This window comes from Mesorhizobium sp. M1182, assembly GCF_040318335.1.
GTDB lineage: Bacteria > Pseudomonadota > Alphaproteobacteria > Rhizobiales > Rhizobiaceae > Mesorhizobium.
In genome coordinates this window covers 1-106,626 of the sequence record NZ_JAMYMD010000020.1, presented here as the reverse complement: position 1 = coordinate 106,626, position 106,626 = coordinate 1, and the positions used below count along the sequence as shown (strand labels likewise).

Below are 106,626 nucleotides of genomic sequence, written 5' to 3'. Positions count from 1 at the left end.
ACACAACGCCCGGCCCAGGGATGCCATGGATAAAGAAACTTGCGTTCCTCGGTCCCGTGGGCGTTCTCTCGTCGTGTTGTACAACCGATCGCGCGGCCGCATTCCCAAATCGCCTGGCAGACACCGGCCGAGTTCGCCACCACCTTCAATCTGCGACGGCCGCTCGCTTTGCGCTGTGCCAAAAGCTCCGCGCCAGCGCCCGTCGCTTCACCCGCCCAGCAGGGCACAACCCACGCCGGAAACGAACTCAAAACTGGGATAGAAACTGGGCGCAACGTCACCTATTCTGCCGAGAAGCAATGCGCCGCTAACCGACATTCGCAGCAAATGCGGCATGCGCTAGCAGTCAAAAGTCCTGGTACCAATCGGGGAGCTTTGTCATCTCGACTTCTTATAGCCAACCGCCCGAAAAACCGGCTCGGTGCAGTCCCGCGATGATGGCCGGCACGCGGCGCATCAGGCGCCACAGGAAGCCCGAGCGGTAGTTCTCTATCATCAGAGTGATCGGCCCCTGATTGATGCCGACGTGGTCCGGCGATACCCAACCGCATGGCCGGCCGTCGGCGGCTGCTATTGTCGGATTGAAGCTTGCGGTGAAGCCGTAAGGGTTGCCCTCTTGCAGGTCGATCTCATGGAAATAGCGCAGTGCCGGCAGAACGATCTCTGGCGCAAAGGGCAATGAGGTAATCGCTGCCCACGGCGACAACGTTCCATCATCAGGGCCGAATGGCGCACCGCGCGCCAGATAGCCGAAGAAGCGGCGGCCACCGACCGTGATTTGACCTTTTGTCGGGCTTGGGCCGTCGCTGGCGGTAATGCCCCAGCAATTCTCGCCATAACCGCTGAAGCCCTTCGGATTGCGAATGGCGTAGTCGCGTTGCAGGTAGGTTGCCTCGCGGCTGTTCTCGAAATAGTCGCAGTCGTGGTTGCGCATGGAAGCATCGCGGATGCCGCGAAAATCGATCCAGATATGCGAGAGCTGGTGGATGAAGAGTGGACCGGCGTAAACCAATTCCCGGCCATAGATCTTTTTCCACTTGTAGGTGGATAGCCAGGCCGCATAGCTCTCGGGCGGCAGCGGATGGGTTGGCGAGCCGAGGCCCAACACATAAAGGATCACCGCTTCGTCGTAGCCTTGCCAGCGATAGCGCAGGAAGCCTTTTCCAGGCCGCCAGCCATGGGTGACGGTAGCGCCGCCGTTCTGCGCCCATCGCCAGTCCGTGCGCCGGTAGAGCGCATCTGCAAGCCGCCGGATTTCAAGTTCGGATTCATCGTCCTCGCCAAAATAGGCGCCGGCGGCCAGCGCACCGGCAAGCAGAAGCGCCGTATCGACCGTGGACAGCTCACACTTCCAGACGCGGCGGCCGGTCTCCATGTCGAGGAAATGGTAGTAGAAGCCCTTGTGGCCCGTTGCGTCGGCTTCGGGCCCTTGCGGCGCGTTCCAGAAGAAGCGAAGCGTGGCGAGCGTTCGTTCAGCGGCGGCGGCGCGCGTCATGAAACCGCGCTCCACACCGACGGGATAGGCCGACAGGGCGAGCCCGACGGCGGCGATGCTGGCCGGTGACCCCGGGGTGTTGCGGTCGGCGATCAGGCCATTCGCCGGGTTGGCCTCTTTGAGAAAATAGTCGAAGGACAGGCGCTGGATGTCCGAGAGAAGCTCGTCGTTCGGCGGGTGGTCGCTCGATGCATCCATCGCTGTCGATATAGAGGGGTTTCGCCGAGCTTCCCACCTTTTTGGTCGACTTGTCGCCTTTGGGTCATGTCACGACGATGCTCGCGCTGGCCCAGGTGTCTCTATAACTAGGTTCGAACACCAGAAGCTGACATTCCGCTAACGGCCCGAAACGGTCATTCCGGATGACAGGTTGCGTGAAGCAGTCCGCGCCGTGCACGGTGGCGCAAGAAGGATGGTTCAGTCGAAGAAGCCTGCATCCTCTTCCCGGAGATACTTCCTGGCTGCTTCGGCGTCGATGTCGAGGCCCAGCCCCGACGCTTCCAGCAGGTCCACCATGCTGTCCTTCACGATCTGCGACGGCAGGCCGATTACGAGGTCCTCCCACCAGGGGTCGGAGGCGCTCGGGTATTCGAACGCGATGTAGTTGGCGGGCAGGGTGGCGCACACATTGATCAGCGCGCCGAGGCCGAGAAGGCCGTTCGCGGTGCCGTGCGGTGCCATCAGGATCGAGTGCATGCAGGCGTGCTCGGCGACCCATTTGAGCTCGGCAATGCCGCCAATATCGGCTGGATCGGGGCCGATGACGCGCACCGCCTGCGTTTCGATCAGCTCCTTGAAATTGTGCCGCAGGTAGATCTGCTCGCCGGTATGGATTGGCGTCGAGGTGGAGGTGGTCAACTCCCGATAGGCCTGCGGATTGACCCACGGCACATAGTCGCCGGTCAGCATGTCCTCGAGCCACATCAAATTGTACTTCTCGACCGCGCGAGCGAACTTGATTGCATCGGGCAGCATCCAGCCCGGGCCGCAGTCGAGCGCCAGGCTGACCTTGTCGCCCAGCACTTCCTTCATCGCGTTCACGCAGTCGAGCATATGGTTGAAACCGCGCTCGCTGATCACGCCCTGGTCCATGGCACCGTGATAGCCGGCCTTCTTCTGCGTCACGCCGTAGTGAAAGCCCTCGATGGTGTCCTTCATGTTGGAATGGAACGAGATTCCCTGCTTGATCATGAAGAAATTCTGCGGCTGCTCCATCATCCATTTCACGTCAGCGGCGTAATCCTCCGGCCGGTCCCCCGTTCGCTTCTGGCGGATCGAGCCGTTATAGACGCGCACCTTGTCGCGCACCTTGCCGCCGAGCAGTTTGTAGGCCGGCACGCCTGCGGCCTTGCCGGCTATGTCCCACAGCGCATGCTCGATAGCGCTTACCGCCGCGCCATAGGGCTTGAAAGAGCCGCGTTGGCGGATCTTCAGCATCACCCGCTCGACGTCGGTAGGGTCCTCGCCGATCAGCGCCTCACGGAAATGCAGCACCCAAGGCTTGAGATAGGTCTTGGTGAACTCGACTTCGCCAAGGCCATAGAGGCCCTCGTCGGTAACGATGCGGACTATTGGGTGTTTGCCGATGACGGCGCAGCGGAGATCGGTGATCTTCATCTTCGGTTCTTTTCGCCTCAGCTCCAGATACGGTCCCAGGAATACTCGTCGTCCCAGTGATCCGTGGGCTGCCAGATGCCGGTGACACCCGGCTGCAGATGCTGCGAGATCACCTCGTCGACGACGTCGTCAATCCCCAGGCCAGGTTTGTCCGGAACAGTGATAAAGCCGTCCTTCACGAGCGGCTTGGGAAGGCCGGTGACGATATCGTCCCACCAGTCGACATCGGCAGAGTGGTATTCGAGCGCCATGAAGTTTTCGGTCGCGGTCGCGACATTTGCCGCGGCCATTGCGGCGATTGGACTTTCGGCCATATGGATGGCCATTGCGATGCCGTGGTCCTGGGCCATGTCGCCGATCTTCTTGGTCTCGAAGATGCCCCCGCTGGTGAGCAGGTCCGGGTGGATAATGGAAAGGCCGCCGCTCTTGAGCAGAGGCTCGAAGCCTTCCTTAAGGTAGATGTCCTCGCCGGTGCAGATCGGCACCGTGGTGGCGGCCTGCAGTTGCCGGAACTGCTCGGTGTACTGCCATGGGATCACATCCTCGAGCCAGGCCGGCACGTATTTTTCAATCCGCCTGGCGAGCCGAATACCGTCCTGCAGCGAGATGTGGCCGACATGGTCAATGGCGAGCGGAATATCCATGCCGATAACATCGCGAACCTCGGCAATATACTGTTCAAGCAGGTCGAGGCCCTTGTCGGAAAAGTGGAGGCCGGTAAACGGATGGGGGACGTTGTGCAAATCGTAAGCGGCATTGCGGGTGCGCCGCTCCTCCATGGTCTTGACCGGGCCGCGGCCCGGATGGATGCGGTACCCTTCAAGTGAACCGGCAGGGGAGACGACCGCACCGGGTACATCCGCGATCTGCATCAGCCCCAGATCCATCTTGAGGAAGGTGAAGCCGAGCGCCATGCGCTGCCTGAGGCGCTTGCCGGTCTCGGTGCCGCTCGGCACGGTAGCGTCGGTGTCGCAATAGACGCGCACCTTCTCCCGAAACCGGCCGCCGAGCATCTGGTAGATGGGAACGCCATAGGCCTTGCCGGCGAGATCCCACAACGCGATCTCGACCGCCGAGACGCCGCCGCCTTGCCGGCCGTGGCCACCGAACTGCTTGATCCGGCGAAACAGGCGGTCGATGTCGCAAGGGTTCTCGCCAAGCAGCCGGCTCTTCAGCATCAGCGCGTAGGTGGCACTGGCGCCGTCGCGGACCTCGCCAAGCCCGACGATGCCCTGGTTGGTGTAAATCTTGAGCAGGGTTGAGGTGAACGGCGCGCCGACGATTTCGGCTACCCGCATGTCGGTGATGCGAAGCTGGGATGGCTTGGAGTTCGCGTTTACCCGATTGAGCGCTTCGTCGGCGCCACCTGTCTTTGCCATGACTTATCCTCGTTTCGGCTTGTCGTCCCGCACCCTGGGCCGGCATAGAGTGTTGCTAGCCCAGCTCAATCTCGTGGGCCTGCAGGTAGTCGCGGTCCATCTCAATACCGAGACCAGGCTTCGACGTCAGCTTGAGGCTGCCGTTCGAAATGTCGAGTGGTCTGTCGATCAGGTGATCGTATTTGCCCAGGTTCCACTCCGATGTTTCGAGTTTGTAGAAATTGGGGACGGTCATCATCACCTGCGCTCCCGCAACCACGTTGATCGGTCCCGCGGCGTCATGTGGCGAGACCGGCACGTAGTAGGCTTCGCACAGCGCAGAAATCTTCTTGAGTTCGGTAATGCCGCCGGTCCAGGTAACGTCGGGCATGATGTAGTCGGCGAGCCTGTTCTCGAGTACCGGCACGAAATCCCACTTCGTGTGGCCGCGCTCGCCCCACGAGATGGCGGTATTGACCTTCTCACGCACCTGCTTGAGGGCGTTAAGGCTCTCGGGCGGGCAGGGTTCCTCAAACCAGTCGATCTGGCCGGCCTCCTCGAGGCTCCGACAGAGGCGAATGGCGGTGGGGACGTCGAAGCGGCCGTGCGCATCGATGAGAATGTCGACATCGGGTCCTGCCGTTTCGCGGATCAGAGCCGTGAGGTCGGCGGCTTCGCGCTCGTCCTTGCGGGTCATGCTGCCATCGAGGTAGCCGTCTCGCTGTTCGCGGGGCAGGCCATCGGCGCTGCGGCCCTGGTGGGGGTAGGGATCGAACTTGAGCGCAGTGTGTCCGGACTCGACAATGTCTAGAATTTCGCGGACCACAGCCTCCTTGCTGGTGAATTTGGCCTGGTTGGGATGGGTGTAGAGCGCGATTTCATCGCGTACCGGCCCGCCAAGCAACTCGTAAATCGGCTTGCCAAGGACTTTGCCCCGGATGTCCCAGAGGGCAATATCGATGGCGCTCACGCATTCGACAGCGGCGCCGCGGCTTCCCATGTAGGTGAAGCTGCGGAAGATCTTGTGCCAGAGATGCTCGATACGCGCCGGATCCTCGCCTGTCACGGCGACGCCGATCTGCCGCAGGATCGTGCACAGAGCGCGGTTGGCGAGCCTTGTCGTGGTGGTGATCTCTCCCCAGCCGCTCACTCCCTCGTCGGTCGTCACTTCGACGAACAGGAACTCTCCCCAGTAAGAAGCACCGGACTTGATCAGCCACGGCCGAATGCTCGTGATTTTCATCTCAACTACCTTTGCCTGGAAATGGTCAGCTAACGATGTTCTGGACTGGACATTCTATCCGGCCCGAGCGGCGTTGCGCGCTCGCATCTGTTCGAGAATATGCCGGCCCGAACCCTCGACATGGCGGGAAACGAGTTCGGCCGCCTTGTCGGCCTCTCCCGCCTTCACAAGCGCGATGAGTTCGCGGTGCTCGCGCATGATCGCGGCACGTCGCGCCAGCGTGAAATTGAAACGACGGCTCACGGCTCGCAGCACTTCGCGGTGCTTCCACCAAAGCTCGGCGGCGTGGCGGTTGTAGTGCCGCTGGTACATCACGGTGTGGAAAGCGGTATCCAGCTCACTGTGCCTGAATGTGTCGGCGAAGTTGTTCTCTTCGATCAGGCCTTGGAGACGTTCGAGTTCGGCGATGTCCTCGCCGGTAGCCATATTCACAAACCATCGTGTCAGGGCTGGCTCGATCAGAACACCGATCTCGTAGATATCCCGGACAAAATCCTGATCAATGGGTCGCACGCGCGCCCCGCGGTTGGCGACAAAGGTGACAAACCCTTCGCCGCGCAACAACTGCAGGGCCTCGCGCACAGGATTGGTCGAAGTGCCGTGACGCCGGGCGAGATCGGTGACGACAAGCCGTTCGTTGGCAGCGAGCCGTCCCTCGATGATATCTTCCCTGATCAATTCATAAAGCGAGGCGCCCTCGCTGGAGGCCCCGATGGGATCGGTCCCCACCGGTGGCATCGCTTTGAAATCGCTTATTTCGGCCAAGGCCGGCTCCCCAATTAATACATACCTTGCCCGATATCACACACGGCTTTCGCAAACAATGTACGATCCAGCGCGTTGACAGGCAATTCACGATCTGAAAACGTACCAAGCGATCGAGAGGATACACTGAGCTGACAGAAGCATCCTCGCGATCGGAACGAGCAAGGACCGCTTTAGGGCGGCATGGGAGAACCAGGGAGGATACCTATGACGAGAATTGCGCTCGGCAGCGCCGTCCTGCGCGGCACTGTCGCCACTGCTTTGATGGCATCCCTGACGTCAACATCGGCGCTGGGTGCACCGCCGGTCGACCTGAGCAAGTGGTCGCCGGAGTATGTGCGCTCGATTGCGGGCACACAGGATTTTGACACGGCGGCCGATTGCGCCAAGGTCACCCCGCTCGATTACAAGGGGCGACTGACTTTCTGGTATCAGGGCGTGTTCGAGGGCGACCCCGACCTCCTGCGCCAGTACTACAAGGATTTCTTCGAGACCTTCCGCAAAACCTATCCGAACATCCAGCTCGAGGAACAAGCCCTCACCTATAACGACCTTCTCGACAAGTTCCGCACCGCGCTCCTGGGCAATGCCGCGCCTATGGCGGTCCGCCTGCAAATCCTGGGCGGTACCGAGTTCGCCTCAAAGGGCTATCTGCAGCCGCTCAAGCCAGAGGATGTGGGGTATTCGACCGAGGATTTCTGGCCAGGCGCCATGAAGGCAGTGACCTGGGAGGGCGTGACCTACGGCATTCCGACCAACAACGAGACGATGGCGTTCATCTGGAACGCCGACATCTTCAAGCGTGCCGGCCTCGATCCGGACAAGCCGCCGGCAACGTGGGACGACGTGGTCAAGTATTCCAAGCAGATCCACGACAAGCTCGGCATTGCCGGATATGGCCTTGTGGCTCGCAAGAATGCCGGCAATACGCCGTACCGCTTCATGCCACAGCTGTGGGCCTATGGCGGAGGCGTCTTCGACGAAGCGACGCCGAACCCGACCTATGAGCAGGTCCAGCTCGATAGCCCGCAGAGCAAGGCAGCGCTGCAAGCCTCCTACGACATGTATGTTCGCGACAAGTCGGTTCCGGTTTCGGCACTCACCAATCAGCAGGCCGATAATCAGCCCCTGTTCGTCGCTGGCCAGCTCGGCATGATGATCTCGCACCCGTCCGATTACAACGTCATGCTCGACCTGCAGAAAAAGGCGACGGGCACCGACAAGGACAAGGCGCAGACGGTCATCGACAACATGCGCTACGGCCTGATCCCGACTGGTCCCGACGGCAAGCGCGCCGTCGTGTTCGGCGGCTCGAACATTCACATCCTGAAACCCGAATATGTCGAGGGCGGCAAGGTAGACGAGCCGGCCGCGAAAGCTATCATCTGCATGTGGACGAGCCCTGAATGGTCGCTGAAGATGGCCTACGCCGGATCAAACCCTGGCAACCTCAACGGCTTCAAGACCAAGTGGATGAAGGAACGTCTGGACAATATCAAATTCCTCGACGTCACCACCTCAATGCTGCCATACGGCATTCCGTTCCCAGCTCTGCCGCAGGCCCCCGAGATCATGAACATCATCATCCCGGACATGCTGCAGAATGCCCTGACCGGAGCGATGACCGTCGACGAGGCAGCGGACGACGCGGCCAAGAAGGTAAAAGACCTGATGGGCGGACTCTAGTCCAAGCCACACCTACGACCTGGACCGGCTGCGCCGCTGGCGCAGCCGCAGCGTTCCGAAGAAAAAGGGCACGCCACAAGTGACGATCGTGACCGGCAAGGCCGAGGCTCGCCGAAGATTGCAACCCGGTTGGTCCGGCGCGCTGCGGAAGGTCTGGGAGCATCGCGCGGACTACGCGTACGTGCTCCCAGCGATCGCCGTGATGCTCATCGTCATCGCCTATCCGATCTACTACACGGTCGAGCTGTCGTTCTTTAAGACACCGCCTGGCCTGCAACTCCGCGACAAGACCTTCATCGGCTTCGACAACTACACGACCATCCTCACCAGTCAGGTGTTCTGGAAAGTCACCTGGAACACACTGATCTGGACTCTGGGGTCAACTTTCATCTCCTTTGTCCTGGGGTTTGCCACAGCGCTGGCGCTCCACCGCGACTTCATCGGCCGTGGTGTCCTGCGCGCCGTCCTGATCATCCCTTGGGTCATCAGCGCCGTCGCCGCCTCCTACATCTGGAAGTGGATCTACCATTCGGACTTCGGGATCATCGGCGCGGTGCTGGTCGGCCTCGGATTGGCCGACCAGCCGCCGAATTTCATCGACAATGTCAGCACGGTGCTGCCCTCCCTGATCGTCGTCAACATCTGGCGCGAGTTTCCGTTTGCCATGATCATGATGATGGCCGGCCTGCAGACAGTCCCCGACCAGTTGCTGCGTGCCGCAAAAGTCGATGGTGCCAATGCATGGCAGCGCTTTTGGCACGTCACCTTCCCGCACTTGCGCAACGTCTCGGTGGTGACGATGCTGCTGCTCGCGGTGGCCAACTTCAATTCCTTCATCATCCCCTGGATCATGACCGGCGGCGGGCCGTCGAACGCATCGCATATCTGGATAACCCACATTTATGAGCTCGCCTTCGGACGGCAGCGCTGGGGCGTGGCATCGGCCTATTCGGTGCTCCTGTTCCTCACGCTGATGACGCTGGGCTACTTCTACGTCCGTGCGTTAAGCGGCAACGAGCGGAAAGAGGGGAGCTGATGAGCACGATTGCCGAGACAGCCCCTCGAGCCCAGACCCGTCGCCGCATGCGCGTCGACGGATGGCGGTGGGCCGGGCGCATATTCCTCGTGTTCATGCTGCTTTATACCGCGTTGCCGATGATCTGGATGCTGATCACCTCGATCAAGTCCGGATTCGCGGCGACGCAATTCCCGCCGCAATGGTGGCCGGACGAACCTACCCTCGCCAGCTATCAGAAACTGCTCGATCCGCAGAACAGCGTCGGCCAGGACTTCCTCCGGTTCTTCTGGAACAGCCTTTTCGTGTCGACCGTCACGACAATCCTTTCGGTGATCGTGGCTGTCCCAGCGGCCTACGCGTTTTCGCGCTTCAGTTTCCCCGGCCGGAATTTCCTGTTCTTTGCCGTGCTGCTGCGCAACATGTTCCCGGCGGTGATCTTTCTCGTGCCACTCTTCATCCTGATGCGTGCCATCGGTCTGATAAACACGCATGGCTCACTGATACTCACCTATCTCACCTTTGGCCTGCCGCTGGCGATCTGGCTGCTCAAGGGCTTTTACGACAATATCCCGGTGCAGCTTGAGCAGGCGGCGCGCATCGATGGCGCAACACGGTTCCAGGCCTTCATCATGATCGTGATGCCGCTCTCGACGCCGGGGATCATCGCCACCGCAATCTATTCCTTCATCGGCGCGTGGAACGAGTACATCTACGCCTACACCTTCCTCTCCAAGAACGAGCAGTTGACCCTGCCGGTCGGCATCCAACGCTTCTTCTCGGAAAATACGACGGACTTTCCGGGCCTGATGGCGGCCAGCTTCATGATGAGTGTGCCCGTCGTGGTGCTGTTCCTGGTCCTGCAACGATACTTCGTACGCGCCCTTACAGAAGGCGCGGTCAAGCACTAGGGAGTTGCCGATGGCCCACGTGGTCCTCCAAGATCTCGTCAAGAGCTATGGCAGCTTCAAAGCTGTCAACCACGTTTCGCTGACGGTCAATGACGGCGAGTTCGTTGCGCTCGTCGGCCCTTCAGGCTGCGGCAAGACAACCACGCTCAATCTCGTCGCTGGGCTGACCCCGATCACATCGGGCGACATCATCATCGGCGAGCGGGTGGTCAACGACCTCGACCCCAAGGACCGGGACATCGCAATGGTGTTCCAGAACTACGCGCTCTACCCGCAGAAATCGGTCTACAAGAACCTGGCGTTCCCGCTTCAGATGCGCAAACTCCCCAGGGACGAGATCGACAAGAAGGTCAAGGAAGCGGCGCGAGTGCTCGACATGACGCACCTGCTCGAGCGCAAGCCGCGCGAACTTTCGGGCGGGCAGCAGCAGCGTGTGGCCCTTGGCCGTGCCCTCGTTCGCGACCCCGCCGTGTTCCTCATGGACGAGCCACTGTCTAACCTCGATGCCAAACTGCGCGTGCAGATGCGGTCGGAGATCAAGCGTTTCCACCAGGACCTCAAGGCGACGATCATCTATGTGACGCACGACCAGCTCGAAGCCGTGACCATGGCTGACAAGATGGCGGTGATGAATGGCGGCTACCTGCAGCAATACGATTCACCGGCGCAGGTCTTTGCCCATCCGGTGAACATGTTCGTGGCCAGCTTCATCGGCAGCCCGGCGATGAGCCTTATTCCGCTGCAGGCCTCGACGGCAAACGGCAACACGATGTTGACCGGCGCCGAGGGCTGGCGCCTTGAGCTCTCACCGCGCAATGCCCAGAAGGTGGCGAAAGCGACGACCCGGAAAGTCGTGCTCGGCGCACGTCACTCGACGATCAAGCTCCACAAGAGTGCGGTGCCAGGCAGCGTCCCGGCCAAGGCCTATACGGTGGAGCCGACCGGCGACGTCACCTTCGTTCAGGCGTTCCTGTCCGGCGCCATCGTCAACGTCAGCGTGCCGCCGAACATTGCCGTCGCGCCCGACGAGCAGATCTGGCTCGAGTTCGACCAGGAGCGGATGCATCTGTTCGATGGCGAAACTGAAATGGCCCTCAAGGCCAACTGAGATAGGGCGAATGCGCGTGAAACGTGGGCGTGGATGACTGAGAAGCTTAAGATCACCGCGATCAAGCCCTATCCGGTGTGGGTAGGAACGCGCAACCAGATGCTCGTCAAGGTCGAGACCGACCAGGGCATCTTCGGCTGGGGCGAGAGCGGCTTGAGCGGTCGCGAGAGGGCCGTGGCCGGCGCGGTCGAGCACTATCGCGAGTTTCTCATCGGCCGCGACCCGATGCAGATCGGGCGGATCTGGCAGGAGGTTTACCGCAGCCAGTACTTCGAAGGCGGGCGAGTCCTTCAGGCGGCGATTTCCGCCATCGACATCGCCCTTCATGACATCAAGGGCAAGGCGCTGGGCGTGCCGGTCTACGAGCTGCTGGGCGGCAAGCAGCGCGACCGCATTCCCACCTTTGCCTCCACCGGCGACGAGGCCGAGGGCGACGTTGCCATCGAACGGGCCCGCGAACTTCGCGCGCAGGGGTGGCAGGCGATCCGCTTCTTTCCCTTCGGGCAAAACAGCAAGGACATCTTCGAGCCGCGCGAGTCCATCGGCGCTACCGCGGGTATGCTGAACAAGGCGCGCGAGGCGCTGGGCAGCGACGTGGTCCTCGGCCTCGACTATCATCATCGGCTGTCGGTGGCAGAGGCCGCGAGCTTCTGCAACAAGCTCGGTCGCGGCGTGCTTGATTTCCTCGAGGAGCCGATACGGGCCGAAACGCCGGAGGCCTATGAATCGCTGCGCACGATGACCGAAATCCCCTTTGCCATAGGCGAGGAATTTGCCAGCAAGTGGCAGTTCCTGCCCTACATCGAGCGCGGCATCCATCAGTTCAACCGGCTCGATGTTTGCAATGTCGGCGGGCTCACCGAGGCGATGAAAATCGCTGGCTGGAGCGAGGCGCATTATGTGGACCTGATGCCGCACAATCCGCTTGGTCCAGTGTGCACGGCCGCGACCGTGCATCTCGCTGCCGCGGTACCCAACTTCGCGTGGCTCGAGACCAGGGCGCCCGAAACAAAGCTGGGCTTCGACAATTCCGACTTCTTCCCCGTGCAACCACGGCTCGACGGGACCGATTACCCGGTCGGCGATCTGCCGGGGCTCGGCGTCGAGGTCAACGAAGTTGCGGTCCAGGCGCAGAGTTTGCGTTTCTGGGAAGCGCCTCACCTTAAGCGCCGCGACGCTTCTGTGACGAACTGGTAGTTCCATTCAATCGGAGTCCACAATGACGCATACTTCCGACATCATGCGGCCGCCTAAAGACCTGATCGACGCACTCAGGGAGATCGGCGCCGCGACGGTTGCCGGCACGCTTGGCCACATGGGTTTCCGCAATCCGCACATGGTCGGTCCGGTGGCGCAAAACCACGGGAAGTCGATCGTCGGGCCGGCGCTGACGCTGCAGTTCCTGCCGCAGCGGCCGGACCTCTTCACCGAAGGAGAATATGCCGATCCGGAGACACAGCTGCACCGGCACGTGCTCTATCACGCGCAGGAGGGCGATGTGGTCGTGGTCGACGCGCGCGGCGACATGAGCTCGGGCGTCTTCGGCGATATGATGTCGACGTATTTCAAGGGCAGGGGCGGGGCCGGTATCGTCATCGATGGGTGCATGCGCGACCGGCCCAATGTCGAAAAGCTCGACCTGCCCCTATGGCTGCGCGGCTGGACGCCAAACTATCATGTGCAGACCAGCATCTATCCCAATGCCGTCAACGTTCCGATTGCCTGCGGCGGTGTCACGGTGATCCCCGGCGACATCATCGTCGCCGACGACGACGGGGTGGTGGTGCTTCCCGTCGTGATGGCCCCGAAGGTGATCGAAGAATCACAGAAGCATCATGATTGGGAGGAGTTTTCGCGAGTGAAGCTCATGGAGGGCGGACCGTTGCAACGCTACTATCCGCTGCATGACGATGCCCGCGGAGAGTACGAGGAGTGGCGCAAAACAAATCGCCTGGAGAACCCGAGTTAGTCAGCAGGCCTTGGCGATCAGTTTTGCCAGGCAATCGCCAGCCTCGGTCCCCGGCACGCCAAGATCTCTGACACTGTCCATGTGGTTGCGGTTCGGGAGCACATCCGATGTTACCAACGATCCCTGCCGCAGCAAGCTTGCTTTGAATCGATCGGCTTGCTGATGGAAGGGTGGCGTCTCGTTGGCTCCGACCAGAACCGCCGCCTTGGTTTGAGCATCATGCCGACGGGCGAGAGGTGTGAACATGGCGACTTCCTCGTCGGTTATTCCAATCTCGTTGGCGAGAAAGGAATCCTGGAGCGGCTTCAAATCATAGAGTCCGCTCAGGAGAAGGGCTGCCCTCACATTCGAGGGGGTATGCTCGCCCTCGAACAGAAACGTTGCAAGATGGGCTCCTGCCGAATGACCACTGACAGTCAGGGCCGCCGGGCTTCCGCCATGATCGGCGATGTTGGCCAGGACCCACTGCTTGGCGCGGCGCACCTGGTCGACGATCCTCGCCATTCGGACCTTGGGCATCAGAGCATAATCGAGGATGACGGCGATGGCCCCGGCCTGGGTAATCGTCGTCGCCATGTATGAGTAGTCGCGCTTGGAGAACATTCTCCAGTAGCCGCCATGGACAAAGATGTGCACCGGTAGCGCCGTTCTTTTGCCCGCAGGAAAGAACAGGTCCATGGTCTCGGTCGGATCCGGTCCGTAGGCCACGTCTGCTGCCATCGGAATGGCGGCGCGGGCGACCTCGCTGCGGTCAACAATGTCCTGCACGATTTGGTCAAAATCAGCAACGTGGTCGCGGATGCGAAAGGGATCGCCTTGCATTCTTCTTCAGCTCACATGCAGACGGCGAGGTATTTCGCCTCCAGGAACTCGGCAATGCCGTGATGCTGCCCTCCCTCGCGGCCGAGCCCACTTTGCTTGACGCCGCCGAAGGGAGCTGCCGGATCAGACATCAGCCCGCGGTTGAGAGCGATCATCCCGGCCTCGATGCGGGAAGCCACCCGCATGCCGCGCGCCAGATCGCGCGTGTAGATGTAGGCAGCAAGTCCATATTCGGTGTCATTGGCGCGCGCGATGACCTCGGCCTCCGTTTCGAAGCTGGAGATTGGCGCCACCGGCCCGAATATCTCCTCATGCGCCATCTTTGCGTCGCCCGGCACGTCGCGAAGCACTGTCGGAGGGTAGAAGAAACCGCGCCCGGACAGGACTGAGCCGCCGCACATGACCCGCGCGCCGCGTGTGACCGCGTCGACGACAAGGCGGTCTATCTTCTCGACCGCCTTTTTCGTGATCATTGGCCCGCATTCCGTGTCCGGATCAGTGCCAGGGCCGACCTTGAGCGACGACATCCGCTTCTCGAGGCCATCGCAGAAGGCTTCGTAGATGCCAGATTGCACATAGAGGCGGTTTGCGGCCGTGCAGGCCTCGCCGGCGTTGCGCATCTTGGCCACCATTGCACCATCGAGCGCCGCTTCGAGATCGGCGTCGTCGAACACAATGAACGGTGCGTTGCCGCCGAGTTCCATCGAACACGAAACCACATGCCTGGCAGCCTCTGCCAGCAGAGCGCGACCCACACCCGTCGAACCGGTGAAGGAGAGTTTGCGCACCCGCGGATCGGCCAGCATGGCGGCTGTCAAAGGCCCGGGACTGGAGGTTGTCAGGACGTTGACCACCCCTGGTGGAACGCCCGCGTCCTGGTAGAGCGCGGCGAGCGCATAGGCGGTGAGGGGTGTCTCACTGGCTGGCTTCAGGATCACCGTGCATCCCGCGGCAAGTGCCGGCGCGATCTTGCGCGTCGCCATCGCGGCAGGAAAATTCCAGGGCGTGATCAGGATGCAGATGCCGACGGGTTCGTAGTCGACCACAATGCGATTGGTGCCGGAAGGCGCAGTACCGAATTCACCGGTAATGCGAACGGCCTCCTCGGCATTCCAACGGAAAAATTCCGCGGCATAAGCGATCTCGCCGCGGGCATCCCGCAGGGCCTTGCCGTTTTCCAATGCGATGAGAGTAGCCAGTGCCTCCGATCGGTCCGTCATCAGTTCGAAGCAGCGTCGGAGGATCTCGGAACGCTTTCGCGGCGGCGTTGTTCGCCAGTCATCGGCTGCCTTGGCAGCGGCGTCAATGGCGGCGGCCGCGTCCTCCAAGGTCGCATCGGGTACGGCCGCGATGATGGCTTCCGTCGACGGATCAATGACCGGAATTACCCTGCCATCCACGGACTGCCGCCATTGGCCGCCAATATACAGCCCGTGCGAGATTGTGTGGAAGTCGCTGATGCCCTGATCGTCAGCCAGAACCTGTGAAAACGTGTTCATCTCGATATTCCCGATTGTTACATGATGCTGGCGAGGTCGCCATCAAAGGCCGCCTGGACCAGGTGTCGCATGGTCCGCAAATCGAATGGACGCGGGTTGTTCTTGATGAGGCGCTCGATACCGATCGCCTGTTCCGCCGTCCAATCGAGCTTATCTGCGGGCAGCCCCAGCTCGGCTAACGAGGAGGTGATCCCGATCGCCCCAAACAGCCGGCTGACTTCGGCAATGGTCGCGTCGGCCAACTCGTCGGGCGTCCGGCCTTTACCATCGAGGCAGAGCGCGTTGGCGATCTCGACCATCTCGGTCGCTGCGGCTGTTTTGTTGTACTTCATGACGTACGGCAACATGGTGGCGACGCCCAATCCGTGAGCGGTGTGGGTTATCGCGCCAACCGGATATTGCACGGCATGCGCTGCCGCCGTGCCGGCCGTTCCGAACGCGCAGCCGGCTGCCAGTGCACCCATCATGACGTCGGCCCGGGCGTCCTCGTCAGAGGGCCGGCCGCATGCCGTTTCAAGGCTTCGGCCAAGCAGCTTGATCGCCAGCAGGGCGAAATGATCGGTCAAGGCGGTTTTGCCGATAAAGACATGGTTCTGCGGAAGGCCGGGATCGGTCCCCCGCCTGGCGGCCGTGAACGCCTCGATTGCGTGCGTCAGCGCGTCGGCGCCTGCGATCGCCGTCAATCCCGGCGGGCATGTCATCGTCAGCTCAGGGTCGCAGATGGCCGCGGCCGCGATCAGATACGGGCTGGAGATGCCGACCTTCAGCGTGCGATCCGGATCCGAGATCACGGCAACCGGGGTCACTTCAGAGCCGGTGCCGGCTGTCGTCGGCACCGCAATCAGCGGCAGCGTCGGGCCGGGCACCTTGAACTCGCCGTAGTAATCCTGGAGCTGACCGCCGTGACTGATGAGCAGCGCGGCGCATTTCGCCATGTCGAGACAACTGCCGCCGCCAATGCCGATCACCACGTCGGGCGCGAACTTCCGTGCTTCCTCGACGCAGACGGCAACGGTGTCCCGAGGAACGTCGGGCAGCACACGATCATGCACCAGTACGTCTATCGAGGCGGCTCGCAGCCCAGTGACAATCTCTGCGAACGGGCCCGTTGCGGCAAAACGTTCATCGGTGCAGACGAGCACGCGACGCCCGAGCCTGGCCGCGACAACCGGAATGACGTGGCGTTGGCCCTTCCCGAAGAGGATTTCGCGCGGCAGCCTTAGGGCAGCGAAAAGGCTCATGACCTGCATTCTGTGATGATGTCCGGATTGGAATGCGAGATGGCGTTCAACTCGGCCCCAAGGCCGGGTTCGATGTAAAACCCGTCTCGCAACGCGGTTGCGTATCGACGTGCCGAACCATCGTCCGCAACGCTGGCGGTCCGTTCAGCAGGTGAGGAAGCACGGGCTGCCAGGGCGGCACGCTGTTCCACCAGGGCCACTGCAAATTCGATTGCTTTGTCTCCTAGCTGCCGCAAATGATATCCTCGATAAAATCGTATAGGATATAGGATTGCATTCGCCGGAGCATCGTGTTAGCAACTCAATGTGTCAAGAGGCAAAACATGCAGGCCATTAACTTACTCAATGCGGACGATACGAACCTCGGCGGCGGGCGTATCCAGCGCTCCAGCAGCCTGGTTGAGGACGTCTACGAAGCGATCTTTGCGCAACTCATGTCGCTGAAGATTGCGCCGGGCTCGCGCATCACCGTCGACAGCCTGGTCAAGGAATTCAACGTATCCCACACGCCGATCCGCGAGGCGCTCGGCCGGCTCGAAGGCGAAGGCCTGGTGCTGAAGACGCATCTGATCGGTTACCGCGCTGCGCCGCAGATCACGAAACGGCGGTTTGACGAACTTTATGAGCTTCGCCTGCTGCTCGAACCTCATGGCGCAGCCAAGGCAGCCGCGCTCATGGACGAGGTAAAGCTCGCGCAGCTTCAGACGTCGGCCGGCGTCATGGCGCGCCGTGAGGGCAAGGACGAGCGCCTGCGGTATTCCAACTTCGCCCGCCAGGATGCCATTTTCCATGACAAGGTCATGGAATTCGCCAACAACGAACTCGTGCGCGAGACATTGGCGCACCAGCACACCCACTTCCACATATTCCGCCTGATGTTCCATTCGCGCGTCACCGAGGAGGCACTTGACGAGCATGAGGCCATCCTGGCAGCTTTCGCTGCGGCCGATCCTGCCGCTGCCGAGCAGGCGATGCGTCGCCATATCGAGCATTCCCGCGACCGTTTGTTGCTGGCGTTCGACTGAAACTGTCCCGATGTCCCCGTACCCGCCGTTGACGGTCATCACGCAGGCCAACGAAGACTACTTCCCCGATTCACCCTTCTAGAAACTCCAACCTACCAGGCGAGTACAGGTCTCGCCCGGCCGTTGTCACAGGAAAGGAAGTACCATGCCAGGCAAAAAGATCCTGATGCTGACCGGTGAATTCACCGAGGAATACGAAATCTTCGTCTACCAGCAGGCGATGGAAGCGGTGGGCCATACCGTTCACGTCGTGTGCCCAGACAAAAGCGCCGGAGACCTGATCAAAACATCGCTGCACGATTTCGAGGGCGATCAGACCTACACCGAAAAGCTCGGCCACTATGCGCTGATCAACAAGACCTTTTCCGACGCTGAGAAGCAGTTGGAGCAATACCACGCTGTGTACTGCGCCGGCGGCCGTGGCCCCGAATACATCCGCACCGACAAGCGCGTACAGGCGATGGTGCGCCACTTCCACGAAACCAAGAAGCCGATCTTCACGATCTGCCACGGCGTGCAGATCCTGATTGCGGTGGACGGCGTCGTGCGTGGCAAGAAGGTCGGCGCACTGGCGGCTTGCGAGCCCGAAGTGACGCTTGCGGGCGGCACCTATATCGACCTGTCTCCAACGGAGGCATATGTGGATGGCACGATGGTTTCGGCAAAGGGCTGGACGGCCCTTGCAGCGTTCATCCGCGAATGTTTGAAGGTGCTGGGAACGGAAATCCGTCACGCGTAAGCGTTTGCTTCCGACGCGTTCCAGAGGATGCGTCGGTTCCCTTGAAGGGCGGGTCGACTACATCATTCAACAAGTCCGATAAGCGAACGCGTCAACGTTGCTCTTGCCGACGCCAGGTGCGCTCGGCAGGCCCGCTCAATCCGGTCAGATTCGCGGCTTTCGAGCGCATCGATATAGGCGAGATGCTCGAGGATTGCCGCCTGGTTGCGCTGCTTTTCGTCCTGCTTGTTCCACTGATAGTGGTAGTGAAAAATGAACGTGATGATGTCGTAGAAATCATCGATGAAGCGGTTCGGTGATGCCTCGTTTATGAGCCGGTGAAACCGGTTGTCCAGGCCGGAGAAGTCATGAAAACGGCCTTCAATTCGCTCCAGCAGGTCGGCATGCGCCATCTTGAGCGCAGCGAGTTTCGACCATAGGGGAGAACTGTGCGGCTGTAGTGAAAATAGTTGCGCCGAACGCAGTTCGAACATTACTCGGATCTCGAAGAGCTCAAGTGCAAAGCCTTCGGTGAAGCCCTTGAAAAGCCAGCCTGTATTCGGCCGTTTCTCGATCAGTCCAAACCGGCTGAAGCGGATCAGGAATTCGCGAATTCCGTTGGTCGCAACGCCGAATTGGCGCGCAAGCTCGAGCTCATTGATGCTGGTTCCAGGCCTGGTGTCACCCCGCAGCATCCACTCCATGAATTGCTGTTCGACATGCTTGGCGCGAGGTGTGGTTTCGGCGTCCGGATAGTAATCGTTGTCGCTGACCGGGCGGCCCGTCGACCTGAGGCCGTGGCGTTCGGTGATAAGTTCGCGGTGAACCAGTTCCCGCAAAACCTTTCTGACGGTTGTGCGGCTGACGCACATTCGCCGTCTAAGCTCATTTTCGGAAGGAAGTTCACCGGCCAGTTGCCCGTCGCGCAGCATATTCGCAGCCCGATTGAAGGCCTTCTTGTAGACGGTGTCGGTTCTCATCGGATTTTCCTTGGGAACTATAGCTTGTCCTTTTAGCATGAACTTTATCCATAAAAAACAACTTGACCCGGCCTGGCCGGTTGTTTTTTATCGATAAGAAGAGGACCTGAACACGAATTGAGTTTTTGACGACGCGGCTCGTACAAGCCGCGGCGGGGAGGGGAAATTTGCCTGAAACGGGAAACACCGGCACGACTGTCGGCGAGGCAGCGTTGCCGGCATCGAGGAAGTCAGAAGCCGTTCCCGGCCTTGCGCTCGGCCTGATGCTGCTGAGCGCTGGTCCGGTGGTCATCCTGGTGCTGCTGATCGCCGTCCTCAGCTTTCTGTCGCCCTATTTCCTGACGGGACGCAATCTCAGCAACATCCTCGCCCAGACGGCCGTCATCTCGGTTGTCGCGATGGGCCAGCATCTGGTCATCCTGACACGCGGCATCGATCTCTCCGTCGGCTCGAACCTTGCGCTGGCTTCCGTCGTCGGCGCGCTGAGCTTTCATGCCGGCGCTCCCGCCATCATCGTGATCGCCGTGATGGTTGGCTGCGGTGCCGCGGTCGGCGCCATCAACGGGCTCTTCTACGTCTTCGGCCGGCTGCCGCATCCTTTCATCATCACGCTGGCGACATTGAGCATCGCCAAGGGGCTGGCCCTGCAACTGGCCGATGGCCGCGCCATTCCTGGCATGCCGGATTCGATCGATGCGCTTGGCCGCGAGGCGGTCTGGGGCCTGCCTGGATCGATTTTCGTCGTTGCGGGCGTTGCCGCGGTTCTTTCCGTCATGGCTAAAACCATGGTCTGGGGGCGCTGGATTTATGCCGTCGGCGGCCGGCCCGACGCCGCGCTGCGCATGGGCATTCCCGTGTCCTGGGTGCTGGTTTCGGTCTATGTCATCTCAGGGCTGTGCGCCGGCATCGGTGCCGTCATCCTTGCCGGCCGCACCGACGCCGGTTCGCCGCTGTTCGGCAATCTGCTGGAACTGGACACGATCGCGGCGGTGATCATTGGCGGCGCCAGCTTTCTTGGCGGCCGCGGCCACCTCGGCCATGCCTTGATCGGCGCCATCATGATCGGCGTTATCCGCAACGCGCTCAACCTGCTCAACGTCAATGTCTTTTTCCAGCTCATCGTCATCGGCGTGGTCATCGTGATCGCGGTCGAGTCCGACGTGCTGCGCAATTACCTCGAAGGGCGTGTGCGTGTGCTGCAAACCGGAAGGCAGTCATGAGCGCCGCTGCGGATAACGCCGATCACGCGGTCACGGCGGACAATCCCGTGCTGGCGGTACGCGGTGCTACCAAGCGTTTCGGTTCGGTTCTGGCCCTCGACGATGTCAGCATCGAGGTGCGGCGCGGCGAGATCGTCGGCCTGCTCGGCGACAATGGCGCGGGCAAATCGACGCTGACCAAATGCATCAGCGGGGTGCACCAACTCGATGCCGGCGCGATCCTTTTGGACGGTGCGCCAACGCAGATACGCTCCCCTGCGGATGCGCGCTTCGCCGGCATCGAGACCGTCTATCAGGATCTGGCGCTGTTCGACAATCTGACGCCGGGACAGAACTTCTTTGCCGGTCGCGAGCTGGCTGGCCCGCAATGGCTTCCGCGCGGCCTGCGATTTCTGCAGCAGCGCCGGATGGACGCCGAGACCCGCGCTCTGCTGGCAAACCTGAAAGTTACGCTGCCGCGGCTGGATGCCGTCGTCGCCATGATGTCTGGCGGTCAAAGGCAAGCGATCGCCGTGGCTCGCTCGACCGTGTTCGCCCGCAAGGTTGTCATTCTGGATGAGCCGACCGCCGCACTCGGCCTGCGTGAATCATGCCAGGTGCTCAATCTGATCGCTGCGCTGCGCGACCAGGGCAATGCCGTCATCCTGATCACTCACAACATGGAACACGTCGTCGAGCTCGCCGATCGCGCGGTGGTGCTTCGCCAGGGCCGCAGGGTCGGCGAACTGGTGCCGACCAAGGGCAACAAACAGGAACTGGTTTCCATGATCGTTGGAGCCTGACCCGTTCGAAATTTGGGGACCTTTCAGGTCCGCAAATGCCTGAAGCGTCTCCCGCCGGGAGGCGTCTCAATCCAAGGGAGGAATACAATGCCAATGAACCGAAAACTGTTCGCAGGGCTGGTGATCGCTGTTGCGTTTTCCGTGCCGGCTTCGGCCGCAGACAAGATCAAGGTTGGCCTGATTACGAAATTCCCGGTGCCGTTCTACTCGACCATGGAGGACGCCGCCAAGAAATACGCGGCCGCTCATCCGGAGATCGAACTGGTCACCGGCCAGGGCCAGGCGGCTACCGACATCGAAGGTCAGATCGCACTGATCGAGTCCATGATCACGCAGGGCGTCAAGGGGCTGGCAATCACGCCGGTCGACCCGACGGTCGCGCCGGCGCTCGACAAGGCGGTGGCCGCCGGCATCAAGGTGGTCCTCGTCGACAACAGCATTCCCAACTGGAAAGGCCAGACGGCATTGGTCTCGACCAACAACCTCAACGGCGGCAAGATCGCCGGAGAGTATCTTAAAACGGTGCTCAAGAGCGGTGACAAGATCGGTATCCTGCAAGGCGTTCCCGGGGTGCCGACTCTGGATGACCGGGTCACGGGCATGATGGAGGGATTGGGCGACGTCAAGGTCGATGTCGTCGGCAAGGGCGCAACCAACTGCACGCTGGAACTTGGCACGTCAGTGACCGAAGACATCCTCACCGCCAATCCCGATCTCAAGGCGATCTACTCGGCCTGCGGTCCGCCGATCCCTGGCGCCGTCAAGTCGATCAGCAATGCCGGCATTGCCAACGACAACCTCATAGTGGTCGGCTTCGACGCGTGCTGCGGTGAGATCGAAGCGATCAAGTCGGGGGCGGAGGACGCCAGCGTAGCTCAATTTCCGGCGAAAATGGGTGAGCTTGGCATCGACACTGTCGTCAAGGCCATCCGCGGGGAACCCGTCGAGGCCAATGTGGATACCGGCGCCGGACTGGTGACGCTGCGGAACGTCAAGGACTTCGAGTGATCCACCAGCGGTGGGGGGGGGGGGGGCCCCCGCGCCCCGCCGCGGTCACCGCGTCGAGACAATTGTCCACCCCGGCCCCGGCGGGGTCCGGCTGCTCACCTCCTACTATGCCTTTTCACCCCCCCGGGGGGGGGGGTTTCCCCCCGCCCCACCACTTCCTGTTGCCGGACTCCAGCTTAGCAAGGGGGGTGAATTCTAGTCATGGGCCCCACCATCAAAGTCGTGCGATGCGCTGAGCCGGGCAGGCTGGTGTTTGAGGAGCAGCAGGCATCAGGCACTCCGCCCGAAGGCTGGGCACTGATCAATGTCGCCTATGTCGGGATATGTGGAACCGACTACCACATCTTCGAGGGCAGGCATCCTTATCTCGCCTATCCGCGCGTCATGGGCCATGAGGTTTCGGGAACAATCGCGGCAATCAACGCGCCCGTGGACCTGTCGGTCGGAGAGCAAATCCTCGTCAACCCCTATCTTGCCTGCGGAAATTGTGCCGCCTGCCGCCAGGGAAAGCCGAACTGCTGCATGTCGATCGAGGTGCTTGGCGTGCACCGTGACGGTGCCATGAGCGAGCAGATTCTCGTGCCGGCGCAGAACTTGATACCAGCGGCCGGCCTGTCACCGGTCGAGGCTGCCACGGTCGAGTTTCTGGCCATCGGTGCTCACGCGGTGCGCAGATCCATGGCGGGGCCGGGCATTCGCGCCTTGGTTATCGGCGCCGGGCCGATCGGCCTCGGCACCGCGCTTTTTGCGTGCATAGCGCACCTCACCGTGACCGTCATGGACGTCGATGCCGAGCGGCTGGCCTTTGCCGCAAGGCAATTGGGCTTCCTGGTGATCGACGCGTCGAAGAGACCGATCGTCGAAACGATAGCGGAGCGAACTGCGGGAGCAGGTTTCGACGTCGTCTTCGACGCCACGGGAAACAGCCGTTCGATGCAGGCTGCCTTTGCCTATGTTGCCCATGGTGGCGTCATGGTGATGGTCAGCGTCGTGCCGGACGACATAACCTTCTCAGATCCAGAGTTCCACAAGCGGGAAATGATGCTGATCGGCAGTCGCAACGCGACGCGTAGCGATTTCCAGCACGTCATTGCCTCGATCCGCGCTGGAAAAATACCAATCGACCGACTCGTCACCCATCGCACTACCCTGCGAGACAGCCCACGCGATATTGCGATCTGGGCGCAGCAGAAGTCCGGTCTGATCAAGGCCGTTGTCGACGTGGCTGGATCTGGCTGACGTCAGCAAACACAATCAAGATATGTGACCGCAGCCCTGATGCCGCATTATGGGAGGGGGAGTTGCTCGGTGAGGCCAGGCTAAGCGGCGCGCTTGACACGGTATTCGGAGTGGGTTTCCTCAGTGAACAATTGTCCCTGCCGAACTGGCTTGGCGTTTCACTGATCGCAGCGGCCGCAGTTCTCGTCGCATACAAAGGATGAACGATCCTTCCGGCACAAACGTGTTCCACGCCAAGTCCGCCGGCTATTCGCACCGGTTGAGTATCCGACGTCGCTATTCTATATGATGCGTGATGTTTGATGCGCACCAAGCAGGGCAACATGAGAACCACACTGGCGATCGATGACGATGTCCTGGTTGCAGCCAAGGCCATCGCCCGGCAGCAGGATCGCAGCCTCGGCGAGGTCATCACCGATCTCGCCCGGCGCTCGCTGCGTCGGCCTCCAGCCGGCGGCGAGCGCAACGGGATTCCTCTACTGTCGCCTCGGCCGGATGCACCTCCTGTCACGCTTGAGACGGTCGCCTTGCGAGACGAACTGCCGTGACGCTCCTGCTCGATGTCAATGTGCTGATCGACTGATAGATCCTGGCCACGTCGCCCATGACGACGCGCATGGCTGGTTCGAAAAAGAGGTAACGCGGCGTGGGCTACGTGTCCCATCACCGAGAATGGCGTTCTGCGCATCGTCGGCAACCAAAGATATCCCAATTCTCCCGGCTCGCCCGCAATCGTTGCGCAAATCGTTACCAAGTTGCGGACCCTTCCCGGGCACAGCTTCTGGCCCGACGATGTGAGCCTGGTTGGCTCCGGCGACATTGATGCAGCCAAAATCTGACCTCGGCGCAGGTGACGGCTACCTACCTTCTCGCGCTCGGCAAGGCGCGCGGCGGCCAACTGGCCAGCTTTGACCGCAAGCTGTCAGCGGCGGCCGTGAAGGGCGGGAAGTCTGCACTGCATCTGATTCCAACAAGGTAGGGACTCTTCGGTGCGGTCTACCTTCGATCTTCTCGGGTTTCTTCGGCGAGAAAGTCGCGGTGGTCCAGAGGCAGCACGGAATCGAGAGCGTCAAAGACTTCTGCACGTCGAATAACATAGGCAGGTGGTCGAGCGAAGAGGTCAATTGCCATTCGCGAGCGGCCCGAGAATTTGGACTCCCTGGCGGCGTGCGGCAAGTGCGAGCTTCCGATCGAGGGTGGCCAGCGGCAACTCGGTTTCGATTGCCAGCGCCAGATAGGCGGCGTCATAGGCGCTGAGCCCGTGCGAAGCCGCTAATGTCAGCACTGCGCCGTCCGACCCGCCGCCGGCGTCCTCCAGCGGCAATCGGCGCAGCCGTGCCATGGTGGTGGCAGCTTCGCCCGCCGCGATGCGGCCACGCCGCTCGGCCATCAATACGACGTTACGCGCCTCGTGCCAGAACAGGGAAGGGACAGGCGCCGTTGCTCCCGGCAATCGTCGCATCAGGGCGGCCGCCGCCTCACTGTCTTCATCAGGAAGAATCCAGGCAGCGGCCATGGAAAAGTCGACAACGAAAGGCATCAGACGATGATCGCCATCAAGCGCGACGCCCTTCATCGCGCCAGGCCCGAATTTCGTCCTGCGTCACGGGCTTGGCGCGAGCGCGGGCAGCGCTGATCTCTTCGATCACGGCTTCGACATCGTTGCGCCGTTGAATCCGCGACAGTTTAGCGATGGGATCGTTGCCGCGCGAAATAATCACCTCCTCGCCGGCTTCTACCCTTGAAAGCAGTTCCGAGAGATGCGTTTTGGCCTCGCCAACTTTCACCGTGATGGTCATTTTCCTGTCCTTGCGCGCGTCGGGTCAACGTGGCGAGCCATGTTCATTACCGAGCTGAGTGTAGATTGCTCGACAATCGCGCTTGCACGCGACGATAGGCGCAATCCTGCCCCTTGGTCAAGGCTTGGTCAAGTCACTGCCGACCCCTCGCACGCCGCAAGGCGGGCCGTCTCTTGACAAGGTGAAATCGTTCTGGAGCAACGGCTTCTGATCATGCGCAGTGTCTGATTTTGCGGGCGGAATCTTGCGCAACTTGTCGCGGTTATCGCACTCCAGTGGATCGCGAGTGGCTATCTGACCATAGTTTGCGGGGCATTCTTCTTCGGGCGTTCGCGCTTGGACGCGCAGCGCCGACCTCTCGCCGTCTCTGTTGCCGTAGCACGACAACCCGATCACGCGGCTCTTCCCCAGGCCCGCGACCCATCTGGACAGTTCGGCCTTGCCCCAAATTGCCCTTTCAGCTGAAACGATTAGGGCGGAACGTTGCAAGCATGGGATGCGGATTGCCAGAGGCGATTTCTTTGGCAAGCAATTCGCCGACGATCAATCCAAGCGTGGCGCCGCTGTGGCTGAAGGCGACGTGAAGTTCGGCAACGGTCTCGACGCAGCCAAGCACTGGCTCGCCGTCGCCGGGGATGGGCTTCGGGCCAACTGCATAGGCAGCGAGTTGGAGCCGCGGATTGCCCTCGAGCACCGCACTAGCCTCCTCGAGCAGTCCTTTGACGGTCTTGTCGTGCACGGTGTAGGTTCCGTCAGAGTTGACCACGACTTCTTCCTCCGACCACGCCGAATCCAAAACAAGTGCGCCGTCCGGCGTCGGGCGAACCGCCACGCGGGGCGTATTCAGCACGGCACGGAGCTCGGTCTTGATCGGCTTGGTCTTCAAGAGAAGTGAAATTGGCGTGGCGTCGGGGACACGAACTCCGATCTCTGCGAGCATGATAGGCGTCGCTGGCCCGACCGCAAGGACCACTGCATCCGCCTTTACCGGCACACCGTCGGCAGTGACGACGCCACGCGCGCGACCACCTGTGGCATCTATCCGGACGCGTCCAGCGTCCCGAACAAACTTGCCGCCGCTGGAGCGGAACTCATTGAGCAGCAGACTGATCAAAGACGGCAGGTCAACCCATCCTTCGCCGGGATTGAAGATGGCACCCTGGGGGGTAATTGCGCTCGCGTTGACGCCGGGCACCACTGCACCGACTTCGGCAGGGCCGAGCAGAAGCGCGTCATAACCAATATCCTGCTCCAGCTGGCAGACGGACGCGATCTGGTTCGTCTCGTCATCCGCATCCCAGGTGAGGCCGCCGTCAAAGCGAAGCCACGATCCCGTTTCCGGCCTTGTGGCGGCCAGGGTCCGATAACGGTCGATGCCTGCAAGCCTCAAGCGGTGGTAGGCAGTGTCCGCACGTCGCGCTGAGTTCAGCCAGGAAAGTGAACGGCCGGATGCACCGTTGGCTGGCGCGCCGTCGTTGACAACCGTTACATCAAGGCCAAGACGAGCAAGGTGCAATGCGGAAGAGATGCCGAAGATGCCCGCGCCGATAACAACGACATGGCGCGGCTTTGGTGATGCAGTCATGGAGAAATCCTTCTTCGCAGAAGCCGGGCTGGGAGTTGTTGGATGGCTGCAGAGCGCGGCGGAACTAATAGTCGGTGAGCTTCTTCATGTAGCGCCGGCCCTCAAGCATTGGCCGGCCGCGCAGGGCGGCCAGCTCGTAGGCAAAACGCCAAAGCGTGTCGAAGAAGACCAAGGGCACGAGATAGGGTTTGATGTGTTCGGACATACCACTGAGGTCGAGTTCAGCTCCATCGAGCACCAGGACGTTTTCCCGGCTGCCGTACTTGAAAAGGAAGTCTCGGGCACGTTCGGGAAGGCTCCGCGTTTCGTCCAAACCCACTAAGACCACGAAGCAAGCGTCCCGGTCGACCACCTCAAATGGGCCGTGAAAGAACTCGTTGGCGTGTATGGCCTGCGAATCGTACCACTGCATCTCCATCAACACGCAGGTGGCGTACGAATAGGCCGCACCATAGCTGGCACCGCTGGCCAGTGTGTGGATCGCATTGCGCGGCGCGAAACGGGGGGCGAAGGCCTGAAACCGGTCGGCATAGGTCCGGTGCGCACGCTCGATCGCCGGCTGAAGATGGCTCAGGCTCCTCAGCAGATCGGCAGTTAGCCCGGCATCCTCCCGAGCATCGATCAGGCCGGCGAGCAACATATAGAGCACGCCGTAGTTGCTGCAGGCTGAATCGATTGCTTTGCCCGTCGTGTAGGAGGCCTGGTAGGCGACTGCGTGGTCGACCGCCAGCGCGAGGGGCGATATCTGGTCGAGCGTCATGCCGATTGTCGTTGCGCCTCGATCCTTTGCATGATTGGCCGCTCGCACAGTTTCGCGGGTGGTGCCGGTCTGCGAGCAAAGGACAACGAGCGCGTCAGGTCCCAACCGTCGCGGGTCTCGGCAGACGAACTCATCCGCGTTGTAGATGTCGCAGGCGAATGCGCCGCTGTGACGGTCGACGAAGTATTTGCCTGCCATCATGATCGAGAGCGAACCGCCGCACGCCACGAGGAATAGGTGCGAAAACTGCCTGCCCGCCGTAGCGGTCAGGGCGCGTTCCACGTCGGCGGGCAGGGCGGAAATCATGAGCTTCCTCGTCTCGTTGGCAGAGCTAGGGGCCGGCCCACAATTGACAGGTGGGCGGCCATTGTGCGAACGTTATCACACTCTTTAAACTGAAAGTCCTGCAATGGTCAAGATTGCCGCGATAGGCGATAACGTGGTCGATTGTTATCTTGCTCGCGGCGAGATGTATCCTGGTGGAAATTGCCTCAATGTCTCGGTTTATGTCAGCCGCTTCGGCGGGCGATCGGCCTATGTCGGAGCGATCGGCAAAGACCGGGCAGGGGACCTTATCTGCACTGCACTGGCGTCGGAGCGCGTGGACATCACCCGATTACGGCGTCTCGAGGGACCGACCGCTTACTGCCTCATAGGTCACCGCAACGCCGATCGGATTTTCCTGGACTTCGATCTCGGAGTTTCGGTGTTTACGCCGACGCAAGAAGATCTGGATTTTCTCTCGGGCTTTCAGGCCGTCCACATCGGCCAGTCCAGCGGTTTGGACCCGTGGGTTGCCGCTGTATCAAGTAAGTCACTGTTGTCTTATGACTTTTCCACGCGACGGGATCCGAGACATCGACGCGAGATTGGGCCCCATTGCTATCTGGCTTGTGTCTCGGGTGACGGTCTCGACGACAAGGAATTGGCTGCAATCGCAGCCGAACTGCTTGCATGTGGTTCAAAGTGGGTTCTTGTGACTCGCGGTCGAGCCGGCGCGGTGCTTCACGGCGACACCGTCTCTTACCGAACCCCGGCGCGGTTGGTCAAACCCGTCGACACCCTGGGCGCGGGCGACACCTTCATCGCCAGAACGCTATTCGGCCTGCTTAAGAAGGAGGCGCCTCAAGACATCCTGAGCCATGCCGCGGACGCGGCGGCTGCTACCTGCCAGTACTACGGGGCGATCGGCCATGCGACAGCAATCGACTTAGGAAAGATGACGCCGGAGATCCCCCGCGCTTAACACTGGAAACCATCTAGCTGAGAAATTCTCCGAAACAATTGACGCGTGAAATGGACAATGCTAGAGAAAATGATAACGTTCTCACCTTCCTGGCCGAACGCCGTCCAAGAGCGTTTTGATAGATGAGACGTCGAGTGGGATCGCAAGGCCGAGTTCGGCCAATCGTAAGAGGAGAAGACATGCACACGAATTCGAGCAGGCGCCTACTTTCGAAATCCGGTCTGGCGCTGACGATCGCGCTGTTGACAGGACTTGGCACGTTGGCCTCGTCAACTCAGGCAAACGCGGCGGACAACCCTTATAACCTCATCGACCCGACGGTGATCAGCGTCGGAACCATGGGCGATGCGAAACCCTATGTCTTCACCGATGCCAACGGCAACTTCACCGGCTTCGACGCCGAACTCTTCCGTGATGTGGCGCGCCGGCTCGGGTTCAAGGAGGAGCAGGTCGTTTTCACCGGCCAGGAATTCTCGGCGCTGCTGCCCTCCGTTGCCAACGGCCGCTTCGATGTCGCTGTCGCCGCCATCGGCACAACGGCGCAGCGCAAGAAGACCGTGGATTTTGGCGACGGCTATCTCGCCGGCTACCTGTCGATCATTTCGGCGGATCCGGCACTGACGAGCAATGAGAGCACCGCCGGAAAGCGCATCGGCGTGATCCAGGGAACGCTGCAGGAAATCTATGCCGAGAAGAACCTCAAGGGCGACATTGTCAAATTTCCCGACAACAACACTGCGGTGGCGGCGCTGAATAACGGGACGATTGATGGCCATTTCACTGACTATGAGTCGGCCAAGCAGTATGTGGAGCGCTATAAGAACCTGAAGATTACAATGAACGTGCCGTCCTTCGACGCGCCGGCCGGGTTCGTGGTCAAGAAAGGCAACGATGCCTTCCGCGAGGCGCTCAACAAGGCGCTGCGCGAGGCCATGGACGATGGCACCTGGAAACGGCTGCATGAGAAGTGGTTCCCGGGCACTCCGATGCCGGATCAATATCTGCCCAAGAAGTAAATTCGCGCGTATTCATTTTCGTTTCCGGCCGGGCCCGTCAGCAACGGTGCCCGGCCGAGTTATAGATGGACTTGATATGAGCTGGTTCGATACCTTCGCCCGCAGCTTCCTTGATTTCCAGGCGATGGCAGAAGTTCTGCCAAACATGGTGATGGTCGGCCTCAAGAACACTTTGATCCTGGCCCTTGCCTCGACGTTTTTCGGGACGCTGATCGGTATCGTCCTCGCAGTCATGGGAATTTCAGAGAACCGGCCGCTGAAACTCCTTGCCCGAGTCTACACCGATATCTTCCGTGGGCTTCCTGCCATTGTCACAATCCTGATCATTGGCCAAGGCTTCGCGCGGTTGGGCCGAGATCTGTTCGGTCCATCGCCTTATCCGCTGGGCATTCTGGCGCTCAGCCTGATCGCCGGAGCCTACATCGGGGAGATTTTCCGCGCCGGCATTCAGAGCGTCGAGCGGGGTCAGATCGACGCCACGCGCACTCTCGGTATGACGTATGGCCAAGGCATGCGCCTGGTGGTGATCCCGCAAGGCATCCGTCGCGTCCTGCCTGCACTGGTCAACCAGTTCATCGGCAATGTCAAAGACTCCAGCCTGGTCTATTTCCTTGGTCTGCTCGCCTCCGAACGCGAACTGTTCCGCGTCGGCCAGGACCAGGCTGTGCTGACCGGCAACTTGTCGCCCCTATTGCTGGCCGGAGTGTTCTATCTCGTGATCACGGTGCCGCTGACCCATCTCGTCAACTACATCGACGCGCGCATGCGCGTCGGCAAACGAATAACCGCCGTGCAGAGTGGCCTCCAAGAGGTCGCCGAGCTTGCCGAAGCCGTCGTGCCGGGAGCAGCGACGTTGCCTGCAGCAGCGCCCACACGCTTCAAGGGTGGCGGCATCGAGGTCAAAAATATCGACATGGCCTACGGCGCCGTCCAGGTGCTGCATGACGTCGGTCTGAAAGTGGAGCCCGGGACCGTCACCTGCCTCATCGGTCCGTCCGGATCGGGCAAGTCGACCTTGCTGCGCTGCCTCAACCGTCTCGTAGAATGCCGAGCCGGTGACATTCTGCTCGACGGCGAAAGCATCTACAAGCAGACCCCTGACCAACTCCGGCGGCGCGTGGGCATGGTTTTCCAGCAGTTCAATCTGTTCCCCGACCGTAGCGCGCTCGCCAACATCACCTTGGCGCTGCGCAAAGTTAAACGCATGTCGCGCGAGGAGGCTAATGACGCGGCCTTGGCCAGGCTAAATGAAGTCGGACTGCTGGAGCGCAAGGACCATCGGCCGGCCAATCTCTCGGGCGGGCAACAGCAGCGGGTGGCCATCGCGCGTGCGCTCGCGCTCGAACCCGAAATTATGCTGTTCGACGAAGTCACCAGCGCCCTCGATCCAGAATTGGTCAAAGGTGTCCTGAACTTGATGGCCGACCTCGGGCGGGGCGGGATGACGATGGTGGTCGTTACACACGAGATGAATTTCGCTCGCAAGGTCGCGAACCAGGTCGTGTTCATGGACGAGGGGCGGATCGTCGAGGCAGGCCGGCCAGAAGACCTATTCGACAATCCGCAGAGCCCGCGTCTTCGACGCTTTCTGTCGGAGGTGCTGTGATTCAAATGGTGTGCGCAGCGGCGGGTTCTGCGGTGTTCGGCCTTGCGGGGCGTGCCTAACTGCCGCTAGTTCGTCGCCACGACGTTGCATGGTCGGCGGGACTTGCTGGGTGACTCAAAGATCCAAAAACGCAACTATCATCGAAGTCGCTCGCCGGGCTGGAGTGAGCTCTGCCACGGCTGGGCGCGTGCTTGGTGACTACGGGTACAGCAGCCCTGAGGTCCAGGAGAAGGTGCGCGCCGCGGCATCTGCGCTGGGTTATCGGCCCAATCGCCTGGCCAAAGGCCTGATCACCGGTAAGACCCAGACTATCGGCGTTGTCGTAGGCGACATCGAAAGCCCATTCTATGCAAGCGTGCTGCGCGGAATAGGGGACGTCGCGCGCCGTGGCGGCTTTGGGGTTATTGTTACGAATAGTGACGAAAATGCCGAACTCGAGCGAGAGGCGGTGCAGCTGCTGTTGGAAAAGCAGGTCGATGGTTTAGTCGTCTCATCGACCTTCTTGGACAAGCCGGATCATCTTCGTGACGCAGTCGCGGCCGGCTGTCCCGTCGTGCAGTTCGACCGCATCGTGGCGGGCATGGAAACCGATTCGGTCGTGGTCGATAACGTTTCTGTAACGCGTAGCAGCATAGCGGCGGTCATCGCCGCCGGACACAGCCGCATCGGAATATTGGCGGAACTCGGGCCGGACCAACGCGATGATGTTGGTTCCTTTGTGACAAACGCTGATCTCTCCAGCTCCGACGTTCGCTACCATCATCCAAGCTGGCAACGGTTGTTGGGTTATCTCGAAGCCCATCGCGCTGCGGGCATTTCGCCGGATCCACAGTTGATCCGCCGCGTGGCGGTCTATTCCAGCGAGGCAGCCCGAAAGGAGGCACTCGATCTGCTGACAATGCGCAATGCGCCGTCCGCCCTGTTTACCGCCGACGGTGTGATGTCGACAGGCGTTCTGGAGGCGACATCCGCACTGAAGCTTGCGATTCCGGGAGAGGTTTCGCTGCTTTGCTTCGACGATCTCGACTGGATGCAGTTCGTGGCCCAAGGTATCACAGCCATCGCGCAGCCGGCGCATCTGATCGGGGCGACGGCAGCCGAGCTTCTCTTGAAGAGGCTGGCTGGCGACACCGCACCGTTTGAACACCGTGTCCTCGCGGCTCGCCTGGTGAACCGTAATTCGATTGCGGTTCATCTCAACCGCAACGCCCCTGATCCGGCTGCGACGGTGTAGCTGGAGCCGAATTGCCGCGCCTCTTTGTGTCGAGGTCGGTCCCATGCAACGGCTGAATGATAGCTCAAGCGTATTGCTGGGTAGGACTTTTGTCGCTTGCGATGCCCAGCGTGAGCTGCGCCAGAAATCGGGCGAGCCCATCCGGGTTCCGAAACCTAATCACTTGCGGTCGCAGTAGTATGGCTTGGTCGTTGAACGCAAAGGCTGCCCGATTTCGTTCCGCGATGGGTACAATTATAGATCAAGCAAAATGTCGCCTTGTGGGCGGCTGCAGCACGCCAGGATGTAGCCTGCCGATTTATCCTCCAAGGTCAGTCCGCCTAGGTCATCCATGACGACTTCGCCAGACAGCTTGGCGATCCGGCACGTACCGCAAACTCCCTGCTGGCAAGCGGTTGGGACATGGACGCCACATTGGCGCGCCGCTTCCAGCAGGGTCTCTCCGGGCGCGCAGTGATATGCAAGGCCGGAGCGGGCGAAGCGGACCGAAGACGAAACCTTTGAATCCGATAGCGAACGCGAAATGTTGCCGCCCCCGAAGCTCTCCTCATGATACTGTGAAGGGGCGAGCCCGATTGCATCGAGGCAGCTGCGTGCAGCCTTCACGTAGGATTCCGGCCCACAGGCAAAAATCGTGCGGCTATGGAGATCGGGAACCAAGGTCAGGAGCATCTCACTGTTAATTCGCCCGGTTGGACCCGTCCAGGCCGGGTCTCCATGACTGCAAATGCAAGTCACATGAACATTGGGAAAGCGAGCGGCAAGTGCGTCCAGTTCGAGCCGAAAAATGATGTCGTCCGGCGTTCTCGCACTATGAATGAAGTGGATATCCTGGTTTGCTGCGCGGTCGGTAAATGCCCGCAGCATCGACATGACGGGAGTTATCCCGCTGCCACCTGAAAGGAAGAGGGACTTTGCATGCGGCAGATCGTCGAGATTGAACGAGCCGAGCGGCCCTTCGATCTCGATCCCATCGCCCGGCTTCAAATTGTCATGGAGCCAATTCGAAACGAGCCCGCCCGGCGTCCGTTTCACGGTGATCTGCAGGTCGAGCGGTCGCGTCGGCGGTGATGAAACAGAGTAGGAGCGTGTCACCGCGGCCCCCTCGATCCTCAGGTGCACCACAACATATTGGCCAGCGCTGAAGCAGAACATCCGATCTGAAGCGGGTGTGAGAACGAATGTTTTCACATCGTGCGTCTCGTCGATCACGCGTCGGCAGAGCACAAGCTGCGGCGTGGTCTGTGCCCACTCCCGGTGAAGCTTTGTTGGGGCGAAGCCGGAGGCTGCAAAGGCCGCGTAAGCATTCATCATTCAACTCGGGTTTGAAGTGGAGCCAAGATGCCACTTCAAACCCCGCTGAACAGCCGCGCAATCCTGCCGTTATGATCGGCAATTTCGATTACACTTCCAGGGACATTACAGCCACCTGGAGAGCTCGGATGCCCTTGCGAATAATGGGTTCGTGTTTGCGGCGCGCAAGGATCGCGGTGTGGACTGGCTGGTGCAGCGTCGGCGCTCCCTCGACGAGGAACGATGGGAGCTCGGCCGTGAACCGGCGCGCATCGTCGCTGCGCATGTAGCAGGTGCCGCCCGTTCGTCGCAGCATGATCTCCGCCAGAGTTTCCGATCCCGTCGAAAGCCGACAGATCGCAAGCTCGGCCAGCAGCTCTGCGTGCGTCTTTTCCAGCACCGCGGTGTAGCCTGGGCGAATGTAGGTTTCAGGGTCGACATCAGACAGCGTTCTGGCAGCCGTCGAAACCATCACATATTCCTCGACCATCAGATGCTCGTAGGCGATCTCAGGCAGGTAGCGAGGCGCATAAAGCACGGCAATATCGAGATTTCCCATGCTTAGGTCGCTGACCATCTGGTTCGAATAGTCCGACTCGACATGGATCGAGGATTTTGGAAGCGCCTGGCACAGTGTCTCGACCCATCCCGGCAGGACCGAACGGGTCATCCCCACCTGTGCGGCGATGCGCAACGTGCCCTCGAAACGGTTGAACGCTCGCACATCGTGTCGAGCTTGCGACCACGTCGACAGCAAGGATCTGGCATAGGCTTCGAACCGCCGCCCGGCGGCTGTCGGCTCAGCGCCGGCGCGCCCGCGCAGAAAGAGCTCGGACCCGATCGCGCTCTCCAGATTCTTGATGCGGGTGCTGATCGTCGACTGGGTCAACCCCAGCCGGTCGGCGGTACGATTGAAATTTCGCGACTCGATGATGTCGAGAAAGGTTTCGATGTGATCTAGCTGCACATGACCTCCGATCGAAAAAGTCGATCATATTGCGCAGGATCATAAGCTTGATCAAACAATACTCAAGGCGGAAGCTGCACGCGGTGAAATCGGCCGCAGATCGTCCAGGCTGAAGCTACGGAGCTGAGCAACGTGTTCATAGTCGACTGCGATTGTCACAATTACTGGTCGAGCGCGACTGTATTGGAGCCTTACCTTTCCGGCCTATGGAAGGACATGTTCGTTGAAGGCGAGAAGACAGGTCCCGTTGGCGCCTTCCCGCATGGCCATCGTCCCTGGTTTCATCCGCAGGACTTCTCACGCAAGGACGTCCGTCCGAAAACAGAAGCCGACAACTATCTCATCATGAAGGAAAAACACCTCGACAAGTACAAGGTCGATGTGGCGATCCTGACCGGCGATGAGCCGATCGAGGCTTCCACCCTCGCCAATCCCTATTATGCCAGCGCCCTCGTCAGCGCCTACAATGACTATCAGATCGACCAATGGCTGCCGAAGGACGATCGCTTCATGGGCTCGATCATCGTCGCGCCACAGGATCCGAAGCTCGCGGCCGCCGAGATACGCCGTCTGGGCAATCACCCGCGCATGGTTCAGGTTCTCGCTTCGCAAGGCTCCGTCAAGCCCTATGGCGATCCGTTTTACCATCCAATTTATGAGGCTTGCGCCGAGGTGGGGCTGCCCTTTGCCATTCATCTGGGCGGCCATGGCGGCGTGAATTCGACCGCGATTGCTCCGGCCCCGACGACATTCTTCTGGGAGACCCATGCCATCCTGCACATGTCGGCCATTTCGCATGTCGCAAGCATGATTGCGCATGGCGTCTTCGAAAAATGGCCGGACCTCTACTTCGTGGTCATCGAATGCGGCGTCGCCTGGGTGCCATCGGTATTGTGGCGCCTGGACGCCGACTACAAAGCCCTACGCAAAGAGACGCCATGGCTAAAGATGCTGCCGTCCGAATATTGCCGGCGAAATATCCGCTTTTCCACGCAGCCGCTGGAGCAGCCCGCAAATATTCAGCATCTCTGGTCCACTCTCGAGGCGATGGACGGCGAAAATACGCTGATGTTTGCCTCCGACTATCCGCATTGGGACTATGACGATGCCAACACGCTGCAAATCCCTCCTGCCTGGAAGAGCAAGATCATGGGGCTGAATGCGCTGGAGGTTTACAAGCGCATCCCGCGCGCGCAAGCGGCGAATGCTGCCTGAGGAAGCAGACGATGCCCGAGAAGACATACATCTGTAGAGTCGACGAGATCGAAACCGGATCTCCCTTCATCGCCAAGATCCGCAGCCTTTCGGTCGGCGTTTTTCGCATCGGAGATTCATTCCACGCGCTGCTGAATGTTTGTCCGCACCGCGGCGCTCCCCTTTGCGAGGGGCCGCAATGTGGAACAACTGCACCGGTCGAAGAGGCGCAGTTCATCTATCACCGCCAAAACGAGATCGTGCGCTGCGCCTGGCATGGCTGGGAATTTGACATCAAATCAGGCGCGGCCCTGGTCGATCCGTCCGTTCGCGCGCGCACATTTCCAGTAACGGTCGAGGCGGGCAGCATCTATGTGACGGCCTGATTGAGGTACGGATTCGAAGAGTAGCAGAAATGATGATCGCGGCTAACGGGCAGATTTCTTAACAGGGTGCGTGACGAACAATAACGCGGAAAATCCGCAATGGGAGAGTCAAATGTCAGAATCTGGATACAAGCTTGCTATCGCTCAAAGCCTGATCGGTCGCGGCAAGATTTCCCGTCGCGATTTCATTCATCTTGGGCTGGCCGCTGGGCTGACGGTCACCGCTGCGGATAAGCTCTTCGTCAGCACGGCCCGCGCCGAACCGCTGCAGGGCGGCTTCGCCAAGCTCGGAATGGCACATGGCGCGACGACGGATTCGATCGATCCGGCCGGCTACCCGGACACCTTCACACAGACAGCGTTCTCGGGCTCGATGTCCAACAGCCTCACCGAGGTCGACGCCAAAGGCAACGTCCAACCGGACCTTGCCGAGAGCTTTGAATCGTCCGATGGCGCCAAAACCTGGGTCTTCAAGCTTCGCAAGGGCGCAACCTTCCACAACGGCAAGAATGTGACGGCGGACGATGTCGTGACTTCGCTTCGCTATCATATGGGCGACGAAACTAAGTCGGCGGCGAAGCCGCTGCTTGAGCCCGTCGCAAGCATTAAGGCGGATGGCCCTGAAACGGTTGTCTTCACGCTGAAAAGCGGCAACGCCGACTTCCCCTACATCATGAGTGACTACCATCTGGTCATCATGCCGGCCAAGGACGGCAAGGCGGATTGGGGATCAGGCGTTCGCACCGGTGCTTTCGTGCTCGAGAATTTCCAGCCCGGCGTTTCGGCCAAGCTCAAGCGCAATCCGAACTACTTCAAGAACGGCAAGCCCTATCTCGACGAGGTGGAGTTCATCGCCATTACCGATCTCGCCGCTCGCATGGCCGCGTTATCGACAGGGGAGGTAGACTATATCGGCCGCGCCGACCTCAAGACCCTCGGCATGTTGAAACGCAACCCCAAGGTGGAGATCGTCGAGGTCACCGGCTATGGCCATTATACGTTGCCGATGAATGTCACGATGGCGCCGTTCGACAATGCGGACGTCCGAATGGCCTTGAAATGGGCGATCAACCGTCAGGAGATCGTCGACAAGATCTTTCTCGGTCACGCCACCGTGGCCAATGACAACCCGATCGCGCCGGCGATTAAATTCGCCACCAATCCGCAGCCGCAGCACAGTTTCGATCCGGAGAAAGCCAAGCATTATCTGAAAAAGGCCGGGATGGAAAAACTGAAAGTGGACCTCTCGGTTGCGGATGCCGCTTTTGCAGGCGCTGTGGACGCGGCTGCGCTCATCCGCGAGACGGCCGCCCAGTGCAGCATCGACGTAAACGTCGTGCGCGAGGCCGAGGACGCCTATTGGGACAATGTCTGGCTCAAGAAACCTTGGTGCGCTTCCTATTGGAGTGGTCGGGCCACGGCCGACTGGATGTTCACGCAAGCCTTCGCCGCCGATTCCAGCTGGAACGAGTCGTTCTGGAAAAATCCCCGCTTCAACGAGTTGCTTGTCCAGGCGCGCGCCGAGACGGATGAGGCCAAGCGGGCGGCAATGTATGCCGAGATGCAGCAACTGACGCATGATGATGGCGGCAGCATCGTGCTGGTCTTCAACAACTTCGTCAGCGCCAAATCCAATAAGCTCGCACATGGCGAAGTGGCGCCGAACTGGGAGAACGACGGACTGAAGATGGCCGAACGCTGGTGGATCGCCACTGCGTGAGAGAGCGGGCCGGACCCGCGATGGCTACCGGGCTTCGGCTTGCAGCCGCGTGCCCTGCCGGCAGGGCAGCGAGGGCAACGGGAAACGCGAGCAAATGAACCCGGTCGCAAGAACGGTTCTGCAGCGCCTTGGCCTCGGCCTGGTCACGCTGTTCATCGTCTCCATCATTATCTTCTCTGCGATTGCAATGCTGCCGGGCGACTTCGCCAAGGCGATGCTCGGACAATCCGCGACACCCGAAACGGTCGCCGCCTTCCAGCGAGAAATTGGCATCGACCGTCCGCCTGTCGAGCGTTATTTCGTCTGGGTCGGGCAGATGCTCCACGGGGATTTCGGCTCTTCGTTCGCAAGCCGCACCGGATATCGGCGCACCGTCGCCGAGATCATCGCGCCGCGCCTTTACAATACGATGTTCCTCGCATCGATGACCGCGCTGATCGCAGTTCCGCTCGCCTTGGGACTGGGCATCCTCGCTGCGCTCCACCGCAATGGCTGGTTCGACCGGGTGGTCAACGCAGTGACGCTGACAACCATTTCGTTCCCGGAGTTCTTCGTCGCCTATATGCTTGCCTACCTGGTCATCTCGCGCGACACATTCATCGGCTCCGAGTTCGCACAATCCCTGCCGCACTGGCTTGCAGTGTCACTGAACTGGATACTTAACGCAGTTCCCAAGTTCCCGACATTATCGAACGTGAACGACCAGACGCCGTTCTGGGATCAGGTCTGGAGAGTAGCCTTGCCGGCGACCACGCTTACGCTCGTCATCGTCGCACACATGATGCGCATGACACGAGCGGCGATCATCAACATGCTTGCAAGCCCCTATATCGACATGGCGCGTCTCAAGGGAGTCTCGCCGATGGCCATCGTACTCAGGCATGCCTTGCCCAACGCATGGGCTCCGATCGTCACGGTGGTGGCCTTCAATCTTGCTTATCTCGTCGTCGGAGTGGTCGTCGTCGAAGTGGTGTTCGTCTATCCGGGCATCGGTCAGCTGATGGTCGACGCGGTCAAATCAAGGGATGTTCCGGTTGTCCAGGCTTGCGCCTTGATTTTCGCGGCGACCTATATCCTCCTTAATCTGACCGCCGACATCATTTCCATCGCCACCAATCCCAGGCTCTTGCATCCACGATGACCAGCTACGAACCCATCGCGCAGGTTCACAGGCTGAGGCGCTCGCGCGCCACCCGGGCCAAAACGGCGCTGAGGAAGGCACCCTTCAGTGCCTGGTTCGGCATCCTCGTGATCATTGGCTATGTCGTCGTTGCGGTCTTCGCGCACTGGATCGCCCCATACGGCGAAACACAGGTCTTCAGCGAGGCCTTCGCACCGTGGAGCAAGCAGTTCAAATTGGGAACCGACCAGCTCGGCCGCGATATGCTCACACGCTTGATTTACGGTGCGCGCAACACCATCGGTATAGCCGTCGCGACTACATTGCTGTCCTTCGCAGTCGGCGTCTCGCTAGGCCTTCTTGCCGCGTTGTATAGAGGATGGCTCGACCAGATACTGTCGCGTGCGGTGGACGTCTTGATGTCGATCCCAAGCCTTATCTTCGCCCTGGTGCTGCTTTCGATCTTCGGCTCGTCGATCACAAGCCTGATAATCATCATTGCGCTGCTCGATTCTACCCGTGTCTTTCGGCTCGCACGCGCCGTCGGGCTTAACGTGGCGGTAATGGACTATGTCGAAGTGGCGCGATTGCGCGGCGAAGGCCCGAAATGGATCATCGCCAAGGAAATCCTTCCCAACGTGATGCCGCCGCTGGTCGCGGAGTTCGGCTTGCGATTTTGCTTCGTATTCCTCACGATCGCGGCACTGTCCTTCCTGGGGGTCGGTATTCAGCCACCGACCGCCGATTGGGGATCGATGGTGCGCGAGAATGCGACCCTGATCACCTACGGCGACGTCACGCCGCTGCTGCCGGCCGGCGCGATTGCCCTCCTCACGGTCTCTGTGAATTTCGTCGTGGACTGGTTCCTGAATGCAACAAGCGGGTTGCGGGATGAAAAATAGCGCTCCCGGATTGCGCGAAAAAGGCAAGGATCTGCTTCAGATCCGCAATCTGCATGTGGAGGGTTTCTCGGACGAGCGGTGGTATCCCATTGTCCGCGGGGTCGATCTGGCGCTGAAGCGGGGGGATGTTCTTGGCCTGATCGGCGAGTCAGGCGCCGGCAAATCCACCATTGGCCTCGCGGCGATGGGTTACGCCAAGCCGGGCTGCCGTATTACACAGGGCTCGATCCTGTTCGACGGGATCAATCTTCTGGCACTAAGCGAAACAGGGCGGCGTCGCCTCAGAGGCTCCCGTATCGCCTATGTCGCGCAAAGCGCGGCGGCCTCTTTCAATCCGGCCCATCGACTCCTCGATCAGACTGTCGAAACCGTGGTGGCGCATGGGATTGCCAGCCGAGAGAAAGCGAACCGGAGTGCGGTCGATCTTTATCGGCGTCTTCAGCTTCCAGATCCGGAGACCATTGGCTTTCGCTATCCTCACCAGGTTTCCGGCGGACAATTGCAACGGGCGATGACCGCGATGGCGATGGCTTGCCGTCCGGACCTCATCGTCTTCGACGAGCCAACGACGGCGCTCGATGTGACAACGCAGGTCGAAGTTCTCGCCTCCATTCGCAACATCGTGGAGGAGTTCAACACCGCTGCAATCTATGTGACGCATGATCTGGCGGTGGTGGCGCAAATGGCGGACCGCATCATGGTTTTGCGCCATGGACTAACCGTGGAGGAGGCAGAAACGCGCCAGATGCTCGCCTCGCCCACCCAGGAATATACCAAGACGCTCTGGGCCGTGCGCAAGCTCGCCAAGCCCGAAGTTCCGGCCGATGAATATTTGCTTACGATAGACAACGTCACCGCGGCCTACGGCCGGGCGGTTAAGGTGCTCCAGGATGTCTCGATCAAAGTTCCACGCGGAAGAACAGTGGCTGTGGTCGGCGAGTCCGGTTCCGGCAAATCGACGCTCGCTCGCGTCGTTACCGGCCTGCTGCCCCCGCTTTCGGGGTCGATTTCCTTTGCCGGCCAGGCCCTTTCCAAGACCGTGAAGTTGCGCCCAAAAGAGATCCTGCGACGCATACAGATGATTTATCAAATGCCCGACAACGCCCTAAATCCGCGCCAGACGGTCGAAGAAGTTATAGCTCGTCCGCTTGAATTCTACCTTGGCCTCAAGGGTGCACAACGGGATCGGCGGATCGGCGAACTCATGCACATGGTCGAGATGAGCGAAACTTACCTGGATCGTCTGCCGGCCGAACTGTCGGGAGGCCAGAAGCAGCGCGTTTGCATCGCCCGGGCGTTGGCCGCCGATCCGGAGCTGATAATCTGCGACGAAATCACGTCCGCGCTCGACCAGATTGTGCAAGAGGAAATCCTGAAGCTCTTGATCCGGCTTCAGCGCGAGCTCGGCATGACCTACATTTTCATCACCCATGACATTGCCACCGTGCGGGCGATCGCCGACGAAATTGTGGTCATGCACCAGGGTAAAGTCGTTGAGCAGGGATTAAAGAGCGAAATTCTCACGCCGCCGCATGCCCCCTATACCGAACGGCTTCTGTCCTCCGTGCCGGAAATGGATCCGGATTGGCTCACAAGGCTGCTCGCCAGCCGGACGATGTGATCGTCGGGCAGAGTGTTCTTCCATATCGCCACGGTTTACAGTCTCGCGGAAGGCGCTCGGCGAGACCGCGCTCGGTCGCAAACGGACAGCGCGCGTCGCCCCGTCCATACGAGGATAGGCGCCCTTTGCCGCCACTCGGTTTTCTGAGAGCATGATGGAGTACGCGCAATCCGGGAGCCGATACTCTATGCCAACAGAAATCGATGCTAGTGTAGCGCGCCGGTGGTTTGCCGAAGACCTGCGTGTCGCATCACCTGTCTTGCACAATCCTGCGGTCATCGAGGCCTTTGCAAGGGTTCCGCGCGAACACTACCTTGGCGACGGGCCATGGCGTATCCATTCGAGACTGCAAATCGGGGCGGTCCATACCAGCCCTTCAGCCGCACTTCATGAGATCTACCACGACGTTCTGGTCTTGCTTGACGAAAAACGCGGACTGAACAGCGGCTTGCCGTCGCTTTGGGCATTGGTTTTCGACCATCTGAACATCACTCCCGGCCAGACCGTCCTTCAGGTGGGCGCCGGTGTCGGCTATTTCACCGCCATCCTCGCTGAACTGACGGGTTCTGAAGGACGCGTGATTGCATATGAGATCGACGAACAACTAGCTCGTCGCGCGCAAGGCAATCTTGCTCAATATGCGCATGTCGAAGCGACGTGCGGTGATGCAACGCAGGCAATTGATCTGCCAGACCTCGATGTCGTGATCGCCTTTGCCGGAGTGACGCACGTGCCGGAACGGTGGCTTTCAAATTTGTCCGACGCTGGCCGGATGGCATTGCCGTTCACGGGTGAAGACCGACGAGGTTTCATGATGCTTCTGGAAAGGGCTGGCGATACGTTTCCCGTACGATCACTTGTGCCATGCGGATTTTACCCCTGCAGCGGAGCCAGGCGCACTGACGAAGAAAAGGCCTTGATGGTCGCCCTCAAGGCTGCGCGAGGCAAGGTCACCCGTCTCGCGCAATATCACCGAGGGCGACCGAAAAATGGCATCGAGAACGCTTGGTTGGTGACCGACACATACTGGATTTCGAAAGCCTAGATGTCGATCTTGCGTGTCACCGTCATAGCGTGCGGCACGGCTTTCCACGAGCGATTTATGCCGGCGGGAGCAGTCCGAAACATCATTATTGCGTCCGAAATTTCCCCGATCCGCGCGTGGGGATTGCAGCCGCGGTCCTGGCAGGCTGCAGCACAGCCTTCTTCTTATGCGAACTATCCTGCGCAGCACGATCCGCCGTCGAGACGTCTCCGACCAGCGCCGCAAGGTCAGTCTCATCGAGCGTCTCGGTCTCGAGCAGCCTGCGTGCCGCCCTTTCCAGCACGTCGCGCCGCTCGGTGAGCAGGCTGACGGTTCGTTCGAACGCGGCCTCCACAATGTCGCGCACTTCCGCGTCGATGGCATCGGCGGCGGCTTCGCCGTAATCGTGCTCGCGCGGTCCGCCGGCGAGCGGGTTGGGGCTCAGGAAGGAGCGTGGGTCCTTTTCCAGCGCCACGTGCCCGAGTTTTGCCGACATGCCGTAACGCGTCACCATGGCGCGCGCTATGTCGGTTACCTTGGCGAGATCATCGGCGGCTCCGGTGGACAGATGGCCGAATACGATCCATTCGGCCGCCCTGCCGCCGAGCAGCACTGCCATTTTGTTGTCCAGCTCCTCGCGTGTCATCAGGAAGCGATCCTCGGTCGGACGCTGGATAGTGTAGCCGAGCGCGCCGACGCCGCGTGGTATGATCGACACCTTGTGCACCGGGTCGACGCCAGGCAGGGCCATGGCTACCAGCGCATGACCCATTTCATGGTAGGCGACGATCTCGCGCTCCTTCGGGTTCAGGAGCCGGTTGCGTTTCTCCAGTCCCGCGACGATGCGCTCCACCGCATTGTTGAAATCTCCCATCATTACCGCATCCGCCTTGCGGCGCGTGGCGAGCAACGTCGCCTCGTTCACGAGATTGGCCAGGTCAGCACCGGTGAAACCGGGCGTCAGCGCCGCCACTTTTTCCGCGTCGACATCCGTCGCCAGCTTGGCCTTGCTCATGTGAACCTGCAGGATCTTGATGCGACCCTGCTTGTCGGGCCGGTCGACCAATACCTGGCGGTCGAAACGGCCGGCGCGCAGAAGTGCCGGATCAAGGATCTCAGGACGGTTCGTCGCGGCCAGCAGCACGACGCCGATCTGTGGATCGAAACCGTCGAGTTCGACCAGAAGCTGGTTGAGCGTCTGCTCCTTTTCGTCGTGGCCGCCGACCATGGTCCCGCGGGCGCGGCCAAGAGCGTCGAGCTCGTCGATGAATATGATTGCGGGAGCCTTGGACCGCGCCTGCTCGAAAAGATCGCGCACGCGCGCGGCCCCGACCCCCACGAACATCTCGACGAACTCCGAACCGGAGATCGAGAAGAACGGGACCTTGGCTTCGCCGGCGACGGCCTTGGCGAGCAGAGTCTTGCCCGTGCCCGGCGGTCCGACCAGCAGCACGCCTTTGGGCATGCGGCCTCCGAGGCGGCCGTATTCGCCCGGGTTCTTGAGAAAATCCACAATCTCCTGCAGCTCGGCCTTGGCTTCATCGACCCCCGCCACATCGTCGAACGTCACGCCGGTATTGGCTTCGACATAGACCCTGGCCTTGCTCCTGCCAATTTGCATCAAACCTCCGACGCCGCCGTCCATGCGTCTTAGAAGCAGCATCCACAGGCCAAAGAAGACGAGCACCGGCACAACCCAGGAAAGCAGGTCGCTCAGGAAGGTGCTTTCGACCTGGCCGGTCACAGTGACACCGTGCTCCTGCAGGTCACGGGCGAGGTTCGGCTCGACGCGTGTGGTGATGAATAGCGGCCTGCCATCTTGCGGCTCCTTGAAGCGGCCCTGGATGAAGCGGTCCGAAACCTGCACCTCGGCGATTTTGCCGGCGTTCAGCAAGGTCTCGAACTGGCTGTATGGTATCTCGGCGACGTGCTGCGTCGTGGCATAGATATACTGGACGACCATCACGCCCACGAACGCCGCGACCCAGTACCAGATATTGAACCGCGTCTTTCTGTTGCTCATGTCCATGGCGGCCTCCACAGGGAACCGGATATAGGTCGCCAAGCCCGCGCGGCATCGGTGCAGGCCAGGTACGGCGCAAAAAAGTGGGAAGCCCAGACCAGCCGGCGACGATACTGGGTCTGCATTGTCCTTTCCTGCGCGGCATGCCCGGCATGCCGTTTTCCTCCGCCGGATAGACCCCCTTCAAAACGTCGTTGAAATCATGGCTGACGGCCGCATTGCACTCGCAGGCAAGCACCTGCGACACGGCGGCGGTCGCTGCTCTGCAGCAATGCCAACATCCAGACAACATCTGCGCCGGCATGCGGCCGCTTTTCCGCATCGCAAGGGTTCAACACTCAGGCGAGAGCCGGACCTATGGAACCCTACATGAATGGACGCGGAGAGAACGCGCCAGTCCTCGCCCGCCGGGGAGTTCCTCGCCGGCGGGCGGATGCCTCGGATACAGAGAGTGGCCGCGTTCAACTCAAAGTCGATCGACGGATGCTGTAAAACCGGTGATTTCACGACCGCGACCGGCGCCGGGAAGCTTCTCCAATTGATCCAATTGGCGCAACGCGTCCATGATGGCATCGAAGCTGACCGGTTCGGTTGCGCCCGGCGGCATGCGCAGCGCCGGCACCGATTCCACTGCACAGGCATCCGATGCCCATGACGAAAGGATTGCACGCTTCTCCTGGAAGTCCAGCGTCACGTCGGTCAGCACGTTCTCAGGTCGCTCGAAATGCCGTGCCGGATGGAGCAACCGGTCAAGAAAAACATCAGGGCCCTCGGGCCCGATTGGGGGAAAACTCGTCGAAATGGCTCCTTCCATCGATAGTCCTCCGCTTTGAATAGTCTCCTCTGTTGACGTCGTCTGTGGTGGCTGTCGCGATTTCCACCAGCTGAAAATTTTGGAGAGTTTCGACCAAATTTCAATGGCTCCGCAACGCCACATCCTCGCAGTTCCGCCCGCCATCAACATTTTTTCGAACCGGTGAAACAATCGGCGTGAATGTCAGTTCTTGCGCCTGGGACAAGTCGCGCGGCAGCGCCAGGGCGGTCGGGCGGGAGAACCAATCATTTCTTACATTTCCAGGAAGCGACTGTGCATTGGCTTGGTCGCAGGAATTTTGATGCTCTCGGCTGGCGGCTTTGCTCCGGTTTCAGCACAGGAAATCCTGAACGACTTCGGCGCAATCCTGCGTCAGAAGCTGCCGGCCGTGGTCGCGAGCCCGGGCAAGATTACCGGTTTCGCGCTCTATTATCGAGGCCGACCAGCAAATGGCCGCGAGAATGCCTGGCTGATGAGGGACACATGCTGGAACTCGAAAGCCTGGCGATCGATATCAATCTCGCGTGTCGCCGCCGTAGGGCGTGGCACGCATTGAAGGGCGTTCCACGAAGGAGCTATACCATTGTGCCAGTCGTGGCCTTCCCTGCAGGAAGTCGGGCAGTCCGCGGAATTCCAGCCAGCTTAGACAAGTGGCGAGCGCGATGTGGCCGACATGGAGCGGCGCGTCGAATTCGACCTCGCTTTCCACGAAGTCATAGGATTCGATAAGCTTCATCGTCATGCCTGCACCCAAGGCGGGATAACGCAGATGTTCAGGGCGGCGCTCGTTTTCCCAGCGGATGGAAATGCCTGCGTCGCACATGCCGCCGGCAAGCGCCTCGAGGCGCAGGGCGGACCATTTGGCCCGCCCTGTTTCGGGGATGAGCCGACGACTGCTTTCGAGGTTGTCGAGATAGTCGCAGATTACGCCCGAATCGAAGATCGCATAGCCGTCGTCGACAACGAGAACGGGCACCTTGCCAAGCGGATTGATCGCAAACACATCATCGTTGCGATTGATGGGGCTCGTCTCCTGATGAATGACGCGCAGACGTCCGGCAAGGCCCGACTCGTGGGCAAAGACCAGAACCTTGCGCGCGTAGGGGGAGTGGGTCTGGTAGATGAGTTTCATGGACCCGTTCTGCGCTGGGTCTGGCGGGCATATCGAGCAGTCCGCGGCCCAGCCGCTCTTCCGTTCAATGATCCCGGGTCCGGTGCCATCGTCATGCGTCCTTCTCCAGTTCGGCCTCGGTCACGATGATCAGCACCCGGCTCGATTCGTCGAGCGCAAGCTCCTGCGACAGGCCGTAAGCCGCGACGGCGGTGGCGAGGCCGGCGAGGCCGGCGGCACCCGACGGGGTTGTGTCTGGACCGTTTGCCTCACGAAGCCGGCTCTTCGCGTCGGCAAGCGCCGCTTCGGACACGGTTATGACCCGAGCGTTGCCTTGGCGCAGTACGTCGAGCGCCGATGCTGCTGCTTCGCCACAGGCGAGCATGTCTGCCGACGTCTTGAGATCGCCGGATATCCGAACTGAGCGTGCTTGCGACAGCGCGGCCGCGACGCAGGCTGCGGCCTCTGGTTCTACCACGACGATCATGGCCGGAGGCATCAGCCAGTCCTTCAGCCCAGTCGTCAGGGCGGCGGCAAGTCCACCGACACCGGCCTGCACGAAAAGGTGGGTTGGCCTCAGATGGCCAATCTCGTCGACTTGGCGACGGATTTCCGCGGCAATCACGCCATAGCCAGCGACGACATCAGCGACCGCTGGATCATCCGGGTCGCTCGAGGTATCGGCCACCAAAATGCCTTCCCCGGCGCGGGCTGCCGCAGAGGCCCGATCGACGGCATCGTCATAGGTGCCGTCGACCCACACGATTTCGGCGCCTTGGGACTCGATACGCCGCACCCGGCCCGCAGGGACGCCCGTATGGAGGTATATCCTTGCCCTCCCGCCGGCAAACTTCGCCGCCGCGGCGACGGCAAGTCCGTGATTGCCGGCGCTGGCTGTGATTAGCGCCGGCAGCGGCGTCTGGGCCCGCTCTGGATCGAGCAGTTCATCGATATCCATCCCGGTAGCGCGAGCGAGAGCGCACAGACCGGCATAGGTGCCGCCGAGGGACTTGAAGCTGCCCAGGGCACGGTGGCCCTCGTTCTTGGCAAGCACCTGGGTCACATCCAGGCTCGCAGCCAGGTTTGGCAGGTCGAGCAGCGGTGTCGGTGCATAAAACGGCGACAGGCGCTGTAACAGCGCCGCAATGAGATCAGGGCCAAGGCCCGGCTGTGTGTCTGTGGTCATGAGGCGAAATTCTATTCCGGAAACGATGGCGCTTGGCGCCTATTATCGTTGCCCGCCTGCCTGATTTCGTCATAGATGCCTATCCAAATGACGAAAACCGCCGCCCTCGATCGCTTCGACCATGTGCTGCTGTCGCTGGTTCAGCGCGACAACCAGATCCCGGCGCGGCGTCTCGCCGAGCAGGTCGGGCTTTCCCAGAGTGCGGTCCTGCGCCGCCTGCGCCGGCTGCGGAAGGATGGCGTGATCGCGGCGGATATTGCCGTCGTTCGTCCGGCGGCCATGGGCCTGCCGCTAACCATCCATGTGCTCGTTTCGCTGGAACGGGAGAGCGCTGTCGAGTTGGACGCCTTCATCGGCAAGCTCCGCGGGCGCTCGGAGGTTCGTCAGGCCTGGTATGTCACCGGTGAAGCCGATTTCGTGCTCCTCCTGCAATTGCCGGGGATGGAGGCGTACGATGTCTTCGCGCGGGAAGTCTTCCACGCCAATTCGAACGTGAGGGCGTTCCGCACCATCGTGACAATGCGGGAAGTGGTTGGCGCAGCGGATGCGCGGCCGCTATCCACTGCCTGAGTTGCGGCGTGCCCCCGGCAAGCTGACTGCCCTGCTTGACCCGGAATTCTAGTCAAGGGCGCGAACCCGATTGAAGTTCGCTACACGCATCCCGTATCTACTCACCCGCCGCACCGAGCTAATCGCTGCCGCCAAGATGCTTCGCGAATGTCGCCCCTGGCGCAAATTACTTCCACTCGTGCCTAGAAGAATATCCATGTATGAAACGGGGGGTGCAGCTCGCTCCCGTATACTGATCGTCCAACGGCGGCATGAATTTCGGAAGGGATATGAGAGCCAACACTTCAGGATCTCCCGGTGATGAGGCGCACTCTACCCGCAGCAGAATCAAAGAGGTCGCGGCCGAGTTCTATGTCCTGCGCGGCCACGATGGTTTCAGCTTCGGCGATATAGCGACGGCAATCGGCACGACGCGCGCCAACATCCATCATCACTTCGGCAACAAGCGTCAGCTGATGGAGGAATTGATCGCGGACTTCGCCGCCAACGCCGAGGCCCGCATCAAGCGCTTCTGGACGACCCCCGATATCCGGTTCTTCGACCGTCTCGATATGCAGCTCGAGGATCTGCGCCGCTTCTACGAACGTTTCAACGCTGTGAAGGGAGCCCGCAATATGTGGAGCCCGCTTTCGCGCCTTCGCCACGACCTCCCGGTTCTCGGAGAACCAGCGGAACGTGCCCTGGAGCGCGTCAACCGGGTCTATGATCAGAGCCTGCGTCATGCGGTGGACCAGGCGGTGAAGGACGGAGAGCTTTCCTCCCACACACTCAGGAACGAACTCGTGCACATGCTGCGCATTACCCTTCTGTCCTGTCCACCGATGACGCAGGACACCGGAAGCTTCGACGAGGTCGCCAGGACCTTCGCAGCGCTCGCTGCGATCATCCGCGCCGCTTGGCAGGATGCGGGAAAGGGCTCGGATCGAGGCTAGACATCGGGTGGATCAAAGCGAAGGTGAGTTGACAGCCTTTGGCTTTCACATTACTTACTTGCAGGTAAGTCAGCCCATGATGGCGACGAGGCGCGTATTAGGGAGGATCACGTGCTGCGCGATGATGCATTCACCCGTTTCGAGGTCAGCCCCTTCACTGGTGCACTCGGTGCAGAAATTCGCGGGATCGATCTGGTGAGCGCGAGCGAGGATGCCTTCCAGGACGTTCGCCGCGCGCTCTACAAATATCATGCGCTCGCCGTGCGCGATCAGGAGCTTGACGCCGCTGGCGTCCACAAGGTCGCCCGCCGGTTCGGACCATTTAGCGGCAATCCGGTGCACACGCCGATCGACGGCTTTGACGATATCGTGCGCTTCGTGCGCGAGCCGGACGACACGGGCAAAGTGATCGGCGAGGACTGGCACATGGACCTCGCCTGGCTACCGAAGCCACCGGGCATTACGATTCTCTACGGTGAGGAGGTGCCGCCGGTTGGCGGCGACACCTGCTTCTCCAGCCTCGAGAAGGCATATGACTCGCTTTCGCCGCGGCTGGTCGAGATCCTGCAAGGCCTGACGGGCGTCCATAGCGGCCGCGGGGTCTTCGCCATCAACGCGGCCCACAGCCGGCTCGGCGTCAAGGCCGATGTCGAGGCGATCGAGAATGCCGTCGTCGAGCATCCTGTGATCTGTCGCCACCCCGAGACTGGCCGGCGCTATGTCTTCGTCAGCAGCGTGATGACCAATTTCAAGGGGATGACGGAGGAAGAAAGCAAGCCGATGATCGACTTCCTGATGGCGCGGGCTGTCCGGCCCGAGTTCAACTGCAGGCTGCGTTGGGAACCGAAGACGCTCGGTATGTGGAACAATCCCCATGTCCTGCACACCGCCATCAACGATTATCCCGGATATCGCCGGGTGATGTACAGAACAACGGTGGAGGGCACCGTTCCACTTGCCGCCAGGGACGGCTGACGCGCAACCGCTCAGGGAGGAGCAATGGCATTTGGTTCCGAGGCGTCCGTCGGCCATAGGGGGGAAGGGGCGGCGGAAGCGGCTGGCGAGACCATGAGGCGGCGCTTCGCGTTTTCGCCTGCCTACCTCTATGCGACGCCCGTGCACCTCCTGGTGCTTGGGATCATCGTGCTCCCCGCGATCTTCGTCCTGTGGCTGAGTTTCGAAGCCTCGTCATTCGGCCAATCGGCAACCTTCGTTGGCTTCGATAACTATATCCGCGTCCTCACCGATCCCTATTTTTGGGGTTCGGTCTGGAACACGGTCCTCGTCGTCGCCGTGGCGGTTCATATCGAACTGCTGCTCGGCCTTGGCCTGGCCCTGCTTTTCGCCTCCGGGCTTCCCCTCCAGCGCGTCATGCTCGTCGTGGTGCTCGCTCCCTACGCCATCAGCGAGGTGACGGCGGTCGCAATGTGGCGCTTCCTGTTCGATCCAGACGTCGGCCCGATCACGCTGATGCTGCGATACACCGGTCTGCCGACGCTCGACTGGACGTTCATCCCTTCTCACGGCCTCATCCTCGTCGGCCTGCTCACGATCTGGCTGCACCTGCCATTCACATTCATCATCCTCTATGCGGCACGGCTCGCGGTTCCGAAGGAGCTCTATGAGGCTGGGCGCACCGACGGAGCCAATGCGTTCCAGCTCTTCCGCAACATCACGCTGCCGCTTCTGGCGCCAGCGATGCTGATCGCGCTGCTCTTCCGCTACATCTTCGCCTTCCGTCTCTTTTCCGAGGTCTGGCTCCTGACCCAGGGCGGCCCGGCACGCACGACCGAGGTCGTTTCCGTTTATCTTTATCAGGAAGGCTTCCGCTACAACTCGTTCGGCACGGCGGCCGCGACGGCATGGATGATGGTCGTCATCTCGCTGCTGCTTGCGACTGGCTATGTCTGGCGGCTGCGCAAGGAATCCATGGCCAATGCGTTCTAGGCGTCTCGCCATCGGTGCCGGAAAGACGCTCGCCGTTGCGGCAATCGTCGTCTGGTCACTGTTTCCGATCGGCTTCATCGTGCTCTCGTCGTTCAAACCCGGTCGCGAGATTTTCGCGGTTCCACCGGAGCTCTTCTTCGAACCGACCTTCGAGCACTACGCCTCGCTGTGGCAGCGCTGGCCGGCCTTTTTCGACGGGCTCGTCAACAGCCTGATCATCACCACCGGGGCGACGGCGCTTGCCGTCATGGCAAGTCTGCTCGCCGGTTTTGCCTACTCACGCTATCGAGGCGTCCGTTTCCTGGAGGGGTCGGTGATGTTTCTGATCGGATCGCGGCTGATTCCGCCGATCGTCGTGACGCTGCCACTGTTCCCGGTCGTCAATCGGCTCGGGCTCAACGACACCCATCTGGTGCTGATCCTGCTCTACGCGACTTTCTTCGTCTCGCTCGGCACGCTCCTGATGCGCACGTTCATTGACCAGGTACCGCGCGAACTCGACGAGGCGGCCGTCCTCGACGGCGCGCGGCCGCTGACGATCCTTGTGAAGATCATCTTGCCGCTCGTAGCGCCCGGCATGCTCGCCGTCGCCGTCTTCGTAGTCGTCTTCGCGTGGAATGAGTTTCTGTTCGCCTATATCTTCACCGCCAACCACGCCAAGACCGCGCCTCTGGTCCTTTCGGAGATGATCAGTTCGATCGATGGCGTCGACTGGGGCGTCCTCTTTGCTGCCTCTACCGTCCAATTGCTGCCGGTTCTCGTCTTCGTGGTCCTGATGAACCGGTTTCTCGTCGCCGGATTGACCGCCGGCGCGACCAAGGGGTGACGACGTCACCGAGAAAGGGAGGAAGACAATGCCTTTGCACATGACACGCAGAGCCCTGCTGACGACGGCGATGGCCGCCGGCGCGACGGGTGCCTTGGGTCGGTTGGCCCATGCTCAGGTAAAGACGCTGAATGTGCTTTGCCATCGCGTCCACCAAGCCAACCTGACGACCGGCGCCGCCGGCAATGTCATCAAGCCCTGGGAGGACAAGAACAATGCCCAGATATCCTGGACCACGCTCGACAGCAATCCGCTCCAGGACCGGCTATTCCGGGAGGCGAGCCTGAGCGAGACCGATTTCAACATCGGCTATGTCATCGACAACCGCATGACGTCGCAGATCGCCTCGCTATTCGAGCCGCTAGACGATCTCCGGGAAGCCGAGCCGATCGAGGATTTCGACGATGTCGCCGAGGGCCTGCGCCAGTCGATGACCGTCGGCGGCAAGCTCGTCGGCGTTCCGGTGCGCCATGCCACGCAGGGGCTTTTCTACAACGAGGAGCTGCTTCAGGAGGCCGGCATTTCGGCGGCGCCGGATACGCTGGAGGAGCTGGTCGAGCAGGCGAAGAAGCTGACCTTCACCTCCAGGTCCGGCACGCCCGTCGTCGGCATGATCCTTGCGAGTGACCTCGCCGTCTTCCCGGTCATGTTCGCCCGCGCCTTCGGCGGCGATTTCATCGACAAGCAGTTCAAGGTGGTCCCCGATCCGGAGGCGATGGAAAAAGGCCTGTCCGTGCTTGCCGACCTCTTCAAGGCCGGCGCGCTGCCCCGCAGCTATGCCACAACGCGCAACGACGACGTGGTGACGTGGATGCAGCAGGGGCGCGCTGCCTTCGCGGTGCTGCCCTTCGCCCGCTACGCGCAGCTCAACAACAAGGAACAGTCGACCGCACCGGGAAAGATCAAGGCGATCGAGTTCCCCGGCTCCAAAACCCTCGGCAGCGGTCACGAAATGCATCCGGTCGTTGAATCCTGGGCGATGGCCATTCCCGCTAATTCGACGGACAAGAAGCTCTCCTGGAGCTACATCCGCTTCGTAGCGAGCAAGGCCGCCACACTCGACATGGCGCGCAACGGCAATGGCCCCGTCCGCACCTCGACCTATGCCGAGCCGTCGTTCGCCGGGTCGCTGCCGCAGGCGAAGGTCGAGGCTGCCGCGCTCGCCAAAGCGCGACCGGCATTTCCGGCTTTTCCCGAAGCCGCTCGCGCTCAGTCGACGTTTCTCGAGGAGGTTCAACTCGCTGTCCTCGGTCGCAAGAGCCCGAAGGAAGCGGTCGCCGCCATTATCGACCGCGTCAAACCGCTGATGCCAGCGTAATCATATGAACCGACGTTCATATCGCCTCGCACATACCGAATGGGAACGCCGGCCGAAATCGCTGCGGCGGTGGCGTTCCTCGTGAGTGATGAAGCTTTCGTTCGTCACAGGCCAAACCCTGATCGCCGACGGAGGGCTCTCGATACTGGACTTCACTTCGCTTTCTCTTCTCGACCAGCGCGGTTCGGTGCTGTTCTCAGGCATGGTCGGCGACACTCCGTAGGCAGGTCTGAACCAGGCCGAAGCCGACCGATCTTTCCGATCGAATATCCGATGATCTGGTAGCAGGAGCGCGCTGCCGCCTGTGCCATACTCACCGGAGTACCAGTTTCGGGTTTCGCTGCTGCGGCTGAACGAACGGAGCCTACCCCGGACCTTCGCGCGCCGATTTTCTACTAGCTTCCCGCGAGCGACAACCCACTGGCGCGCTCGCATAACAGGGCAAGCAATTCGCTGCGCCGCGCTTCTGGCGTGTCGACGGGCAACACGAAACAAAGCGTCTTGTTGATGGCTCCGTTGCCGTCGCGGATGGGCGCGGCCATGCACCAAGTGAAGCGGTCGGCCAGAGCGGCGGTCTCGCTGAAACCTTGCTGGCGCGCCAGAGCGACATCGCCGAAGAACTCGGCTGGCGCAATGACACGGCCGTCTGGAAGCGTGTAGTCGCCAGGCGGAATGAAGTCCCGTATTTCCTGCTCGCTCATATGGCCGAGCAGCAGCCTACCGGACGCCGTCCACGGTATCGGCACCTCGACGCCGACATCGCTTGAAATCCGGAACGGGCCAGGCGAGTCCCGGCAATCAAGGACGACATATTTGGTCCCGCGCAGGCCGCACAGTTGGACGGTCTCGCCCGTCTCCGCGCCTAGTCTGTCTAGGGTTTCGATGATGCGCCGGTAATGGGCATTATGATGTGAGTAGGCCCAGCCGAACAGATGCATCGCCTTTCCGAAATAGACATAGCCTTCCGTCCCGACATTTTCGAGCATTTCGGCTTCCAGCAGGCTGTTGACGATTTCATAAGTGGTTGAACGCGGCGCGCCGATCATCTTGGCGATGTCGCCGACGCGCATCGGCGCGCGGTGCCGCAGAAGGGCCTCCAGTAGCATGATGACGCGGTCGATCCCGCGACGCCGTTCGCCATTGCGCGGCTCGGCGCCGGCTTCCGTTTCAATTAGACCAGTGACGCCATCGCTCATGTAGGCCGCACCCGCGCAAAAATCATTCGGCCCTCGTCTCAAGACGCTTGAAAGATGTCAAGGCTCAGTCTAGCATCCCGTTTGTCCGATATACAGGCCTACTGTCTGAAATATCGGACAATAACGAGCCAGGCGCAGAAAGTCCTGACGAGAAAAACGGGCGGTTTCCGATGCGGCAACCGGCGGGTTCTCTCGTCCCGATCCCGCACGTCCAGGCATAACTTCAGAAGGGAACAATCATGACGAAATCATCGTTTTTCGCGTCCGCCAGTGCCCTTTGCCTCGGCCTCCTCCTCAGCCTCGGCGCCGGTTCGCAGGCCAACGCCGCCGCTAAATGCATCAAGGGCGATCGCAAAGCGCCATATACGATCGGCTGGGCCAATATCTATTCAGTGCCGACCTGGATGAAGCAGACACAGGGCACGATCGAAGCCGAAGTCGAGACTTTGAAGAAGCAAGGCTTGGTCGACAAACTCGTCGTGACCGATGCCCAGGGCGACGCCAACGTCCAGATTCAGCAGATCCAGTCGATGATCGATTCCGATGTCGATGCCATCATCTTGATCGCTGGTTCGTCGACCGCGCCGGCGCGCGTGCTGGCGGACGCCTGCGCCAAAGGCATCGCCATCATCAACTTCGACAGCCTCGTCGATACCGACCAGGTGACCGCCAAGGTCAACACCGATTCCTCACAGTGGGGCGATCAGGCGGCCAAGTTCCTGATCGACGCCATCGGCGGCAAGGGCAAGATCCTCATCCTCAATGGCCCAGCCGGCGTTTCGGTCAGCGACGACCGGCGCAAAGGCGCCGATGCCGAGCTTAAGGCCCATCCCGATGTGAAGGTGCTTGCCGAGACGAACACGCCCTACAATGTCGCGCCCGCCCAGGAGGCCGTCACCAGCCTGCTTTTCGCCAACCCCGAAATCGACGGCATCCTGTCGCTGGGCGGCGCGTTGTCGGCGGGCGCCGTGCTCGCGCTCGACAAGCAGGGCCGCGACCAGGTGCCGATCACCGGCGAGAATGCGCGCCAGTTTCTCGAACTGTGGAAGGAAAAGGGCCTGAAGAGCTGGGCGACGATGCAGCCGAACTGGCTCGGCGCCTTCGCCACCTACACCGCCGTCCAGGCACTGGAGGGCGAGGATGTGCCGGCTTTCGTCAAGATCCCGTTGCCGGTGATCGACAATTCCAACATCGACGAATACCTCGCCCGGGCGAAGGATTTCCCGGCTGACGGTTACATCTATTCGCCGTACGATGAGGATCTATTCAAGAAGCTGCTGGCCCAAAAATAAGCCTGAAGGGTTGTAGCATTGACAACCACGGCTCCGCTTCTCGCCGCGCAGGGGGTGTCGAAGTCCTTTTTCGGCAACCCCGTTCTGCGCAACGTTTCAATCGCTCTCCAGCCCGGCCGCGTGCATGCACTGCTGGGCGAGAACGGCGCAGGTAAGTCGACACTGATCAACCTTTTGTCCGGCGCCTTGCGCCCGGACGGCGGGGCGATCGAGGTCGATGGGCGCCCGGTCTCGCGCATGACCCCCGCTAATGCGCGACAGGCCGGAATCGCCGTTGTCCAGCAGGAACTCAGCCTGACGACCAGCTTGTCCATTGCCGAAAACATCGGGCTCGGTGCCTATCCCAAGCGGTTCGGCTTGATCGACTACAACGAGCTTGCCGTCCGGGCCAGGGCCGCATGCGATCTTGTCGGGCTTTACGAACCGCTGTCTGCGCCGGTGGGGCACCTGTCCCTCGGCCGCCGGCAGATGGTGGAGATCGCCAAGGCGCTTTACCGCCGGCCGCGCGTGCTCATTCTCGACGAACCCACCTCATCGCTATCGGCAACTGAGACAAAAATCCTCACCGACCTGCTGGAGAGGCTTCGGGGCGAGGGCATCGCTATTCTCTACATCTCACACCGACTGAACGAGGTGATGGCGCTGTGCAAGCATGTCACCGTGCTCAAGGACGGGACCTGCACGGCGGACTGCTCGCTGGAAGGAACCGATGCCGCCGGGCTGGTACGGCTGATGGTCGGCCGCGACCCCGGCGATCTCTTTCCACGATGGCGGCCTTCGCCATCGCCGGCCGACGCCATCTCGGTTCGTAAATTTTCGGCCGGCCTGATGCGCGACGTCGATCTCGACATCAGGACGGGCGAGGTGCTTGGCATTGGCGGCCTGGTCGGGCAGGGGCAGGAAGATCTGCTGCTTGGCCTCTACGGCGCGATCCCCGCCAGGACGGTATCCGCGACCGTAAACGGTGTTTCGGGTTTGCCCGGCGGCGTGCCGAACGCCAATGCGCTCGGCCTCGCTTATGTCCCGGCTGACCGCAAGCGCGAAGGCCTGCACCTGATCCATCCCATCATCACCAATATGATGCTGCCCGCCTTCGCAAGGCTGCCGGCGCTGAAGCTGCGCAGTCGGCGTGCCGAGCGCGATATGGCAAGGGGTCTCGCCGCCCAGCTTGCCATCAAGGGCGACCTCGACCGCCCGGCACAGGCACTCTCAGGTGGCAACCAGCAGAAGGTCGCGCTGGCGAAATGGATGCCACACGAGCCGCTTGTGCTTCTCCTCAACGACCCGACGCGCGGCGTCGATGTCGAGACCAAGCGTGAGATCTACATGATGCTTCGCAAACTCGCCGCCGCCGGCAAGGCGATCGTGCTGCTCAGTTCCGACACACCCGAACTGGTGCACCTTTGCGACCGTGTCGGCGTGGTCCGCGAAGGCCGCATCGTGGCCATGCTCGAGCGCGAGGCACTGAGCGAGGAAGCCATCGTTTCCGCCGCAATGGGCGCCGAACAGCAGAAAGTTGCGGCATGAGCGCGGTCGCATCCTCAAGCCAAGCCGGCGCGCTCTACTGGCCGGTTCAGCTGCGCCGCAATGTCGGCGTGCGCAGCCTGTTCGCTGTGGTCCTGGCGTTCGTCATTGCTTACGGTTTCCTGTTTCCCGGCCTCTTGACAGCGTCCGGTTTCGCCAAATTCACCCAGAGCTGGTTTCCGCTGGCGCTGGTCGCCATGGCCCAGGCGATCCTCATGCTCACCGGCGGCATAAGCCTGGCCATCGGCGCCATGGTCAGCCTGGGCGCAGTGATCGCTGCGACGACGATGACTGGACCGCTGGGCGTAGCCGGCGGTGCCGCTGCGGTGGCGCTGACCGGTCTCGGCATCGGTGCCGCGATCGGGTTCATCGTCGTGAAACTTCGGTTGCCGGCGATCGTGGTGACGCTGGCTGGCTCCTTCATTATCGGCGGCGCTGCCCTGCTCATCCTGCCGAGGCCGGGGGGCGCCATACCCGAGTGGCTGTCGGACCTGCTTGCCGGCAACACGCCGGCGGCATTCGTGCTGCTGGTACTCATCGTGGTTTTGTGGAAACTCTATCTCGCCACGCCGCTTGGTTTGAGCATCTATGCTGCAGGCGAAAATCCCGTCGGCGCCTACCGCTCCAGCGTGCCGGTCGACGGTGCCCGGATCGCCGCCTACGCGATTAGCGGCCTGCTTTGCACAGGCGCCGGCCTGTTCATCGCCGCGCAAACCGGTTCGGGCGATCCAGTCATCGGCACGGCGTTCACGCTGAATTCCATAGCCGCCGCAGTGCTCGGCGGCATCGGTTTCCTTGGCGGCCAAGGTACCATGCGCGGCGCTCTTGCGGGCAGCCTGCTGCTCAGCCTGATGATCAGTGTCATGTTCTTCCTCGGCTTCACGCCGGTCGCCCAATATGTCGCCCAGGGCCTCATCATCATCGGGGCGGTCGCCATCCCGCAATTCCGCAAGGTGCAGCAATGACAGCACGGAAAGTCAGTGTGAGCGGCAGGCGCGCCGTGACGATTTTGCGCAGCCGGCCCTTCCTTACGATCGCTATAGTTGCGGCGGTATGGATCGCGGCGAGCTTCGCTTCACCTGGCTTCGGCGCTTATGGGCATTTGCGCTATTTGGTTGAATTGGGCGCGGTGGTCGGCCTGGTCGCGGCGGGCCAAACTTTCGTGGTGATTGCCGGCGGAATCGACCTTTCCGTCGCGGCGATCGTCACGGTTAGCGCTGTCAGCCTGCCGCTGCTTTCATGGCAGGCGGATCCGACAGGGCTCACCGCCGTTCTTGCAGTTCTCACGTTGACGAGCGCAATCGGTCTGGTGAACGGGCTGGGCGTGGCGCTGTTGCGCGTTCATCCAATGATCATGACGCTGGCGATGGCGACATTCCTGCAAGGTCTGCTGATCATCATCGCCGGCGGCAGTGCCGTGACCGCCGAGAACCCGCTGGTCCGCTGGCTCGGCAATGCGCGGCCGGTCGGTATTCCGGCAGGCGTGCTTTTGTGGGTGGTCATTTCAGTGATCGTTCTGACCACGATGCATGCGACATCCCTTGGCGCCCGGATATTCGCGATGGGCGCCAATCCGCTCGCCGCGGCGCTGTCCGGGGTTCCCGTCGCCTCGACCACGCTGGCGGTCTACGGCATCAGCGGCTTCTGTGCGGGACTTGCCGGTGTGTTGGTCCTCGGCATGAACGGACAAGGCTATGTCGGTATCGGCGATCCTTATCTGCTCGCCTCGATTGCCGCCGTGGTGCTTGGCGGCACCTCGATCCTCGGCGGGCTCGGCACCTATGCCGGCACCATCCCCGGCGCCATCCTGCTGGTTACGATCACGGCGCTGATCACCGTGGTCAACGCATCGCCTGGCTGGCGCAGTATCCTGTTCGGGTCGCTGATCCTGGGGCTGCTGCTTCTCTCAGGCAGAGAGCAGGCCCGCCGATGACATATCGTCCAGCCGATAAATGCGCCGTGCATTGCCGTAGAACAGTGCCGTCTGCTCGTCCGCGGAAAGCTCTCCTGCAATGGCCTTGAAGCTGTCATACACCGCATCGAACGATGCATGCAGGCCGGCGACCGGAAAGTCGCTGCCGAACATCGCGCGCCGCGTACCGAAACAGTCGATGCAATGCATGACAACCGACCTTAGGCTGTCGAGCGTCCAATCATGATCGTAGGCGACCAGATCCGATATCTTGATGGCGACGTTCTCGCGCTCCGACAAAAGCCGCAGCCCCTCGCGCCACACCCGCATTCCGTCCGCATCGCGATCGATCGGGCTGCCGCAATGGTTGAGAACAAAGAGCTGGTCTGGAAAGGCCGCTGCGAGGCGCGCCGCGCCGGTGAGCTGGCGCGGAAACACCATCAGGTCGAAAACCAGCCGGCGGCGCCCAAGCAGGGACAGGCCGGCACGCCAGGCCGGATCGTCCATGATGCCGTCGCGGGCGGCAAAACGACGGGCGGGATCAGGATCCCAGCTCAGTATGTCGCGTACGCCGACGACACGGTCGAATGCCGCCTGCGCCTGGACCAGCGCCGGCGCTTGGCGGTTCGCCAGAGGTACGTGAACGACGTAACGGGCGGCCACGCCGCGCGACTTGTCGAGGGTTTCAAGCCACCGCGTTTCACCCACGCAGTCATCCCCGGCCCAACCGGCTTCAATATGGACGGTGGCGACGACACTGTGCTGGCCGGCGTCGCGCAAATAATCTTCAGGAAGGTAGTTTCGCCGCAAGGGGCCAAGCTCGCCCAGACCGCCGCGTTCGCCAGCCGTGGGCGCGAGCCAGGGATGGCGGCCGAGGCCGAGATCCCACAGGTGATGGTGGGCATCGATGATCGGTCCGCAGTAACGCTTTGGCACGCATCTCTCTCATGGTGTGGCCGGCATCGGAAATCGATCCGGACTTCATCCTGCGAAAGCGAAAGGACTAGCATCGGATGACCGAAAACTCACCCGTACTGTCGCTCGCGACCCGTGAAAATTTCCTGCTCGACGATCGTATCCGCGGCGTTCCGCCTGGCACCCTCGGCCTGGACAGCAGCTTTGTCGCATCTGAGCGCTGGCATCCAGCGCATGGACGTATGTCGTTGCCGGTGTTGACCCTCGACGAGGAGGCCTTCATCGCCAATCGTGACCTGTTCTTGGGGTATGCGCGAGAACAGGGCGCCGTGATCGCCCCGCATGCCAAGACCCCGATGGCGCCGGACCTTGCCCGGTCCCTGGTCGAGGCCGGAGCATGGGGCACGACCGTCGCCGACATAAGGCAGGCCACAGTGATGCTCAGATCCGGGCTCTCTCGGCTGATCATCGCCAACGAGGTCGGCGGACCAGGTGGTGCGAACCGACTTGCTGTCCTTGTCGGCGCCTGGCCAAGCGCCGAGTTCTACGTTTTTGCCGACTCTTTCGACGCCGTGAATGCGCTTGCTGAAGCTTGGCGCGCCAATGCGACGCTGCCGCCATTGCGCGTGCTCGTGGAACTTGGTGCGGGGAGGGCAGGCGCCCGGACCACCGGCGAAGCCGAGGCGATCGCCGACGCGGTTGTAGCTGCCGGAGGGCGGCTGCTGATCGCCGGCGTCGCAGCCTACGAAGGTGCCGCGGCGCAAGCCGATCCTGGCCGTACCGATGAGGCGATATCCGCGCTGTTGGCAATGACAGCCGATATGTTCCTGCGGCTCCGCGCCCGCGTCGGCGGCGACACCCCGCTGATCGCCACCGCCGGCGGCTCGGTGTACTTCGACAAGGTGGTCGCAGCGCTTTCGCCCCTCGTCTCCAGGGACGGCAATGCCACGTTGGTGCTGCGCAGCGGCGCCATCTTCTTTCACGACCATGGCGTCTACGACAGGTCGCTCGGCGCACTCGATGCCCGCGACGGTTTTGCGATCGGCGGCGTCGGTGCTTCCGCACGAAATTCCTTCCATCCGGCTTTACGTCTTTGGGCCGAGGTACTGTCGCGGCCGGAGCCCGGCCTTGCTATCTGCGGTATGGGCATGCGCGACGTGTCGTTCGACCAGGGCTTTCCGAAGGTCGTGACCATCTTTCGTGCCGGCAAGCAGCTGCCGAAAGCGCGTGCCGAGGTCTTCAAGCTCAACGACCAGCACGCCTTCCTGACAATTGCGTCGGGCGACAATATTGCCGTTGGTGACGTCGTTGAATTCGGCATCTCGCACCCCTGCACCTGCCTCGATCGCTATCGCGTGATCTTCGGCGCCGACGCGGCCGGGTATGTCCGCCACGCCTTTCCTACCTATTTCGGCTGAGCAGATATCGCGGCCACTTCCAAAAAAGAGAACCTCGAAAGGATCTGATATGATCAAGTACTTCCAGTCCGGCTCCCGCATGTCTCAGGCGGTCGTCTATGGCGGCCTCGTGCACATCGCAGGCCAGGTGGCAGACGACCGCAAGGCCGGCATCGAGGGTCAGACGAGCGACGTGCTCTCCAAGGTCGAGGCGCTCCTTGTTGAGGCCGGCAGCAGCAAGTCGAGGCTAGTGGCGATCAACATCTTCCTGCCGCAGATCGCCGACTTCGATGCCATGAACAGCATCTACGATGCCTGGGTGGATCCTGCGCGCCTGCCGGCGCGCGCCTGTGTCGAGGCGCGTCTCGCCGATCCCGATCTCCGCATAGAGGTCACTGCGATCGCAGCTATCTGAGCCGCCGCCATGCACACCGGCCTCAGCCATACGCTCGACTTCGACCGGGACGGCAAGACACTCGGCCATCTCAGCATTCCGTTTTCGATCGACCGTTCGCCCTATTTCCAGGTCAAGGTCCCGATCTGCCTTGTCCGCAACGGCGAAGGCCCGTCGGTGCTTCTGATGGCCGGCAATCACGGCGACGAATATGAAGGCGAGCTGTCGTTGGCAAAGCTGGTGCGCCGGCTCGATCCCAAGCAGATCAAGGGTCGCGTCACCATCCTGCCGATGGCGAACGTGCCGGCGGTGATCGCCGCAAAGCGCTGCTCGCCACTCGACGGCGGCAATCTCAACCGCGCCTTTCCGGGCGACCCGTCAGGCACGCCAACAAGCCGGCTTGCCAATTTCCTGGAGATGGAACTGTTTCCCCGCCACGACGTCATCTTCGACATTCATTCTGGCGGCACCTCGATGGAGCATCTGCCGACCGCGCTTGTCGAGCACAATACCGATCCCGACCGGCACCGGCGCGGTGTGGAGCTAATGCGGACGCTCAGCATGCCCTATGGGTTCGTGGCCGACAACGGCCAGGCCTCACCGACCTCCATGGGTGCGGCGCGCCGGGCCGGCGCCATCGGCGTCAGCGGAGAGTTCGGCGGCGGTGGCACTGTCACGGTCGATACGATGGAGATTACCGCCCGCGCACTCGACGCCCTGATGGCCGCCTTGGGAGTGGTTGAGGCGCCGGTTCTTGCACCGGCAACCGGACCTTCGGCGCCGACGCGGCTTCTTTCGTTGTCTCGGCACAGTCAGGGCCTTTATGCCACAAGCCGTGGTTGGTTCGAGCCGGCAGTCAGGCTGGGCGACAGCGTGACTTCAGGCCAACTGGCGGGCTGGTACCACGACCTCGAACGACTCGACCTCGCCGAGCAAGCCCTGCACTTCCTCGAAAGCGGCATTGTGCTTTCGCGCCGGCTGCACACGATGTGCGAGGCGGGAGACTGCCTCATGCAGGTCGCCGAGCCGGTCGACTGATAAGAAGCCCTCCCGACCATACGCCCATATCAGGATCAAGACTGAGGATAACCGGATGCAACTGTCGATGTGGACCTATCCTTGGGATGTCCAGGATCTGGGCTTGGAGATGGTCGAGCGCGATCTTGTCGAGCGTGCCGGGCTCAACATGATCAGTCTGGCGACTTCGTATCACGCTGGCCGGTTTCTGCAGCCGCGCAGCCCGCGCCGGAAAGCCTATTTTCCGGAAGACGGAACCATCTATTTCAAGCCAGATGCGGCACACTGGGCCGACCTAGCCATCCAGCCCAAGGTGGCGAAGGTGATCATGGAAGGCGGCGATGTGCTTGGCGACCTTGTCCGCCGGCGCGAGGTGGGCGGGCTGGGCGTTTCGTGTTGGACGGTCTGCTTGCACAACACCCGGCTCGGCATGCTTCATCCGCAGGCCGTAACCCGCAACGCCTTCGGCGATGCCAACTACTACAATCTCTGCCCATCACATCCGGAAGCGCGCGCTTATGTCCGCGCGCTGATCGCCGATATCTCGCACAGCTACAGGCCGGACCGGATCGAGCTTGAAAGCCCGTCATTCATGGGCTTCGCCCACGAATACCATCATGAGAAAGACGGTGTCGGGCTGATGCCGGAAGACGATTTTCTGTTGTCGATATGTTTCTGCCCGTCCTGCCTTGCGCGCGCGGCCGAGGCCGGCGTCGACGGCGAAGTAGCGCGCAAGCTCGTCGGGCAATGGATCGTCGAGACCTGCGAGCGCGCCGTGCCCGAACGGCGCTTTCCAGACTTTCCGGGGAGCGGCCTCGACACTTTTTTGCCATGGCCGGAACTCCATGGCTACCTGCTGTGGCGGTTCGAACCGGTGACCAGCCTGGTCGCCGAACTGCGCGAGGTGGCCAATCCGGCGACCCGCGTTGTCATCATCGATTTGAAAGACGGTTGGCTTGGCGGCTGCGATCTCGCGGCGCTCGGCAAGGTCTGTGACGGGGCAATCCTGTGTGCCTACGACATGCAGCCCCGCGATGTCGCCAGCCTGATGGCGGCCGGACGCGCAGCCCTTGGCGTGAAAAAGTTCCTCGGCGCCGGCTACCGGCTGTTCTATCCGGAAATGGCCGGCCCCGACATCCTCACCGCCAAGGTCAAAGCTGCGATGGCGCCGGATGTCGACGGCATCAATTTTTACAATTATGGCCTTGTCCCTGCCGCACGCCTCGATTGGGTGAGTGCCGCAAGATCCGTTTGAAAAACCGATCCGTTGCCGCAGTCTGCTAGGACTGACCTCACTTTGCCTTGGAGCTTTATGAGCATGCCGGCTATTCGCTTCGGTCACATTGGCCGGCGGCGGCCGGACAAGCTGAAAGCATGGCGGTGACGGTCCATGCGGATCGAAGATCATACGCCGACCATATTGCTGCTTATACGCTTCAAAGTATACAAAATTCGATACGGAAAAGCGTATATTGAAATTTATCTGCGCGAGCGTATAATACCATGGCTAGAGAGGTATGCTGTGGACCAAATCGCCCGAACACCCAAGCAAATTGGAGATGCCGTCCGCCGGCAGCGTCGCAAGCTCCGCCTCAACCAGACCAATGTCGGGGACCAAACGATGCTGCGTCAGGCGACCATCTCGGCCGTCGAGAGTGGCGCGCCTGGGACCCAGCTCGGAACGCTTTGCGATATTCTCGCAGCGCTCGACCTCGAATTCGTCGTCCGCCCTCGTACCAAGGCAAAGCCGGCTGAGATCGAGGACATCTTCTGATGGCTCGTCCGCGGCAGCACATCCCGCTAAATGTCTTCTTGAACAGCCGTCTCGTCGGGCGGCTGAATAGACAATCCAGCGGCGCGATCGATTTTCAGTACGATCCGTCCTGGCTTGCTTGGGAGCACGCGCTGCCCGTCTCGCTATCACTGCCTCTGCGTGAAGATCGTTATATCGGTGCGCCCGTCATCGCCGTCTTCGACAATCTCCTGCCCGACAACGTCCCCATTCGCCGCCGTATGGCGGAGCGTGTTCATGCTCAAGGAATAGACGCTTACGACCTGCTTGCCGCTGTCGGGCGCGATTGTGTCGGCGCATTGCAATTCCTGCCGGATGGTGTCGAGCCAGGCCCCGCCGGTATTGTCAACGGCAAACCCGTTGACGATACCGAGATTGCTCGTCTTCTCCTCGATCTGGCATCGGCTCCCCTTGGGCTTGGCGAGGACGAGGACTTCCGGATCTCGATCGCTGGCGCTCAGGAAAAGACTGCGCTCTTGTTCTGGAAAGGACGTTGGTACAAGCCGCTGGCGACGACTGCCACGACGCACATCCTCAAACCACAGATTGGACGGTTGCCAAATGGCATCGATCTTTCCTTCAGCGTCGAGAACGAATTTTTCTGCCTCAAGCTGACAACCGCCCTAGGGCTCCCGAGCGCCGTCGTCGCAATCGAGGAGTTCGAAGGCAATCGCGTGCTCGCGGTCGAGCGGTTCGATCGCCGATGGACCAGTGACAATCGTCTCCTGCGTTTGCCCCAGGAAGACTGCTGCCAGGCCCTTTCTGTGCCGCCGTCACTGAAATACGAATCCGACGGCGGGCCTGGCGTTCCGGCTATCCTCAATTTGATGAAGGGAAGCGACCAACCGGAGGTAGACCAGGCTGCGGTTTTAAAGGCCGTGGTTGCCTTTTGGCTTCTCGGCGCCACAGATGGGCACGCCAAGAATTTTAGCGTCTTTCTTTCCCCCGGCGGCCGGTTCCGCATAACGCCGCTCTATGATGTGATTTCAGCGCAGCCCAGCCTTGATGCGGGACAGATCAAGCGCAACAAAATGAAACTGGCGATGGCTATTGGTGACACACGCCACTACCTCGTCGACAGCGTCATGCCACGCCATTTTATCCAGACCGCCGCCAAAGCAGGGATCGGTCCGAAACCCGTCAAGGCGATCTTTGATGAGCTGCGCCAACAGGCGCTAGCGGCGGTCGAACTGGTTTCTGCATCGCTCCCAAAGGATTTTCCTGCGGAAGTCGCTGATGCCATCGGCAATGGGGTCAGGGCTCGTGTACGCAGACTGGAAGAGGCGTGATGCTGAAAGTAGAGACGCAACGAGACTGATGTCGCCATTGCGACAACGCTCAAATGGTCTTCTTCAGCAGCAGCAGCAGCATCCAGGCGGCCACGGCCGCCGCTGCGTCGTCCAGATGATGCCGAACCCACCCCTTACCTTCTCATGCGCGATAGGATGGGCCAAGGTTTGACCACATCAAAAAAACCGGAAAGCAAGGAACCTGCCGACCACCAGAGCGGCTCGAGCGGCAGCATGGAAAGTGTGACGCGGGGCTACCCGATCCTAGCCAGTGCCTTTCCGGGATAGGATCAACTCACGGATTTGCCAGCCTGTAACTTTCTTACGAGGCCGATCAACTGATCCAGATCAGCGCGTGGAAGCGCAAGTATCTCGGGCGGGGGTTTGTGATATTCCTTCATCAATTCCTTGATGGTTGCGGCACCTTTGGGTGTGAGCTTGACAAGCTTCACACGGCGATCGCCTGGCGACGGAATCCGTTCGGCGAGCCCCGCCTGCTCAAGCCGGTCGACCAGCCAGGTCGCCGTCGATGGATCGCACTGCCATTGAGCAGCCAATGCGCCGATCGGCTTGCCCGCATCTTTGTCGAGCGTGAAGAGGGCGCGGGAGTCGTTGGGCGTCAGGCCCAATTTCTGCTGGATCGCCAACCGGTCCGGCGCGGACCGCATCAGGAAATCAAACATCAGGCGCCATGCCTCGGTGGCGTGCTGCAAGCGATCTTGGCTCGGTCTCATTCCACGCTCCTTCATGTCTTGACACATACTTGGACCAATCATATGATTTGATCAATCAAAATGTTTTTGTGGTCAAAGCAATGAGAGGAGATCCGAGATGACCAATACCACGGTTCTCGTCGTCGGAGGCGGCCTGAACGGTCTGACGGCGGCCGCCCTTTTGGCTCACAACGACATTGCGTGTGTCCTCGTCGAGCGTCATCCCGACACGTCAATCCAGTACAAGTTTGCCGGCATCTCCCCGCGCAGCATGGAGATATTCCGAAGCCTCGGCCTCGAGGAGGAGATTCGTACAAATCGGACGGGGAACCAGCAGGCAGGCGCTATTGCGCGCGCCAGGAATCTCGCCGATCCGCAGATTCAATGGGGCGGACCGGCGTGGCCGGATGCAAGTGCCCTCAGCCCCACGCAACCAGCGACGTGTGATCAGCACGTCCTGGAACCGATTCTGCGCCGCTACGCCGAGCGGAACGGTGCAGACGTGCGTTTCAGCACGGAGCTGGTGACTTTCGATCAGGACGAGACCGTCGTCCGCGCGGAAATTCGCGATATCGCGACCTGCGCAAAGGAGGTCATCTCGGCCGACTATCTGATCGTCGCGGACGGTGCGAACGGTTCCCTGCGAGAGAGGCTGGAGATCAGCCGCAGCGGGGCAGGCGGCCTTCAGCACTGGATGAATGTCGTCTTTGACACGGACATGCCTCCGACGATAGGCGGCAAGCGCTTCACGTCGTGCTTCGTGACGGACCTCAACGGGACCTTCACGCCCAGACAGGGTGGACGATGGCTTCTGGCGCTCCAGTACTTTCCCGAAAAGGGCGAGAAACCACAGGATTTTGATGAAGCCAAGTGCAGGGAACTGATCATACGAGGTGCGGGCCGGCCGGACATCACGACGAGGCTTGTCGATGCGCGCTCCTGGGAAGTGGCCGCCCTCACAGCGCGCCAATTCCGCCGAGGCCGCGCGTTTCTTGTGGGGGATGCCGCACATGTGATGCCCCCAACAGGCGCTTTCGGTGGCAATTCAGGTATCCACGACGCCCATAACCTTGCCTGGAAGCTTGCGATGGTAGCACGCGGGCATGCCGATCCCTCGTTGCTGGATAGCTATGACATGGAGCGCCGGCCGGTCATCGAGGCTACGTTGGCGCAAGCGCTCGCCCGCCTACAGAAATGGTTCGACGATCCGTCGAAGCGGTTGCCTCCTCCTGTTGCGATCGTCGAGGATTACGACGTGGTATTTGGCCAACGCTACGCTGCAGGCATCGTGGCTCTGGAATCCACACCGGACGATCACCCATTCCAAAAATCCACGGAGCTGTCGGGCCGCCCCGGCACGCGTTTGCCGCATTTCGCGGTCGGGCGTGCCGGCCAGCGGATTTCGAGTCTCGATTTGTGCGACCGCGATCTTCTTCTCCTCTGCGCCGACGAAGCATGGTGTCAGGCCGCTGACTCCGTAAGCCAGCGCCTCGGGATGCCGCTGACGTGCCACTCGTTGGGTGCGAATGGGGATCTGCTTGACTTGGACCATCGGTGGCCTTCCGTGCTCGGGGTTAAAAGCGGCGGTTCCGCCTTGGTCAGACCGGACGGATTTGTCGCGTGGCGGTCAACGCACGGTGTGCCTGATCCTGTACAGGTGCTGATCGAAACACTTGATGGGCTCGGTTTCCGCACGGAGGCGCACGAACATCATCGGTGAGCGGCGGCGAGTGCGGATGCCTCCCGCCTTCGGGCATGACTTCCTTGCCGATGCCATCACTGGGAATGACAACGATGCCAGGCGCTTGCTCCTTTCCTACTCGTTGTCGCCGAGTAGGGCCGCGCACACCGCTTCGGTGACCTTATCGGTGGTGGCACTTCCGCCGAGATCGGGCGTGTGCAGTGAGGCGTCCGCCGTCACGCGCTCGATGGCGCGCATCAGGCGCGCCGCGGCAGCCGGCTCGCCAAGATGCTCCAGCATCATCACCGCCGACCAGAACGTGCCGACCGGATTGGCGATGCCCTTGCCGGTGATGTCGAAGGCCGAGCCGTGGATCGGCTCGAACATCGACGGAAACCGCCGCGCGGGGTTGAGGTTCGCAGTCGGCGCAATGCCGATTGATCCGGCAAGTGCGGCCGCAAGATCCGACAGGATATCGGCGTGAAGATTGGTCGCGACGATTGTGTCGAGCGAGCGCGGATTGAGCGTCATGCGCACTGTCATCGCGTCGACCAGCATTTTGTCCCATGCGACATCAGGAAAATCGGCCGCGACCTCACGGGCGATGTCGTCCCAGAGCACCATGCCGTGACGCTGGGCGTTCGACTTGGTGACCACGGTCAACAGCTTTCGCGGCCGCGACCGCGCCATCTCGAAGGCGAAGCGCATGATGCGCGTCACGCCGGCGCGGGTGAAGATCGAGACCTCGGTCGCGATTTCCTCAGGCAGGCCGAGATGCGAGCGCCCGCCCTGGCCGGCGTATTCGCCTTCCGAATTCTCCCGAACGATGACCCAGTCGAGATCCCCTGCCGTGACGCCGCGAAGCGGGCTCTCGATACCGGGCAGGATGCGGGTCGGGCGGACATTGGCGTACTGGTCGAAGGGCTGGCAGATCGCGAGCCGCAACCCCCAAAGCGTCAGATGGTCGGGCACGTCTGGCGCGCCGACAGCGCCGAAATAGATCGCATCGAAGGCCTTCAGCCGCTCGGTGGCGTCCTTGGGCATCATCACGCCGTTGAACTTGTAGTAGTCCGAGCCCCAGTCGAAATGCTGCACCTCGAGACTGAAACCGCCGTCGCGCGTGGCGCAGGCGGCCAGCGCACGAAGGCCGGCCGCTACGACTTCCTTGCCGATCCCATCGCCTGGAATGGCCGCGATCCTATAGCTTCGCATTAGTCCAGTCCTCCCCTTGTGGCGCTAAACTAGCATGGACCATCGTGCTGGCCTTTGGCCGTGAGGCCGAATGCCGCCATTACGGCAAATGGTCAATCAATCCGTTCAGCAGGAGCAGCAGCACCCCGGCGGCCACAGCCGCAGCCGCATCGTCCACCATGATACCGGCCCCACCCCTTACCTTGTCATGTGCGATACGGATGGGCCAAGGCTTGACGACGTCGAAAAACCGGAAAGCAAGGAAGCCTGCTGCCCACCAGAGCGGATCGAGGGGCAGCATGGAAAGGGTTAGGGCCGCGCCGAAGGTCTCATCAATGACGACGATCTGCGGATCCTCCGTCCCGGTACGGGAGATAACATACGATGACGCCCATACGCCGACGGCGAACAGGGCCACGTAGGCAAGCACCGTCAGCCAAGGTGATGCGGGTATCAGAGCCGCGGCAACAGCCACTCCAACCATTGCGCCGGCCGTGCCCGGCCATATTGGAGATAATCCCGCGCCGACAGAGGTCGCGAGCAGGTAGGCGAACTTGGGTGGAAACTTATGCATCGATTTTCGGCCGGCTTCCCACGGATCGCAAGCGATCATAGTCACATCGTTCGGGTGCTGCCGCCAGACTGCTGTTCGATTTGCACCACCTCACAAGGGCATCGCCCAAACCGTGAAAATGCTGTCGGGCAGCTGTCGCAGCGACTGGAAGTTCTGTTTCGCCGCCAGCTCGGCGAGTACCTTAATCCGCCGGCCCCATTCGCCAAACGAGATCATTTTTGCGGCAAGTTGAGAACGTTGCTGAGCCCGGTCTCGGCCCGCATTGGCCAACCGAAACGGTGGCGACGGTGGAACAAACCCGCAAATTGCTGGTAAAGCTCCGTCAACCGACATCATCAGAGGAGCCGCCATGATCGCCGGTCTCATGAAAAGTCGCATCGACCCGCTATGGGAGCAGGCCGCCTCTCCGCTGATCGGGATCGGCATGACGCCGAACCAGGTTACGGCCAGCGGGCTGGTGCTCGTGGCTTTGTCTTCGGCCGCCTACGCGTTTCATCATTCAAGTCTTGCCTTTGGCCTTTGCCTGGCGTTTGCCTTCAGCTTCGATGCGCTGGACGGTGCGGTCGCCCGCCGGACAAATATGAGCACCAAGGCCGGTGGCTATTTCGACGCCGTCGTCGACCGCTATCAGGAATTGGCCGTCTTTGCGGCTATCGGCTGGGTTGCCGATCTGTGGGCGATCGCAATGTTCGCATTCGCGGGCGGGATCCTCACCAGTTACGCCAAGGCGCGGACGGCGCTGGAAATCCCTGTGAAAAACCACGGTTGGCCGGATTTCTTCGAGCGGATGGAACGTCTGGTGTTCATTTGCGTGCTGCTCGCCGCCGACGGAGTCGCGACCGCGATGGGCGCGGCTTCGCCCTGGATTCTGGCGGGTGGGTTCGCGCTGTACGCAGTGCTGGCCAACGCCACAGCCCTGCAACGGATCAGTCGCGCATTTGCGATGCTGAAACGAGCCGACGGGAAGCAGCCGTGAGACTACGGGGATGCTTGCACTTGGCCTCACCTGAGGCTATGCAATGCTTCACATGAATGGAGAGCGGCGATGTTGGCATTTGGAAATATAGCCGATGTGCTGGGGCTGCCGCCCAAGGAGACGGCTGCACGGTCGCCATTCGGGCTGATGGCTCGAATCGAAGACGGATTGCCGTTGGGTGCGCTTGAACGCGTCTCACAATTGCTGGCACCGGCCGATACGCAATTCAAATATCGCCTCGTCCCAAAGGCAACTTATGAGCGCCGCAAGAGAGGTGCTCTCCGACTCTCTTCGGAAGAGGGCATGCGGGTGGCGCGGGTGGCGCGCCTATGGAACCTGGCCCTCGACGTTTGGCAGATCGAAGGTGAGGCTCGTGACTTTCTGTTTCGGTCTCATCCCATGCTGGAAGACCGACGCCCGATCGACGTGGTCATTCAAAGCGAGATCGGCGCCGAACTGGTGCTCGATATCCTTGCAGGCCTGAAGTACGGCACCGCTGCTTGACGGCACAGATACTCGATCGCATGCTGCAGTGCTTCAGGATCGGCGATCCAGCCGGCACATATCCGATCTTCGACGCGACGGGCTCGACGATAGCGCCTGGCCGCTGGAACACGCCCGGCAGCCCGTTGATCTACACCAGCGAGCATTATTCAACGGCCTTGCTGGAAAAGCTGGTGCACGGCAGCGGCAGACTGCCGCCCAACCAGCCTTACGTCCAGATCATGCTTCCGCGCGGGCTGAGCTACGAACTCTTTTCTCAGCCGTCGTTGCCCGGATGGGATATGATGCCGGCAACGGTGAGCAAGGAATTCGGTGAGACATGGTGTGTCGAGCGCCGCAGCGCGATCCTGATCGTGCCAAGCGTCGTGGCTCGCCCCGACAACAACGTGTTGATCAATCCGGCACATCCGGAGTTTTCCCTGATCACGGCCAGCCTGCATCAACCCGTATACTGGGATAGCCGCCTGTTTGGCTCCTGAGCCGGGCAGAGAGGCAGGTTCCTACTTAACACAACCCGTCAGCGCCAACTCAAGCCTGGAGCGACATGGGTCAGGATCGCCTCGATGGCATGGACATTGTACTCGACGCCGAGCTGGTTGGGGACGGTAAGCAGCAGCGTATCGGCCTCGGCGATGGCTTCGTCGCCCTTTAGCTGCTCGATCAGGACGTCCGGTTCGGCGGCATAGGAGCGGCCGAACACCGCGCGTCTGTCTGCCTCGATGTAACCGAAATGATCTCCGCTCTGGTTGCCGCCGAAATAGGCTCGGTCGCGATCGTCGACCAGCGCAAAAATGCTCCGGCTCACCGACACCCGCGGCTCGCGCGTGTGTCCGGCCGCCTTCCAGGCCTCACGAAAAGCCCGGATCTGTTCGGCCTGCTGGACGTGAAACGGCTTTCCGCCTTCATCGAATTTGAGCGTGGAGCTCTGCAGGTTCATCCCCAGTTTCGCCGCCCATTCGGCGGTGGCGTTTGTGGCGGCGCCCCACCAGATGCGCTCGCGCAGGCCCTCCGAGTGCGGCTCGACGCGAAGCAGGCCAGGCGGGTTGGGAAACATCGGCCGCGGGTTGGGCTGCGCAAAGCCTTTGCCCAGCAACACTTTGAGCAGCACTCCGGTGTGTCTACGGGCCATGTCGGCATCGCTCTCGCCCTCTTGCGGGGCGTAGCCGAAGTAGCGCCATCCCTCGATCACCTGCTCCGGCGAGCCTCGGCTGATGCCCAGCTGCAGACGCCCTCCGGCGATTAGGTCGGCGGCGCCGGCGTCCTCGGCCATGTAGAGCGGGTTCTCATAGCGCATGTCGATCACCGCCGTGCCGATCTCGATTCGGCTGGTCTTTGCGCCGACCGCCGCCAGCAGCGGGAAGGGCGAGGCGAGCTGGCGGGCGAAGTGATGCACGCGGAAATACGCGCCGTCCGCACCCAGCTCCTCGGCCGCGACCGCCAACTCGACGGACTGCAAAAGCGCGTCGGATGCCGTCCGCGTCTGCGATTGCGGCGAGGGCGTCCAGTGCCCGAACGAGAGGAAACCAATCTTCTTCATGAGAACCAGCCTAAAGGGGAGCCAGGTGCAGACTATGCTGCGGCGCGCAGCAAAGCATCGCAAAATCGGTGCCGATGACCGCCTGCCTTGACGCGCAAAGCTGAATCGGCGGTTGTTGATCAACGATGGCCGACCGTGCCGAGCTGCCGTCGGACGCCAGCCTAGGAAGGTGCCGCGAATGCGAGCGCTATCGCGATGAGGATCAACAGCGGTCCCATCCATTTGAAGCGAGTCCCAAAGTTGGTCCACCATGCTTGCTGCTGGCCGGGGCGAGCTTGGAACGGGTCCGCGAGAAATCCGAAGCCGATGCCAGCCATCCACAACCCGGCGCAGAACATGATGAACTCGTCGATGTATTCCGCGACCATGCTTCGAAGCTTTCGAATTTATGCCGCCGCTACATGCGCCGAATTCGAGCCGATATAGTTTCGGATCGTTTCGATGATCCGGTCCTGGTCAGCCTCGCTCAGATAGGGATGCATTGGCAGGCACAGGATGCGCTTCGGCAGCTCTTCCGAAACGGCAAGGCCGGTCGGCGTGCGCGGATAATCGCGATAGGCAATCTGGCTGTGCAGCGGTTTCACATAGTAGATGACCGACGGAATGCCCTTTTCACCGAGATGTGCCTTGAGCCCGTCCCGTTTCGGCGTTTCGATGGCGTATTGCGCCCAGGCCGAGCGGCCGCCGCCCAGATTGCGCGCCGCCTTGACGATATCGCCGAGACCTTCGGCATAGCGATTGGCGACCGCTTGCCGCGCCACCATCTCGTCCTCGAGGATGGCCAGCTTCTCTATCAGGATCGCCGCCTGAAGCGTGTCGAGCCGTGAATTGATGCCGACGCGGACATTGTCATATTGCGTTTCGCCCTTTCCGTGAAAGGCGAACGAGCGCAGCTGTTCGGCCAGCGCATCGTCATTGGTGAACATCGCACCGCCGTCGCCATAGCAGCCGAGCGGCTTTGCCGGATAGAAGCTGGTCGAGCCGACGGTGCCGAACGAGCCGCACATCTTGCCGTCAGCCGAGCCGCCGGTCGCCTGCGCCGCATCCTCGATGACCATCAGGCCTTCGCGATCGGCGATGGCCATGATCGCCTCGTAATCGGCGGCGAGGCCGAACAGGTCGACGGGAATGATTGCCTTCGGCCTCAGCCGGCCCTCCGCCTTGATCATGGCAATTGCCGCCTCGAGGCTGGCGATGTCGATATTGTAGCTGTCGGCATCGACATCGACGAACACCGGTTCGGCCTTGGTCAGCGCCACCACTTCGGCCGTGGCGGCGAAGGTGAAGCTCGGCACGAACACCGCGTCGCCCGGGCCGATGCCGGCGGCAAACAGCGGCAGCAGCAGCGCATCGGTGCCGTTGGCGCAAGCGACCACGTGCTTGATGCCGATATAGGCGGCGAGCTTGTTTTCGAATTCGGTGACCTGCGGTCCGAGAATATAGCGGCCTTCGTCGACGACCCGGTCGATTGCCGCTTTCAGCCTGTCGCGGATGCGTTCGCGCTGCGCGCCAAGATCGATGAACTGCATGTCGGCCTCAAACGGTTTTAGTCAGATAACCGGCCGCTGGTAGCAGACTTGGTACGGCCGAGAAAGCCGCAGGGCAAAAACCCTGAATTGCTCAAGTGTCGCAGCCTGTTACCTCTGATTTCCGATCTGGCCTCTTAAAGGCGTGGAAATCCGGGCTTCGGCCGGCCTGTTACAGGCTTCGCACCCCGCCCGCCAGGCTGGACGAAACATAAAGTGATCGCCGGTGAGCAGTCCATGGGCTGCGCACCAGCCGGTCAGGCGATTTCATGCCGCCATGGCGGGTTGGCGCCGGCCCGCGATACCGTCACCGCCGCGGCCTTGGCGCCAAGCGTCAGCGCCTTGTGGATGGCGTCTTCCGGCAAACTGGCGATTGCCGTCTTCGACAGCAGACCCTGTTCATGCAAGGAGGCAAGAATGCCGGCATTGAATGTGTCGCCGGCTCCGACCGTATCGACCACCTCGACCTTGTCCGGCACGACGGTGACCCGGTGCTGGCTGCTGTAACCGACCGCGCCTTCGCTGCCGTGGGTGACCACGATCAGCTTTGGGCCGCGATCCAGCCAGTTACGGACGACGTCTTCATGCGAGCCGGCTTCGCCGAACCAGTTCAAATCCTCGTCCGACAGTTTCACGATGTCGGCCATCGCCATCATGCCGCGGATGCGCCTGAGGTGCTTGGCCTTGTCGGGAATGAAGTTTGGCCGGATGTTGGGGTCGAGCATCATCACGCGGCGCTCATGTTCGCGCCGCATGAACTCCTCATAGGCCGATCCGGCCGGCTCCGAGATCAGGCTGATGGCGCCGAACAGCATGGCCTCGATCTCGCTGCCGAGTTCCGGCAGGTCCTCGATGGTCAGCATGCGCCCGGCGGTGTTCTCGTCATAGAAGGTGTAGGTCGCTTGGCCGTTGGTGAGCCGCACGAAGGCGAGCGTGGTCGGCCGCGGCGAAGTGTGCGCATAGGTCGAGCTGACCTTGCTGTTCCCCAGCGCCTCCCTGAACTGCCCGCCGAACAGATCCGACGACAGGCCGGAGAAAAAGGCAGCGGGCGCGCCGAGCCGGCCTAGCGCAATGGCCGAGTTGAAGACGGCACCGCCGACATAGGGGGCAAAGGCCGGCTCGCCCTCCGTCGTGGTCCGCGGCAGCATGTCGATCAGGGCTTCGCCGCAGCAGAGGATCATGAAGTCTTGCTTTCCGGCGGATAGATCACGCCCTTGCGAATGATGATGTTGGCATAAAGCCGCGGCTCGCTAGTCGCGACGATCGCGTGCGCGGCCTTGACCCGTGCATAGAAGTCGGCACCGGCAAGCGCAACCACCTTGCGGCCCGGCGCACGCCTGGCGCAGATCGCTTCCATCTCATAGTGAACCGGATCGGCGAGCAGGGGATCGCCTTTGGCCGAGGCGCGAAACAGCGCCTGCGGCACGGCGTCGTCGACCGGCAATACGCTCAATACCGCATCGAGCACGGGGACGAGATGATGACCGTCGGCGCGGACCAGCCGCTGTGCCTGCTGCTCGGCCGGGTAGTTGCCGTCGACCAAGGCGATCTCGTCGCCATGGCCCATGGCGCGCAATATCGCCAGAAGCTCGGGGCCGAGCAGCGCCGGGATGCCGATCAGCATGCTCAGAAGCTCCGGGAAATCGTGGTCGAGCCGATGAGGAAGCGCTCCGACAGCGGCAGGCTGGCGCCACCCAGCGCCCGCGCATGGATGCCGACGGTTCCCTCGCGAACGGCCGGCAGCCTCAGGCCTTCGCCGTCGATCCGGCCGATGGCCTGGATAACGGCATCGACAAGCCGCCTGCGCACGGCAAGCGGCATCCATCCGTCGATCACCGCGGCATCGAAGTCAATGACGGAGGAGGCCGAAACGATGGCATAGGCAAGCGCCTGCGAGGCGCTGGCGATCCAGTCGTCAAGCTCGGCGCCGATCTCGCCCCAGTCCCCCGGTGATGTCCACAGATGCGAGGCCTCGATGCCGCGCGCGTTGAGCGCCTTTTCCAGCATGGCGATCGACGCCACGTCGATCAACTGCGTCGGCTTGCCGTCCGGCCCTGGCACCGGCATCGAGCCCAGCGCGCCGGCATTGCCGGTTGGGCCACCAAACAACCGGCCGTTCAGCACGATGCCGCCGCCGGCAAAGGCACCGATATAGAAATAGACGAAATCGCGTGCCGCACCCGCCGCGTGGCCGAACACGAGCTCGGCGCCGCAGGCCGAGGTGGCGTCGTTCTGCAGATAGACTGGAAATTCGCATTGCGCCTGGATATCGGCGCGGATGTCGCGATGGCGCCATTCGTCCATGATTTCACGCGGCGCGCCGGCGGTGTCGGCCCAGTTCCACAATTCGAACGGCATGGCGATGCCAAGCCCGGCAATGCGTTTATCCTGCGCCGGGGTGAGTTCGCCGCGCATCTTCTTCATGCCGCTTGTGACGAATTCCACCGTTTCGCGCGGCGCCGGATAGCGGTAGGAATGCTGCAGCATCGAGCGCACACTGCCGAGGAAATCGATCAGCACCAATTCGGCGCTGCGGCGGCCGATCTTCAGGCCGATGAAATAGGCGCCGTCGGGATTGAGCGCCATGGGTATCGAGGGCTGGCCGATCTTGCCGCGCAACGGCGCCTGGCGGACGAGCAGGTCGTCCTCCTCCAGCTCGCGCATGATGACCGACACTGTCTGCGCCGAAAGGCCGGTCATACGTGCGATGTCGGATTTGGCCAGGCTGCCGTGCTGGCGCACCAGCGACAGCACCAGCCGCTCATTGTGGTCCCGCATGCCGCTTTGATTGGTGCCGCGGTGCAGGCGGCTTTCGGCCGCATCGGGCGAGCCGTGCCTCGTAATGCCGGTCTCCACCCTGTTCCTCCCGTCGTTTCCCCTCAATGCTTTTGGTCTAGAGTGAGTGAACAATCCTGCGTTGTCAATAATAAATAAGAGTGATTTAATTATTGACAGTGCTGCCGGACTGGTGTCTCTTGAAGTCGGCGCCGACACTGGGAGATTTCGTCGGACGCGCTGCAGATGCCGGTTGGCCGGCATCCTAAATGGTTCCATGGGAGGAAAATCGTGACCATGTCAAAACTGTTGAAATCCACCGTGTTTGCCGCGGCCGGACTGAGCCTGATGGCCTTTGCGTCGACGGCATCGGCCGCCGGGGTCGGCGCCTGCTTGATCACCAAGACCGACACCAATCCCTTCTTCGTCAAGATGAAGGAAGGTGCGGCGGCCAAGGCCAAGGAGCTTGGCGTCGATCTCAAGACTTACGCCGGCAAGATCGACGGCGACAGCGAGAGCCAGGTGGCTGCAATCGAGAGCTGTATCGCCGACGGGGCCAAGGGTATCCTCATCACCGCGTCCGACACCAAGGGTATCGTGCCGACCGTGAAGAAAGCGCGGGACGCCGGGCTGTTGGTGATCGCGCTCGACACCCCGCTTGATCCGATCGATGCGGCTGACGCGACCTTCGCGACCGACAATCTGGAAGCCGGCAAGCTGATCGGCGCATGGGCCGCCGCTACGCTTGGCGATAAGGCCAAGGATGCCAAGATCGGCTTCCTCGACCTGACGCCGTCGCAGCCCACGGTGGATGTGCTGCGCGACCAGGGTTTCATGATGGGCTACGGCATAGACGTGAAGGACCCCAACAAGATCGGCGACGAGGACGATCCGCGCATCGTTGGCCACGACGTGACGAACGGCAATGAAGAGGGTGGTCGCAAGGCGATGGAGAACCTTCTGCAGAAGGATAACACCATCAACGTCATCCACACCATCAACGAGCCCGCAGCTGTCGGCGCCTACCAGGCGCTGAAGGCCGTCGGTCTCGAAAGCCAGGTGCTGATCGTCTCGGTCGACGGTGGCTGCCCCGGCGTGAAATCGGTGACCGAAGGCGTGATCGGCGCTACCTCGCAGCAATATCCGCTGCAAATGGCGGCGCTCGGCATCGAGGCGATCGCCACTTTCGCCAAGGACGGGACGAAGCCGAAGCCGACCGAAGGCAAGAACTTCTTCGATACCGGCGTCAATCTTGTCACCGACAAGCCCGCCAACGGTGTGAAGTCCATCGACACCAAGGAAGGCCTCGCCAAGTGCTGGGGTTGAGCCTGGCCTGACCGGCAACAGATCGCGATCGGCCGGGGCTTGATCCCCGGCCGCTCCGGGTGGACGATGTGCCGATCTAAACGCAAATAGTGCCGGCGGCAGACCGGAAGGCGTGGATGGCGTCGGCGGTTGGCCGAAGCCCAGGGGAGGAAACATGGCTCAAGCACAAGAATTCGAAAAAGTTCTATCGAGCAGCGACACAAGCGTCGCCGCGTTCGACGACCATAAATCGGCCGTCAAGCGTGCCCAGCATTTCCTGCATTCCACGCCGGCAGCAGTGCCGCTTATCGTGTTGGTTCTGGCTATCATTATTTTTGGTATCACCATCGGCGGGCGTTTTTTTTCATCCTATACGCTGACGCTGATCCTTCAGCAGATCGCCATTGTCGGCATTCTGGGCGCCGCACAGACGCTGGTGATCCTGACTGCCGGCATCGACCTGTCGATTGGCGTGATCATGGTGATTTCGGCTGTGATCATGGGCAATTGCGCGGTCAGCTACGGTATGCCGGCCGTGCTCGCGGTGGCGATCGGGCTTCTCGCCGGTGGCGCGTGCGGCCTGCTCAACGGTGTGCTGGTCGCCTACATGAAGCTGCCGCCCTTCATCGTGACGCTCGGCACCTGGAACATTGTCATGGCCACCAACTTCATCTATTCGGCCAATGAGACGATCCGCGACACCGACGTCGACGTCCAGGCGCCTCTGCTGCACCTGTTTGCCCTGAGCTTTAAGGTCGGCACGGCCGTGCTGACGCTTGGCGTCATTGCCATGGTCGTTCTCGTGTTGGTCCTCTGGTACGTGCTCAACCACACCGCATGGGGCCGCCATGTCTACGCGGTCGGCGACGATCAGGAGGCTGCGAAACTGTCGGGCATCCAGACGAAGAAGGTGCTGATGACCGTCTATGCCCTTGCCGGGCTGATCGCCGCCTTCGCAGCTTGGGTCTCCATCGGCCGCAATGGCTCGATCTCTCCTTCCGCCGCTGTCACCGACTACAATCTTCAGGCCATCACCGCGACGGTGATCGGCGGTATTTCTCTGTTCGGCGGGCGCGGCTCGATCCTCGGCACGCTGTTCGGCGCCATGATCGTCGGCGTCGTCTCGATGGGCCTCAACATGCTGGGCGCCGATCCGCAGTGGAAGGTGCTGCTCACCGGCGTGCTGATCATCGGCGCCGTGGCGATCGATCAATGGATCAGAAAGGTTTCGGCATAGCCATGACCCAGGAACCCATCCTCATCGCGCGCGGTCTGGTCAAGCGCTATGGCCGCGTCACCGCCCTCGACAACGCCGATTTCGACCTCTATCCGGGCGAAATCCTTGCCGTCATTGGCGACAACGGCGCCGGCAAGTCGTCGCTTATCAAGGCGATTTCCGGCGCGGTCGTGCCCGACGAAGGTGAGATACGACTTGAAGGCAAGCCCGTTGCGTTCAAGTCGCCGATGGAGGCACGGGAGGCCGGCATCGAAACAGTCTATCAGAACCTGGCTCTGTCGCCGGCGCTGTCCATCGCCGACAACATGTTCCTCGGCCGGGAGATCCGCAAGCCGGGGTTCCTCGGCGAATGGCTGCGCATGCTCGACCGCCCGGCGATGGAAAAGCGCGCCCGCGACAAGCTCACGGAGCTTGGCCTGATGACCATCCAGAACATCAGCCAGGCCGTGGAAACGCTTTCCGGCGGCCAGCGTCAGGGCGTGGCGGTGGCGCGCGCCGCCGCCTTTGGCAGCCGGGTGGTGATCATGGATGAGCCGACGGCGGCGCTTGGCGTCAAAGAGAGCCGCCGCGTCCTCGAACTGATCCTCGACGTGAAGAAGCGAGGCCTGCCGATCGTGCTGATTTCACACAACATGCCGCATGTCTTCGAGGTGGCGGACCGCATCCACATTCACCGGCTCGGCCGTCGCCTGTGCGTCATCGATCCGAAGCAGTATACGATGTCCGACGCGGTCGCCTTCATGACGGGCGCCAAGGTGCCGCCGGAAGCGGCGCTGGCGGCTTGAGCAAGAACTTGAGGCCCATCGCCAAGGGTCCCAAACGCGCTGTTTCCAAATGCCAAATTGCCGCAGGGCAACCCGGCTTGCGATCACCTGAATCGATTGAACATCCGGTGGGATGCACTAGCATTGGCAGAGATGGTGAAAGCCGCATGATCCTGGCAACGTCACGAGAGGCAGCATGACGCGCGCGATGACAACCGAAGCTCCTCTGCCCACGCTCAAAAACCCGGATCCCAAGACGCTCGCCGAGGAAGTCTTGCAAGCCCTCAAATACAGGCTCGGCAAGGGCACCAACGTTGCAACCCAGTACGATTGGCTCACCGCCTCGATCAAGGTTGTACGCGACCGCATAGTCGATCACTGGATGCAGGCGACCCAAGAGGCTTACGCCCAGCAGGAAAAGCGCGTCTATTACCTGTCGCTGGAATTCCTCATCGGCCGCCTGATGCGCGATGCCTTCTCCAATCTCGGCCTGATGGACAATATGCGCGAGGCGCTTTCGTCGCTTGGCGTCGACCTCGACATCATTGCAGCGCTCGAACCGGACGCTGCCCTTGGTAATGGCGGGCTTGGCCGGCTCGCCGCCTGCTTCATGGAAAGCATGGCGACCGTCAATATACCCGCGCATGGCTACGGCATCCGCTACGCCAACGGCATGTTCCGGCAGGAGATCCATGACGGCTGGCAGGTGGAGCTGCCCGAGACGTGGCTCGATCACGGCAATCCCTGGGAGTTCGAGCGCCGCGAACGCTCCTTCGAGGTCGGTTTCGGCGGCTCGGTGGAATCGATCACCTCGAAGGACGGCCGGCTCGAGCGGCACGTCTGGAAGCCGACCGAACATGTTCTGGCCGTTGCCTACGATACGCCAGTGGTTGGCTGGCGGGCCAACCGCGTCAACACGCTGCGTCTGTGGTCCGGCATGCCGGTCGACCCGATCCTGCTCGACAAGTTCAATGCCGGCGATCACATCGGTGCGCTCGCCGAAAGCAACAAGGCCGATGCGTTGTCGCGCGTCCTTTACCCGGCCGATTCCCACAAGGCCGGCCAGGAGTTGCGGCTCAGGCAGGAGTATTTCTTCTCCACCGCCTCGCTGCAGGACATCGTCCAGCGTCATCTCAGCCAGTATGGCGACCTGCAATCGCTGCCCGACAAGGCGGCGATCCATCTTAACGACACCCATCCGGCCATCGCCGTCCCCGAGTTGATGCGCCTGTTGATGGATGTCCACGGCATGGATTTCGACCAGGCCTGGAGCATCACCAAGCGCACCTTCGGCTACACCAACCACACGCTCCTTCCCGAAGCGTTGGAAAGCTGGCCCGTGCCGCTGTTCGAGCGGCTGTTGCCGCGCCACATGCAGATCGTCTACGCCATCAACGCCGAGGTGCTGCTCGAGGCGCGCGCCTCCGACCAGTTCTCGGACGAGCAGATCAGCCGCATCTCGCTGATCCAGGAAAATGGCGATCGCCGCGTGCGTATGGGCAATCTGGCCTTTGTCGGCTCGCACTCGATCAACGGCGTCTCGGCACTGCATACGGAATTGATGAAGGAGACGGTGTTTGCCGACCTCCACAGGCTCTACCCGGATCGCATCAACAACAAGACCAACGGGATCACACCGCGGCGCTGGCTGATACAGTGCAATCCTGGCCTCACTGCACTCACCCGAGAGGCGATTGGCGATGGCTTCCTCGACGACATCGACGAGATAAACCGGCTTGATCCTCTTGCCGAGGACGCCGCCTTCCGCGACAAGTTCGCCGCCGTCAAACGGGCGAACAAGACGAGGCTTGCGAATCTCGTTGCAGACCGGCTCGGCATCAAGGTCGACCCGTCGGCGCTGTTCGACATCCAGGTCAAGCGCATCCACGAATACAAGCGCCAGCTCTTGAACATTCTCGAAGCGGTCGCGCTTTACGACCAGATCCGCTCGCATCCGGAGCGCGACTGGATGCCTCGCGTCAAATTCTTCGGCGGCAAGGCGGCGCCCAGCTATCACAACGCCAAGCTGATCATCAAACTTGCCAATGACGTCGCCCGAGTCATCAACCGCGACCCGGCGGTACGCGGCTTGCTGAAAGTGGTATTCGTGCCGAACTACAATGTCAGCCTGGCCGAGATCATGATGCCGGCCGCCGATCTGTCGGAGCAGATATCGACCGCCGGCATGGAAGCGTCCGGCACCGGCAACATGAAGTTCGCGCTGAACGGCGCGCTGACCATCGGCACGCTCGACGGCGCCAATGTCGAGATCAAGGAATGTGTGGGCGACAACAACATCTTCATCTTCGGGCTGACCACAGAGGAAGTCGCCGAGCGGCGCAACAATGGTTACGATCCGCGCGCTGTGATCGAGGGATCGCCTGAATTGGCGCAGGCGCTTGCCGCGGTTTCGTCCGGGGTTTTTTCACCTGACGATCCGGACCGTTATCGCGACCTGATCAACGGTCTTTACCAGAGCGACTGGTTCATGGTCGCCGCGGATTTCGATGCCTACGCCGCCACCCAGCGCGACGTCGATGCCGTCTGGCGCAACAGCCCGGACTGGTACGCCAGAGCCATCCGCAATGTCGCGCGCGTCGGCTGGTTCTCGTCCGACCGCACGATCCGCCAATATGCGAAAGACATCTGGCACGTGCCCGCCTGATGTGATTGCATGAGACTACGAACAATGTGGCCCTAGTGGAGTGATTTGACCCTCGCATCCCTTGGAGGGTAAGGCGGCATGGCGAATGTCGAATTCAAAACTCCACTAGAAACATACACTTGGTGCCCGGGGAGGGTCACTGCCTGATGAGCAAGCCGCGCGCGACCGTTGCGACAAACGGGCCGGACGGACTGGCGCCAGCCGGCGATGTCGCGGCGATTGTCGCCGGCACCCACGGCGATCCGTTTGCCGTGCTTGGCGTGCATGAGGCGGGAAAGGGCTTTGTCGCCCGCTGCTTCGTCCCTTATGCCGAGTTCGTCACCGCCTATACGCTGACCGGCAAGAAGGCCGGCGAGCTGTCGAGACGCGACGACAGCGGTTTCTTCCAAGGCAAACTGTCGCTGCGCAAACGCCAGCCGCTGCGCTATCACGCCAGGAATTCCGGCGGTGACTGGTGGCTGACCGATCCATATTCCTTCGGTCCCGTGCTCGGCCCGCTGGACGATTATTACATCGCCGAAGGGTCGCATCTCAGGCTGTTCGACAAGCTCGGCGCCCATCTCATCGACCATGAAGGTGCATCGGGTGTGCATTTTGCGGTGTGGGCGCCCAATGCAAGGCGCGTCTCGGTGGTCGGCGACTTCAACGAGTGGGACGGCCGCAGGCATACCATGCGCGTCCGCCGCGATACCGGCATCTGGGAGCTGTTCATTCCCGACATTGGCGCTGGCCGCCCGTATAAGTATGAAATCATCGGGCCGGATGGCGTGAGATTGCCGCTCAAAGCCGATCCGTTCGCCTTCAAGTCCGAACTGCGCCCGGCCACCGCCTCGGTGACGGCGCTGCCGCCGGCGCACGAATGGGGCGACGAGGCGCACCGGAACTACTGGCGCAATGCCGACCACAGGCGCGAAGCCGTATCGATCTACGAGGTCCATGCCGGGTCATGGCGGCTTCACGACGACGGCAGCTTCCTGTCGTGGGACGAGCTCGCCGACAGGCTGATCCCTTACGTGGTCGAGACCGGCTTTACCCACATCGAATTCATGCCGATCGCCGAACACCCTTATGACCCGTCCTGGGGCTACCAGACGACGGGTCTTTATGCGCCGACTGCCCGCTTTGGCGATCCGGACGGTTTTGCCCGCTTCGTCGACGGCGCCCACCGCGCAGGCATCGGCGTCATCCTCGACTGGGTGCCGGCGCATTTCCCGGTTGACGAACACGGTCTGGCAAAGTTCGACGGTACCGCGCTCTACGAACATGCCGATCCGCGCAAGGGCTTCCATCCCGACTGGAGCACCGCGATCTACAATTTTGGGCGCCGCGAAGTGATTTCGTTCCTGGTCAACAATGCGCTGTTCTGGGCCGAGAAATATCACGTCGACGGACTGCGCGTCGATGCGGTCGCCTCGATGCTTTATCTCGATTATTCGCGCAAGGCCGGTGAATGGATTCCCAACGAGAAGGGCGGCCGGGAGAACCTCGAAGCGGTCAGCTTCCTGCAGCGTATGAACAAGGAGGTCTACGGCCACCATCCAGGTGTGATGACCATCGCCGAGGAATCGACCTCGTGGCCGAAAGTCTCGCAGCCGGTGCATGAAGGCGGACTGGGCTTCGGTTTCAAATGGAACATGGGCTTCATGCATGACACTTTGGAGTATTTCTCCAAGGAGCCGATCTTCCGCAAGCATCACCACAACGACATCACCTTCGGTCTGGTCTACGCCTTCAGCGAGAATTTCGTGCTGCCGCTGTCCCATGACGAAGTGGTGCACGGCAAAGGCACGCTGCTCAACAAGATGGCCGGCGACGACTGGCAGAAATTCGCGACGCTGCGGGCCTATTACGCCTTCATGTGGGGTTATCCCGGCAAGAAGCTGTTGTTCATGGGCCAGGAGTTCGCACAGCGCCGCGAGTGGAGCGAGGCGCGCGCGCTCGACTGGAACCTGCTCGATTTCCGGCTCCACCGCGGCGTCTGGCAGACGGTGCGCGATCTCAACTATCTCTACCGCTCGCGCCCCGCGCTGCATGCCCGCGACTGCGAGCCGGAGGGCTTTTCCTGGCTGATCGTCGACGACAGCGCGAACTCGGTATTTGCCTGGCTGCGCAGCGCGCCGGGCGGCAACCCGGTCGCCGTCATTTCCAACTTCACGCCGGTGCCGCGCGACAATTACCGCGTGCCGTTGCCGCAGGCCGGAAAATGGCGCGAGATCATCAACACCGACGCCACGGATTATGGCGGTTCCGGCAAGGGCAATAGCGGCGTCGTCGAGGCTCGGGCGGAAGGAGGAGGCATTTCGGCGACGATGCTTTTGCCGCCGCTGTCGACGATCATGCTCGAATTCGTCCCGGACTGAGCTATGTCTGGAGCGTCTAACCTGGGAGGATAGGAATGGCTGAAATAAAACGAACACAGCCGCTGGCACGCGACGCCATGGCTTATGTGCTGGCAGGCGGCCGTGGTAGCCGGCTCAAGGAACTGACCGACCGCCGCGCCAAGCCGGCGGTCTATTTTGGCGGCAAAACCCGCATCATCGATTTCGCGCTCTCCAATGCGCTCAATTCCGGTATCCGCCGCCTCGGCGTCGCCACCCAGTACAAGGCGCATTCGCTGATCCGCCATCTGCAGCGCGGCTGGAACTTCCTGCGGCCCGAGCGCAACGAGAGTTTCGACATCCTGCCTGCCAGCCAGCGTGTATCGGAAACGCAATGGTATGAGGGCACGGCCGACGCCGTTTACCAGAACATCGACATCATCGAGGCCTACGGGCCGGAATACATGGTCATCCTAGCCGGCGACCACATCTACAAGATGGACTACGAAATGATGCTGCGCCAGCATGTCGAGGCCGGCGCCGATGTCACCGTCGGCTGCCTCGAAGTGCCGCGCATGGAAGCCACCGGCTTCGGCGTCATGCATGTCGATCCCAAGGACACTATCATCTCCTTCATCGAAAAGCCCGCCGATCCGCCGGGCATTCCCGACAAACCGGATTTCGCGCTGGCCTCGATGGGCATCTATGTGTTCAAGACCAAATTCCTGATGGAGCAATTGCGTCGCGATGCGGCGGAGCCCGGCTCGAGCCGGGACTTCGGCAAGGACATCATCCCCTACATCGTCGAGCACGGAAAGGCGATCGCCCATCGTTTTGCCAAATCCTGCGTGCGCTCGACCGCCGAGAACGAGGCCTATTGGCGCGACGTCGGCACGGTCGACGCCTATTGGGAGGCCAATATCGACCTGACCGACATCACGCCGGAACTCGACCTTTACGACCGCGATTGGCCGATCTGGACCTATGCCGAGTTGAAGCCGCCGGCAAAATTCGTGCATGACGAGGATGGCCGCCGCGGGTCGGCCGTGTCGTCTCTCGTGTCGGGCGATTGCATCGTTTCGGGCGCTTCGCTGAAGCGAAGCCTGATCTTCACCGGCGCGCGCATCAATTCCTATTCGACGCTGGAGGAGGTCGTCATGCTGCCGGACGTCCATGTCGGCCGCAACGCCAGGCTGAAGCGCGTGGTCATCGATCACGGCGTCAGGATCCCGGAGGGTCTGGTGGTCGGCGAGGATCCCGTCCTCGACGCCAAGCGTTTCCGCGTTTCGGAAAAAGGCATCTGCCTCGTCACGCAGGACATGATCAACAGGCTGGGATCGTAGTGCATGCAGGTTCTGTCGGTGGCGCCCGAGATCTTTCCGCTGGTCAAGACGGGCGGGCTCGCCGACGTGACCGGCGCCTTGCCCGTGGCATTGGCCGGCAAGGGCGTCACCATGCGCACGCTCGTCCCCGGCTATCCTCAGGTGATGGGCGCCTTCAGGAAAAAGAAGCCGGTTCAGCAATATCCATTGCTGCATGGCGCCAAGGCTTCGGTGTATGCCGCCCAGATCGCCGGGCTCGACCTGTTCGTGCTTGACGCGCCGCATCTTTTCGACCGTCCCGGCGGCCCATACGGCAACGCGACAGGCGCCGACTGGCCGGACAATTGGCGGCGGTTCGCGGCCTTGAGCCAGGTAGGCGGTGATATTGCCGGCGGTGCGATCTCGGGCTACCTGCCCGATATCGTCCATGCCCATGACTGGCAGTCGGCAATGACGCTTGCCTACATGCGCTACGGCAAGGCGGTCGGCACGCCGTCGATGATCACCGTGCACAACCTCGCCTTCCAAGGCCAGTTCGGCGCCGGCATCTTTGGCGAGCTTGGCCTGCCGGCGGCGGCGATGGCGCTCGACGGCGTCGAATATTACGGCGGCGTCGGCTTCCTCAAGGCCGGCCTGCAGGCGGCGTGGGCGATCACCACGGTCAGCCCGACCTATGCGCAGGAAATCCGCTTGCCCGAATTCGGCATGGGCCTCGACGGCCTGATCAACATGCGCTCCGTCGATCTCCATGGCATCGTGAACGGCATCGATACCGAGATCTGGAACCCGGAAACCGACAAGCATCTGGTCTCCAACTACACCGCAAAGACGCTCAAGGCGCGAATGCCCAACAAGGCCGCGGTCGAGGACCGTTTCAGCCTCGATCGCGATGACAGTCCGATCGTCTGCGTCGTCAGCCGGCTGACCTGGCAAAAGGGCATGGACATACTGGCTGCGGCCATCGACGGCATCGTCGCGGCAGGTGCACGGCTGGCGATCCTCGGCTCCGGCGACGCTGGGCTGGAAGGCGCGTTGCTTGCCGCCGCAGCCCGCCATCGCGGCCGCATCGGCGTCGTCGTCGGCTATGACGAGGGACTCTCCCACACCATGCAGGGCGGCTGCGACGCAATCATTATCCCATCGCGCTTCGAACCTTGCGGGCTGACACAGCTTTACGGCCTGCGCTATGGCTGCGTGCCGGTGGTCGCGCGCACCGGCGGCCTTGCCGACACGATCATCGATGCCAACGAAGCCGCCATCTCTGCCGGCGTGGCGACCGGTTTCCAGTTTGCGCCCGCCAATGCCGGCGCCTTGCTGCACGCCGTCCGCCGCCTTGTCGAGGCGCATGCCAATCCCGCAGTGTGGACGTCGATGCAGCGGCAAGGCATGAAGGCCGACGTTTCGTGGGACAAAAGCGCCGAAAAATATGTCCAACTCTATCGCTTGCTGCTTTCGAAAAGGGCTGCCTGACTGATGATCCGCACCGTCGCCACCAAACCCTATCCCGACCAGAAGCCCGGCACCTCCGGGCTGCGTAAAAAGGTCCCGGTGTTCCAGCAGGAGCACTATGCCGAGAACTTCATCCAGTCGATCTTCGACGCGCTGGACGGGTTCGAGGGCAAAACCCTGGTGATCGGCGGCGACGGCCGCTTCTATAACCGCGAGGTCATCCAGAAGGCCATCGCCATGGCCGCGGCAAACGGCTTCGGCAAGGTGATGGTCGGGCAGGGCGGCATCTTGTCGACGCCGGCCGCTTCGCATGTCATCCGCAAATACGAGACCTTTGGCGGCATCATCCTGTCGGCCAGCCACAATCCGGGTGGCCCGCATGAGGATTTCGGCATCAAGTACAATGCCGGCAATGGCGGCCCGGCGCCGGAAAAGCTGACCGACGCGATCTTCGAAAAAACCAAGGCGATTTCAAGCTTCAAGATCGCCGATATCGGGCAGGTCGACATCGACACGATCGGCACGGTCAAGACGGGGGACATGACCGTCGAAATCATCGATCCTGTCGCCGACTATGCCGAACTGATGGAAAGCCTGTTCGATTTCGACGCATTGCGGGCGCTGTTCAGGTCGGGCTTCCGCATGCGCTTCGACGCCATGCATGCGGTGACCGGCCCCTACGCCAAGGAGATCCTCGAAAACCGGCTCGGCGCGCCCAACGGCACCGCCCGCAATTTCATTCCGCTGCCGGATTTCGGCGGCCATCATCCCGATCCCAATCTGGTGCACGCAAAACACCTCTACGACGAGATGATGGGGCCGGATGCGCCAGACTTTGGCGCCGCCTCGGATGGCGATGGCGACCGCAACCTGATTATCGGCAAGGGAATTTTCATCACCCCGTCGGATTCGGTGGCGATGCTCGCCGCCAACGCCCATCTGGCGCCGGGCTACAAGGCGGGGCTGAAAGGCATCGCCCGCTCGATGCCGACCAGCGGTGCTGCCGACCGGGTCGCCGAAAAGCTCGGCATCGGCATCTACGAGACGCCGACCGGCTGGAAATTTTTCGGCAATCTGCTCGATGCCGGCATGGCAACGATCTGTGGCGAGGAGAGTGCGGGGACCGGCTCCAACCATGTCCGCGAAAAGGACGGCCTGTGGGCTGTGCTTTTATGGCTCAACATCCTTGCCGTTCGCGGCGAAAGCGCCAAGCAGATTGTCACCCAGCATTGGACGGCCTATGGCCGTAACTATTATTCGCGCCACGACTACGAGGAGGTCGAGACCGATCGTGCCAACGCGCTTGTCGGCGAGTTGCGCGCCAAGCTCGGCTCGCTGCCTGGCACCCGCGTGCGCGGCATGACGATCGCCAGCGCTGATGATTTCGCCTATCACGATCCGGTCGACGGCTCGGTCAGCAAGAACCAGGGCATCAGGGTGTTGTTCGAAGGCGGCTCACGCGTCGTCTTCCGCCTGTCCGGCACCGGCACCTCGGGCGCGACGCTGCGGCTTTATGTCGAGCGCTACGAGCCGGACAAGAACCGCCACGATCTCGACACCCAGGAGGCGCTTGCCGATCTGATCGCGGCGGCCGACGACATTGCCGGGATTCGCAGCCATACCGGCCGCGCCAAGCCGAGCGTCATCACCTGATGTCGTCGGGACTATCCGCCGGCTATCGTCCGCGATTTGGCGGGCTTGCCGGGGAGGGCGGTATCCGCTTCGCCGCATGGTCCTCGTCGGCTCGGCGCATCTGGGTTTCGATTTTCGACGAACACGGCAACCGCGAAGTCGACCGGCTGGAACTCCAGTCGGAAGACGAGGGCGTCCATGCACTTTTTGTTGCCGGTCTCGCCGCCGGGACCCGATACGGGTTCCGCGCCGATGGCGACTACGCGCCGGAACACGGTCTCTGGTTCGATCCCGACAAGCTGCTGGCCGATCCCTATGCCGTCGAGATCGACAGGCCCTATGCCTATGACGGCCGGCTCGCCGCGCGCCGAGGCGAGGGGGCCGACACTGCGCCGCTGATGCCGAAAGCCATCGCCGGCGCCTTGCCGGAACCCTTGCCCGCCTTGCCGCCGCTGTTTCGGCCCGGCGGCCTTATCTACGAAGTGCCGGTACGCGCCTTCACAAAGCTGCATCCCGACATTCCCGAGAAGCAACGCGGCACCATTGCAGCGCTCGCTCACCCCCTCGTTGTCGAGCATCTGCAAAAACTCGGCGTGGCAGCCATTGAGTTGATGCCGGTGACTGCATCGATCGACGAACGGCATTTACCGCCCCTCGGTCTGCGCAACGCCTGGGGTTATAATCCCGTGACCTTCATAGCGCTCGATCCGCGACTGGCGCCCGGCGGTCTGGCCGAGTTGCGCGGAACGGTCGCCGCGCTGCGCGAGGCCGGCATCGGCACCATTCTCGACCTGGTGTTCAACCACACCGGCGAAAGCGACCGGCTCGGCCCGACATTGTCGCTGCGCGGGCTCGACAGCCGCGCCTATTATCGGCACGAGCCGGACGGCGCTCTGGTCAATGACACCGGAACCGGCAATACGCTCGCCTGCGAGCATCCGGTCGTCCGGGAAATGGTCCTCCACACGCTTCGCCACTTTGTCCAGCGCGCCGGTGTCGACGGATTCCGCTTCGACCTGGCGCCGATCCTCGGCCGCGTCGACGGCGTTTTCGACGCCGATGCGCCGCTGCTGAACGCCATTCGCAACGACCCTGTTCTTGGCGACCGGGTGCTGATCGCCGAGCCTTGGGATATCGGACCGGATGGCTATCAGCTCGGCAATTTTCCGCCGCCCTTCCTCGAATGGAACGACAAATACCGCGACGATATCCGCCGCTTCTGGCGCGGCGACGGCGGCATGATCGGTGCCCTGGCGACGCGGCTTGCCGGTTCGTCCGACGTCTTTGCCAAAGCAGGCCAGACAACGAGCCGCAGCATCAACTTCATCGCCGCGCATGACGGCATGACGCTGGCCGATATCGTCGCCTATGGGCACAAGCACAACGAGGCCAATGGCGAACTGAACCGCGATGGTCACGACGACAACCTGTCCTGGAACGATGGCGTCGAGGGCGAGACCAGCGACCAGTCAATCGTTACGGCCCGTTTCGATGACCAGCGCGCGCTGCTGGCGACGCTCTTTGCCTCGCGCGGCACGATCATGCTGACGGCCGGCGACGAGTTCGGCCGCACGCAGCGCGGCAACAACAACGCCTACGCGCAGGACAATGACATCACCTGGCTCGACTGGGCCGGGCGCGACCTGGCGCTCGAGCATCATACGGCTCTGCTCGCCAGGATGCGTCGCGCCGTGCCGGCGCTCTTGGACACAGCATTCCTGACCGGAGAACAGCCTGCGGGTTCGGAAATCCCAGACGTAGCCTGGCTGACGGAAACCGGCGTGCCGTTCGAAGAGGCAGCCTGGGACGATGCCAGGCGGCACCGGCTGGTCATGGTTCTCGGTAGCGGTGAGAACAGTCGCCTTGCGGTGGTCATCAATGGCGACCGCCGGGCCTGCATGTTCACGCTGCCGGAACGGGCGGGTTTTCATTGGCGCCCAGCTATCGAACCGGATAGTAGCGATATCTCGCGGCCGGTGCCTGGGCGAACAGTCCTGTTCATGATCGAAAGCAGGACAGCGTGTGCGGGCGCAGGGGAGAGCCATGATGGCTGACAATGCCGAATGGTGGCGCGGCTGCGTCATCTACCAGATCTACCCGCGCTCCTTCCAGGACACGACAGGCGACGGCAGCGGCGATCTCAGCGGCATCACCTCGAGGCTGGCCCATGTCGCATCGCTCGGTGCCGACGCCGTTTGGCTTTCGCCTTTTTTCAAGTCGCCAATGGCCGATATGGGTTACGACGTTTCGGATTACTGCGCCGTCGATCCGATGTTCGGCACATTAGAGGATTTCGACGCACTGATTGCGGAGGCGCACCGGCTCGGCCTGAAGGTGATCATCGATCAGGTCTTGTCGCATTCGTCGGATCGGCACGAATGGTTCGTCGAAAGCCGCACGAGCCACGACAACCCCAAGGCCGACTGGTACGTCTGGGCCGATGCGAAGCCCGACGGCACCGCCCCCAACAACTGGCTGTCGCTTTTCGGCGGCCCGGCCTGGGAATGGGACGCAACGCGCAGGCAATATTACCTGCACAATTTCCTCGCCTCGCAGCCGGACCTGAATTTCCACAACCCAAAGGTGCAGGACGCCTTGCTGGAAACGGTGCGGTTCTGGCTCGAGCGCGGCGTCGACGGTTTCCGGCTGGATACGGTCAACTATTACGTCCACGACCGCTGGCTGCGCAGCAACCCGCCTTTGGCGGAAAGCGTCGCCGGCACCAATACGGCAACCAGCCCCTATCTCTATCAGGAGCATCTGTTCGACAAGAGCCAGCCGGAAAACCTTGCTTTCCTCAGGCGCTTCCGGGCCTTGCTTGACGAATATGAAGGCCGCGCCGCTGTCGGCGAGATTGGCGACGAAACGCGTTCCTTGCAGACACTCGCCGCCTATACCGGCGGTGGCGACAAGCTCCAAATGTCCTACACGTTCGACCTGCTCGGCCCGCAATTCTCGGCGTCGCATGTGCGTGGCTGTGTCGAGGCCTTCGAGAGTAAGGTATTCGACGGCTGGGTTTGCTGGGCGTTCTCCAATCACGATGTCGTGCGCCATGTCAGTCGATGGAAAAGGCCGGGCGGCGATCCGGACAGGGTGGCGAAATTCTCGATCGTGCTGCTTTCCTGCCTGCGCGGATCGATCTGCCTCTACCAGGGCGAAGAACTCGGGCTGGAGGAGGCCGAACTGGCGTTCGAGGATTTGCGCGATCCTTTCGGCATCCGCTTCTGGCCGGGGATCAAGGGGCGGGATGGGTGCCGAACGCCGATGGTCTGGGAGACTGGCGCCGACAATGCCGGCTTTTCGACGGGCAAGCCGTGGCTTCCGGTCCCGGCAAGCCATCGCGCCCAGGCGGTCGACGTCCAGGATGGCGAGCAAACCTCCGTCCTGGCGAGCTACCGGGCGATGCTGGCCTTGCGCAAGCAGCATCCGGCGCTGGTTCGAGGCTCGATCCGGTTCCTCGATGCCCAAGGCGACGTCCTGGCTTTCATTCGCGAAGGCGGTGACGAAAAGCTGCTCTGTGTCTTCAATTTCGCCGACGAGCCGGCCGGCTGGCAATTGCCAACGGATCTGGAAGCGATAGAGCCGAGAGATCTTGGCGGTGCTGCCGGCGTCTTGCAGGAAAGAACGCTGTCGCTGCCGCCGCTGGGCTGCTTCCTCGGCCGGATTGGCTGAGCTCTATTTCATTATCTCATTGAACGAGCACGGAGCGCCCGCAAGTCGCGCCGACAACCCGCACATCGGCCTCGCCGACATGCACGCCGACAGCTGCAAGCACGTTATAGACCAGTTCGTCGACCGGCGCCGTCACGCCGTTCAGAACCGTTACCACCGCCGGCTTAACCGTTCCGAGCAGGGCCGTCACGTCCAGCCCGAGGCCCAGTGCATTGACCGAGAGCGAGAGGCCGCTGACCAGCGATGTCGTGAGTGATTGCGTCAGGTTTTTTGTGGCGACAGTTTTTATCGTCTTGTTGGCGATATCGGTGCTGTCGAACGTCAATGTGGTCGGATCGTTGTTGGTGATGGCAAGTGATGACGAACCCTTCACATCGAGCAGATTGAGGGTAAGCAGCAGAAGCTTCACGCTTACCTGGGCAATCGTGGCATCGGAGAACGATTGCGGATTGCTGAAATCGGCGAAGGCCGATGCGTTATTGTCGGCGTCGCTGGCGGCAAGGTGCAGCGAGGCCACGCCAGGCTGCGCGGCGATCGAGACCTTGATGCTATCCGGCCGGCCCGTCGGGCAGCTGATGTCGGTTAGCTTGGCTTCCGCATAGGCGACTTCGACATGCAGAGGCAGGTTGACGGACAGCAGGCTGATGCCGCCGCCGAGATTGGAATTGCCGATGCCCACTGTGGTGACCAGCTTGATGCGCGTCTGCGCGGTGCGCACCACGGTGCCTTTTTCCCCGACGGCCAGCCAGGGTGAGTATTGCATCGGTTCACCGATGGCGATGGCGAGCGTGGTGGAGGTAAGTCCCGGAATAGTGGCGCCGAGATCGACCTGGACCTGGTTTGAGCCATTGGCCAGCGAGGCGGCGGCACCCAGCATGCCCATCGCGCTTGCGTCGACGGAAAAGCCGGGAGACTTTTGTCCGAGGCCGAGCCTGCCGATCGAGCCAAGATCGATAAGATGACTGAGGGGTATCTTGACCGTGTTGGTGGCCCTCGACGCGATCGTCTGCAGCACAAGTTTGCTGGCGCTGCCCGACCCGGACGCATTGGCCATGGCGGTCGCGATCTGGCCTACCGTCGCTTTTGACGCCAGCACGTCGGAATAGCTGACACCTGTCAGTTGCAACTGTACGGCAAGGGCATCGACGAACGAAAGCACGTTTACATCGGCCGAGATCAGCGCGTTGTAGTCCATGACGCTGAGCGAAATGTTGGCGCCCAGCAACTTGCTGAGAAGCGCGTTGAGGATGCCGCCATTGACGCTGAGGAGCCTGGACCCGACCGAGAACATCGCTTGCGGGGTCACGCTGGCAATGGCTTCGGTGCCGACAACCGGAGTAGGGATGAGCGAACTGGCGAAATACCGGGCGGGGATTTTTCGCAGAGTGACGCGAACGGCGTTGTAAGGCGTTTTGCCGGCTTCGAAGCGCTTGTCGACACCAACGGAGGACGCCGCTGAGTATCGGCCGCCGGTGACCGACACGACGGTTTTGCCAACCGTGGGAACGATTGTCTGACCTGCCTTTTGAACAATGATGCCGGGCATTCGGTTGTCACTGAGCGTGGTTACCGCCGCGGCTTCCATATTGTTGATGTTCGACGCCGCGGTGATCGCCGCCAGATCGGTCATCGCCTGGGCTTCCCTGCGCTCCGTGTAGATCGAACCTTCGTCGACAGCGAAGGCAGCCAGCCCCAGCGCGAATGGCGCTGTCAGCGCCGTCATGACGGCAAAGTTCGCCTTCTTGTCGCCAACCATCGAGCGAGCGATCCGCCCGATGCTCCTCAGCAAGAACTGCGACATTTCAAATGCCTCCAATCCTGATGGTAGATCTGCGCGACATCGTGGTTTGCGGCATCGCAAGGCTTGGTAATAGGTTCCAGATCGGCAGGTTGCTGGCATCGTACTGGATCGACACGACGAACTGATTTCCGTCGGCCGTGCTGTCCGTCGCCTGATAGGTCAGCTTGCCGGAATCGACAAACGGGTATCCACTGGCATTGTTTTTGACGAAACTCGCCACCAGCGCCTGGCGCTCGGTTTGATTCAATCCGGCAATTGCGGTGCGGGCGGCATCGGCGGCGATTTGCTGCAAGGAGTTGCTTGCACCAAAATAGATACCATATGCAACCATTCCGAGCAAAAGAAGGATAAAGACTGGGGAAAGCAGGGCGAACTCGACCGCGGAAGTTCCGGACTCTTCTCCAATTTTGCGTAGATTCGTCCGTATGTGGCGCAATATTTTACGCTTCAATGCGACAGTATTACTGTCTATCTTGTTCATTGCCCTTGCCCGTTGGAACCCAAGGTCGATGTGCCGATTCCATCGAAATTTGTAACCCTTGGTTGCCTAAGAACCAATTAATACATTCCGGTAAACTGAAAAGATCGGCCAGATTATTTCCCAGATCGGCGTTCTGGCCAGGAAACCCAGTCAAACTCATGGTTTCGACCATTGATTGGCCGCCCGCAAAACGACTGCCCCGGCCCCCTTACTTTGGGTGACCCCGAGAGTCTGTTGAAATAAAAAATCTCCACGTTACTGTTTGGCCACCAGCTGCCGGAAAGGGAACCGGCTGCGCGCTCGAAAGGAACCAGCCAATCGGTTTCGGGGCGTCAACACTTAGAGACGTGGCCGAAGGGCGACGTCGTTAGGGAGAACTCCATGCTGAAACATGTGCTGAAGGCGACGGTACTCGCCACGACCATGGTCTTGGCCGCCGGTACGTTCTACACGCCGGCTTTCGCCGAGACCGTCTACAACCGCGGAGCCGCCGCCGAAGCGGAGACGCTCGATCCGCACAAGACCTCGACGGTCTACGAAGCCGATATCATACGCGACCTGTTCCAGGGCCTCGTCATGCATGACCAGAAGACGAATCTCATTCCGGGCGCCGCTGAAAGCTGGACGGTGTCCGACGACGGCACTGTCTACACCTTCAAGCTGCGCAAGGACGGCCTCTGGTCGGATGGCAGCCCGGTGACGGCGGACGACTTCGTTTATTCGTTCCGTCGGCTGGAAGATCCGGCCACCGCTGCGGAATACGCTTCCATGCTCTATCCAGTGAAGGGTGCCGAGGAAGTCAACACCAAGAAGGGCAAGCCGGAGGATATGGGCGTCAAGGCGATTGACGCAAATACCCTCGAAGTCACGCTCAAGGCGCCAACGCCTTACTTCCTGGAGATGCTGACCCATCAGGCGACCTATCCGGTTAACAAGGCGTCTATCGAAAAGCTTGGCGCCGACTGGATCAAGGCAGGCAAGCTGGTCTCGAACGGGGCCTTTACAGCGGCAGAGTGGATTCCCAACGACCATCTAAAGCTGGTCAAGAATCCGAAATTCTGGGACGCCGCCAGCGTCAAGTTGGACGTGGTCAACTACATCCCGACCGAGGATCGCTCGTCCGCGATGAAGCGCTTCGAGGCCGGCGAATTCGACAGTTACGGTGACCTGCCGACCGAACAGCTCGCCGATCTCAAGACCAAATTCGGCGACCAGGTCCGTGTCGGGCCATATCTCGGCATCTACTATTACGCGATCAAGACCGACAAGGCGCCTTGGGACAACGTCGAACTGCGCAACGCTATCTCGATGGCGATCGATCGCGACTTCCTCGCTGAAAAAGTCTGGCAGAATTCGATGCTGCCCGGCTATTCGATGGTCCCTCCGGGTATCCAGGGCTACACGCCGGCACTGGCCAAATACGCCGACATGCCGCAGATCGACCGCGAGGACGCTGCCAAGAAGATCCTCGAGAAACTCGGCTATACACCCGAGCATCCGTTGAAGATGCAGATCCGCTACAACACCTCGGAAAACCACAAGAACACCGCTGTCGCCATCCAGGAACAGTTGAAGCCGCTTGGCGTCGAGGTCACGCTGCTCAACACCGACACCAAGACCCACTACTCCTTCCTCGAGCAGAAGGGCGACTACGATGTGGCGCGTGCCGCCTGGATCGCCGATTACAAGGACCCGGAAACCTTCCTCGGCATATCTCGCAAGGCCAGCGGCAACAATTATTCGAGCTATAACAGCCCGAAATTCGAGGCGGCCATGGACAAGGCCGCCGCCGCCGGCGGCAAGCCCGACCAGCGCATGAAGGAACTCGCCGAGGCCGAGCGCATCCTCGTCGACGACGTCGGCGAGATCCCGCTTCTCTACTACAGCTACCACGACATCGTTTCCTCGAAGCTGCACGGCTTCGACGACAATGTGATGGACATCCATCCGTCCCGCTTCATCAGCAAGGACTGATACCTTAGCCAGGCCGCCGCGCGACTCAATGCGCGGCGGCGCCGGTTTGCCATCGCATCGGCCCGGGAACCGGATTCGATTTTCGACAATGTCGGTGCGAAGATTTGAAGGCTAGAGCGCAATCGTCCAGCCGGACGCGCGCTGCTCTGGATCAAGCGGGGCATCGATGCTGCGATTCGTTTTCCGGCGGCTCCTGACCGCCATCCCGACGCTGTTCGTCATCGTGACTATAGCGTTCTTCCTGATACGCGTCGCGCCGGGCGGCCCGTTCAACCAGGAGCGGGGCCTGAGCCCCGAGATCAGGGCCAATCTCGAAGCCCAGTTCGGGCTCAACGACCCGCTCTGGCTGCAGTACCTCCATTATTTAGGCAATCTTCTGCGCGGCAATTTCGGCCCCAGCTACAACATGCCGGATTTCACCGTCGGCGAGCTGTTCAGGGAAGGCCTGCCGATCTCGATCCAACTTGGCGCTTCGGCGCTCGTTCTGGCGCTGCTCCTCGGCAGCGTGCTCGGCACTGTTGCCGCGCTCAACCAGAACAAGCTTGCCGACTATTCGGTGATCGCGCTGGCGACCGCCGGCAGCACCATACCAACCTTCGTCATCGCCCCGATAATCCAGCTTGTATTCGGATTGACCTGGAAGCTGCTGCCGATCGGCGGCTGGGGCGATGGAGCCCTCATCAACAAGGTCGGCCCGGTACTGACGCTCGCTCTGCCGCAGATCGCCATCGTTGCCCGCCTGATGCGCGGCTCGATGATCGAATCGCTGCACTCGCATCACATCCGCACCGCGCGCGCTCTCGGCCTGTCCGACTGGTCGGTCGTCGTCAAGCATGCGCTGCGCGGCGCCATCCTGCCGATCGTCTCCTTCACCGGTCCGGCAGCCGCAGCCCTTCTCACCGGCTCGGTCATCGTCGAGACCATCTTCTCTATCCCGGGCATCGGCCGCCATTTTGTCGTTGCTGCACTCAACCGCGACTACACATTGGTGATGGGGACGGTGGTGGTCATCGCGCTCTTCACCATTGTCTTCAACCTGATCGTCGACGTCCTCTATGGGGTCGTCGATCCGAGGGTGCGCTATGACTGATATCGCAGTTGCCGCACCGGTCGTCGGCCGGTCCCTTTGGGGTGACGCCTGGGCGCGCCTCAAGGCCAATCGCGCGGCCATGTTCAGCCTCTATTATCTTGCCTTCATCGCCGTCATCAGCGTGTTTGGGCCCTATCTCGTGCCGCACCAATACACCACCATCTATGCCGACTATGTCCGTACGCCGCCGAGCTTCTCCGCCTATCCGAAGGCCGACATGATCGAAGGCGCTCTCGATGAGGCGATCAGGCGTATGCGCGTCGACATTACGGAGTGGCGGCAGGAGGACAGCCGTGTGTTCGTTACCGTCAAATCGTCCAACCCGATCGATGACCGCAACATTCGCTACCTTGATCGTTCCGATACCTTTGATGACACAAAGATCGAGAGCAAATCGCCGGACGGTCTCGAAATGGTGATGAGTGCCTCGATCAAGCAGCAATATTTCCTGTTCGGCACCGACAATACCGGCCGCGATCTCCTGTCCAGAACGTTGATGGCCGGGCGCATATCGCTAGCCATCGGCCTGCTTGCCGGCATTGTGGCCGTGGTTATCGGCGTGCTCTACGGCGCCACCGCCGGCCTTGCCGGTGGCAGGGTCGATGAGGTGATGATGCGTGTCGTCGATGTGCTTTATTCTTTGCCGTTCATCTTCTTCGTCATCATGCTGGTGGTGTTTTTCGGCAGGAATTTCGTGCTGATGTTCCTGGCGGTCGGCGCGGTGCTGTGGCTCGACATGGCGCGCATCGTGCGCGGACAAGCGCTGTCGATCCGCCGGCAGGAATATGTCCAGGCGGCGGAGGCGATGGGCGTCGGCCAGCGCGGCATTCTGCTGCGCCATGTGATCCCCAATTTGCTCGGGCCGGTGGTGATCTACATGACGCTGCTGGTGCCGCAGGTCATTATCCTGGAGAGTTTTTTGTCGTTCCTCGGGCTCGGCGTCCAGGAGCCGATGACCAGCTGGGGCGTGCTGATCTCGGTTGGCGCCCAGAACATCGGCTCGGCCAACTGGCTGCTTCTGTTCCCGGCCTTCTTTCTCGTCTCCACGCTGTTCGCGCTGAATTTCGTCGGCGACGGGCTGCGCGACGCGCTCGACCCGAAGGATCGTTGAGATGGCTGCTTCCGATACCATCCTCAGCGTCAAGGACCTTCGCGTCCGCTTCCGCACCCTCGACGGTGTGGTGGAGGCGGTGAAGGGCATCAATATCCACGTCAAATCAGGCGAAACCGTCGCCGTCGTCGGCGAATCCGGTTCCGGCAAGAGCCAGACGATGATGGCGGCGATGAGCCTGCTCGCCTCGAACGGCGAAGCCAGCGGCACAGTCGATTATCGCGGCCGCAATCTTTTGACCTTGAGCAAACCCGAGCTCAACAAGATCCGCGGCCGCAAGATCAGCATGATCTTCCAGGAGCCGATGACGTCGCTAGACCCGCTCTATTCGATCGGCAACCAGCTGATCGAGCCGATCCGCAAGCATCGCGGACTTGGCGCCGCCGCGGCGCGCGAGGAGGCGCTCAAGCTGCTGCGGCTGGTCCATATTCCCGATCCGGAGCGGCGGATGAAATCCTATCCGCACGAGTTGTCGGGCGGTCAGCGCCAGCGCGTCATGATCGCCATGGCGCTGGCCAACGACCCCGACATACTGATCGCCGACGAGCCGACGACCGCGCTCGACGTCACCATCCAGGCGCAGATCCTCATGCTGCTCGCCGAATTGCAGCGCAAGCTCGGCATGGCGATCGTCTTCATCACCCACGATCTCGGCATCGTCCGGCGCTTTGCCGATCGGGTCTATGTGATGCGCTATGGCGAGGTGGTCGAGGAGGGCGAGGCGGAAGCGATCTTCGCCAACCCGCAGCACGGCTACACCAAGATGCTACTTGCCGCCGAACCGACCGGCACCAAGGCGCCGCCGCCTCCGAATGCCCCTGTCCTGCTTGAAGGCAGAAACGTCGAGGTGACCTTCAAGATCGGCGGCGGATTTCTTGGCGGCGAGCCGCTGCTGCTGCGCGCCGTCGATCGCATTTCGATACGGCTGAAGCGCAACCAGACGATCGGCATCGTCGGCGAATCCGGCTCGGGAAAATCGACGCTCGGCCGCGCCTTGCTGCGGCTCCTGCCCAGCGACGGTATCATCCGGCTTGGTGACCGCGACATTTCCCACGCCGACCGCCAGGCGATGAGGCCGCTGCGGCGCGAATTGCAGCTGGTTTTCCAGGATCCGTTCGGCTCGCTGTCCCCACGCATGACCGTCGGCCAGATCATCACCGAGGGGCTCCTGGTCCATGAGCCCAATCTGTCGGGCAGGCAGCGCGATCTCCGCGCGGTCGATGCCTTGCTCGAAGTCGGGCTCGACCCGAACACGCGCAACCGCTATCCGCATGAATTCTCCGGCGGTCAGCGGCAGCGCATCGCCATTGCGCGCGCCATGATACTCAAGCCTAAAGTGGTGGTGCTGGACGAGCCGACCTCGGCGCTGGACCGCTCCGTGCAGAAGCAGATCGTCGAATTGCTACGCAAGCTGCAGGCCGACCACGAACTGTCCTATCTGTTCATCAGCCACGATCTCGCCGTTGTGCGCGCCATGGCCGACTACATCATCGTCATGAAACAGGGCAAGATCGTCGAGGAGGGGCCGGCCGAGGCGATCTTCAGCAATCCGCAGGCAACCTACACACAGACACTGATGGCCGCGGCCATCGATGTCACGCGATTTCGCCTGAGCGCATAGCCTTGCTGGCGATCCGCCACATGTCGACGTCGCACAGCACAGGCCACATGGCGCGGGTATAGCGAAGCACATTCGGGGTGACATCGTCGCTGAGCCCGGCTTCCACGCGGCAGGTGCGGAACGCCTTCTCGATGCGCTTTGTCGGTTCGCCCAGGCTGTCATGGACGACCGGCCCGCAGTCGCAATCGATACGCTTCCAGCGGCGCATATGGGCGATCAGCCGTGACGGCAGTCGCGTCGGCGGACGCCATTTCTTGCTTTTTTTCGCGTGCTGATCTTTGCAATAGAGCACGCCGCGGCCTAGGTCCGGCCAAGCTTCTGCGGCCTCGCCATCCCAATTGAGTTGCAGGATTGAACGATGTCGGCAGCCAGTGTAGAGCCCCACAATGATAAAGCGGCAGAGATGAGCGTACTGACCGTGCTTCCGGCGCAGCCGCAATGCCGCGCGCAGCAGTCCCGCTGCTTCCTCGCGCGTCAGCCAGCGCTCGCGCGCTGCTGGTTTGTCTGGCAAGGTGACGGACGGCTTCGGATCGAGACCGTATTCCTTGGCCCAAAAGTTGATCGCCGAGCGGAGGTCCTCAAGATCGCGACGCGGGCCTGATGTAAAGTCCTTGTCTCGCCACGCCGGGAGTAACGCACGGCGGGTCTCCATCGCCGCAGCGTTGAGCTTGGCGATTCGCTCACGCTCTACCCGATTGCGCTCGCGCGAACGGTGCTCGACATAGGCGCGGCAGCGATCTCCATTGATGTTGGCGACCGGCTCGGTGCCGAAGAATTCGTTCAGAAAACGCATCCTGGCGAGAAATTCCTTGCGACCGGCAATCTTGGCCTGGCGTGCTTCGGTATAGGCGGCGAGGATGTCACCGACAGTCAGGCGGCGGGCATCGGCCCTGGAGATCGGGCGCTGATGTTTGCCTGCGGCGGCAGGCCCGAGTTGAGGGCGCAGCATACCTGAAGCGCTAGACACCGCTCCCGTGCGGGCATGATGATGGGTCGTCACAATGGTCCCCTTTTTTGCTCCGAAGTTGTTCGTCCTGCGGACGGGGATCACTAGAAGAGGCGACAAGACCGGCTTTGCAACAAGCAAAATGGGCGATAGTGCCGTGAGATGCAAAGACTTGCGAAAGGCGGCGCAGAATCGCGCCGGCTTGGCTTTCCCGCCGGACGACGAGTCTTGGTGCATTCCCGGAGGGTAGCTGACAGCCGCATCAAAATGGTGGCTCGGGCTATCCCATGTTCCGGTTGCAACTGAGGTGTAAATCTCACGCCGGCTTTCACGGGACGATTTGGCGTTTCGAAGCGGGGGAGGTTTCCGGTGCCTTGGAAATCTCGCTTTTTTCGGTGACGAACATGCGTTAGCAATAGCCGCGATCCGATGCCACTGCGGGCACCGCGTAGCCTCTCCTCGGCCAAACCTCTTTTTGTCGAATGTACAGGCGCAACTTGGAAGAGCCCCTACGAGCCCTGAGCCATTGCCTCCCGGGTTGGACAATGTTTTTTCTGGTCGGAGTGGCAGGATTTGAACCTGCGACCCCATCGTCCCGAACGATGTGCGCTACCAGGCTGCGCTACACTCCGTGACCAGACCGCGGGCTTATAGCCGCCGAGTTTGGTTACTGCAAGCGCCAATGGCAGCGCTTCTGTCGCATTTCTTTCGCTTTCGCCGCCACGTCATACAGGTTTCAGTTTCCTGTCGCACAAACACGGCTTAAAGGGCATCTGGGTAACCGTCCACTTGCCTCGAAGCACCTGATTCAGCCGCCTGGAGTTTGCAGCCTTGTCGATGAAGATCGTTAGCGATGCCAGACCAAACACATTCGAGTTCGAAACCTCGGCGCTCGTCATGCCGTCCGGGTTTCGCGAATATGATGCGCGCTGGTGGTTCGGCCATCCCGGCTCGAACGAAACGCCGGAACTCAATCTAATCGGCGTCCAGGCGCTCGGCATGGGGCTCGGCACGCTGATCCGTCGCCTGGGTGCCGGACCCGACATCGTCACCGGTCACGATTTCCGCTCCTATTCGCTTGCCATCAAGCTGGCGCTGGTTTCCGGGCTGATGGCGGCCGGCGCACGGGTCAAGGATGTCGGGCTTGCCCTGTCGCCGATGGCCTATTTCGCCCAGTTCGCGCTCGACACGCCGTCCGTCGCCATGGTCACTGCCTCACACAACGAGAATGGCTGGACCGGCGTCAAGATGGGCGCGGCGCGTCCGCTGACCTTCGGTCCGGAGGAGATGAGCGCGCTGAAGGCGATCGTGCTGTCAGGCGATTTCGACCTTGTCGGTGGTGGCTCCTACGCCTTCGTTGCGGATTTCCGCAAAACCTACCTTGACGATCTGACCGCGGGAAAGCGTATCTCCAGGAAGCTCAAGGTGGTGGCCGCCTGCGGCAACGGCACCGCCGGGGCTTTCGCTCCCGAGGCACTGGAAAGTATCGGCTGCGAGGTCATCCCGCTCGACGTCGAGCTCGATCATACGTTTCCCAATTACAATCCCAACCCCGAAGACATGCAGATGCTGCACGCCATTCGCGACAAGGTGCTGGAAACGGGCGCCGATGTCGGGCTAGGCTTCGACGGCGACGGCGATCGCTGCGGCGTGGTCGACAATGAAGGAAACGAGATCTTCGCCGACAAGGTCGGCGTCATGCTGGCGCGCGACATTTCGCACCTCTATCCCGGCTCGACTTTCGTCGTCGACGTCAAGTCGACCGGATTGTTCATGACTGACAAGGTGCTGCAGGAGAATGGCGCGGTCACCGACTATTGGAAGACCGGTCACTCCTATATCAAGCGGCGGGTGGCCGAACTCGGCGCCGTTGCTGGTTTTGAGAAATCGGGCCACTTCTTCTTCAATCCTCCGATCGGCCGCGGCTATGACGATGGCCTGGTCACGGCCATCGCCATCTGCCAGATGCTTGATCGCAGCCCGCAAAGCAGCATGGCTGACCTCTATCGCGATCTGCCGCTGACCTTTGGCACGCCGACCATGTCGCCACACTGCGCCGACGAGCTCAAATACGGCGTCGTCGAGCGCGTCGTAGGCGACTTTCGCAAGATGAAGGACGAGGGCACGGTCTTCGCCGGCCAGAAGATCGGCGAACTGATCACCGTCAACGGCGTCAGGGTCGTGGCGGAGGATGGTACATGGGGGTTGGTGCGGGCATCATCGAACAAGCCGGAGCTTGTGGTGGTGGTGGAGAGCCCGGTATCGTCCGAGCGGCGCCGGCAGATGTTCGAAGCCGTCGATGCGGTGCTGCGCCGCAGCCCCGAAGTCGGCGCCTACAATCAGACTTTTTGAACGCGGGGCTTGTTTTCATGATCGAACGGATCGTCAGTTTTGTGATGAGCGGCGGCGTCGGCTCGCGGCTGTGGCCGTTGTCGCGCGAGGACAATCCCAAGCAGTTCCATGATTTCTCGGGCGACGGCTCAATGCTGGCCAAGACGCTGCGCCGGCTGACCGCGCGGCCGGAAGGCGAAACGCCGGTTTTCCTGATTGCCTCGGAAAGGCATGCCGACCGCGTTCATGCCGACATTGCCGGTCACGAGCTTTCCGGCGGCGGCCCGCTGTTCGAGCCGACCGGACGCAATACTGCCGCGGCCGTCGCTTTGGCAAGTCTGCGCACGCTGTCGGAATTCGGCGACAGCCTGGTGCTGGTGGTGCCGTCCGATCATGAGATCGCGACGCCACAGCAATTCTGGCGGAGCATCGAGGCCGGCACGGCGGCCGCGCGCCAAGGCAGGCTGGTGGTGTTCGGCATCAAGCCCGCCCAACCCGAGACCGGTTACGGCTACATCGAGGTGGCCGGCGAGCGCGATGGCATCTGCGATGTCTCGCGTTTCGTCGAAAAACCCGATCTCGCCACGGCGCAGAGCTATCTCGAGGCCGGCAATTTCTACTGGAACACCGGCATCTTCCTGTTTCGCGCCAGTGCGATGCGCGACGCGTTCATGGCCTTCCAGCCCGACATCTGGAGCGCCACGGAGGCTGCCTACCAGGCTGCGACATCGGATCTTTCCGGCCTCTACATGCCTCTGGATCTCTATGCCGCCATCCCATCGACATCGATCGACTATGCGA

95 protein-coding genes, 1 tRNA gene and 2 pseudogenes are annotated in these 106,626 nt (G+C 61.5%); 63 read left to right on the top strand and 35 right to left on the bottom strand.

What is annotated here, in order from left to right:
• Nucleotides 1-391 precede the first annotated feature (391 nt).
• The 5 genes from NKH33_RS21970 to NKH33_RS21950 form a co-directional block, all read right to left on the bottom strand.
• The gene (locus NKH33_RS21970; RefSeq protein WP_352819636.1) at nucleotides 392-1,693 is read right to left on the bottom strand and encodes a glucoamylase family protein; all 1,302 of its coding nucleotides are present in this window, start codon (nucleotides 1,691-1,693) and stop codon (nucleotides 392-394) included.
• 219 nt (nucleotides 1,694-1,912) lie between these two features.
• Nucleotides 1,913-3,112, bottom strand: coding sequence for a mandelate racemase/muconate lactonizing enzyme family protein (locus NKH33_RS21965; protein ID WP_352921428.1), 1,200 nt, complete (start codon nucleotides 3,110-3,112; stop codon nucleotides 1,913-1,915).
• A 17-nt stretch (nucleotides 3,113-3,129) separates the two neighbouring features.
• Nucleotides 3,130-4,491, bottom strand: a complete 1,362-nt coding sequence (locus NKH33_RS21960) for a mandelate racemase/muconate lactonizing enzyme family protein (RefSeq protein ID WP_352921426.1) — start codon at nucleotides 4,489-4,491, stop codon at nucleotides 3,130-3,132.
• 55 nt (nucleotides 4,492-4,546) lie between these two features.
• Nucleotides 4,547-5,713, bottom strand: coding sequence for a mandelate racemase/muconate lactonizing enzyme family protein (locus NKH33_RS21955; protein ID WP_352921424.1), 1,167 nt, complete (start codon nucleotides 5,711-5,713; stop codon nucleotides 4,547-4,549).
• Between the two features lie 54 nt (nucleotides 5,714-5,767).
• Nucleotides 5,768-6,478, bottom strand: a complete 711-nt coding sequence (locus NKH33_RS21950; RefSeq protein WP_023679253.1) for a GntR family transcriptional regulator — start codon at nucleotides 6,476-6,478, stop codon at nucleotides 5,768-5,770.
• Between the two features lie 207 nt (nucleotides 6,479-6,685).
• Between NKH33_RS21950 and NKH33_RS21945 the strand changes: the two genes are divergently transcribed.
• From NKH33_RS21945 to NKH33_RS21920, 6 genes are all read left to right on the top strand, one after another.
• Nucleotides 6,686-8,164 (top strand): ABC transporter substrate-binding protein, encoded by a 1,479-nt coding sequence (locus tag NKH33_RS21945; RefSeq protein ID WP_352503623.1) that lies wholly within the window; start codon nucleotides 6,686-6,688, stop codon nucleotides 8,162-8,164.
• 79 nt (nucleotides 8,165-8,243) lie between these two features.
• On the top strand, nucleotides 8,244-9,200 hold the full coding sequence (locus tag NKH33_RS21940) for a carbohydrate ABC transporter permease (RefSeq protein WP_352774862.1): 957 nt from the start codon (nucleotides 8,244-8,246) through the stop codon (nucleotides 9,198-9,200).
• On the top strand, nucleotides 9,200-10,090 hold the full coding sequence (locus tag NKH33_RS21935; protein ID WP_023679256.1) for a carbohydrate ABC transporter permease: 891 nt from the start codon (nucleotides 9,200-9,202) through the stop codon (nucleotides 10,088-10,090). Before NKH33_RS21940 ends, NKH33_RS21935 begins: the two co-directional genes overlap by 1 nt.
• Before the next feature lie 10 nt (nucleotides 10,091-10,100).
• Complete coding sequence (locus NKH33_RS21930) at nucleotides 10,101-11,198, top strand: ABC transporter ATP-binding protein (protein WP_352921422.1); 1,098 nt, start codon at nucleotides 10,101-10,103, stop codon at nucleotides 11,196-11,198.
• A 33-nt stretch (nucleotides 11,199-11,231) separates the two neighbouring features.
• Nucleotides 11,232-12,395, top strand: coding sequence for a mandelate racemase/muconate lactonizing enzyme family protein (locus NKH33_RS21925; RefSeq protein WP_352921421.1), 1,164 nt, complete (start codon nucleotides 11,232-11,234; stop codon nucleotides 12,393-12,395).
• Nucleotides 12,396-12,417: 22 nt separating this feature from the next.
• A complete protein-coding gene (locus NKH33_RS21920) occupies nucleotides 12,418-13,167 on the top strand; it encodes a ribonuclease activity regulator RraA (protein WP_352921419.1) in 750 nt (249 codons plus the stop codon).
• Here NKH33_RS21920 and NKH33_RS21915 read toward each other — a convergent pair whose 3' ends face one another.
• Genes NKH33_RS21915 through NKH33_RS21905 form a run of 3 tightly spaced genes read right to left on the bottom strand, consistent with a single transcriptional unit; the run spans nucleotide 13,168 to nucleotide 16,729 of the window.
• A complete protein-coding gene (locus tag NKH33_RS21915) occupies nucleotides 13,168-13,989 on the bottom strand; it encodes an alpha/beta hydrolase (RefSeq protein WP_502906748.1) in 822 nt (273 codons plus the stop codon).
• An 11-nt stretch (nucleotides 13,990-14,000) separates the two neighbouring features.
• Nucleotides 14,001-15,488: an NAD-dependent succinate-semialdehyde dehydrogenase gene (locus NKH33_RS21910; protein ID WP_352921416.1), complete on the bottom strand. Its 1,488-nt coding sequence runs from the start codon at nucleotides 15,486-15,488 to the stop codon at nucleotides 14,001-14,003.
• 17 nt (nucleotides 15,489-15,505) lie between these two features.
• Complete coding sequence (locus NKH33_RS21905; protein ID WP_352921414.1) at nucleotides 15,506-16,729, bottom strand: iron-containing alcohol dehydrogenase; 1,224 nt, start codon at nucleotides 16,727-16,729, stop codon at nucleotides 15,506-15,508.
• A gap of 323 nt (nucleotides 16,730-17,052) precedes the next feature.
• Between NKH33_RS21905 and NKH33_RS21900 the strand changes: the two genes are divergently transcribed.
• Both NKH33_RS21900 and NKH33_RS21895 read left to right on the top strand, forming a co-directional pair.
• Nucleotides 17,053-17,754, top strand: a complete 702-nt coding sequence (locus NKH33_RS21900; RefSeq protein WP_352921412.1) for a GntR family transcriptional regulator — start codon at nucleotides 17,053-17,055, stop codon at nucleotides 17,752-17,754.
• Between the two features lie 145 nt (nucleotides 17,755-17,899).
• Nucleotides 17,900-18,493: a DJ-1/PfpI family protein gene (locus tag NKH33_RS21895; protein ID WP_352493019.1), complete on the top strand. Its 594-nt coding sequence runs from the start codon at nucleotides 17,900-17,902 to the stop codon at nucleotides 18,491-18,493.
• 62 nt (nucleotides 18,494-18,555) lie between these two features.
• On the opposite strand, the gene NKH33_RS21890 is transcribed toward NKH33_RS21895, so the two are convergent.
• Nucleotides 18,556-19,452: a GntR family transcriptional regulator gene (locus NKH33_RS21890; RefSeq protein ID WP_352819659.1), complete on the bottom strand. Its 897-nt coding sequence runs from the start codon at nucleotides 19,450-19,452 to the stop codon at nucleotides 18,556-18,558.
• Nucleotides 19,453-19,619: 167 nt separating this feature from the next.
• On the opposite strand from NKH33_RS21890, the gene NKH33_RS21885 reads away from it, so the two are divergent.
• The 7 genes and pseudogenes from NKH33_RS21885 to NKH33_RS21855 all read left to right on the top strand — a co-directional run bounded on the left by NKH33_RS21885 (nucleotide 19,620) and on the right by NKH33_RS21855 (nucleotide 24,680).
• Nucleotides 19,620-20,672, top strand: a complete 1,053-nt coding sequence (locus NKH33_RS21885; RefSeq protein ID WP_352921410.1) for an ABC transporter permease — start codon at nucleotides 19,620-19,622, stop codon at nucleotides 20,670-20,672.
• Complete coding sequence (locus NKH33_RS21880) at nucleotides 20,669-21,454, top strand: ATP-binding cassette domain-containing protein (RefSeq protein ID WP_352921408.1); 786 nt, start codon at nucleotides 20,669-20,671, stop codon at nucleotides 21,452-21,454. Before NKH33_RS21885 ends, NKH33_RS21880 begins: the two co-directional genes overlap by 4 nt.
• Nucleotides 21,455-21,547: 93 nt before the next feature.
• A complete protein-coding gene (locus tag NKH33_RS21875) occupies nucleotides 21,548-22,462 on the top strand; it encodes a sugar ABC transporter substrate-binding protein (RefSeq protein ID WP_352921407.1) in 915 nt (304 codons plus the stop codon).
• Between the two features lie 213 nt (nucleotides 22,463-22,675).
• On the top strand, nucleotides 22,676-23,701 hold the full coding sequence (locus tag NKH33_RS21870) for a zinc-binding alcohol dehydrogenase family protein (protein ID WP_352921432.1): 1,026 nt from the start codon (nucleotides 22,676-22,678) through the stop codon (nucleotides 23,699-23,701).
• 101 nt (nucleotides 23,702-23,802) lie between these two features.
• Nucleotides 23,803-23,904: pseudogene (locus NKH33_RS21865) on the top strand (EamA family transporter); the annotation flags it as partial.
• A 120-nt stretch (nucleotides 23,905-24,024) separates the two neighbouring features.
• Nucleotides 24,025-24,249, top strand: a complete 225-nt coding sequence (locus tag NKH33_RS21860) for a CopG family transcriptional regulator (RefSeq protein WP_352921405.1) — start codon at nucleotides 24,025-24,027, stop codon at nucleotides 24,247-24,249.
• Nucleotides 24,246-24,680 (top strand): annotated as a pseudogene (locus tag NKH33_RS21855) (TA system VapC family ribonuclease toxin). The gene NKH33_RS21860 and the pseudogene NKH33_RS21855 overlap by 4 nt, the downstream one beginning before the upstream one ends.
• Before the next feature lie 141 nt (nucleotides 24,681-24,821).
• Here NKH33_RS21855 and NKH33_RS21850 read toward each other — a convergent pair.
• The 4 genes from NKH33_RS21850 to NKH33_RS21835 form a co-directional block, all read right to left on the bottom strand.
• A complete protein-coding gene (locus NKH33_RS21850) occupies nucleotides 24,822-25,277 on the bottom strand; it encodes a type II toxin-antitoxin system VapC family toxin (protein WP_352474447.1) in 456 nt (151 codons plus the stop codon).
• Nucleotides 25,258-25,500 (bottom strand): type II toxin-antitoxin system Phd/YefM family antitoxin, encoded by a 243-nt coding sequence (locus NKH33_RS21845; protein WP_352467423.1) that lies wholly within the window; start codon nucleotides 25,498-25,500, stop codon nucleotides 25,258-25,260. The genes NKH33_RS21850 and NKH33_RS21845 overlap by 20 nt, the downstream gene beginning before the upstream one ends.
• 457 nt (nucleotides 25,501-25,957) lie before the next feature.
• Nucleotides 25,958-27,085 carry an NAD(P)/FAD-dependent oxidoreductase gene (locus tag NKH33_RS21840; RefSeq protein ID WP_352921403.1) on the bottom strand — a complete coding sequence of 376 codons (1,128 nt, stop codon included), beginning with the start codon at nucleotides 27,083-27,085 and terminating at the stop codon, nucleotides 25,958-25,960.
• 64 nt (nucleotides 27,086-27,149) lie between these two features.
• Complete coding sequence (locus NKH33_RS21835) at nucleotides 27,150-28,151, bottom strand: SIS domain-containing protein (RefSeq protein WP_352921401.1); 1,002 nt, start codon at nucleotides 28,149-28,151, stop codon at nucleotides 27,150-27,152.
• 103 nt (nucleotides 28,152-28,254) lie between these two features.
• Between NKH33_RS21835 and NKH33_RS21830 the strand changes: the two genes are divergently transcribed.
• From NKH33_RS21830 to NKH33_RS21815, 4 genes are all read left to right on the top strand, one after another.
• The gene (locus NKH33_RS21830) at nucleotides 28,255-29,091 is read left to right on the top strand and encodes a PfkB family carbohydrate kinase (RefSeq protein WP_352921400.1); all 837 of its coding nucleotides are present in this window, start codon (nucleotides 28,255-28,257) and stop codon (nucleotides 29,089-29,091) included.
• A 179-nt stretch (nucleotides 29,092-29,270) separates the two neighbouring features.
• On the top strand, nucleotides 29,271-30,107 hold the full coding sequence (locus NKH33_RS21825) for an ABC transporter substrate-binding protein (RefSeq protein WP_352921398.1): 837 nt from the start codon (nucleotides 29,271-29,273) through the stop codon (nucleotides 30,105-30,107).
• A gap of 76 nt (nucleotides 30,108-30,183) precedes the next feature.
• Complete coding sequence (locus NKH33_RS21820) at nucleotides 30,184-31,713, top strand: amino acid ABC transporter permease/ATP-binding protein (RefSeq protein ID WP_352614958.1); 1,530 nt, start codon at nucleotides 30,184-30,186, stop codon at nucleotides 31,711-31,713.
• Between the two features lie 88 nt (nucleotides 31,714-31,801).
• Nucleotides 31,802-32,947, top strand: a complete 1,146-nt coding sequence (locus NKH33_RS21815) for a LacI family DNA-binding transcriptional regulator (RefSeq protein ID WP_352921396.1) — start codon at nucleotides 31,802-31,804, stop codon at nucleotides 32,945-32,947.
• Between the two features lie 234 nt (nucleotides 32,948-33,181).
• Here NKH33_RS21815 and NKH33_RS21810 read toward each other — a convergent pair whose 3' ends face one another.
• Together NKH33_RS21810 and NKH33_RS21805 are read right to left on the bottom strand one after the other, a co-directional pair.
• On the bottom strand, nucleotides 33,182-34,261 hold the full coding sequence (locus tag NKH33_RS21810) for an FAD-binding oxidoreductase (RefSeq protein ID WP_352921394.1): 1,080 nt from the start codon (nucleotides 34,259-34,261) through the stop codon (nucleotides 33,182-33,184).
• A gap of 88 nt (nucleotides 34,262-34,349) precedes the next feature.
• On the bottom strand, nucleotides 34,350-35,207 hold the full coding sequence (locus tag NKH33_RS21805; protein ID WP_352503720.1) for a LysR family transcriptional regulator: 858 nt from the start codon (nucleotides 35,205-35,207) through the stop codon (nucleotides 34,350-34,352).
• Between the two features lie 132 nt (nucleotides 35,208-35,339).
• Here NKH33_RS21805 and NKH33_RS21800 point away from each other — a divergent pair, with 132 nt between their 5' ends.
• The 7 genes from NKH33_RS21800 (at nucleotide 35,340) to NKH33_RS21770 (ending at nucleotide 43,195) form a co-directional block, all read left to right on the top strand.
• Nucleotides 35,340-36,422, top strand: a complete 1,083-nt coding sequence (locus NKH33_RS21800; protein WP_352503721.1) for an amidohydrolase family protein — start codon at nucleotides 35,340-35,342, stop codon at nucleotides 36,420-36,422.
• 11 nt (nucleotides 36,423-36,433) lie between these two features.
• Nucleotides 36,434-36,787 (top strand): Rieske (2Fe-2S) protein, encoded by a 354-nt coding sequence (locus NKH33_RS21795; RefSeq protein WP_352503722.1) that lies wholly within the window; start codon nucleotides 36,434-36,436, stop codon nucleotides 36,785-36,787.
• 112 nt (nucleotides 36,788-36,899) lie between these two features.
• Complete coding sequence (locus NKH33_RS21790; RefSeq protein ID WP_352921392.1) at nucleotides 36,900-38,507, top strand: ABC transporter substrate-binding protein; 1,608 nt, start codon at nucleotides 36,900-36,902, stop codon at nucleotides 38,505-38,507.
• A 94-nt stretch (nucleotides 38,508-38,601) separates the two neighbouring features.
• Entirely contained in the window at nucleotides 38,602-39,648 is a 1,047-nt protein-coding gene (locus tag NKH33_RS21785) for an ABC transporter permease (protein WP_352921390.1), read from the top strand.
• Nucleotides 39,645-40,529: an ABC transporter permease gene (locus NKH33_RS21780; protein ID WP_352874089.1), complete on the top strand. Its 885-nt coding sequence runs from the start codon at nucleotides 39,645-39,647 to the stop codon at nucleotides 40,527-40,529. The genes NKH33_RS21785 and NKH33_RS21780 overlap by 4 nt, the downstream gene beginning before the upstream one ends.
• A complete protein-coding gene (locus tag NKH33_RS21775; protein ID WP_352921388.1) occupies nucleotides 40,519-42,150 on the top strand; it encodes an ABC transporter ATP-binding protein in 1,632 nt (543 codons plus the stop codon). The genes NKH33_RS21780 and NKH33_RS21775 overlap by 11 nt, the downstream gene beginning before the upstream one ends.
• A gap of 187 nt (nucleotides 42,151-42,337) precedes the next feature.
• Nucleotides 42,338-43,195, top strand: a complete 858-nt coding sequence (locus NKH33_RS21770; protein ID WP_352614856.1) for a protein-L-isoaspartate O-methyltransferase family protein — start codon at nucleotides 42,338-42,340, stop codon at nucleotides 43,193-43,195.
• A gap of 85 nt (nucleotides 43,196-43,280) precedes the next feature.
• Here the strand turns inward: NKH33_RS21770 and ftsH are convergent, their stop codons facing one another.
• The 4 genes from ftsH to NKH33_RS21750 form a co-directional block, all read right to left on the bottom strand.
• Nucleotides 43,281-45,203, bottom strand: a complete 1,923-nt coding sequence (gene ftsH / locus NKH33_RS21765; protein WP_352921386.1) for an ATP-dependent zinc metalloprotease FtsH — start codon at nucleotides 45,201-45,203, stop codon at nucleotides 43,281-43,283.
• Nucleotides 45,204-45,663: 460 nt separating this feature from the next.
• Nucleotides 45,664-46,011 (bottom strand): hypothetical protein, encoded by a 348-nt coding sequence (locus NKH33_RS21760; protein WP_352614860.1) that lies wholly within the window; start codon nucleotides 46,009-46,011, stop codon nucleotides 45,664-45,666.
• A gap of 514 nt (nucleotides 46,012-46,525) precedes the next feature.
• Nucleotides 46,526-47,143 (bottom strand): glutathione S-transferase family protein, encoded by a 618-nt coding sequence (locus tag NKH33_RS21755; protein WP_352921384.1) that lies wholly within the window; start codon nucleotides 47,141-47,143, stop codon nucleotides 46,526-46,528.
• 91 nt (nucleotides 47,144-47,234) lie between these two features.
• On the bottom strand, nucleotides 47,235-48,308 hold the full coding sequence (locus NKH33_RS21750; protein ID WP_352921382.1) for a pyridoxal-phosphate dependent enzyme: 1,074 nt from the start codon (nucleotides 48,306-48,308) through the stop codon (nucleotides 47,235-47,237).
• An 87-nt stretch (nucleotides 48,309-48,395) separates the two neighbouring features.
• Between NKH33_RS21750 and NKH33_RS21745 the strand changes: the two genes are divergently transcribed.
• The 7 genes from NKH33_RS21745 to NKH33_RS21715 all read left to right on the top strand — a co-directional run bounded on the left by NKH33_RS21745 (nucleotide 48,396) and on the right by NKH33_RS21715 (nucleotide 54,124).
• Complete coding sequence (locus NKH33_RS21745; RefSeq protein WP_352921380.1) at nucleotides 48,396-48,878, top strand: Lrp/AsnC family transcriptional regulator; 483 nt, start codon at nucleotides 48,396-48,398, stop codon at nucleotides 48,876-48,878.
• 269 nt (nucleotides 48,879-49,147) lie between these two features.
• Nucleotides 49,148-49,810: a TetR/AcrR family transcriptional regulator gene (locus tag NKH33_RS21740; RefSeq protein WP_352683792.1), complete on the top strand. Its 663-nt coding sequence runs from the start codon at nucleotides 49,148-49,150 to the stop codon at nucleotides 49,808-49,810.
• A gap of 111 nt (nucleotides 49,811-49,921) precedes the next feature.
• Nucleotides 49,922-50,785, top strand: coding sequence for a TauD/TfdA dioxygenase family protein (locus NKH33_RS21735; protein WP_352683794.1), 864 nt, complete (start codon nucleotides 49,922-49,924; stop codon nucleotides 50,783-50,785).
• 24 nt (nucleotides 50,786-50,809) lie between these two features.
• On the top strand, nucleotides 50,810-51,757 hold the full coding sequence (locus NKH33_RS21730) for a carbohydrate ABC transporter permease (protein ID WP_352770518.1): 948 nt from the start codon (nucleotides 50,810-50,812) through the stop codon (nucleotides 51,755-51,757).
• On the top strand, nucleotides 51,747-52,583 hold the full coding sequence (locus NKH33_RS21725; protein WP_352770521.1) for a carbohydrate ABC transporter permease: 837 nt from the start codon (nucleotides 51,747-51,749) through the stop codon (nucleotides 52,581-52,583). Before NKH33_RS21730 ends, NKH33_RS21725 begins: the two co-directional genes overlap by 11 nt.
• Nucleotides 52,584-52,611: 28 nt before the next feature.
• Complete coding sequence (locus tag NKH33_RS21720; protein ID WP_352683798.1) at nucleotides 52,612-53,901, top strand: ABC transporter substrate-binding protein; 1,290 nt, start codon at nucleotides 52,612-52,614, stop codon at nucleotides 53,899-53,901.
• Between the two features lie 85 nt (nucleotides 53,902-53,986).
• On the top strand, nucleotides 53,987-54,124 hold the full coding sequence (locus NKH33_RS21715) for a hypothetical protein (RefSeq protein ID WP_352921376.1): 138 nt from the start codon (nucleotides 53,987-53,989) through the stop codon (nucleotides 54,122-54,124).
• 172 nt (nucleotides 54,125-54,296) lie between these two features.
• On the opposite strand, the gene NKH33_RS21710 is transcribed toward NKH33_RS21715, so the two are convergent.
• Nucleotides 54,297-55,097, bottom strand: coding sequence for an IclR family transcriptional regulator (locus tag NKH33_RS21710; protein WP_352470926.1), 801 nt, complete (start codon nucleotides 55,095-55,097; stop codon nucleotides 54,297-54,299).
• A gap of 239 nt (nucleotides 55,098-55,336) precedes the next feature.
• Between NKH33_RS21710 and NKH33_RS21705 the strand changes: the two genes are divergently transcribed.
• From NKH33_RS21705 to NKH33_RS21690, 4 genes are read left to right on the top strand one after another with little or no spacing between them, the layout of a single operon-like run.
• Nucleotides 55,337-56,389, top strand: a complete 1,053-nt coding sequence (locus NKH33_RS21705; RefSeq protein WP_352470927.1) for an ABC transporter substrate-binding protein — start codon at nucleotides 55,337-55,339, stop codon at nucleotides 56,387-56,389.
• Nucleotides 56,390-56,407: 18 nt separating this feature from the next.
• Nucleotides 56,408-57,916 (top strand): sugar ABC transporter ATP-binding protein, encoded by a 1,509-nt coding sequence (locus NKH33_RS21700; RefSeq protein ID WP_352614870.1) that lies wholly within the window; start codon nucleotides 56,408-56,410, stop codon nucleotides 57,914-57,916.
• Complete coding sequence (locus tag NKH33_RS21695; protein WP_352503472.1) at nucleotides 57,913-58,878, top strand: ABC transporter permease; 966 nt, start codon at nucleotides 57,913-57,915, stop codon at nucleotides 58,876-58,878. The genes NKH33_RS21700 and NKH33_RS21695 overlap by 4 nt, the downstream gene beginning before the upstream one ends.
• Nucleotides 58,875-59,846, top strand: a complete 972-nt coding sequence (locus tag NKH33_RS21690) for an ABC transporter permease (RefSeq protein WP_352470930.1) — start codon at nucleotides 58,875-58,877, stop codon at nucleotides 59,844-59,846. The genes NKH33_RS21695 and NKH33_RS21690 overlap by 4 nt, the downstream gene beginning before the upstream one ends.
• Here NKH33_RS21690 and NKH33_RS21685 read toward each other — a convergent pair.
• Nucleotides 59,820-60,761: an amidohydrolase family protein gene (locus NKH33_RS21685; protein WP_352503470.1), complete on the bottom strand. Its 942-nt coding sequence runs from the start codon at nucleotides 60,759-60,761 to the stop codon at nucleotides 59,820-59,822. The genes NKH33_RS21690 and NKH33_RS21685 overlap by 27 nt on opposite strands.
• Nucleotides 60,762-60,838: 77 nt before the next feature.
• Here NKH33_RS21685 and NKH33_RS21680 point away from each other — a divergent pair, with 77 nt between their 5' ends.
• The 6 genes from NKH33_RS21680 to NKH33_RS21655 all read left to right on the top strand — a co-directional run bounded on the left by NKH33_RS21680 (nucleotide 60,839) and on the right by NKH33_RS21655 (nucleotide 66,629).
• The gene (locus NKH33_RS21680) at nucleotides 60,839-62,158 is read left to right on the top strand and encodes a type III PLP-dependent enzyme domain-containing protein (protein ID WP_352683806.1); all 1,320 of its coding nucleotides are present in this window, start codon (nucleotides 60,839-60,841) and stop codon (nucleotides 62,156-62,158) included.
• 49 nt (nucleotides 62,159-62,207) lie between these two features.
• Entirely contained in the window at nucleotides 62,208-62,552 is a 345-nt protein-coding gene (locus NKH33_RS21675) for a RidA family protein (RefSeq protein ID WP_352470933.1), read from the top strand.
• Nucleotides 62,553-62,561: 9 nt separating this feature from the next.
• On the top strand, nucleotides 62,562-63,569 hold the full coding sequence (locus NKH33_RS21670; RefSeq protein WP_352470934.1) for a succinylglutamate desuccinylase/aspartoacylase family protein: 1,008 nt from the start codon (nucleotides 62,562-62,564) through the stop codon (nucleotides 63,567-63,569).
• 55 nt (nucleotides 63,570-63,624) lie between these two features.
• Nucleotides 63,625-64,803, top strand: a complete 1,179-nt coding sequence (locus NKH33_RS21665; protein ID WP_352921374.1) for a hypothetical protein — start codon at nucleotides 63,625-63,627, stop codon at nucleotides 64,801-64,803.
• Nucleotides 64,804-64,938: 135 nt separating this feature from the next.
• Complete coding sequence (locus NKH33_RS21660) at nucleotides 64,939-65,322, top strand: helix-turn-helix domain-containing protein (protein WP_502899609.1); 384 nt, start codon at nucleotides 64,939-64,941, stop codon at nucleotides 65,320-65,322.
• Nucleotides 65,322-66,629: a type II toxin-antitoxin system HipA family toxin gene (locus NKH33_RS21655; RefSeq protein WP_352470936.1), complete on the top strand. Its 1,308-nt coding sequence runs from the start codon at nucleotides 65,322-65,324 to the stop codon at nucleotides 66,627-66,629. Before NKH33_RS21660 ends, NKH33_RS21655 begins: the two co-directional genes overlap by 1 nt.
• Before the next feature lie 290 nt (nucleotides 66,630-66,919).
• Here the strand turns inward: NKH33_RS21655 and NKH33_RS21650 are convergent, their stop codons facing one another.
• The gene (locus NKH33_RS21650; RefSeq protein WP_352470937.1) at nucleotides 66,920-67,363 is read right to left on the bottom strand and encodes a MarR family winged helix-turn-helix transcriptional regulator; all 444 of its coding nucleotides are present in this window, start codon (nucleotides 67,361-67,363) and stop codon (nucleotides 66,920-66,922) included.
• A 97-nt stretch (nucleotides 67,364-67,460) separates the two neighbouring features.
• Here NKH33_RS21650 and NKH33_RS21645 point away from each other — a divergent pair, with 97 nt between their 5' ends.
• Nucleotides 67,461-69,062 carry an FAD-dependent monooxygenase gene (locus NKH33_RS21645; RefSeq protein WP_352921372.1) on the top strand — a complete coding sequence of 534 codons (1,602 nt, stop codon included), beginning with the start codon at nucleotides 67,461-67,463 and terminating at the stop codon, nucleotides 69,060-69,062.
• A gap of 96 nt (nucleotides 69,063-69,158) precedes the next feature.
• On the opposite strand, the gene NKH33_RS21640 is transcribed toward NKH33_RS21645, so the two are convergent.
• From NKH33_RS21640 to NKH33_RS21630, 3 genes are all read right to left on the bottom strand, one after another.
• Nucleotides 69,159-70,235 carry a tartrate dehydrogenase gene (locus tag NKH33_RS21640; protein ID WP_352921371.1) on the bottom strand — a complete coding sequence of 359 codons (1,077 nt, stop codon included), beginning with the start codon at nucleotides 70,233-70,235 and terminating at the stop codon, nucleotides 69,159-69,161.
• Between the two features lie 79 nt (nucleotides 70,236-70,314).
• Nucleotides 70,315-70,827, bottom strand: coding sequence for a phosphatidylglycerophosphatase A family protein (locus tag NKH33_RS21635; RefSeq protein WP_352470940.1), 513 nt, complete (start codon nucleotides 70,825-70,827; stop codon nucleotides 70,315-70,317).
• 51 nt (nucleotides 70,828-70,878) lie between these two features.
• Nucleotides 70,879-71,139, bottom strand: coding sequence for a hypothetical protein (locus NKH33_RS21630; protein WP_352614884.1), 261 nt, complete (start codon nucleotides 71,137-71,139; stop codon nucleotides 70,879-70,881).
• Here NKH33_RS21630 and NKH33_RS21625 point away from each other — a divergent pair.
• From NKH33_RS21625 to NKH33_RS21615, 3 genes are all read left to right on the top strand, one after another.
• Nucleotides 71,138-71,764 (top strand): CDP-alcohol phosphatidyltransferase family protein, encoded by a 627-nt coding sequence (locus NKH33_RS21625; RefSeq protein ID WP_352470942.1) that lies wholly within the window; start codon nucleotides 71,138-71,140, stop codon nucleotides 71,762-71,764. The genes NKH33_RS21630 and NKH33_RS21625 overlap by 2 nt on opposite strands.
• 69 nt (nucleotides 71,765-71,833) lie before the next feature.
• Entirely contained in the window at nucleotides 71,834-72,268 is a 435-nt protein-coding gene (locus NKH33_RS21620; protein ID WP_352470943.1) for an antitoxin Xre-like helix-turn-helix domain-containing protein, read from the top strand.
• The gene (locus tag NKH33_RS21615; protein WP_352470944.1) at nucleotides 72,265-72,747 is read left to right on the top strand and encodes an RES family NAD+ phosphorylase; all 483 of its coding nucleotides are present in this window, start codon (nucleotides 72,265-72,267) and stop codon (nucleotides 72,745-72,747) included. The genes NKH33_RS21620 and NKH33_RS21615 overlap by 4 nt, the downstream gene beginning before the upstream one ends.
• A 38-nt stretch (nucleotides 72,748-72,785) precedes the next feature.
• On the opposite strand, the gene NKH33_RS21610 is transcribed toward NKH33_RS21615, so the two are convergent.
• The 6 genes from NKH33_RS21610 to NKH33_RS21585 all read right to left on the bottom strand — a co-directional run bounded on the left by NKH33_RS21610 (nucleotide 72,786) and on the right by NKH33_RS21585 (nucleotide 78,187).
• Nucleotides 72,786-73,805 (bottom strand): LLM class flavin-dependent oxidoreductase, encoded by a 1,020-nt coding sequence (locus NKH33_RS21610; RefSeq protein WP_352921369.1) that lies wholly within the window; start codon nucleotides 73,803-73,805, stop codon nucleotides 72,786-72,788.
• A 161-nt stretch (nucleotides 73,806-73,966) separates the two neighbouring features.
• Entirely contained in the window at nucleotides 73,967-74,173 is a 207-nt protein-coding gene (locus NKH33_RS21605) for a hypothetical protein (RefSeq protein WP_352470946.1), read from the bottom strand.
• Between the two features lie 18 nt (nucleotides 74,174-74,191).
• Nucleotides 74,192-75,334, bottom strand: a complete 1,143-nt coding sequence (locus tag NKH33_RS21600; protein WP_352540722.1) for a DegT/DnrJ/EryC1/StrS family aminotransferase — start codon at nucleotides 75,332-75,334, stop codon at nucleotides 74,192-74,194.
• 254 nt (nucleotides 75,335-75,588) lie between these two features.
• Nucleotides 75,589-76,512, bottom strand: coding sequence for a carbohydrate kinase family protein (locus NKH33_RS21595; protein ID WP_352470948.1), 924 nt, complete (start codon nucleotides 76,510-76,512; stop codon nucleotides 75,589-75,591).
• Nucleotides 76,509-76,955: an RbsD/FucU family protein gene (locus tag NKH33_RS21590; protein ID WP_352470949.1), complete on the bottom strand. Its 447-nt coding sequence runs from the start codon at nucleotides 76,953-76,955 to the stop codon at nucleotides 76,509-76,511. Before NKH33_RS21590 ends, NKH33_RS21595 begins: the two co-directional genes overlap by 4 nt.
• Nucleotides 76,956-76,957: 2 nt before the next feature.
• On the bottom strand, nucleotides 76,958-78,187 hold the full coding sequence (locus NKH33_RS21585; RefSeq protein ID WP_352470950.1) for an ROK family transcriptional regulator: 1,230 nt from the start codon (nucleotides 78,185-78,187) through the stop codon (nucleotides 76,958-76,960).
• Between the two features lie 267 nt (nucleotides 78,188-78,454).
• On the opposite strand from NKH33_RS21585, the gene NKH33_RS21580 reads away from it, so the two are divergent.
• The 10 genes from NKH33_RS21580 (at nucleotide 78,455) to bglA (ending at nucleotide 94,470) form a co-directional block, all read left to right on the top strand.
• A complete protein-coding gene (locus NKH33_RS21580; protein WP_502893787.1) occupies nucleotides 78,455-79,432 on the top strand; it encodes a sugar ABC transporter substrate-binding protein in 978 nt (325 codons plus the stop codon).
• Between the two features lie 154 nt (nucleotides 79,433-79,586).
• The gene (locus NKH33_RS21575) at nucleotides 79,587-80,648 is read left to right on the top strand and encodes an ABC transporter permease (RefSeq protein WP_352503463.1); all 1,062 of its coding nucleotides are present in this window, start codon (nucleotides 79,587-79,589) and stop codon (nucleotides 80,646-80,648) included.
• A gap of 2 nt (nucleotides 80,649-80,650) precedes the next feature.
• Nucleotides 80,651-81,433 (top strand): ATP-binding cassette domain-containing protein, encoded by a 783-nt coding sequence (locus tag NKH33_RS21570; RefSeq protein ID WP_352470952.1) that lies wholly within the window; start codon nucleotides 80,651-80,653, stop codon nucleotides 81,431-81,433.
• A 175-nt stretch (nucleotides 81,434-81,608) separates the two neighbouring features.
• Entirely contained in the window at nucleotides 81,609-84,077 is a 2,469-nt protein-coding gene (locus tag NKH33_RS21565; RefSeq protein ID WP_352921367.1) for a glycogen/starch/alpha-glucan phosphorylase, read from the top strand.
• A 146-nt stretch (nucleotides 84,078-84,223) separates the two neighbouring features.
• Nucleotides 84,224-86,437 carry a 1,4-alpha-glucan branching protein GlgB gene (gene glgB, locus NKH33_RS21560; RefSeq protein ID WP_352921365.1) on the top strand — a complete coding sequence of 738 codons (2,214 nt, stop codon included), beginning with the start codon at nucleotides 84,224-84,226 and terminating at the stop codon, nucleotides 86,435-86,437.
• Nucleotides 86,438-86,472: 35 nt separating this feature from the next.
• Entirely contained in the window at nucleotides 86,473-87,738 is a 1,266-nt protein-coding gene (glgC, locus tag NKH33_RS21555) for a glucose-1-phosphate adenylyltransferase (protein ID WP_352490794.1), read from the top strand.
• A 3-nt stretch (nucleotides 87,739-87,741) separates the two neighbouring features.
• Nucleotides 87,742-89,187, top strand: a complete 1,446-nt coding sequence (glgA, locus tag NKH33_RS21550; RefSeq protein ID WP_352921363.1) for a glycogen synthase GlgA — start codon at nucleotides 87,742-87,744, stop codon at nucleotides 89,185-89,187.
• Between the two features lie 3 nt (nucleotides 89,188-89,190).
• Nucleotides 89,191-90,819: an alpha-D-glucose phosphate-specific phosphoglucomutase gene (locus tag NKH33_RS21545; RefSeq protein WP_352470957.1), complete on the top strand. Its 1,629-nt coding sequence runs from the start codon at nucleotides 89,191-89,193 to the stop codon at nucleotides 90,817-90,819.
• Nucleotides 90,819-92,852 (top strand): glycogen debranching protein GlgX, encoded by a 2,034-nt coding sequence (gene glgX / locus NKH33_RS21540; RefSeq protein ID WP_352921361.1) that lies wholly within the window; start codon nucleotides 90,819-90,821, stop codon nucleotides 92,850-92,852. Before NKH33_RS21545 ends, glgX begins: the two co-directional genes overlap by 1 nt.
• A complete protein-coding gene (gene bglA / locus NKH33_RS21535) occupies nucleotides 92,842-94,470 on the top strand; it encodes a beta-galactosidase BglA (protein WP_352921359.1) in 1,629 nt (542 codons plus the stop codon). Before glgX ends, bglA begins: the two co-directional genes overlap by 11 nt.
• Before the next feature lie 16 nt (nucleotides 94,471-94,486).
• Here bglA and NKH33_RS21530 read toward each other — a convergent pair whose 3' ends face one another.
• Nucleotides 94,487-96,271: a pilus assembly protein TadG-related protein gene (locus tag NKH33_RS21530; protein WP_352470960.1), complete on the bottom strand. Its 1,785-nt coding sequence runs from the start codon at nucleotides 96,269-96,271 to the stop codon at nucleotides 94,487-94,489.
• Nucleotide 96,272: 1 nt separating this feature from the next.
• Nucleotides 96,273-96,752: a TadE family protein gene (locus tag NKH33_RS21525; RefSeq protein ID WP_352921357.1), complete on the bottom strand. Its 480-nt coding sequence runs from the start codon at nucleotides 96,750-96,752 to the stop codon at nucleotides 96,273-96,275.
• A 381-nt stretch (nucleotides 96,753-97,133) separates the two neighbouring features.
• Between NKH33_RS21525 and NKH33_RS21520 the strand changes: the two genes are divergently transcribed.
• From NKH33_RS21520 to NKH33_RS21505, 4 genes are all read left to right on the top strand, one after another.
• Nucleotides 97,134-98,726: a peptide ABC transporter substrate-binding protein gene (locus NKH33_RS21520; RefSeq protein ID WP_352771877.1), complete on the top strand. Its 1,593-nt coding sequence runs from the start codon at nucleotides 97,134-97,136 to the stop codon at nucleotides 98,724-98,726.
• Between the two features lie 166 nt (nucleotides 98,727-98,892).
• Nucleotides 98,893-99,816, top strand: coding sequence for an ABC transporter permease subunit (locus NKH33_RS21515; RefSeq protein WP_352470962.1), 924 nt, complete (start codon nucleotides 98,893-98,895; stop codon nucleotides 99,814-99,816).
• On the top strand, nucleotides 99,809-100,927 hold the full coding sequence (locus NKH33_RS21510) for an ABC transporter permease (protein ID WP_352921356.1): 1,119 nt from the start codon (nucleotides 99,809-99,811) through the stop codon (nucleotides 100,925-100,927). Before NKH33_RS21515 ends, NKH33_RS21510 begins: the two co-directional genes overlap by 8 nt.
• A 1-nt stretch (nucleotide 100,928) precedes the next feature.
• On the top strand, nucleotides 100,929-102,548 hold the full coding sequence (locus NKH33_RS21505; RefSeq protein ID WP_352503453.1) for an ABC transporter ATP-binding protein: 1,620 nt from the start codon (nucleotides 100,929-100,931) through the stop codon (nucleotides 102,546-102,548).
• Here the strand turns inward: NKH33_RS21505 and NKH33_RS21500 are convergent.
• Together NKH33_RS21500 and NKH33_RS21495 are read right to left on the bottom strand one after the other, a co-directional pair.
• The gene (locus tag NKH33_RS21500) at nucleotides 102,523-104,040 is read right to left on the bottom strand and encodes a site-specific integrase (protein ID WP_352921354.1); all 1,518 of its coding nucleotides are present in this window, start codon (nucleotides 104,038-104,040) and stop codon (nucleotides 102,523-102,525) included. The two genes, NKH33_RS21505 and NKH33_RS21500, sit on opposite strands and share 26 nt — an antisense overlap.
• A gap of 9 nt (nucleotides 104,041-104,049) precedes the next feature.
• Nucleotides 104,050-104,126 (bottom strand) — tRNA-Pro (locus tag NKH33_RS21495).
• Between the two features lie 205 nt (nucleotides 104,127-104,331).
• Between NKH33_RS21495 and NKH33_RS21490 the strand changes: the two genes are divergently transcribed.
• Nucleotides 104,332-105,846 (top strand): phosphomannomutase/phosphoglucomutase, encoded by a 1,515-nt coding sequence (locus NKH33_RS21490; RefSeq protein ID WP_502899610.1) that lies wholly within the window; start codon nucleotides 104,332-104,334, stop codon nucleotides 105,844-105,846.
• 17 nt (nucleotides 105,847-105,863) lie between these two features.
• Nucleotides 105,864-106,626 (top strand): mannose-1-phosphate guanylyltransferase (locus NKH33_RS21485; RefSeq protein WP_352921351.1); only part of this gene is annotated, 763 nt, incomplete at its 3' end.

Excerpts from the sequence above, each read along its gene's own strand:
- glgB (WP_352921365.1), top strand. The coding sequence starts at position 84,224 with ATGAGCAAGCCGCGCGCGACCGTTGCGACAAACGGGCCGGACGGACTG.
- NKH33_RS21945 (WP_352503623.1), top strand. The coding sequence starts at position 6,686 with ATGACGAGAATTGCGCTCGGCAGCGCCGTCCTGCGCGGCACTGTCGCC.
- NKH33_RS21890 (WP_352819659.1), bottom strand. The coding sequence starts at position 19,452 with ATGAGAACCGACACCGTCTACAAGAAGGCCTTCAATCGGGCTGCGAAT.
- NKH33_RS21665 (WP_352921374.1), top strand. The coding sequence starts at position 63,625 with ATGCAACTGTCGATGTGGACCTATCCTTGGGATGTCCAGGATCTGGGC.
- NKH33_RS21965 (WP_352921428.1), bottom strand. The coding sequence starts at position 3,112 with ATGAAGATCACCGATCTCCGCTGCGCCGTCATCGGCAAACACCCAATA.
- NKH33_RS21575 (WP_352503463.1), top strand. The coding sequence starts at position 79,587 with ATGGCTCAAGCACAAGAATTCGAAAAAGTTCTATCGAGCAGCGACACA.
- NKH33_RS21620 (WP_352470943.1), top strand. The coding sequence starts at position 71,834 with ATGTTGGCATTTGGAAATATAGCCGATGTGCTGGGGCTGCCGCCCAAG.
- NKH33_RS21790 (WP_352921392.1), top strand. The coding sequence starts at position 36,900 with ATGTCAGAATCTGGATACAAGCTTGCTATCGCTCAAAGCCTGATCGGT.
- NKH33_RS21660 (WP_502899609.1), top strand. The coding sequence starts at position 64,939 with ATGCGGATCGAAGATCATACGCCGACCATATTGCTGCTTATACGCTTC.
- NKH33_RS21960 (WP_352921426.1), bottom strand. The coding sequence starts at position 4,491 with ATGGCAAAGACAGGTGGCGCCGACGAAGCGCTCAATCGGGTAAACGCG.
- NKH33_RS21640 (WP_352921371.1), bottom strand. The coding sequence starts at position 70,235 with ATGCGAAGCTATAGGATCGCGGCCATTCCAGGCGATGGGATCGGCAAG.
- NKH33_RS21905 (WP_352921414.1), bottom strand. The coding sequence starts at position 16,729 with ATGAGCCTTTTCGCTGCCCTAAGGCTGCCGCGCGAAATCCTCTTCGGG.
- glgA (WP_352921363.1), top strand. The coding sequence starts at position 87,742 with ATGCAGGTTCTGTCGGTGGCGCCCGAGATCTTTCCGCTGGTCAAGACG.
- NKH33_RS21895 (WP_352493019.1), top strand. The coding sequence starts at position 17,900 with ATGCCAGGCAAAAAGATCCTGATGCTGACCGGTGAATTCACCGAGGAA.
- NKH33_RS21655 (WP_352470936.1), top strand. The coding sequence starts at position 65,322 with ATGGCTCGTCCGCGGCAGCACATCCCGCTAAATGTCTTCTTGAACAGC.
- NKH33_RS21745 (WP_352921380.1), top strand. The coding sequence starts at position 48,396 with ATGACGAAAACCGCCGCCCTCGATCGCTTCGACCATGTGCTGCTGTCG.
- NKH33_RS21490 (WP_502899610.1), top strand. The coding sequence starts at position 104,332 with ATGAAGATCGTTAGCGATGCCAGACCAAACACATTCGAGTTCGAAACC.
- NKH33_RS21915 (WP_502906748.1), bottom strand. The coding sequence starts at position 13,989 with ATGCAAGGCGATCCCTTTCGCATCCGCGACCACGTTGCTGATTTTGAC.
- NKH33_RS21705 (WP_352470927.1), top strand. The coding sequence starts at position 55,337 with ATGACGAAATCATCGTTTTTCGCGTCCGCCAGTGCCCTTTGCCTCGGC.
- NKH33_RS21570 (WP_352470952.1), top strand. The coding sequence starts at position 80,651 with ATGACCCAGGAACCCATCCTCATCGCGCGCGGTCTGGTCAAGCGCTAT.
- NKH33_RS21775 (WP_352921388.1), top strand. The coding sequence starts at position 40,519 with ATGAAAAATAGCGCTCCCGGATTGCGCGAAAAAGGCAAGGATCTGCTT.
- NKH33_RS21930 (WP_352921422.1), top strand. The coding sequence starts at position 10,101 with ATGGCCCACGTGGTCCTCCAAGATCTCGTCAAGAGCTATGGCAGCTTC.
- NKH33_RS21830 (WP_352921400.1), top strand. The coding sequence starts at position 28,255 with ATGGTCAAGATTGCCGCGATAGGCGATAACGTGGTCGATTGTTATCTT.
- NKH33_RS21580 (WP_502893787.1), top strand. The coding sequence starts at position 78,455 with ATGGCCTTTGCGTCGACGGCATCGGCCGCCGGGGTCGGCGCCTGCTTG.
- glgX (WP_352921361.1), top strand. The coding sequence starts at position 90,819 with ATGTCGTCGGGACTATCCGCCGGCTATCGTCCGCGATTTGGCGGGCTT.
- NKH33_RS21590 (WP_352470949.1), bottom strand. The coding sequence starts at position 76,955 with ATGCTGATCGGCATCCCGGCGCTGCTCGGCCCCGAGCTTCTGGCGATA.
- bglA (WP_352921359.1), top strand. The coding sequence starts at position 92,842 with ATGATGGCTGACAATGCCGAATGGTGGCGCGGCTGCGTCATCTACCAG.
- NKH33_RS21850 (WP_352474447.1), bottom strand. The coding sequence starts at position 25,277 with ATGAAGGGCGTCGCGCTTGATGGCGATCATCGTCTGATGCCTTTCGTT.
- NKH33_RS21720 (WP_352683798.1), top strand. The coding sequence starts at position 52,612 with ATGCCTTTGCACATGACACGCAGAGCCCTGCTGACGACGGCGATGGCC.
- NKH33_RS21670 (WP_352470934.1), top strand. The coding sequence starts at position 62,562 with ATGCACACCGGCCTCAGCCATACGCTCGACTTCGACCGGGACGGCAAG.
- NKH33_RS21860 (WP_352921405.1), top strand. The coding sequence starts at position 24,025 with ATGAGAACCACACTGGCGATCGATGACGATGTCCTGGTTGCAGCCAAG.
- NKH33_RS21750 (WP_352921382.1), bottom strand. The coding sequence starts at position 48,308 with ATGACCACAGACACACAGCCGGGCCTTGGCCCTGATCTCATTGCGGCG.
- NKH33_RS21835 (WP_352921401.1), bottom strand. The coding sequence starts at position 28,151 with ATGATTTCCGCCCTGCCCGCCGACGTGGAACGCGCCCTGACCGCTACG.
- NKH33_RS21695 (WP_352503472.1), top strand. The coding sequence starts at position 57,913 with ATGAGCGCGGTCGCATCCTCAAGCCAAGCCGGCGCGCTCTACTGGCCG.
- NKH33_RS21770 (WP_352614856.1), top strand. The coding sequence starts at position 42,338 with ATGCCAACAGAAATCGATGCTAGTGTAGCGCGCCGGTGGTTTGCCGAA.
- NKH33_RS21505 (WP_352503453.1), top strand. The coding sequence starts at position 100,929 with ATGGCTGCTTCCGATACCATCCTCAGCGTCAAGGACCTTCGCGTCCGC.
- NKH33_RS21645 (WP_352921372.1), top strand. The coding sequence starts at position 67,461 with ATGACCAATACCACGGTTCTCGTCGTCGGAGGCGGCCTGAACGGTCTG.
- NKH33_RS21675 (WP_352470933.1), top strand. The coding sequence starts at position 62,208 with ATGATCAAGTACTTCCAGTCCGGCTCCCGCATGTCTCAGGCGGTCGTC.
- NKH33_RS21525 (WP_352921357.1), bottom strand. The coding sequence starts at position 96,752 with ATGAACAAGATAGACAGTAATACTGTCGCATTGAAGCGTAAAATATTG.
- NKH33_RS21760 (WP_352614860.1), bottom strand. The coding sequence starts at position 46,011 with ATGGAAGGAGCCATTTCGACGAGTTTTCCCCCAATCGGGCCCGAGGGC.
- NKH33_RS21825 (WP_352921398.1), top strand. The coding sequence starts at position 29,271 with ATGCACACGAATTCGAGCAGGCGCCTACTTTCGAAATCCGGTCTGGCG.
- NKH33_RS21650 (WP_352470937.1), bottom strand. The coding sequence starts at position 67,363 with ATGAGACCGAGCCAAGATCGCTTGCAGCACGCCACCGAGGCATGGCGC.
- NKH33_RS21710 (WP_352470926.1), bottom strand. The coding sequence starts at position 55,097 with ATGAGCGATGGCGTCACTGGTCTAATTGAAACGGAAGCCGGCGCCGAG.
- NKH33_RS21680 (WP_352683806.1), top strand. The coding sequence starts at position 60,839 with ATGACCGAAAACTCACCCGTACTGTCGCTCGCGACCCGTGAAAATTTC.
- NKH33_RS21595 (WP_352470948.1), bottom strand. The coding sequence starts at position 76,512 with ATGATCCTCTGCTGCGGCGAAGCCCTGATCGACATGCTGCCGCGGACC.
- NKH33_RS21785 (WP_352921390.1), top strand. The coding sequence starts at position 38,602 with ATGAACCCGGTCGCAAGAACGGTTCTGCAGCGCCTTGGCCTCGGCCTG.
- NKH33_RS21755 (WP_352921384.1), bottom strand. The coding sequence starts at position 47,143 with ATGAAACTCATCTACCAGACCCACTCCCCCTACGCGCGCAAGGTTCTG.
- NKH33_RS21935 (WP_023679256.1), top strand. The coding sequence starts at position 9,200 with ATGAGCACGATTGCCGAGACAGCCCCTCGAGCCCAGACCCGTCGCCGC.
- NKH33_RS21955 (WP_352921424.1), bottom strand. The coding sequence starts at position 5,713 with ATGAAAATCACGAGCATTCGGCCGTGGCTGATCAAGTCCGGTGCTTCT.
- NKH33_RS21840 (WP_352921403.1), bottom strand. The coding sequence starts at position 27,085 with ATGACTGCATCACCAAAGCCGCGCCATGTCGTTGTTATCGGCGCGGGC.
- NKH33_RS21970 (WP_352819636.1), bottom strand. The coding sequence starts at position 1,693 with ATGGATGCATCGAGCGACCACCCGCCGAACGACGAGCTTCTCTCGGAC.
- NKH33_RS21910 (WP_352921416.1), bottom strand. The coding sequence starts at position 15,488 with ATGAACACGTTTTCACAGGTTCTGGCTGACGATCAGGGCATCAGCGAC.
- NKH33_RS21565 (WP_352921367.1), top strand. The coding sequence starts at position 81,609 with ATGACGCGCGCGATGACAACCGAAGCTCCTCTGCCCACGCTCAAAAAC.
- NKH33_RS21605 (WP_352470946.1), bottom strand. The coding sequence starts at position 74,173 with ATGGTCGCGGAATACATCGACGAGTTCATCATGTTCTGCGCCGGGTTG.
- NKH33_RS21600 (WP_352540722.1), bottom strand. The coding sequence starts at position 75,334 with ATGCAGTTCATCGATCTTGGCGCGCAGCGCGAACGCATCCGCGACAGG.
- NKH33_RS21900 (WP_352921412.1), top strand. The coding sequence starts at position 17,053 with ATGCAGGCCATTAACTTACTCAATGCGGACGATACGAACCTCGGCGGC.
- NKH33_RS21625 (WP_352470942.1), top strand. The coding sequence starts at position 71,138 with ATGATCGCCGGTCTCATGAAAAGTCGCATCGACCCGCTATGGGAGCAG.
- NKH33_RS21545 (WP_352470957.1), top strand. The coding sequence starts at position 89,191 with ATGATCCGCACCGTCGCCACCAAACCCTATCCCGACCAGAAGCCCGGC.
- ftsH (WP_352921386.1), bottom strand. The coding sequence starts at position 45,203 with ATGGACATGAGCAACAGAAAGACGCGGTTCAATATCTGGTACTGGGTC.
- NKH33_RS21740 (WP_352683792.1), top strand. The coding sequence starts at position 49,148 with ATGAGAGCCAACACTTCAGGATCTCCCGGTGATGAGGCGCACTCTACC.
- NKH33_RS21920 (WP_352921419.1), top strand. The coding sequence starts at position 12,418 with ATGACGCATACTTCCGACATCATGCGGCCGCCTAAAGACCTGATCGAC.
- NKH33_RS21795 (WP_352503722.1), top strand. The coding sequence starts at position 36,434 with ATGCCCGAGAAGACATACATCTGTAGAGTCGACGAGATCGAAACCGGA.
- NKH33_RS21515 (WP_352470962.1), top strand. The coding sequence starts at position 98,893 with ATGCTGCGATTCGTTTTCCGGCGGCTCCTGACCGCCATCCCGACGCTG.
- NKH33_RS21925 (WP_352921421.1), top strand. The coding sequence starts at position 11,232 with ATGACTGAGAAGCTTAAGATCACCGCGATCAAGCCCTATCCGGTGTGG.
- NKH33_RS21780 (WP_352874089.1), top strand. The coding sequence starts at position 39,645 with ATGACCAGCTACGAACCCATCGCGCAGGTTCACAGGCTGAGGCGCTCG.
- NKH33_RS21690 (WP_352470930.1), top strand. The coding sequence starts at position 58,875 with ATGACAGCACGGAAAGTCAGTGTGAGCGGCAGGCGCGCCGTGACGATT.
- NKH33_RS21610 (WP_352921369.1), bottom strand. The coding sequence starts at position 73,805 with ATGAAGAAGATTGGTTTCCTCTCGTTCGGGCACTGGACGCCCTCGCCG.
- NKH33_RS21730 (WP_352770518.1), top strand. The coding sequence starts at position 50,810 with ATGGCATTTGGTTCCGAGGCGTCCGTCGGCCATAGGGGGGAAGGGGCG.
- NKH33_RS21845 (WP_352467423.1), bottom strand. The coding sequence starts at position 25,500 with ATGACCATCACGGTGAAAGTTGGCGAGGCCAAAACGCATCTCTCGGAA.
- NKH33_RS21530 (WP_352470960.1), bottom strand. The coding sequence starts at position 96,271 with ATGTCGCAGTTCTTGCTGAGGAGCATCGGGCGGATCGCTCGCTCGATG.
- NKH33_RS21510 (WP_352921356.1), top strand. The coding sequence starts at position 99,809 with ATGACTGATATCGCAGTTGCCGCACCGGTCGTCGGCCGGTCCCTTTGG.
- NKH33_RS21820 (WP_352614958.1), top strand. The coding sequence starts at position 30,184 with ATGAGCTGGTTCGATACCTTCGCCCGCAGCTTCCTTGATTTCCAGGCG.
- NKH33_RS21810 (WP_352921394.1), bottom strand. The coding sequence starts at position 34,261 with ATGATGAATGCTTACGCGGCCTTTGCAGCCTCCGGCTTCGCCCCAACA.
- NKH33_RS21520 (WP_352771877.1), top strand. The coding sequence starts at position 97,134 with ATGCTGAAACATGTGCTGAAGGCGACGGTACTCGCCACGACCATGGTC.
- NKH33_RS21630 (WP_352614884.1), bottom strand. The coding sequence starts at position 71,139 with ATGGCGGCTCCTCTGATGATGTCGGTTGACGGAGCTTTACCAGCAATT.
- NKH33_RS21880 (WP_352921408.1), top strand. The coding sequence starts at position 20,669 with ATGAGCGCCGCTGCGGATAACGCCGATCACGCGGTCACGGCGGACAAT.
- NKH33_RS21815 (WP_352921396.1), top strand. The coding sequence starts at position 31,802 with ATGGTCGGCGGGACTTGCTGGGTGACTCAAAGATCCAAAAACGCAACT.
- glgC (WP_352490794.1), top strand. The coding sequence starts at position 86,473 with ATGGCTGAAATAAAACGAACACAGCCGCTGGCACGCGACGCCATGGCT.
- NKH33_RS21725 (WP_352770521.1), top strand. The coding sequence starts at position 51,747 with ATGCGTTCTAGGCGTCTCGCCATCGGTGCCGGAAAGACGCTCGCCGTT.
- NKH33_RS21635 (WP_352470940.1), bottom strand. The coding sequence starts at position 70,827 with ATGATCGCTTGCGATCCGTGGGAAGCCGGCCGAAAATCGATGCATAAG.
- NKH33_RS21875 (WP_352921407.1), top strand. The coding sequence starts at position 21,548 with ATGAACCGAAAACTGTTCGCAGGGCTGGTGATCGCTGTTGCGTTTTCC.